An 81,023-nucleotide genomic window follows, 5' to 3' on the forward strand; every position below is an offset into this window, starting at 1 on the left:
AGTCCGTGCCGGTCGTCTGGGACTGATTCTTGGACTAATAACGCGTTTTCTATCGACGCGCTTGCATCTTGCGCATCCTTACAGCACGAATTCCCTCGAAAAAGACCATGAAGCATTTCAACACTCTTCCCGAGCGCGGCAATTTCACGTTCCAGACCCTTGTCGCGCCCCACAAAGTGAGCGGCCGCGCGATGCACGACCTGCGCGGCTTTTACGGGCTGCAGCTGACCAAGGGCATGCCGTTCGGCTGCGTGCGTGATGAAGACGGTGAAATCTATGCATTCGTGCGCGCCGTCAACGAACCTGGCAGCATGCCGAATCCGACCAAATTCGTTTACCTGTCGACGCAGGTGGACGGCCGGCATCTGCGCATCGACAAATCGCGTATCGAACCACGCGCGATGACGCTGTTCCCGAGGCGCTGGCTCGACGGCGATACGGCCTGCTGGTCGAGCCTCGAAGGAGAAGCGGGCGCTGCATGGCAGTTGACGGCATCCGGCGAACGCCTGAGCTGGCAGGAAGACGGCTTGTTCGATCTGAGCGGCCCACTGCTCGGCCAGGGCATGCAGTGGTATCTGCCGGGCTCAGAATGGGGCACGTTCTATGTCTCGCAGATCTACGATATCGCCGGCACGTGCGACGGCCGCAAGGTCAAAGGCTTGATGTGTTTCGACCAGGCGTATATGGCCGAAGGCGGCGCGATCCACTTCAAGAAGGACCTGGTCGTCAACAACAAGATGCATGTGATCTGGTGGTCGTTCGCGACCGTCTATAAGGACGGTACGTGGGACGCGGGCTCCTTCATGGTCGGTCACGACAATCTCGGCTATGCGATCTTCCAGAACCACAAGGGCGAAATCCGCACCACCTCCGATATCGAAGGCAGCGTCACGCACAAGGACGGCAGCTACTTCGTCGAAAGCGCGCGTATCGTCCTCGACGGGCATGAGGAGTGGGAGTATCTGCCCTGCCCGAAAGGCGAGATGATCGACTTCGTCGGCGGCTTTCCGATTACGGCGCAGCAGGAAGGCCGCTGGCGCCGCGTCGGCGATACCCGCGAGCCGGATCGCTGGCTCGGTTGGGGCGAATCCGATCGACGCAACGGCACGGCGCGCAATGTGCGCGGCGCGGATCTTTGACGTGTCCCCGATGGGTCTTTGAAGCGTCTTTGAAGCGTCTTTGAAGCACGAAGGCCCGTTCCTTTCAAACGAAGCGACCATGTCCACTACCGAAACCACCGAATCCATCGCAGCCTTCCTTCACGACCAGACCGAACACTGGAATGCCGGCAACAAGACTGCATTCTTCGATGCTTATCGACGCGTCGCGCCCGCAGGACTCACGATCGAATACATCGGCCGTCCGCCACAAGACGGTTGGCCCGTACTCGAGCATATGTGGGAAAACCAGCGGGCGAATATCCGCGCCGAACCGGTAGCGAAGATCATCAAAGGCAACGAAGCTGCCTGCTACGTGCGTAACGTGGTGGTCGGCACCGAGCGCGTGATCGAAACGGTCGAGCTATTTCGCTTCGCAGCCGGCCAGCTATTCGTGCGCTACTTCATCAAGCAGTAGTCCACGCTCGCCCGAGAGCACGCCGCACGCGATCGAACAGAATCACGTACAGTGCAAGTCAGCGTTTTTTCATCTGTCTGCAACCAGAGGACTCGCAATGAGCACATCGATTTACGACATTCCCCTTACGACTATCGACGGCGCACCCGGCAACCTCGCGCAGTATCGCGGCAAAGTGCTGCTGGTCGTCAATGTAGCGTCGAAATGTGGGCTAACGCCGCAGTACACGGGGCTGGAAAGCCTCTATCAGGACAAGCGCGCAGCCGGTCTCGAAGTACTGGGTTTTCCGGCTAACAACTTCAAGGGCCAGGAGCCTGGCACGGACGAAGAAATCAAATCGTTCTGTTCGACCAGCTACGACGTGCACTTCCCGCTGTTCTCGAAGATTTCGGTGACCGGTGAAGACAAGCATCCGCTGTATACGGCACTGACGGGCGCGCAACCGTCGGCGATCGGCGACGGGCCGTTTCGTGAGCGCCTGAAAGGCTATGGCATCGAATCGGGTGATCCGGTCGAAGTGCTGTGGAATTTCGAAAAATTTCTACTGAACCGCAATGGTGACGTGGTCGCGCGTTTTGCCCCCGATGTGGCGGCGGACGATCCGCGCCTCGTGGCGGCGATCGACGCGGAACTCGCGAAGTAACTGCGAGGCTGACTGATTTCAGCGGCTGATTTCAGTCGCTTATTTCGGCCGCATGCAAAAACGGCGCGCTGTTTATAGCGCGCCGTTTGCTTTCCAGAACTTTCCGCGATATGCCGGCTCGCGCTTCAGTCCAGCCGCTCGATAATCGTCGCCGTCCCGAGGCCACCCGCGCAGCAGATTGCCTGCAAGCCATAGCGCGCGCCACGCCGTTCCAGTTCATGCAGCATCGAGGTCATGATGCGTGCCCCGCTCGCGCCCAGCGGATGGCCGAGCGCGATCGCGCCGCCGTTCACGTTCAGCTTCGAATGCGGCACGCCGAGTTCTTTCATCCACACGAGCGGCACGGACGCAAAGGCTTCGTTGACTTCGAACAGATCGATATCGTCGATACTGAGCCCTGCCTTCGCCAGGACTTCACGCGTCGCGGCAATAGGACCGGTGAGCATCAACGTCGGATCGGCGCCGACGGTGGCGACCGCCCGCACACGTGCCCGAGGCTTCACGCCGAGTGCCTTCGCTTTGTTGGCGGACATCAGCAGCAGGGCCGACGCGCCATCCGATATCTGCGATGAATTGCCGGCCGTCAGCCGCCCAACGCTGCGAAAGCTCGTCTTCAGCGTCGCGAGTTTATCGGCGTGAGTGCCGGGACGAATCGTTTCATCCGCGGAAAAAAGCGCTGCTTCGCTCTCCTGCGATTTCTCGCGCAGACGCTGCACCGGCACCGGGACGATCTCGCGGGCAAACCAGCCTTCCGCTGCCGCGGCCGCCGCACGCCGATGGCTCTCCACCGCGAACGCGTCGAGTTGTTCGCGCGCGAGTTTCCACTCGTCGCACAGACGCTCGGCTGCCTCACCCTGGCTCGTCAGCTCATACCTTTCGCTCGCCATCCAGCCGAACGCATCGCCATGCAGATCGCGATTGCTGCCCATCGGCACGCGGCTCATGTTTTCCGCGCCGCCAGCCACCACCACCTCGGCCGCACCGAATGCAATCAGGCCCGCGGCAACGTGCACCGCTTCTTCCCCGGAGCCGCATTTGCGGTCGATCGTGAGGCCCGGAATGCTGTCCGGCCAACCCGCGCCAAGCAACGACGTGCGCGCGATATTGGCCGACTGCTCGCCGATCTGCGTGACGCAACCGAAGATCACGTCGTTGACGACCTCCGGTGCGAGCCCCACGCGTTTGACCAGTTCATCGATTACATGCGCGCCAAGATGATCGGCGCGCACACCCGCAAGCGAGCCGCGAAACTTGCCGATCGGGGTGCGCGCCGCACCCACGATCACGACATCGCTGCTCATAGCGAACTCCCCTTCAGACCCGATCCGGGCACCCGCTGACCGTCTTCGTAGCGATACACGCCATGGCCGGTCTTACGGCCGAGGCGCCCCGCAGCCACCATCTTGATGATCAGGGGACACGGGCGAAACTTGTCGCCGAGCGTCTGATGGAGATACCTCAGCACCGACAGGCGCGTATCCCAGCCCGTGAGGTCGCCAAGCTCGAGCGGTCCCATCGGATGATTGAAGCCGAGGCGCAGTGCGGTGTCGATATCCTCCGCGCTGGCCGCGCCCTCCTGCAACATCCACATCGCCTCGTTGCCGGCGAGTGCCGACATGCGGCTCGTCGTCAGGCCTGGGGACTCGTTGACGATGATCGACGTCTTGCCGATTGCGTCCGAATACTCGCGCGTGAGCGCCACGGTTTCGTCGCTCGTAGCAAGGCCGCGCACCAGTTCGACCAGCTTCATCTTGTGCACGGGGTTGAAGAAATGCATGCCGATCACGCGCTCCGGATGCGCCACCGCCGTGGCGATCTCGGTCACGCTGAGCGCCGAGGTGTTGGTCGCGTAGAGCGCGCCGTCGGCCATCACGTCTGCGGCATGCGCGACCACGGCCTGCTTGACCGCCAGTTTCTCCGACACGGTTTCGATCAGCAGATGCGCGCCGTTCGCGGCGGCAGCGAGATCGGTTTTGATGGCGAGCCGCGCCTTGGCGGCGTCGGCCGCAGTAACCTGGAATTTACCGAGGCGCACACCGTCGTCGAGAATCTTGCCGATGCCTTTGTGGGCGCGTTCCAGCGCATTTTTGTCCGTGTCGACGAGTGTCGTGCTGAAACCCGAACTCGCAAACGCATGCGCGATGCCGGTGCCCATCAGACCCGCGCCGACCACCACCACCTTGTTGTTCTTCAAAGTCATACCGCTGTCTCCCTTCATGCTGATTCGTTTGCTGATACGACGTTGCGCAAGGTGCCGATGCCTTCGATCGAGGCTTCCACCACGTCGCCGGGATTCAGAAAACGGCCCGTACCCTGGCCCGTGCCCTCTGGCGAGCCAGTGAACAGCACATCCCCCGCTTCAAAGCTCGAACGCTCGTCAACGAAGCGCACCAGCGCCGCCACGTCCCACGTCATCTCTCCCGACGATGCATCCTGCCGCGTATCGCCGTTCACTTTCAGGGTCATGCGCAACGCCGGACTGCCGGCGGCGAATTCGTCGCGCGTGACGATCCAGGGGCCGAGGCCCGTCGAACGATCCTGGCTCTTGGCAGCGAACAGATCCATCCCGACGCCCGGCGGCCCACTACGTTGCAGATCGCGCGCGCTGACGTCGTTGCCCACCGTGTAACCCAGCACACTGCCGAGCGGATCGGCGCGGTTCACTTGCCGCGCGCCGATCACCGCGACCAGTTCGACTTCGTGGTCGAGTTCTTTGGTGAGCGGCGGATAGCGAATCGGATCGCGCGCGCCAATCAGCGCGCCGTATGCCTTCAGGAACGCCACTGGCTGACTATGGCTCTTCATGCCGAAGTCGGCATTCAGGTGCTTCGCATAGTTGGCGCCAGCGACGACGACGCGATTGCTTCGCTCAACCGGCGGCAGCAGGCGCAACTCGCCCAGCTTGCGCGGCGCACCTGCGAGCTTGAGCGCGGCGGCGCCGTTCTCCGGTCTTGCGGTGAGTGCAGGCGCCCATTCGGCGAATGAACCGGCGATCGGGGTCGCTTCGCCGCGTTCCGTATCCACCACGACCCAGAACGGCGCGCCACCGTCCGTGCAGCGCGCGAGCTTCATGCGCTCACCGCCTGCTTCGGCGCCGGCACGCCGATCTTCGCCGGGTCGAGATGCAGCAGCTTGCAGGCGTTCTGCCAGCGGATCTTTTGCAGATATTCGTCCGACAAACGCAGACCGTCGGTCAGATCGTGACGCACCGCATCGCTGCCGCCGAAGTTGCTGCCGTACAGAATCCGGTCTGCGCCGATGATGTCGACCAGCGCCTGGCGCATCGGCACTTCATGCAACTCGACGTCGAAATAGAAGTTCTTCAGATAGTCGAGCACCGGCTTCTTGTTGTGCGCGAAGTCGAGATTGGTATTGCACTGCGCGAGACGGCCAAGTTGGTAAGGCACGTAGCCGCCGCCGTGCGTGATGTACACCTTGAGATCCGGGAAGCGGTCGAATACGCCGCCGCAGATCAGATTCCAGAAGCAGCGCGTTTCGTCGTACTGCATACCGACAATCGCCGTGGTTTCGTAGCGGTCCTCGTTGGCCTTCTTGCCCCACGTAACCGACTGGTTGTAGCCGTGGATGAACATCGGCAGGTCGAGATCGCACAGCGCCTGCCAGACCGGATCGAGTTCCGGCGAATCGAATTCAAGGCCGCCGAAATTGGCGCCGCCCGCCACGAGCCCTTTCGCACCGAGTTCACCGCACGCGCGGCGGATTTCCTTCGCGGCCTCTTCCGGCACGTTCAGCGGCGCATGCGCCCAGAACATCAGACGATCGGGCGCGGCGGAACAGTATTCGGCGAGCGTGTCGTTGACTGTCTTCGCGTAGCGCACCGAAAAGTCCGCTTCCGCCCAGTACATGTAGCAATGCGACGGCACCGACACCACCTGGGCATTCTGGCCGGCGGCATCCATGCCGGCGAGGCGTACGTTCGGATTGGCCCAGCGCGCGAAGTACTCGTCCAGCTTCAGCCCTTTGCCGGACCGTACGGCTGCCTTGCGCTCCGGTGAGCCGAGCGTCAGGATCCAGTCGCCCACCCGCAGCTTGACGTCGCCGTCCTCGTGCTGTTCGAAGAACGGGCCCCAGTGGGGGTGTTGGTTGTAGTAGCCCGGATGCGGAGCGTGGGCATGAAGGTCGATGAGCATGATGTCTCCTGGCGCTCGACGGCGCAGATGTGGGATAGACCTGTCTGCGGTTCACCGACACCCGGACGCACGAAAGCCAGATGCGCGAAGCAGATCAGACTGTTCGACATCATGCCAATGTTAGTCATTTAATGCAATTGTGTTCAAATTAACGTTTACTCGGGCTCCTCATGGATTCCTCGTGGGTCACTCGCTGCTTGCCTTGCGTTTGCCTTCCCTCTCTGCAGCCACTGGCTTTCCTGCAGGGCGACGCGCCGACCGCGGCCGGAAAGCCGGCCGCAAAATGGTCGAGCAAGCCGCAACGTTCGCAAACGTCATATCCTCACCGGCGCGCGCGCGTGACGCCGCCAAAGCGGATCGAATCGATGAGACGGCCGATACGGCGTTGCATCGCGCCCCGCTCGGATTCGCTCGACACGAGGTGTTCGCTCATGACGAAACGGATCAGCAGATCGCAGAGTAGTTCGCGATCGAGCTTGACGCCCAGACGTTCGTCCCATGCGTCGAACACCGGCGACAGCAAGTCCTGAAAGCGCACCACGGCGTCGTGAAAGATGCGCTTGAAAAAACGCAGTGCGAACTCCGGTGCAACCAGCAACATGCGCCGGGAATTGCCCGCGTCGAGGTAGTCCTGCAGGTAGTTGAGGACGACGTCGAAGCGCTCGTCCGGATCCTGATAGCGCACCAGCAGTTCGGCCAGCGACTTGTGGAAATTCTCCCTTTTGTGGCGCGAAAACGCTTCGAGCAGTTCGTCCTGCGAGGCGAAATAACGGTAGAACGTGCCCCGCGACACGCCGGCGGTTTCGCACACTTCAAGAATGGAAATACGGTCCGCGCCCGATTCCAGCACGACCTTTTCCGTCGCCGCAAAGATGTTGTCGATGGTCTGCTCGGAGCGGCGATTGCTGCGCCGGCGGCGCGGCGCAGCGGCGGCTGCAGCGGGTGCGGCGGCCGGCGCTGGAGGCACTGCGGGCGCGGCTTGCAAGGCAGGCGCGCGGCTCTTGCGTGCTGTGGGCGCCGGCGCCACCGACTGCGCCGCGCTCTTGCTGCTCTTCTCAGCAACGGCGCGTTTCTTCGCCGGCTGTTTGACAGCGATCTTCGACGTGCCGGCTTTCGGTGAAGTGGTCTGTTTAGCCATAAGTTGATCAGTTTTTAGAAAAGTGTGCGGGTTTCCCCGCAGATCAGGATCGGAATACAAACACTAGAATTCAATTCTGGGGTTAGAATTTGAGGGCGAGCTGCCCGGTTCATGCCCGGTTCATTTTCGAAAGAGGTTGATATGGCTGGTATGGGAAGAGCAGAGACGTGGTCGCTCGGCGAGCAGGACACCGTTATCGCCGCACTCGAGCGCGCCGTCGCGGCGCATCCGGACCGGGTTCTGCTCGACTTTGCGGGTGCGCTCTACACCTACGCGGACGTCGACCGTCTTTCCACGCGCCTCGCCCATTCGCTGGCGTCGCTCGGGATTCAGGCCGGGCAAACCGTCGTCACGATGCTCGACAACAATATCGACGCCGTGATCTCGTGGCTCGCGGTCAACAAACTCTGCGCGGTCAGCGTGCCGATCAATACGGCATTGCGCGGCGAATTTCTGCGCCATCAGATCGCCGACGCCGGCGCGCCACTCGTGATCTGCGAAGCCGATTATCTCGATCGGATCGCCGCCGTGGCGGCGCAATTGTCCGAAGTGAAGCAGGTGCTGTATCGCAGCGCCGATGCGGGCGCCGCCACCGTCACGGCCACCGCCTGCGGACCGTTGCCGCTTGCCCCGCTCGACGCCCACCGCGGCCACGACGACACGCCCTTCGAGCGCAAGCCGAACCCGTGGGACCTCGCCAGCCTGATCTACACATCCGGCACCACCGGTCCGTCCAAGGGCTGCATGATCAGCTACAACTTCATGTGCAATCTGGCACGCCTGCAATTGCGCGCCGGCCCCGCGAGCGCCAACGACGTGACGATCACGCCGCTGCCGCTGTTTCACATGAACGCGCTGGCGGTGGGCATCCTGTCGAATATTCTGGTCGGCGCGCGCGTGGCGATCATTCCGCGTTTCTCGGTGTCCAATTTCTGGCCCGAAGTCGAGCGCAGCGGCGCGACCATTGCGTCGATTCTCGGCGGCATGGGCGGCCTGCTCGCCAATGCGCCGGACCACGAAGCGGCAAAGCGCTGCTTCGGCCAGATTCATACGGTGCGCGGCAATCCGTTCACTGAAGAGAACAAGAAGGTCTGGCGCGAGCGCTTTGGCGCGAGACAGGTCGGTGGCAACGGCTACGGCCTCACGGAAGCATGCGTGATCACCTCGCTGCCGGGTGGCGAATACGCGGCGCCCGGTTCGTCCGGCAAACGCATAGCCGACTTCGACGTGCGAATCGTCGACGATCTCGACCGCGAGCTGCCGGCCAATACGCCAGGCGAAATCGTCTGCCGTCCGCTGCGACCGGACATCATGTTCATGGGCTACTGGCGCCGCCCCGAGGAGACGCTGAAGCTGATGCGCAACATGTGGTTCCATACCGGAGATATAGGCAAGTTCGACGACGATGGATTCTTCTATTTCGTAGACCGCAAAAAAGACTATTTGCGCCGCCGTGGCGAAAATATTTCCAGCTTCGAGATGGAATCGGCCTTTGCACGCCACCCCGATATCGCTGAGGTCGCGGTCCATGCCGTGCCATCGGACAAAGGCGAGGACGACGTCAAAGTCACCGCCATTCTGAATCCGGGTGCTGCCCTCACCGCCGAGGCCCTGTTCCACTGGGCCACGGACGCCGTTCCATATTACGCCCTGCCACGCTACATCGAGTTTCGTGAGACGCTGCCGAAAAACCCGCAAGGCCGCATTCTGAAGTATCAGCTGCGCGATGAGGGTAAGACGGCGTCCACCTGGGACATCGAGGCGACCGACATCAAGGTGGCCAAACGCTGACCGTGTTCAGTTTCGTCAGTGACTAGCAGTAAAGGGGCCCGCGGGGCCCCTTTTGCTTTACATACGATCGGCTTTCGTACTCAGCCGCGTGCCTGGAACGTCACTCAATACTCGCGCACAGGCACATTGGCCGGCCGCGAGTTGTAGCCCGGCAAATGCAGGCCACCGTCCACGTGCAGTGTCTCGCCGGTGATGAAGCGCGACATCTCCGACGCAAGAAACACCGCAGCCGGTCCGATATCTTCTTCCGGATCGCCGCAACGGCCAAGCGGACGTGCCGCGGCCGAACGTTCGGCAAAGCCGGGGTTCTCTTCGGCCAGCTTGAAGAATGTCGCGCCCATCGCGGTCGGCGCGATCGCGTTCGCGGTGATATTGAAGCGTCCCCACTCCGAAGCCGCGCTACGCGTCAAACCGACGATGCCCGACTTGGCGGTATTGTAATCGGCATGCAGCCATGCGCCGGTCTCGGTGTCGATCGAATAGAAGTTGACGATGCGGCCCCAGCGGCGCTCGCGCATATGCGGCATGACCGCACGCATGGCCCACCAGGTGGCCCACAGCGACGAGGTCAGCGTTTGCTGCAACATCTCGTCGGTCTTGTCTTCGAACAACACGTTGGGCGTCGGAATGAAGGCGTTGTTCACGAGAATGTCGATGCTGCCGAAGCGCGCCACCGTGCTCTGCACGGCTGCCTCTATCGAAGCCTTGCTGGTCACGTCGGTCTTGACGAACAGTGCACGGCCGCCGAGCTCCTTGATTTCGCGCTCGACTTGCGAGCCGGTTTTCTCGTCGATCTCGGCAATCACCACGGCCGCGCCTTCGCGCGCGAATGCCCGCGCAACGCCGCGGCCAATGCCGCCGCCGGCACCCGTGACGAGACTCACTCTCTCCTTAAGCAATGCCATGCCGACGCCTCCTGTTTGTTGAACACAATTTGCTATATCGTACACTTTAAGAATAAAGGTGTCAGCATTTTGCAGGTCGCAATCGAGGCGTCGCTGCTGTTTTTACACTGTTTTCGAGGGTTTCTTCATGTTCAGGCGCCGCATCGTCATCCGTAGTCGCACCGAGACGTCACAGCACGTGACGCGCGCGGCACTCGAAGACGACTTTCATCACTTCCGCGTCGAAGTCACCAGCGCGCATGGACAGGTGAGTTCCATCGAGGCCGCATCGCCGCGCCGTCCCTATACGCTGTGTGCGCAAGCCGCTGGGCAATTGCAGGCGCTGGTCGGCATGACGCTCACGCAAACGGCCCACGAGGTCACGCGCATAACCGACGCCAGCGAGCAATGCACCCATTTGTTCGAACTCTCCGGACTGGCGATCGCCACAGCGGCGCGAGGCACATTGCGACGTCAATACGACATCGAGGTGCCGATGCGGGTAAACGATCGCACCCATTCGACGCTCGCGCGTGACGGCGTCCTGTTACTCGAATGGAATGTTTTGGGCACGGTGATTCAGGGACCGCCACCGTATGCGGGCATCGATCTGTACCACGGTATGGCGCGCTGGGCGCTGACTACGCTATCGGGCGAAGAAGCCGAAGCGGCGCTGGTGCTCAGACGCGCGACGGGCATCGCCAAAGGGCGAGGCATGAATCTCGACGCTCAGGTGCATGCGCGCCCCAACGGTAACTGTTTTGCCCAGCAGCCGGTGCGAGCCGAACAGGCGATTCGCATCGTCGGGTCGACTTTGGACTTCGCCACTCGCCCCGCCGACCTGTGCGCGGACGATCAGGCGTGGCTAGCCTTCGACGAATGAGCCACTAGACATTAGAAATCGCAAGCCATAAAAAAAGCCCCTGGAAACAGGGGCAACTTCCTTGGCTCGCGAAGCCTCAAGAAACCGCGTGGCGACTATAGAAAGATCGCCAGATTCGGTGTACCCAGCACGGCCTGATCGAGAATGATCTCGCGGCGCGCCAGCTTGAACGTGTCGTCGCTGCGGCGCAGCACGTCATGGCGCTCGCCGCTGATCAGATCCAGCTCGTCAAAGTTGAATCGGCTGCGCGTCACCAGCAGATTGCTGCGCACTACGTATTCGCCGGCTGCATCGCCTTCGTACACCAGCACATTGGTGACAAGACGTCGCGTACGCGACGGCGGGTCTTCGGCCCACGCGCTCTTGGTGCCCGTGAGGCGCATGATGCGGCCCATGATCGAGCGATAGTTGTCGTGATAGTGCTGCATCGTACGAATCACCGACGACTCATGCTGTGCATACGGCCGGGTTTGCCGCAGCGGCGCCGCGTAGACGAGATCGGTGGCGAGCGTCGCGCCCCATTCCTCCAGGCGAATCTCATCGAGCAGCACCGCCTCGTCGTACAGGAACTCGACCACGGCGTTATATACGGCTGAACCGAGCGGCACGCGAGCGCGTTGCGGCACTGCGGCGCGGTCTACGGCTTCTTTTACTTCGCTCATCACACTGTCTCCTTGAATGGCTTTGATTGGCGCGTGGCGCTCAGCTTTCCGAGGTCATCAGTTCGCGCCAGTGCAGCCACCAGTGCCATTGCGTATCGTCCTTCGTGAAGCCTTCGTTGACGATGCCCGGACCCGGCCAGCCCGCCGGCGCGCCGGTTTCGTAGATCGCCTGATACTTGAGCGTCTGCCTCTTGCCCTGCGCGCCCTTCGCTGCGAGCGTCATATGCGGCCATGTGTCGGAGTCGTCCTGCTCGACCATGCCCGACGTGCCGAACAACTGGATGGTCTGCTTGAGCATCTGCTCGCGCACCTCGGGCGGACAGTCCTTTTCCGCGAAGACCCAGTTGACGAACTCGAGCTTGTCCGGTCCGCGCGGAATATAGGCGTGCAGCGTGATCGAGCCGATCACCGAACCGTCGGCCTGCGGAATATAGAGGAAGCCGAACAGCACGTTCGGGAACATGCCGCCCACTTGAGGCGGCATCGAGGTCTGCACCTGCAATTGGCCTTCGTTCAGATTGCGCTTGAGCTGGCTGACCATTTCTTTGGTCATACCTGCGGGCGGCAGCACGTCGAGCTTCTGTTCGACCGTCAACTGATCCGGGTCGAGCCCGGTGAGACGGCGAATCTTGCGGCCGAGGTCGATGCAGCGCAGTGCGTGGCCGTGCGGCGAACTGATTTCGACGCCATACATTTCTGGGCTCAGATCGCCGCCCTTCTCATCTTTCTTCGAATACGCGCCCACTTCGCCGAGCCAGCGGTGCAAGGTCAGCGTGTGATAGCCGTCGCCCGACGACTGTTCGCCCGCCGCTTTCCAGTTGGCACGCACGATGAAGCGCTGCGGCGGCCCGAGCACTTCGATGCCCTTGTCGCTGCGTTTGAACAGCATGTCGTAATACCACTTCGCATCGCCGAGAAACTCGTCGAACGACGGGCCGTTCAGATTCCAGGTCGCGAAGATCAGGCCGCCGTACAGCGTCATCCGCGCCTTTTTCAGCGAGAGCTCGTCTTTGCTGCGAATCTTGCCGTGCATGCATTCTTTCTCGACCGGCGCGCCGAGGAACTGGCCGTTCGGACGAAACGCCCAGCCGTGGTAAATGCAGGTGTGGATTTGCGTGTTGCCGGCGTCCAGCGTGGAGACGCGCATGCCGCGGTGCGAGCACACGTTCAACATGACGTGAATCTCGCCGGTCTTGTCGCGCGTGACCAGCACCGAGTCCGACCCCATGTCACGGACCATAAAGTCGCCGGAGTTCGGAATTTCGCTTTCATGGCCGAGCAGCAGCCACGTCTTGCCGAAAATCCGCTCCATCTCCAGCTCATACAGTTCGGGGTCCGAGAGCGTGCGCATCTGCACCTCTCGCGTTTCGACGTTCACCAGATCAGCGACCTTGGTGCCGTCCGCCAGTGTGGGACTGGTCTGCGTCAACATGCTTGTCTCCTTGACTTACCCTTCGAGGGGTTGAATTGTTAATATAAACACTTTTACCATCTGTGTACATATTTGAGTTTTTGATCCGGATAATCCCCTAGGGGTGCGAAGCGGGCACGTTCATGCCTGCCCGCGCCCGGTCTTCGTCATGAGTCTGCAAGCCATGTCTTCATATTCAGGAAGCGGTCCAGCCCTTCGGCACACGCGCCCGTTCGATCTTCGCCAGATCGCAGATCGCGTCGGCAATGCCGGAAAAGTCGATGCGGCCATATTCACTTGCCCGCGCGAGACTGAACGACTCGAACACGGCTGCCGCCACCGGCATCGGGACCTTCGCTGCGTGCGCGGCGCCGAGCACCAGCGCCATGTCCTTGTGCGCGAGGTCGATTGTGAAGCCCGGTGTGGTGTCGCCCACGAGCACCTTGTTCGGGAAGTTCATCCGCAGTTGGCCGTTGCTCGCCGACGTGCCGTAGAGCACCTGCAAGGTCTTCGTGATGTCGAGGCCGAAGCGCTGCGACAGCGCAAGCGCCTCCGCATTCACCTGGCACAGCGTGACGGCGACGTAGTTGTTGACGAGCTTGGTACGCCCACCGGTGCCGACGGCGCCGCAGTGATAGACGGCGGTGCCCATCGCGTCGAGCAAGGGTTTGACGCGGGCGAAATCCGCGTCGCTCGCCCCCACCATGAAGAGCGATTCCCCGCGATCCGCATGCTCGGCGAGACGGCCGACCGGCGCATCCACCACCGAGAGGCCATGTTCACGCGCTTGCGCTGCCAGCCGGTCAGTAGCGAGCGGATCGATCGTGCTCATATCGAGCAGCACGCTGCCGCGCGCGGCGTTGGCGAAGATGCCGTCGGCACCCAGTGCAACCTGCTCCACTTCCACCGAACTCGGCAGCATCGTCACGACGATCGAACAATCGCGCGCGATCTGCGCGACGCTTTCGCCGGCGCGCGCACCCAACTCCACCAGTTCCGTCACGGCCGCGCGGTTCAAATCCATCACGACCAACTCGAAGCCCTGCTTGCGCAGATTGGCCGCCATCGGCTTGCCCATGCGGCCGAGGCCGATAAATCCGATCTTTTCCATCACTCAGGTCCTGTTGTCGTCCATCGTTATCAGAGAGGGCCGGCCGGTTCAGTAACCGACGTAGGCCGTTTTGCTGTTCGTGTAGAAATCCACAGCGTAGGTGCCCTGCTCGCGCTGGCCGTAGCTCGACGCCTTGGTGCCGCCGAACGGCACGTGATAGTCGAGGCCCGCAGTCGGCAGGTTGATCATCGCGAGGCCGCTTCTGACGTGCTGGCGGAAGTGGCTCGCGTACTTGCGCGAGCTCGTGCAGATGCCCGCCGAAAGGCCGTACTCGGTGTCGTTGGCGAGCGCCAGCGCTTCGTCGTAATCGGCTGCGCGGATGACCGTCGCGAACGGACCGAACACTTCCTCGCGATTGATGCGCATGCTGTTCGATGTGGCAGTCATCAACGCGGGCTGCATGAAGAAGCCGGGCGTACCGGACTGCAGCAACTGACCGCCTTCGACCAGTTCCGCGCCTTCGTCGCGCCCGGTCTGGATATAGCCTTGCACTATGTCCAGTTGACGCTGGTTGATGAGCGGGCCGATGTCCGTGCCGGCTGTCAATGCATGGCCGATCTTCAACGAGCGCATGCGTTTCTTCAGCGCGTCGACGAAACGGTCGTGGATCGCCTCGGTCACGATCAGGCGGCTCGATGCGGTGCAGCGCTGTCCTGCCGAAAAGAACGAGCCGTTGAGCGCACATTCGACCGCCACGCTCAGGTCCGCATCGTCGAGAACGACGAGTGGATTCTTGCCGCCCATTTCCAATTGAACGCGCACCATGTTGGCGATCGCGCTTTGCGCGAGACACCGGCCGGTGCGCACGCTGCCGGTAAAACTCAGTGCATCGACACCTTCGACGAGCGCCTCACCGGCATCCGCACCGCGCCCGTTGATCAGATTCGCGACGCCGGCCGGCAAGCCGTTGCGCTCCAGCACGCGAAACAGCTCCCACGCGACGCCGGGCGTTTCTTCCGAAGGCTTGAGCACAGCGGTGTTGCCGAACGCGAGGGCCGGCGCGAGTTTCCACGCGGCAATGGCAATGGGGAAATTCCACGGTGTGATCAACGCAACGACACCCACCGGATCGCGACTGATCTGCACGTTGATATTGGGGCGCACCGACGGCAGGTTCTCGCCGCCATAGCGCACGGCTTCGCCTGCGAAGAACTGGAAGATCTGACTGGCGCGCAACACTTCGCCGATGCCTTCCGCGCGCGTCTTGCCCGCTTCGCGCGACACCAGTTCGCCGATTTCCTCCTTGCGGGCAGCGAGTTCGATCGACGTCTTCAGCAAAAGATCGCTACGCACCTGGGTCGTTGTCGCGCTCCACGCAGGTTGCGCTGCGCGTGCCGCAGCGACCGCCTCGCGCATTTGCGTCGCGTCCGCGAGCGCGTAATGCCCGATGCTTTCTCGTATATCCGACGGATTGATGCTCTCGATCGAACGCGATCCTTCGCGCCATTCCCCGCCGATGAGGTTGGGCTTCACTGTCATGTGGCTTGTCTCCGATATGCGCAGCATTCGCGTAAACGCTCGGCTGAACGCGATGGTGTTTTGGCAGGGAGTCATCTTAGGATTGCGTGCAATTCGTTGTCGAATGACAAAAACTGATCGCCATATCACGCACTGACATGCGTGATTGTCGATTGCGTGCAGCATGTGTTTGAACTACTGGACTTGCCATGGATATCCGCCAGATCCGCACTTTCCTTGCGATCGCCGACACAGGCAGTGCGACGCGCGCCGCCGAGTTGCTGCATATCGTGCAACCCGCGGTGTCGCGGCAATTGAAGCTGCTCGAAGACGACGTAGGCGCACCCTTATTCGAGCGCGATCGCCGCGGCATGCAGTTGACCGAAGCCGGTCATATCCTGCTCGATCGAGCGCGGCGAGCGTTGCGTGAGTTGGAATCGGCGCAGCAGGAGATCCGGCCGACGCCTGGGCTCGTGTCCGGCGCGGTAAGTTTAGGTTTGCTGCCCAGTAGCTGCGAGTTGCTGACCGCGCCGCTGGTGGGCGCCTTGCAGCGGGCATTTCCGCAGATACGGGTGTCGCTGTCAGTGGGTTATACCGATCATTTGCTGCGCTGGCTGGAAAGTGGCGAGATCGACGCCGCGCTGCTGTATGACCCGGCAGCTTCGCCAGCTCTGGATGTCAAGCCTTTGGTCGAAGAGTCGCTGAGCCTTGTCGGGTTGGCTTCGATTGGCCTGAGCGACGATTATCCGGTTTCCGTTGCGGCACTTGGAGACGCGCCACTGGTTCTGCCGAGTGCGCCCCATCGGCTACGGAGTCTCGTCGAACATGCCTGCGCGGTAGCCGGAGTCGGGATCACCTTTGCTGCCGAGACCAATGCTTTGAGTGTGCAGAAAGCGCTAGTTGCGCAGGGATACGGCGCGACGGTCATGCCTCGTGTCGCCGTTCAGCAGGAGATAGAGCGTGGCGTGTTCAGCGCGGCGCGGATCGACGGAGAAGCCTTTTTAAGGCGGATTTATCTGGCAATCCCGACGACAAGAAGGTCCTCAACAGCGGTTAGATGCGCCACCACCGTGCTGCAGAACTGCGTGAGAGAGATCGCTTGCAGCGGCGAGTGGGCAGGCGCCCGGTGGATCGGGCCCAGCCATACCCCGGATTGATCGAAGCATCAACTTTTGTGATTCGACATGCCGCCGATGCGGCTCCTAGAATCCCTTAGCCGCGGATGCACCGCCAGGAGACAAGACACCGTGCGCGCACATCCGCGTTATTCGCCCTTTGGCAAAGAGAACTCCAATGACCTCACTCGCCGATCAGTTGGCCACCTGCAACACGCCCGGCCTTTTTGACGTTCTGCGCATCCACGGCCTGCCCGTCCACGAACTGCCGCGCGACATCAAGGGCCTCGCACCCAATATGAAACTCGCCGGGCCGGTATTTACCGTCACCGGCCGCTCCGACCCGACTATCTCGGTCAGCGAATCACTCGAACTGTTCATCGCCAAGGTTCTCTCGGGTGCGCCACGCGACCACGTCGTGGTGTGCCAGCCGCATGACCACGCGCGCTCGGCAATGGGTGATCTCGCCGCCGAGGCCCTCAAGCAACGCGGCATCCGCGGTTATTACATCGACGGCGGTTCACGCGACGCGGACGAAATCGAAGCTATCGGCTTTCCGGTTTTTGCCCGCTATACCAGCCCGATCGATATCGTCGGCAGCTGGCGCCTGGAAGCTACCGACGTGCCGGTCGTCATCGGCGGCGTGACGGTGTCGCCTGGCGACTACGTTCTCGGCGATCGCGATGGGACGCTGCTGATCGAGCGCGAACACGCGGAGTTTGTCATCACCGAAACGGTCAAGACCATGAGCACTGACTCACGCATGCGTACTGCCATCCGCAGCGGTCGCGATCCGTATGACGCTTTCCTCGAGTTCGGCAAGCTGTAGCACACCCTCAGGACACCCCATGAAAATCGCCCGCTATCAATTGCATGACGCCGTTCACTATGGTGTGCTCGAAGGCGAGCATCTGGAGCGCCTGAGCGGTTCGCCCTTCGACGGCATCACGCCGGTCGGCACGACGGATGCGTTGGCCGACGCGAAACTCCTCTGCCCGCTGCCCGCCCCGAGACTGTTCGCGGTCGGCATGAATTACGTCGGTCACATCGCCGAGGCCGGCGCGAAGACACCCGAGATTCCGCAGTTCTTCATGATGCCGACGACGGCGGCAATCGGCCCGGATGAAGCCATCGTCCGGCCACGCGAGGCCCAGGTGGTCCATCATGAAGCGGAGCTGGCCATCGTGATCGGCAAGAAGGGTCGCCGTATCGATATCGCCGATGCGCTCGACTACGTGCTCGGCTACACCTGCGCGAACGATGTGAGCGAGCGCGTGATCCAGAACCGCGAAATGGGTTACGGCTGTTTGCTGGTCGGCAAGGCATTCGATACCTTTTGCCCACTTGGGCCCGTCATCGCCACGGGACTCGACGCAGGTAATTTGCGCGTGCAGTCGAGCGTCAACGGCACGAAGCGCCAGGACGGCAACACCTCAGACCTGCTCTTCTCCGTGCCCTTCATCGTGTCCTATCTGAGTCAGGCGGTCACCCTGCTGCCCGGCGACGTGATTCTCACCGGCACGCCATCCGGCGTCGGGCCGCTTAATGGCGGCGACGTCTGCGACATCACTATTGAAGGCATCGGCACGCTGCGCAATCCGGTGGTTGACGAAGCCGCTTGAACGGGCTCACCGCCGTGCCCTCTTTCGAAACAGGAATCGACATGGAACGCTATGTGCATTACATCGACGGCCAGGATACGCCGCCGCAAAGCCAACGCTGGTTCGAATCGCACAACCCGTACACCGGCGATGCGTGGGCGGAAATCGCCGAAGGCTCCGCCGCCGACGCCGATCTTGCCGTTCAGGCCGCGCACCGCGCCTTCACGAGCGGCGCATGGCCGCAGTTGACCGCGACGCAACGCGGCGAGCTGCTGCGCCGGCTGGGTGACCTGATCGCACGCGACGCGCAAAAGCTTGCCGCCACCGAAGTGCGCGACAACGGCAAGCTGCTCGCCGAAATGGCCGGGCAACTGAACTACATTCCGCAGTGGTTCTATTACTTCGGCGGTCTCGCGGACAAGATCGAAGGCAGCGTGATTCCGCTCGATAAAAAGGGCTTCTTCAATTTCACACGTCATGAACCGCTCGGCGTGGTCGCGGCGATTACGCCCTGGAACTCGCCCTTGCTGCTCACCGCATGGAAGATCGCGCCGGCGCTCGCCGCAGGCTGCACGGTCGTGATCAAACCGTCTGAATTCACTTCGGCGTCCACGCTGGAATTCGTCAAGCTGTTTGAGGAGGCCGGCTTTCCGCCGGGCGTCGTCAACGTCGTGACCGGTTTCGGTCGCGATGTGGGGGCGGCACTCGTCGAGCATCCGCTGGTGCGCAAGATCACTTTCACCGGCGCGGACAGCACCGGACGCGCGATCAACGAAACCGCCGCGCGCCACTTCAAGCACGTGAGTCTGGAACTGGGCGGCAAGTCGCCGAACATCGTGTTCGCCGATGCGAATCTCGACGATGCAGTCAACGGCGCGGTCGCCGGCATCTTTGCCGCGACCGGGCAAACCTGTATTGCGGGTTCACGGTTGCTGCTGCAGGACTCGATTTACGACACATTCGTCGAGCGATTGTTGAATCTCGCCCGCACGGCGCGCATGGGCGATCCGATGTCGGCGGATACACAGGTCGGCCCGATCACCACGCGTCCCCAATACGACAAGGTGCTGCGCTACATCGATACCGCACAGTCCGAAGGCGCCACGCTATTGCTCGGCGGCAGCGCGGGCACGCGGCCGGAATGCGGACGCGGCTGGTTCGTCGAGCCGACTATTTTCGGCGACGTCGACAACAGCATGCGCATCGCCCAGGAAGAGGTGTTCGGCCCGGTCCTCTCAATCATTCGCTTCAGGGACGAGGATGACGCGCTGCGCATTGCCAACGACGTGCGCTTCGGACTCGGCTCGGGAGTCTGGACATCGGACATTGGCCGCGCGTTTCGTGTGTCGGAGCGGCTGCAAGCCGGCACGGTCTGGGTCAATGCCTACCGTGCGGTCAGTTTCATGTCGCCGTTCGGCGGCTATAAGGACTCGGGCCTGGGGCGCGAAAACGGCGCCCAGGCGATCCACGAGTACCTGCAAACCAAGAGCGTGTGGATCAACACGGGCGCGGGCAGCGCTAATCCGTTTGTGATGCGCTGAAGGCGCGAGGCGCCGCGCACGTCCATGCCAAAAGCTGATATCACCAGCAACCTTTGTTATTGGCGCGGCACCCGCCTCTCACCCTAGCATAGCGCTACACATTCACGGATTCACGAGGAGACATGAGCACAATCGAGTCGCCAGTATCGAACTGGCAGGAGAACATTTTCTCCATTCTGAAAAGTGGCGGGGTACGCCAAGTCGCTTATGTGCCGGATGCCGGCCACGCGCACGTGATTCGCCGCGTCCAGCAGGACCCGCAGATGCGCGACATCGTGCTCACCACCGAAGAGGAAGGCGTCGCGCTCACGAGCGGCGCGTGGCTCGGCGGCCAGCGCGCGGTGCTGCTGATGCAGAGTAGCGGCGTCGGCAATTGCGTGAACATGTTCTCGCTGCTACAGAGTTGTCGCTTTCCGTTTCTCACCTTGGTGACAATGCGTGGCGAGTATGCCGAGTTCAACCCCTGGCAATGCCCGATGGGCCAGGCAACCCAGGCGGCGCTCGAACTGATGGGGATCACCGTCCTGCGCGCTTCGACACCTGACGAAGTCGAAGACATGGTGTCCGCCGGACTCGACGCCGCCTTCGAAGGCGGTCAGCAAGTTGCCGTGCTGCTGTCGCAGCGCCTCATCGGACGCAAAAAATGGGAACGTAATTGAACACTTCCTCTTCCATCGTTTCTTCCGCGTCGATCGATCGCCGCGAATTCGTCGCGCGCCTGCTCGCGCTATGCCCGAACGCACTGGTGGTGACAGGTCTCGGTTCGCCGACCTACGATGTATTCGCTTCCGGTGATTCGGACCGCTACTTCTATCTCTGGGGCGCAATGGGCGGTTCGACCTCCATTGCGTTGGGCCTCGCGCTCGCGCAACCCGAGCGCCCAGTGCTCGCGATTACCGGCGACGGCGAACAGTTGATGGGCGTCGGCAGCCTCGCGACCGTCGGCGCACAACAGCCGCCCAATCTGAGCGTGGTCGTACTGGACAACGGCCACTTCGGCGAGACAGGCATGCAGCGCAGCCACAGCAGTCTTGGGACCAGGCTCGCGCAGGTGGCGCGGGCATGCGGCATCGAACAGGCTACCGAAATTCACTCGCTCGACGGCGTCGAGGCGTTGGCCGCCCGGATCAACGCGCGCACCGGACTGAACTTCGCGCAGGTGCATATCAAAGCCGATGAGTTGCCGCGTGCCTTGCCCTCGCGCGATGGTGTCTTCGTGAAGAATCGCTTCCGTCAGGCGCTCGGCTTCGCTTCGCTGTGATCACGCCATGAAACCGTCCACGACGACTCCGCTTTCCGCCGAACTCGAGGCGCAGTACAACATGCGTCTGCTGCGCCCCGATTTCGAGGCGAACCTGCTGCAGGAATGGCTGTCGCGTTCGGCTGCATTCAGAAGCTCGCCGGGTGCCCAACTGGATGTCGCGTACGGTCCGGGGCCGCGGGATCGTCTGGACTACTTTCCCGCAGCGTCTGCCGATGCGCCGCTGCTGATTTTCTTTCACGGCGGCTTCTGGCAGCGCGGCGACAAGTCGGTGTACAGCTTCGTGGCCGAGCCGTTCGTGGCCGCAGGCATATCGGTCGTGCTGGTGAACTACACGTTGTGCCCGGCCGTGTCCGTCGACGAGATCGTCGCGCAGTCGCAAAGGGCGCTGGCATGGCTGTGGCACCACGCCGGCGAACTCGGGTGCTCGCGCGAGCGCTGGTTTGTCAGCGGCCATTCGGCGGGCGGCCACCTCGCCTCGCGGATGATGGCCACGCACTGGGATACGCTCGGCGACGATTTGCCGAAGCCGATGCTCAGCGGCGCGATCCTGATCTCGGCACTGTTCGACCTGGAGCCGCTGTGCGAAACCTCGATCAACGAAGGTTTGCAACTCGACCGTGAACAGGCGCGTGCCGTAAGTGCGTTACGGCATCCGCCCGCGACCGACGCACCGCAATTGATCGCCGTGGGCGGCGCCGAGACACCGGCATTTCATCGGCAGGCTCGCGCCTACGAAACGGCATTCGGCAAAGCCCAGCGTTTCATGCCGCATTACCGTATCGACGACTGCGACCATTTCGACGTAGTGCAGGCCTTTGCGGACGTGACCCATCCGTTCTTCGCACTCTGCCGCGATTTCGTCCTCGCGCGCTAAGCGCGGCGTGCTGGGCGCGGCGCGCGGACGCGGACGTCACGCAGCGCGCCTGCTCCCGCTTCAGCGTTCGCCAAGCCTTCTCAATCCACCATGCCAAGCAGCGCGCGGATATCACGTCCCGGTTCGGCGTCCGATCCGTACGAGAAGTCGCCGCGCGCCTGCCGCTGCACCAGTTGATCCATCAGGAAGCGGTAGCGCGTTCCCGGTGCATCGAAACGCGAATGCAGATCGAGGCGCTCGTCCGGATCGAAATAGCGCTCGTTCTGCGGCCGGATCACCGAGTTGTCCTGCGGCTGGATCACGAACGCGATTCGCGGCATTACATAGCGCAACGGAATCGGCGCCGCTGTCGTATTGAAGGTAACGTCACAACGCGAGCGATGGCGGCCCACCGGAACGAACGGTTGCAGATTCGGCACGTCGTAGCCGGGCCTGAAACGCGGGTAGGAAATGCACACATTGCTGCGCAAATGCACGTGCAGCACTGCACGGAAATCCTGGTACTTCGCACGTACACCGCCGACCCAGCGCATGATCGGCGCCACCGACTTCTGCGTCACGATGCGAGTGCGCGTGACCGTCTCCGAGGTCCATTCTGTTTCGACGATGTCGGATTCGGAGGTGCCGTCGCCGATCGTATTCGCGTGCAGAAAATCGGCATGCGTGAGATCGATCAGGTTTTCGATCGAGAGTGCCGAGGTCGAATCGAAGCGCACCGTGCGTTGCGTATAACCGGGCAAGCTGCCGTCGAGCGGCAGAAACGGAATGTGCGGCAGCAATTGCTCGTCGGCGTTATCCGGATTGCCGTACCACGCCCAGATATAGCCATAGCGTTCCACCACCGGATAGAAACCCAAACCGCCGGTGAACGCGCTAGCCTGCGCACGGCGCTGTTCCAGTTGTTCGGGACGAAACTCCGCGGCGAACGGCTTACCCGCATGGTCCCGCCACAGGAAATACGGCTGCGTGTGGACGATGCGGCGAATTGGTTTCTGCGTCACGTCGCGGCTATGCGAGACCGGAAACCAGGCGTCGCGCAGATCGTAGTTGAGCGGAGTCCAGTCGCGGCGCGCGGATCTGGACGGCGCGCCGCCGGAGTTGGCGACGAGATTGGCCGTATCGGCGGCGAGTGTTTCGGTGACGGCATTCATCGTGCGATGCTCCTTGTCGAAGTGGAAGACAACTCAGGCGGCCTCGCTCATCGGCGCGCGCCGTGCGGCGCGTGCCGCGGCCAGATCGCGCGACGGCGCCACCAGCAACGCAGCCAGCGCGGCGCCGTCGATCATTGGATGGATCCGGAACGGCGCGCGTGCGCGACGCCGGGCGAGATGCCAGCGCAGCGGCGCGCCGGCCACGCGTGTGTCGTGTCTGAAGCCGCGCCAGCACAGGCTGGTGGTGCCACGCCGATTGGCACTAGAAGCGATGTACAACGTCACGAGCGGTGCCTCGTCCGCATCCAGCAACTCGACGCGTATCGTGCCGCCCTCGAGTGGCACCGCCGTGCGCACAATCAGCGGATGATCGACAACGAAGGCCGGCGGCAACATCCGCGTCTTCCATACCGCGCCGCGATCGACCACGAGACACCCTGCTTCCAGGCGTGGATCGCCGAGGAAGAAATCGGTCATACGCACGCTGCCGAATTCGAGCAGGCACTCGGGACCGTCGAGCATCGCCGCGAGATATTCGTCGTGGGCGATATTGACCACCGCCGCGCCGCCGAACTCGCTGCCCTGCGGCTGATAGTCCGCACCCGGCAGCGGCGAGTCGGCGGGACTCCCCTCGCCTAGCCATACGTGCACGAAGCCTCCACTTTCAGCCACCCGATAGGCACGCGCACCGTAACGCGACGGCACGCGCTCGTCCTCACGCAGATTCGGAATCGTGGTGCACATCCCCGTCGTACCGTTGAAGGTCCAGCCGTGATAACCGCATTGGAGTCCCTTCGGCGTGACCGTCCCGAGCGCAAGCGGCACGCGCCGATGCGGACACCGATCCTCCAGCGCGCATAGTTCGCCCGCCGCATTGCGAAACAACACCAGCGCCTCACCATTGCACACGACCGCGAGCGGCTTCTCGCCGTTCACCGATTCGCGAAGGGCCGCCGCCCACCAGTTGCCTGTCGTCATACGCGTGTCTCCGTCTTTTTTATCGAGTCTCGCCGGCGCGGTGCAACAGGGCATCGCACCGGCTCGCGTTGCAGACTTCCTTGCGCGTTGTGTTTTCCTCGCGCTACCGCTTCAGGCGGTGACCTGCTCGCTGACGTCGAGCTTCAGCAGCTTGATGGCGTTACCACTGCGGATCTTCTCGCGATCCGTCTCCGATAGCCCGAGGCCTTCGGTCAGATCGCCGTGCTCGTACGCGCCGCCGAAGTTCGTGCCGTACAGCAGGTTGTCCACACCCACTACCTCCACCACGCCGCGGCGCAAGCCTGTTGCGTGCGCATCCAGGTCGAAGTAGAAGTTCGGCAGATAGTCCATCACCGGACGCTTGTTGCGCGAATCCGGCGCCATCACGCGATTGAGATCGTTCAGGCGTCCAAGCTGGAAAATCGCCATACCGCCCGCGTGCGTGATGTAGGTCTTCAAGCCGGGGAACGTATCCAGTGCGCCGCCGTTGATCAGATTCCAGAAGAACAGCGTTTCGTCGAAGCAGTCGCCGACGATCGAGGTGGTCTCGAACTTGTCGTCGGTATGCTTTTCGCCCCAGTAGATCGACTGGTTGAAGCCGTGCACCATGATCGGCGCATCGAGCTTTTCGAGCTGCTCCCACACCGGGAACAGTTCTTCGCTATGCGCTTCCAGACCATTGAAATTGGCGCCCCCCACGCACACACCCTTGGCACCGAGTTGCGTCACCGCGCGTTCGATTTCGCGTGCGGCCTCGGCCGGATTGGCGAGGTTTGCATGCGCCCAGAACGCGAAATGTTCCGGGTCCTTTGCGCAGAAGGCCGAGAGTTCGTCGTTACAGATGCGCGCGTATTCGTCGCCGAATTCACCGGCCCAGTACATGAACGCATGTGACGGCGTGGACAGCACCAGCTTGTCGACGCCGCGCTCGGTCATCAGCTTGCGGCGCGCTTCGTGTGTCATGCGCGCGAGCAGATTCGCTTCGGCTTCGTCGTCGTCGCGCGCTTTCGACGGTTGCGTCGTGCCGAGCGAAAAATGACCCACGGTCAGGCCTTTGGTCTTCATGAACGGGCCCCAGAACGCGTGGCGCTTGAGCATCGCGGGGGTGAAAAGATGAGCGTGGACGTCGATCAGCATGGGTCTTTCTCCTGGTATGGCGGGGGATGGCTGTGTAGGACCGTGTAGGGCTATGTAGGGACGCCGTCGCCGCGCGAAGGTCATGCGGGCTGCGGCGTGATGTTCGAAATGCGTGCGCGGCGCTGCAATGCACAGCGCGCTCTGCTCAATTAGTTCGATCTGTTCGGTCTGTTCGATCTATTCGATCTGCTGCTTCCGGCATGCGGCCCATGAAACCCGCCGCGCGCTGATGAAACTGGCCGCTGCCTGATGCGCCCGCCACCGTCACGCCGGAATCGACGACCAGCGTGTGCGCGGTAACGTGGCGCGCATCGTCGCTTGCCAGGTAGACGAGCGCGGCGGCGATTTCCTCGGGCATCAGCGGCGTACCGAGCGGCGATGCCGTAGCCGCAGCGTCGAGCGCCGCTTCAAGGCTGCCACGGCCCTGCACGATCATGTTGGTGACGGTCGTACCCGGCGCTACCGCGTTGACGCGCACGCCGTGAGTTGCGAGTTCCGAGGCCGCTGATCGCGTGAGCCCAATCACACCGTGTTTGGCCGTGGTGTACGCATGCGGCCCGAGCCCGCCGATTACGCCGGCAGTACTCGCCACCGACAGAATGCAGCCGCTCTTTTGCCGCACCATCGCGCGACCGGCGTGCTTGATGCCGTAAAACACGCTATCGAGCAGCACAGCAAGCGTGGCGTGCCAGGCGGCGGCGTCGGTCTCGAGGATCGAGCCGAACGCACCCACCAACCCCGCGTTGTTCACCATGCAATCAAGTCGCCCATACCGTTGCAACGCATGCTCGACCGCCTGGGCGACCTGTGCTTCAACGCTCACGTCGGTGCGCAGGAACGATGCATTCGCCAGTTCCCGCGCCAGAGAAGCACCGGCGTCGGCGTCGATATCGGCCAGCACGACCGTGGCGCCTTCCGCCGACATGCGCCGGGCCGTCGCGGCGCCTATGCCGCTGGCGGCACCGGTAATCAGCGCGACCTGGCCTTGTAGACGTTCAGTCATGGCGTGCCCGCGCTCAAGGGATCATCAGACCGCCGTCCACCGCCAGCGTCTGTCCGGTAATGAAGTTCGCGCCGTCGCTGACGAGAAAGAGCAGCACGGGTGCCATCGCCGTGTCGGGGTCGCCGAGGCGCCCGCCCAGCGGTATCTGCTGCGCCATGAAAGCGTCGTGCGCGGCGAGTTGTTCGGCATCCAGCCGGGCGCGGAATTTCTCGTACATCGGGGTCCACATGGCGGGCGCCAATGCATTGACCGTGATGCGATACTTGCCCCACTCTTTGGCCGCCGTGCGAGTCCAGCCAAGCACCGCCGCCTTGGCCGCCGAATAATGCGCGAGACCCGGCACGCCCATCACGCCCGCCGCCGACGCGAAATTGATAATGTGCCCGCCGTGTTCTTTCAGATGCGCGAAGGCGGCCTGATTGGTATTGAGCGTGCCACGCGCGTTGACGTCGAACATCAGGTCCCAATCTTCCTGGGTGATCGATTCAGCCGGCGATTTACGCTCAACGCCGGCGATATTCACGAGCGCATCGAGCCCGCCGATGCGCTCCACCGCCGCCTTGAATGCGTCGTCGACCTGCGCGCGCTGGCTCACGTCGCAGCGGAAGTAATGCGCCACGCCCGGCCCCTTTGCGGATGCCTCCGCGGCAATGTTGCGACCTGCTTCGTCGTTCAGATCGAGTGCCGCCACTTTCGCGCCCGCAGCAACCAGGGCCTTTACGGCACTCGCGCCGATGCCGCTCGCTGAGCCCGTCACGATCACGCGTTTGTTCTGGATATCCATATCTGTCTCCGTGTTTCTATTCTGTTCGTATCGAATACGCTATGCGCCGCCGGGGGGGGCGTGCGTCACGCCAGTTGCACAATCAGATCTTTGGCCTGCCCGAGCAGGCGCACTGCCGACGCATGATGCTTGCTACCAAGTTCCGCCGATGACTTGCCCGCGCACGATCGCGCATAACTCCCCTCTAGCAGAATGCCGAGCTTGAAGCGCGCGAGCACGACATACCAATCGATCGCGGATAAATCACGATCGCTACGCTCGCGGTAGTAGTCGACGAGCTCGGCGGCACTCGGAAAGCCGAGCCACGGCGTGACGCGTATCGTTCCCGCGCCCTGACCCTCGGCGTTCGGCCAAGTCGCCACCAGCCAGCCGAGATCGAGCAGGGGATCGCCGACAGTGGCCAGTTCCCAATCGATGATCGCCGCGAGTTCGGCCGTGTCGTTGCGGAACATCACGTTCGCCAGATGAAAATCTCCGTGCAGAATGCCGGTGCGCGACTGCGCCGGACGATTCGCCTCCAGCCATTCTGCGACCTCGACGACGCCCGGCAATGAGGCCGGACCGGGCCAGCCCGCATGCACCTGATAATGCTCCAGCTGACCGCGCCAACGCGCGACCTGCCGTTCGAGGAAGCCCTGCGGTTTGCCGAAGTCGCCGAGACCGACGGCCAACGGATCGACTTCGCCGAGGCGCAGCAGCGCATCCACCATCGAGTAGCCCATACGTTGCTGCGCTTGCGGCTGCGCGTGCAAATCCGGCAACGCGGCCGCCGAAGCGTTGAAGCCTGCCACGGGTGCCATCAGATAGAACGGTGCGCCGAGCACGGCATCGTCGGTACAGGATCCGAACAACTCCGGATGCGGCACCGCGCTGCCTGCCAATGCGCCCAGCACGCGCGCCTCGCGAGCGATGGTCGCGCACACTTCCGGCCGTGCTTGCAAGGGTGGCCGGCGCAGAACAAATTCGCGCGCTCCGCGTCTGAAGCGCAACAGGATGTTTTGCGTGCCGCCCGTGAGCGGCTGCGCGTCGAGAATCGGTCCGCTTTCGAGTGACTGCGCATCCATCCATTGCGTGAGCCGTTCGAGGTCCACGGCAGTTTGCCAGGCGGAATTCGTCATCACGTACTCCTGTGAGCGGGTTAGCCGAGCGCCGCGCGGAATTTGCGCTCGGCTGCCGCGGCCGCGGTCGGCCGGTGGTAAGCGGGGAACAGGTCCTCGCACGGCGCGTAATCACGCAGCAACTGTTTGGCGACGGTGACCTTGTGCACCTCGGTCGGGCCGTCGGCGAGCCCCATCTGGAAGGCGCGCGAGATCATGCCGGCAAACGGCATCTCCGAAGACGCGCCGATCGAGCCATGCACATGCAGCGCGCGCGCCGCGATGTCGTGCAGCACCTTCGGCATCGCGGCCTTCACCGCGGCGATGTCTTTACGCACCTTCTGGTAATCCTGATAGCGATCGATGCGCCACGCAGTGCGCATCACGAGCAAACGGAACTGCTCGAGTTCGAGCCACGAGTCCGCGATCTTTTCCTGCACCATCTGTTTGTCGGCGAGCACGCTGCCCTGCGTGTGGCGTGACAGCACGCGCTCGCACAAGGCGTCGAGCGCTTTCTGCGCGAGACCGATGGTGCGCATCGCGTGATGCACGCGGCCGCCGCCGAGCCGCACCTGGGCGACCACGAAGGCCTCGCCGGGCGCACCGAGCATGTGGTCGGCCGGCACCCGCACCTGATCGAAGGCGAGGTACGCGTGCGTCGCTTCAGGCTCGTCGGCCATGCCGACACTGCGCAGAATGCTCAAGCCAGGCGTCCCCGCCGGCACGATGAACATCGACATGCCCTTGTAGGCGGAGACAGTTGGATCGGTGATCGCCATCACGATGAAGAAGTCCGCGAACCGCGCGTTCGACGCAAACCATTTCTGCCCGCTGATCACCCAGTCGTCGCCGTCGCGCACCGCACGGGTCGTGAAAACCTTCGGATCGGCGCCGCCTTGCGGTTCGGTCATCGCGAAACAGGAGACGATATCGCCCGCCAGCAAGGGCGCGAGATAACGCGCCTTCTGCGCGTCAGTACCGTAATGCGCGAGAATTTCCGCATTGCCGGAATCGGGCGCCTGGCAGCCGAATACGATCGGCGCAAACAGCGCGCGGCCCAGAATCTCGTTGATCAGCGCGAGCTTGACCTGCCCATAGCCCGGTCCGCCGAGTTCGGGCCCGAGGTGGCAAGCCCACAGCTTGCGATCCTTCACCTGCTGCTGCAACGGCTTCACGAGAATCTGAAACTTCGGGTCGTGGATATTCCACGGGCTGCCCAATACATGTTCGAGCGGTTCGACTTCGTCGCGCACGAACTGCTCGATCCAGTCGAGTTCGGCCTGAAAGTCAGGATCGGTTTCAAAGTCCCAGGACATGCGATTCCTCTTCGAGGTAAGCGTGCGGATAAGAGTCAGGCGAGCAACATGCCGCCGTCGAGCAGCAAGGTCTGGCCAAGCATGTACGCGGACAGCGGCGACGCGAGGAACAATGCGCCGCCGGCCATGTCCGCGGGCGTGCCGAGGCGGCCGAGCGGAATGCGCCGCAGCGCGCCTTCGAGCCGCTTCGGGTCGGCGGTCGTCACGCGGGTGAGCTTGGTTTCCACAAGCCCGGGCGCGATACCGTTCACACGGATACCGTCGCGTGCCCATGCTTCGCCTAGCGTGCGTGTCAAACCGAAAGCGCCGGTTTTCGAGGCGTTGTACGCGGGGTTGCCGCGCGTCGAATGAAACGCTGCTGCCGAGCTGACGATGATCATCGCGCCGCGCGCCGCCTTTAACGATTCGAAGCAATGGTCCGCGCAGGCCATCAGGCTGGTGAGGTTGATATCGAGCACCTTTTTGAAGCCCGGCGTCTTGAACTCCTGACGGTCGTAGAGCACGGTGCCTTGCGCCTGCACCAGCACGTCGAGCCTGTCGAACGGCAGTTCACAGCGCTCGATATTGGCCGACTCCGACACGTCCACCTGGGCGTAGTGCAGCCCCTTCAGATTCGAATCGATCGAGTCCGCGTAATCGGATACCGAAGCGCGCGTGCCCCACACATGCACCGTCGCGCCGCGTTGCAGGAACGCCTGGGCAATACCGTTACCGATACCGCTCGAGCCGCCCACCACCAGCACGTTCTTGCCGGTGAAATCCAGTTCGTTCATTGTGTTTGTCTCCGTGGCGCTCAAATATGGCGCTCAAATACGCGTGATGCCCTGATTGACCAGCTCTTCGATGTGTTGCGCGTCAAAACCCAGCATCTCCAGCACCTCGCGGCTGTGCTCGCCGAGCGCGGGCGGCGCCCGTTCGATGACGAGCGGTAAATTGTCGAAGTCCCACAGCGCGCCGATCTGCTGCAGCGAGCCATAGACGGCGTGGCCGTACGTAGCGTGCAGCCCGGCGGCGGCATGCTCGGCGCTATCGAGAAACGCGTCGCTTTGCGATTCCAATGCGGGCTCGGCGGGTACGCCCGCTGCGTGCAATGTGGCCAGCGCTGCCGTGACGTCGAGCGCGGCAAGCGCGGCTTCGGGCTCCTTGCCGGCGATACACGTGAAGGCGTCGCCTTCCGTCGCGCTCAGCGCGGCCACGGCGATCCAGCCATCCTTGCAGCGATAGAGGCGATGCGTCGGCGCGATGCCATGCTGGCCCGCGTCGAGATGCGCCATCGGCGTCAAGGCGCGCTCCCGATCGATCACGACGGCTTCGCTCGCGGTCATCGTCATCGCACCGAGCAACGACGAGGCGACGGCCTGGCCCTGGCCGGTCCGCATGCGCGCGAGATGCGCGAGCAACACCGCGAACACCGACGACAAAGCCGCCAGATGATCGCCGACGCCAAAGCGCAGCCAGCTCGGCGGATTGCCCTCGCCACCCGATTCCGTTTCCCAACCGACCGCCGCCTGCATCAATTGATCGAAACCGGGCCAATCGGCACGCGGGCCTTGCGGACCATACGAGCTGACGTGCGCGCAGACGAGCGCCGGTTTGATGGCCCGCAACTGCTCGGGCGCGATGCCGAGCTTGCGCGCGGCCGGCAGGCGCACGTTGTGATGAACGATGTCAGCCCAGTTCGCAAGGGCTTCGATGACCGGTTTGCTGCCTTCGGCGCCGAGCTTCAGTGCGAGCCCGCGCTTGCCGCGCTGCGTGCCGGCGAAGGCGCGCTCGAGCCGTCGCATTGCGTCGCCCGCGGGCGGCTCGACCTTGATGACGTCGGCGCCGAGATCGGCGAGCACCATGCAGGCAAACGGACCGGCGAGATAAGCGCCGAGGTCCAATACCTTGAGACCGTCGAGCGGCGGACGGGATGCCGGAGACGCCGCGCCTGACGTGCGGGCTCCATTAGCGGCGCCGGAATCCGTGCGAGCGGTAGCGCTAAAGCGGCCGTGCGCCGACCAGCCGATGTCGTGGGCCGGCGTTGGCGCTTGCAAGGGTCCACGCACACGCGCGGGTGGATCGACGTGATACGCGGGTCCGGGTTGGGACGTGCTGCCGAGCACCGGGTCGTCCACGCCGACCACATAACCGTTGAGCCGCGCCTGCTCGTCGGCGTAAATCTCGCCGAACGGCGCGGCGATCTGCGCGGCGACGTCGTGCGCCCAGAAGTGTTCGACCCAGTCCTGCGCGTTGCGCGTGGCGATGATTTCCCGGTTCGCGCCGAAGTTGGGCGCGACATGGCTCGGCGGCCATTGCGCGTTGGCGCGCGCCACGGCGTCCGGGCCCATCGCGGTGAGCACTTCGGCCATCCACGGCGCGGCGTCGGGCGAGTAATGCACGTGAATCCAGCGACCGTCCAAACAGCGATGCAGCGGAATCGGCACGCTCTTGTCGAGCCCCTTGGCAAACACCGGTGTGGGCTGCGCGGCGCGCGACCAGTGCATCGTCATCGGCACGAGCGCGGCTTGCGCGAGACTCGTGTGTGCAATGCCGCCTTGCCCATCGCGTTCACGCGCGATCAGCCGCGCCATGACGCCGACCGCGCTCAGCCAACTGGCGATCCAGCTCGCGAACGGCATGCGGATAAATACCGGACCAGGCCGATGCCCGGGTTGTTCGTCAAGAATGCCTAGACGCGCCAGCACCAGCGTCTCGCGCACCGGAGCGTCGGCGAGCGCATGACGGCGCGGCCAGCCGCCCACGCTCGCAACGACCAGAGCCGGATAGCGTTGCCGCAATTGCGCGTCGTCCAGCGACCATACGGCGGCTTCCGCGGGCGTGAGGTCGTGGACCAACACGTCCGCATCCGGCAGCAAGCTATCGAGCAGGTCGCGCTGCGCGGCAAGGTCGCCATCGGTCACGCGGCGCTTACCGCGATCGAGCACATGAAAGAGTGCCGCGTCGCGCTCGGCCTCATGGCGTGGGCGTTCGATTTTTACGACGTCCGCGCCGGCTTCGGCGAGATACAACGCGGTGGCGCTGCCTGCGAGGCCGGTGGCAAAGTCGATTACTTTCAGACCGGCTAACAGCGCTGGTTGCGTGCTTTGCGCCCGTTGCGCGGCGTCTGCTTGAGCGGCGTCGGCGTGAGCAGCGTCGGCTTGACCAGCGTCGGCTTGAGCGGTACTCATGCTTCCACCTCCTGCACCACCGGCCGCACGATCCTGCTGCGCAATACGCCGATGCCCTCCACCTCCAGTTCGACCACATCGTCCGGCTTCAGATAGCGGAGCTGTTCAAGTCCGCAGCCGTTGCCGACCGTGCCTGAACCTAGGAACTCGCCCGGATGCAAAGTCTCGGAGCGCGAGATATGCGCGATCACGTCCTCGAATTGCCAGCGCATGTCGCGCGTGTTGCCGCGGCCCCATTCCTCGCCGTTGACGCGTGCAATCATGGTCAGGTCGTACGGGTCGCCCAGTTCGTCGGCGGTAACGAGGCACGGGCCCATCACGTTGGCCGTATCGAAGTCCTTGCCTTTGGCCGGCCCGAGCATGCCGCCCATTTCGGTGGCCTGGGCGTCGCGCGCGCTGATGTCGTTGAAGATCGTGTAGCCGTAGATGTGCGCGCGCGCATTCTCGCGCGAGACGTCTTTCGCGCGCTGGCCGATGTAGCAGCCGAACTCCAGTTCGAAGTCGAGCAGCTTGCTATAGGCAGGCCAGATCACGTCGTCGTCGGGGCCGATCACCGCGAAGCGGTTGCACTTGTAGTAGATCGGCTGACGGTTGAAGGTGTCGATCACGCGATCGTCGGCGCGCGTATTCATCGCCTTCAGCGTCGCTTCCGGGTCGGGCGTCCGCAAGGCGCGCGCACGGCGCGCCGCGGCAAAGCTCTGCCGCAGGTGCAGTTCAAAGCACGAGCAGTCGCGCATCTGCGTGGGCGGTTGAATCGGCGCGAGCAGCTTCACGGCACTGCGTTCGCGCACCGCGTCGGCGGGCGCGCGGGCCAGCAGCGCGCGCGCTTCTTCGAGCAACGGCGCGCCGCCCGTCAGCAATGCCTGCACGCTCGCCAACGCGACGCTATCGCCGCCGCGCACGATGCGGCTCGCCTCGCGCAAATCGAGTACCGCCTGATCGTTGTCGAACAGTGCGCCCGAGCGCTGCACGCCGTCGGCCAATTGGAAAGTGACGAGTCTCATCGAGTGGTTCCGGCTTGAAGGGATGAATCGGACGCAGCGGTGGCGATCCCCGGCATGGCGCGCCGCAGGACCACCGGCATGCCGCCGTGGGTGCGCTTGCTCATCCAGTGGGACAAGGCCGCGTCCATGTAATCGGCGTGGCCGGGAAACCAGCCCGCGAGCGCTTCCGCAAGTTCACGCGCGACCTGGCAAGCGGCACCGTCGCGCAGCATCTGTGCAACTTCGCGCACCGAGCGCAGGACCGCCGCGTGTTCGTCCGCGTGACACTGGGCGGCGGGAAAGCTCGTGTCCTGCATCCACTGCTCTTCCTGCTCGAAATGAGCGACCGCATGATTTTCGAAAGCTGCGAGCGTCTCGGGTAAGGACGCCTCGTCGCATTGCTGCAAGGCGGCCACACAATCGACGAAAGCGTGATGCGTCTCGTCCATGGGCGCGAAGCCGAGCAGGAACCCGTCGTTCCAGCTCAACGTGGCGCCAGGTTGCCGCTGTGTGTTCTGATCGGGAGAAAGCGCGGCGGCCATCACACACGCCCCGCTACAGGCAAGCACGCGCCGGTCACCGCACTGGCATCGTCCGACAGCAGGAAGGCGATCACCGCGGCAAGCTGGTCCGCCGCGACCCAGCGCGACGTATCGGCGTCCGGCATAGCCGCGCGATTCGCGGGCGTATCGATGATGCTCGGCAGCACCGCATTGACGGTGACGTTACGGTCTTTCAGTTCTTCCGCGAGCGCTTCGGTGAGCCGCGCGACGCCGGCCTTCGACGCCGCATACGCGCCCATGCCCGCACCGGCCTTCAGGGCGGCCAATGCGCCGACGTTCACGATACGTGCGCTCTTCTCGCGCAGCAGATAGGGCAGGACTTCATGCGAAGCGATCGCCGCCGTGCGCACGTTCATCGCGTAAAGACGATCCCACGTTTCAATGCTGCCCGATTCCAGCGTTTCCCACGCAAAGCCACCCGCGATATTGACCAGTGCGTCTATACCGCCGAGCCGCCCGGCGATCTGCCCGAACGCGTTCGAGGTGCTGGCTGCTTCGCCAAGATCGACACCGCCGAATACCGCTTCGACACCGTCGATCGCCACGCTTGCCGCGCGATCCACCAGCGCGACGCGCGCACCGCGCGCGCTCAGTTCGGCGCCGACCTGGCGCCCTAGCGCGCCAAGACCGCCCGTGACGATGACCCTGCGATGGATAAGTTGATTGGTCGGCATAAGAACGCCTGTCTCCTGTGTTTGAGCGGGCTTCTGAGTGATTTCCCTGGCGGGAAAACCCTGCGCCGTTCTCGCTAATTTAATACATTTTTCGCGTTTCTGTTCATATATTATGGTGACATCAACACACGGTCAACTGCCAGGCAATACGAAATCAAGCGCATCCATGCCGAGAAAACTTCCTCTTCTGACTCCTGAAACCGCGCCGTTCTGGCAAGGCGGTGAACATGGCGTGCTGAACGTCTACCATTGCGATGGATGCAGCCATCTGTTTCATCCGCCCGCGCCGCTCTGTCCGCGCTGCATGTCGTCACACGTCGGCGCGAAGCCGGTCTCGGGACGCGGCAAGGTGGTGAGTTTCACGATCAATCATCAGGCATGGCTGCCCGATCTTCCGGTGCCCTACGTGGTCGCGATCGTCGAACTCGCGGAGCGCGAAGGCCTGCGCTTCGTGACGAATATCGTCGATGGCGAAGTCAGCGACGTGCATATCGGCATGCCGGTGCGCGTGAAATTTGAACAGCAGGAAGACGTGTGGCTGCCGCTCTTCGAAGCCGACCCCGAACGGAGCGTGGCATGAGCGACAAGCTGTTCGAGAAGAACGTGGCGATCAGCGGCATCGGCCAGTCGGAAGTGGGCCGCCCGTCAAACCGTACGGCCATGCAGTTGAGCGTGGACGCCGCGCTCGAAGCGATCGCCGATGCCGGCCTCACTCGCGAAGACATCGACGGAATTTCGTGCTGGCCAGGCGACAACGACAACGGCAACCCGTTCTCGCCGGTGGGTCCGAATGCACTAATGAATGTACTCGGCCTGAAGGTGAACTGGTATGGCGCGGGCTACGAAGGACCCGGCCCGCTCACCGGTCTGGTGAACGGCGCGATGGCGATCGCCGCGGGCCTGTGCAAACACGTGCTGGTGTTCCGCACCATTACCGAGGCGAGCGCGCGCCTCAAAAGCAAGACCGCCAGCGCGCTCACCAACAAGACGGTGGGCCGTGACGGCAGCTATTTCTGGCAGTGGTATACGCCCTTTAATGTCGTCTCCGGCATCAACCTGATGGCGCTGTATGCGCAACGTCACTTTCACGAGTACGGCACGACGCCCGAGCAACTTGCACAGATTCCGCTGACCTGTCGCGCCAATGCGGTGCGCAACCCGAAAGCGGTGTTTCGCAACGCGATGACGATGGACGACTACCTCACGTCGCGCATGATCTCCACGCCGCTGCGCATGTTCGATTGCGACGTGCATTGCGACGCGTCCACGGCCATAGTGCTGTCTCGCGCCGACCTTGCGCGCAACGGGCCGAACGCGCCGATCCGGCTCGAAGCCATCGGCTCCGCGCTGCATCAGCCGTGGTCGTGGGATCAGATTTCGTTGACGGAGATCGCCTGCTTCGACGTCGGGCGCATGCTGTGGTCGCGCACCGATCTGAAGCCGAAGGACGTCGGCAATGCACAGCTCTACGACGGCTTTTCGATCCTGACGATGCTATGGATGGAAGGACTCGGCCTCTGCCCGCGCGGCGAGAGCGGCGCGTTTGTCGAAGGCGGCCAGCGTATTGCGCGCAACGGCCAGTTGCCGTTGAACACCAACGGTGGCCAGTTGTCCGGCGGACGTACGCACGGCCTCGGCTACGTGCACGAAGCCTGCACGCAGTTGTGGGGCCGAGGCGGCGAACGCCAGGTCGCGCCGCACGAGGTGGCGATTGCCGCGGCGGGCGGTGGACCGCTCGGCGCCAGCGTGCTGCTGGTCAAGCAATGACGCAGCTCAGTTTAAGGCCGATGGCGCAGCCAACCGCGCGGCATCCCAGGGCATCTACCGAGTTATCCGAATCAATCTATATGTAGAATTGTTTTCTGTATATGGAATATCACACTCACGGCGGACTGCTTCCCAAGCGCGTTTCGCGCGCACAGTAGCCGCTTGCCGATCCGTAAAGGAACCGCCGATGTCCCCCTCTGACTCGTCTCAATCCGCCGCCATCGACCTCACCGAATTCCGCGCCGGCTGGCGCCCCGTGCTGATGGCGATGCTCGGGCTCGGTGTGGCCGCCAACGCTTCGCTGCTGTATGCGTTCGGTTCGCTGGTGATTCCGCTGCAACATGCGTTCGGCTGGAGCCGCGGTGAATTGCAACCGGCGATCAGCTTTCTGTTCGGCGGAGCGGTGATCGGCGCACAAATCGTCGGCTGGCTCAATGACCGCTATGGGATGCGGCATGTGACGATCGCGTCGCTGATCGGACTCGCTGTCGTCTACGCGTTGATGTCGCTGATGCAGGTAATGGGCCACTCGATCGGCTGGCTCTATCTGATGTGCACGCTGCTGCCGATCGCCGGCATGGGCACGATGCATATCACGTGGACGCATCTGGTCAACCTGTGGTTCGAGCGCAATCGCGGCCTGGCACTTGCCGTGATGCTATCGGGCACGGGCCTCTCGGCGATTCTGATTCCGTCGGCAGTGACGTGGGTGATCGGCCGCTGGAACTGGCAAGCCGCGTTTCTTTTGCTGGGGGCGCTGCCGTTGATTCTGGTGTTGCCGCTCGTGCTGATGTGGTTGCAGACACCAGTCGGGCAAGACGCATCTGCGGGTCGTGGCGAGCGTGCCGCCGGCCGTCGTGCGGCGCCGCCGGTGCGGGCGCACACGGGGCTCGCGTTCCGTGACGCGATGGGTTCGGCGCGCTTCTGGACGCTCAATATCGCTCTCTCGCTCGTGGTGGCCGCAACGGTCTCGATGGTCAGCAACACCGTGCCGCTCCTGCGCGACAAAGGGCTCTCGGCGGCCGAAGCCAGTCATATATTCGGCAGCTTCGGGCTCTCGCTGATTGGTGGCCGATTGCTGGTCGGCTATCTGATCGACCGTCTGTGGGCGCCCGCGGTCGCTGCCGTCGCGCTGGCCATGCCCGCCCTGGGTTGTCTGCTGCTGTCCACCACCAGCGCCGATCACGTCGCCACGCTCGCGCTTGCCACGCTGTTGATCGGCCTCGGCGCCGGTGCCGAATTCGACATTGCCGCGTATCTGATTGCGCGTTACTTCGGCATGCGCAATTACGGGCGCCTGTTCGGCATGCACGTCGCGCTGATCACCATCGCAGCCGCATTGGCGCCGTGGCTGTTCGGCCGGATCTACACCGTCACCGGCTCATACACGACGATGCTGTCGATCTGCGGCGCCGCCTTTCTGCTTGGCGCGATCACGCTGCTGCCGCTCGGCCGTTACCCGAAATTCGATTCACTGAATCTGGCCTGATTACTCGACTCGTACTCTCGATCCCTCTCATGTCATTGAATAACGTTGTCATCGTCGGTGCGGGCCAGGCCGGTTATCAGACCGCGGCCTCGCTGCGGCAGGAAGGTTTTGAAGGCAGCATCACGCTGATCGGCGACGAGCCCGGTGTGCCCTACCAGCGCCCACCGTTGTCGAAGGCTTACCTGCTCGGCAAGATCGGTGCCACGGCGCTGCGCTTTCGCACTCACGAATGGTTCGAGCAGCAGCGTCTCGAGCGGGTCGAAGCGCGGGTCACGCGGATCGACCGCGAGGCGCAGCACGTGGAACTGGCGAGCGGCGAGCGTGTGCCGTACGACCATCTGGTGCTCGCCACGGGTGCGCGCAACCGCGTGCCGTCCATCGAGGGAATCGAACTCGACGGCGTGTTCGGCATCCGCACACTGGAGCATGCCGATGCGCTCGCGCCACGCGTGGCGGCCGCGCGCGACGTGGTCGTGATCGGCGCCGGTTTCATCGGCCTTGAATTCGCGGCCGTAGCAGCGGCCAAAGGCCTAGCGGTCCACGTGGTCGAACTCGGCACGCGGCCAATGGCCCGCGCCCTCTCCACCCATATGTCGACGCTGTTCGGCGCCGCGCATACCGGCTGGGGCGTGAAGTTCGACTTCGGCCAAACCGTCGCGCGGCTGGTCGGCGACAACGGCCGGGTGGTGGCCGTGGAAACGGGCGACGGCCGCCGTCTGCCCGCGCAACTGGTCGTCTACGGCATCGGCGTGCTGCCCAACATCGATCTCGCCGCCGATGCAGGCCTCGCCGTGCAGAACGGCATCTGCGTCGACGCGCAGTTGCTGACCAGCGACCCGTCAATTTCCGCCATCGGCGACGCCGTCAGTTTTCCGTCTGCGTGGAGCGGTGCCCCGATCCGCCTGGAGTCCGTACAAAATGCCGTCGACCAGGCGCGCAACGTCGCGGCACGCCTGACGGGCAAGCCAGTGCCTTACACCGCGCTGCCGTGGTTCTGGAGCGACCAGGGCGATCTGAAACTGCAGATCGCGGGGCTCTCCGATGGCCATGACGAAACGGTCCTGCTTGGTTCGGGCGAAAGCCGGCAACTGAGCGTGTTGTGCTTCCACTCCGGCCGTCTGATCGCCGTGGAATCGTGTAACCGCCCGGGCGACCATATGGCGTCGCGCAAGCTGCTGGCGCGCGCCGCATCGCTAACCATCGCCCAAGCAGCGGCGCCGGGTTTCGATCTGAAGGAATTCGAAGCCGCCACGCGTGCGTTGGTCTGAAGCGATTCAATCCCAGCGCCCGTCACAGCCCCCTGTCGCGGTCTGGTGCGAACCCGGGCACCGCCGCTGGCCGACGCAAACGCGTACGCCCGAACTAACACCTTGCGCGATTGCGTTGCCGGACTACATTTAATCAATATCCGTCGAGACCATATGGCGTGATGCGAGCGGCGAATCGCGGAATGCGTCTGCCGCGGTGACCTGAAAGGAGCTACCAAATGGCAGAGATAGACAAGGAAGAAGTCGTTGCGGTGCTGAACCGGATTCTCGAATCCGAGTTGGCCGGCGTCGTTCGATATACGCACTATTCGTTTCTTGTTTTCGGATTCGGACGCATTCCGATCATCTCCTGGCTGCGCGAGCAGGCCGACGAATCGCTGTTACACGCCCAGCAGGTCGGGGAGTGGATCACCACACTGGGCGCCTATCCGTCGCTAGCGATCGGTCCCCTCCTCGATTCGCACACATTCGATATCGGCTCGATCCTCCGCGAGTCGCTGCAAGCCGAGAATCTCGCGCTGGCGCTGTATCGCGAACTGCTCGCGCTGGTCGAGGACCGCTCCGTTGCACTCGAGGAGTTCGCCCGTCAGATGATCCATATCGAAGAGATGCACGCGGGCGAAGTCGACAAGATGCTGCGCCGCCCTGGAGAAGTGACGACGGCGGCCGAACGGCAGCCCGGCCGACCCTGACCGAACGGACTATGGCGGCATCCCGGACGTGGTCGCCGCGATGCGGAAACTCGCCTTTCACGCGCCCGTCAATTCCGGAGGATGCTTGGCCACGTAACGGCCTGGCGCCGGCTCGATCGGCTTGTACTTCGCGTTGCCCGGTTTTTTGGGCGCCGCGATCTCCTTGCCCGCATGCGGTTTTAACCAGTTGCTCCAGTGCGTCCACCAGCTTCCCGGCTGCGACTTCGCCGATTCGAGCCACGCATCCGGATCGTCGCCGAGCTTGCCGTCGGTCCAGTAGCTGCGCTTGTTCTTCGATGCCGGATTGATCACCCCCGCGATATGTCCGCTGGCGCCCAGCACGAACTGCGTGTCACCACCGACAAGTTGCGTCGAGCGATATGCGCCCTTCCACGGCACGATATGATCGTCCTGCGTTCCGAAGACATAGCTCGGGATGTCGATACGGCCCAAATCCACGGGCGTGCCGCACATTGAGAGCCGACCCGGCTTGCACAGGTTGTTCTCCAGATACATGTTGCGCAGATACCAGGCATACATCGGGCCGGGCAGATTGGTGCTATCGGCGTTCCAGTAAAGCAAGTCGAACGCCTGCGGCGCGCCGCCCTTCAGGTAGTTGTTCACGACATACGGCCAGATCAGATCATTGGCGCGCAAGGTCTGGAAGACGAACCCCAGCTCGCCGCCCGAATAGATGCCGCCTCGTCCAATCGTCTGCTCGCGCTGCGACACACCCTGCTCATCGATAAAGACGCCCAGGTCGCCCGGATCGCTGAAGTCGAGCATCGTCGTGAGGAGTGTGAGGCTCTCCACCGATTCATTGCCGCGCGCACGCAGCAGCGCGAGCGCCGACGACAATATCGTCCCGCCGACACACCAGCCGACCGCATTGACCTTGTCGGCGCCGCTGATCGCGCGGCCAACTTCGATCGCCTTGATCGCACCGCTCTCGACGTAATCGTCCCACGTGATGTGGCCGAGTTCCGCATCCGGGTTGCGCCATGACACGAGGAACACCGTCTGCCCTTGCTCGCACGCGAAGCGCACGAACGAGTTTTCCGGTTGCAGATCAAGGATATAGAACTTGTTGATGCAAGGCGGCACGATCACGAGCGGCCGTTCGGCAACCTTGTCCGTGAGCGGCGCGTACTGGATCAACTGGAAAAGCTCGTTCTCGAAGACCACCGACCCCTTCGACACTGCCACATTACGGCCAACTTCGAATGCGCTTTCATCCGTGATCGAGATGCGTCCGTGCTTCAAGTCTTCGAGCAGGTTCGCGAAGCCCGCGCGTAGGCTTTCGCCCTGTGTCTCGACGGCGGTCTTAATAGCGTCAGGGTTGGTAACGGGGAAGTTTGCGGGACTCATCGAGTCGATGAACTGGCGCGCGTAAAAGCGCAGCTTGTTCTTCTCCTTTTCACCGACACCCGCCGCTTCGACCATGTCGTTCAGCAGTCGCGAATTCAACAAATACGTCTGCTTGAGCAGGCTGTACCAGGGGTTGTCGCGCCAGGCCTCCGAACTGAAGCGCCGGTCGCCGCGCTCGGGCTGAACGGTGGGCTCCGTGCTCATGCCCGTGGCCCTCGCCATCATGCCCGTATAAAGCGCCATCTGCTGTTGCCAGTAATGCGCCTGGGCCTGCGCGAGGGCGAGCGCCGGTTGATTTGCGGGGACGGACGGCGCGTCGCCGGCGTGTCCAGCTGCGCCGGTGTAGGCCTGCAGCAGCGTCTGCCCCGCTTTGAAGAATCCCTGGACGAACTCGTCCGGCATGTTAAACGGCGAGGCCATGATGTCTCCTGAAAGTCTGATCACACAATCTGACGCGCGTCGCATCGTGATGCAATCGCGCGTTTCACGCGAGTGGGTCGCACCAGTGTAACCGGACGCAGGACGAGACGGCAGCGTACCCTGGCGGACTATCGGGCCGGAAGACCCAGCATTTCGCGTGCTTGGGCAGCGCTCGCCACCGGCCGGCCATATTCGCCGCACAATGAGGCCACCCGTGCGACCAGTTGCGCATTGCTCTTCGCCAGCGTGTCCTTGTCCCAGCGCACATTGTCTTCCAGACCCGTGCGGCAGTGGCCGCCCATTTCGAGCGTCCAGTAATTGACCTCCAGCTGATGCCGCCCGATACCCGCGGCGGTCCACGTTGCATCCGGCAATAGCGCCTTGAGTTGTTGGACCTCGAACTCAAGAATCTCGCGACGCGCGGGCAGCGCGTTTTTTACACCCATCACGAACTGAACGTGCACAGGAGATTTCAGCAGCCCTTGTTGCACGAGGTCCACTGTGCTGTACAACATCGCCAGATCAAAGATTTCGATTTCCGGTTTGACATCGTAGTCGAGCATCATTTGCGCAAGCGCACGCACAAAGTCCGGCGGATTTTCATAGACGGTAGTCGGAAAATTGACGGAACCCGTTGCGAGCGATGCCATATCCGGGCGCAGATCGAGCATCGCGCCGCGTTGCTCGAACGAACGGCCACGACCGCCTGTCGAAAACTGAATGATGATGTCAGGGCAGTGCTTCCGGATGCCCTCCTGGAGAGAGGCGAAACTCGACCGGTCGGAACTGGAGTTCTCCTGTTCGTCACGCACGTGCAGATGAACGAGCGATGCTCCGGCTTCGTACGCTTCGTGCGTGCTTTCAATCTGCTCGGAGATCGTGACCGGCACAGCCGGGTTGTCCTTCTTGCGCGGAACTGAGCCAGTGATGGCAACGGAGATAATGCACGGTTCACTCATGGCTAACACTCCCGTTCAAGGTTTCCGTCTCGCCTGTATGGCGAGCGATCATGACCGCGTGCCTGGCAAAATGCCCACCACTACGTGTTCCAAGTCTAGTCCAAATGCGCGCGATGAGGATCGCGCACCTCGGGGCACACGGAACGCGCAAATGTCCGCTGGCTCTTGCGCGCTGCCACAATTCATCAGCGTGGGTCCCGTTGAGATGGCCGTCGAACAGCAAGCGGTGGCGCATGACGTCGCTTCGTCAGACCTATCGCCGGCAGGCCCGGCTATACCGAATCGGCTTAAACCAACCCGGCTGCGACACCCTTCGCCGCCGTGAGTGTTCTCCTCAACCTCTCATCCAGTTCGAGTGTCTCGGCCAGCTTGCGATTAGGTACTTCGAGACCGAATGGAATGCCCGGAGGCAACGCCTCGATAAACTCGCGCAGCGGCAAGCCGCCCTCGCCCGGCAACTGGCGGTCATAGCGTGCTTCTTCGGAAATAGCCGCCGTGGTCGCGGGCGCCGTCGCGCTGGCGTCACAGAATTGCGCGTACCGGATTCGTGCGGGATCGAGGGTGGCAATGTCGCTAATCTTGCCGCCGCTGCGCATCAAGTGAAAGGGATCGAGCAAAATCGCGCCGTTCGCTTGCGCCGCTTCGCTGATGATCGCATTGGCGGCCTGAATGCTGCCGACGCCAAGCCACGCCGCAAATTCCAGCGCGCAGGAAATACCGAACGGTGCAGCCAGTTCGCAAAGCTGCACGAATTTCTCAACGGCCAGTGAGCGGTCGGCGATATCGATCAGCGTCAAAGCATTGCGTGCGCCGAGACGCTGAGCCGTCTCGAACACACGCTTGAAGTCGTTCACGTCGCGTTCAGGGGTGAGCAGCATGACTTCGACATCCAGCACGTCGAGACCGGTGTCACGTAAGCGAGCTTCCGTCTCAAGCAACATCGATGAGTTGTCGAACATCGGATGCTGCGCCTCTCCCGCCCGAAACGGACTGAGGCGCAGACTGACTGCGTCATAACCCGTCCGGCTCGCCGCCGCCACCAGTTCGGGTGGCGTGAGCTGAATCGCCGTGAGCGGCACCAACGAATAGAGCCGTGTCATCGCATCGTCCCTCTGTCAGCCTGCTTCGCTCATGGTCGGCTCGGCGTGCATCTGCTCGTGCGCAACCCGTTTCAGCAGATCAAGTGCGACGTCGACGATCATGTCTTCCTGACCACCCACCATTTTGCGCCGGCCCAGCTCAACAAGAATGTCCACTGTTTTAAGGCCGTACTTGCTTGCCGCCACTTCCGCATGACGCAGGAAGCTCGAATATACGCCCGCGTAGCCAAGCGCAAGGGTTTCGCGGTCCACGCGCACCGGACGGTCCTGCAACGGCCGCACCAGATCGTCGGCCGCATCCATCAGCCGGTACAGATCGCAGCCGTGATTCCAGCCCTGACGCTCCGCAGCCGCGATGAACACTTCCAACGGCGCGTTACCGGCGCCTGCCCCCATGCCCGCAAGACTCGCATCGATGCGGTCGCAACCTTCCTCCACCGCCACCAACGAATTCGCGACGCCGAGACTCAGGTTGTGATGCGCGTGCATGCCGGTCTGCGTTTCCGGTTTCAGCGCGTCCTTGAACGCACGGAAGCGATCGCGGATATCGTTCATGCCGAGCGCGCCGCCCGAATCGACCACGTACACGCAGGTCGCGCCGTAGCTCTCCATCAGCTTCGCCTGTTCGGCGAGCTTCTGCGGCGCGGTCATGTGGCTCATCATCAGGAAGCCGACGGGGTCCATGCCGAGTTCGCGCGCGAATTCCAGATGCTGACGCGAGACGTCTGCTTCGGTGCAGTGCGTGGCGACCCGTACGACGCGCGCGCCGGCGTCGTACGCGTTGCGCAGATCGTGGGTCGTACCGATACCGGGGATCAGCAGCGTTGCAATCTTCGTGGTCTTGACGCTCTCTGCCGCTGCGGCAATCCACTCGACATCGCTATGCGCACCGAAGCCGTAGTTGAAGCTCGATCCTTCGATACCGTCACCATGCGCGACTTCAATGCTGTCGACGCCTGCCTGGTCCAGTGCCGCGGCAATCGCCTTCACGTTTGCAATGCTGTACTGATGGCGGATCGCGTGGCTGCCGTCGCGTAACGTGACGTCCGAGATGTAGAGCTTTTTATCAAGCGATGTCATTACACGGCCTCCTTGTGACCACGCGCGATACCGGCAGCGACCCGGCGGCGCGCCATCATGTCGCCGCAGGCGAGCGCGGCCGACGTCATGATGTCGAGATTGCCCGCATACGAGGGCAGATAGTGAGCGGCGCCTTCCACTTCGAGAAACACCGAGGTTTTGAGGCCGTGCTTGGGACCGATGCCTGGCACATTCAGCGGCTGCTCCGGCGAGATCACGTCGAACTGCACCTTCTGCTTCAGACGATAGCCGGGCACGTAGGCCTGCACGCTCGCCACCATCTGCGCGATGCTGTCTTCGATCAGCTGTGTATCGACCAGATCGGACAATACGAACACTGTGTCGCGCATGATCAGCGGCGGCTCGGCCGGATTGAGCACGATGATTGCCTTGCCGCGCGTCGCGCCGCCGAGTATTTCAATCGCGCTGCGCGTGGTCTCAGTGAATTCGTCGATATTGGCACGCGTGCCAGGACCCGCCGACTTGCTCGAGATCGACGCGACGATTTCCGCGTAATGCACCTTCGTAACCCGCGACACTGCAGCGACGATCGGAATCGTCGCCTGGCCGCCGCAGGTGACCATGTTCATGTTGCTGGCGTTCTCGGCTTCGAGATTGATCGCCGGAATCACGTACGGGCCGATCGCGGCGGGCGTGAGGTCGATCACCTGCACGCCGTGTTGTTGAAGCACGTCGTTGTGACGCTTGTGCGCGCCTGCCGAAGTGGCGTCGAACACAATGTCGATGTCTTTGAACACGTCAAGCTCGACCAAGCCATCGATACCTTCAGCCGTCGTCGCCACGCCCATACGCTCAGCCCGCGCGAGGCCGTCCGATTTCGGATCGACGCCAACCATCGCACCCATTTCAAGGTGTTTGCTGTTGCGCATCACCTTGATCATCAAATCCGTGCCGATGTTGCCCGGCCCGATGATCGCCACTTTTACCTTGTCAGTCATATCGTCTCCGAAACCCTGCTTCATGCTTTGGGAAGCGCCGCGCTGCCATCCACGACGCGGTCCGCAACGGTTTTGCCGCCACGGCCCCAGCAATCGGGCGGTACTTCTTCAATCAGAACGCGCACGCCGTCGATCGGCATCTCGAGGCTTTCCGCCATCGCCAGCGACACGCTTTCGATCAGGCGGCGTTTCTTCTCAGGGCTGCGGCCCTCGAGGATCTTGATCAGAGCAATCGGCATCGCCTACCCCTTGACGTGAAAACCCGCACTGCCGAGCTGTTCCATATCCACCGATACGTATTGCCCGGGCTTGATCCACTCGGCCGGCGTCGCGCCGCCTGCCATTACGATCCAGCCGGCTTGCAGCGGCTCGCCCGCCTGCGCCGACAATCGCGCCGCCGCCACCAGCGAACGCAGCGGATGACCGAGCAGCGCCGCAGTAGAGCCGACCTGCACGGCGCGGCCGTCGATATTGAGCGTGAGGCCAAGATTGCTGAAGTCGATCTTCGGATCGCGCCACGCGCCGATCACGAAGCCGCTCGACGATGCGTTATCCGCGATCACCTCGGGCAGCGTGAACTTGAAGTCTTTGTAGCGCGAATCGATGATTTCGAGCGCCGGCGCAATTGCTTCGACAGCGGCAAGCGCTTGCGGTCCGGTCACGTTGCCTTCGAGCGAATGCTTCAGTACGAAGGCGATCTCCGGTTCGACACGCGGATGCACGAAGCGCGAGAAATCAATCGCGGTGCCCTCTTCGATCTGCATGCCTGCGGTGAGGCGGCCCCAGATCACGTCGGAGAGACCCATCTGAACCATCTTCGCGCGGCTCGTAAAACCCATCTTCACGCCGACACGGTGCTCGCCCCGCGCGACGCGTCGTTTGATCGACGCGGATTGAATCTCGTAGGCCTGCTCCAGAGACAGGTTTCCTTCGGGATCGAACTGGGCGACTTCGGTTGCGTGGCGCGCTGCGTCGTCGAGCAGCGTCGCGTATTCGATGATGGTGCTCATTAGCGTGCCTCGCTCGCGGTTTGCTTGGAATCGGCTTCGAACACGGCGCGCACCGAGCCCAACCCGTTGATACGCGTCTCGAAGATGTCGCCGGGCGTCACCGCCACCATCGGTCCGAGTGCGCCGGACAGCACCAGGTCACCCGCCAGCAGCGGTGTGCCGAGCGCGGCCATCTTGCGGGCCAGCCACACCACCGCATTGATCGGGTTGCCAAGGCATGCCGCGCCCGCGCCGACCGAGACCGGCTCACCGCGCCGCTCCATCACCATGCCGCACAGCCGAAGGTCGAATTCGGACAACTTGCGAGGACTGTTGCCGAGCACATACGCGGACGACGACGCGTTGTCGGCAATCGTGTCCGTAATGCGGATATTCCAGTTGGCAATCCGGCTGCCGACAATTTCGAGCGCCGGCAGCGCGTAATCGATGGCGTTCAACACATCGAGCTGGCCCGGATTCGGCATGCGCAGATCGCGGCCGATCACGAAAGCGACTTCGGCTTCGATCTTCGGTTGAGTCAGAATGGACGTGGGGATGGGTTCGCCGTCGCCGTAACCCATGTCGTCGAACAACATGCCGAAGTCCGGTTGATCGACGCCCAGTTGTTTCTGCACGGCCACCGAGGTCAGGCCGATCTTGCAACCGACAATGCGTCGGCCTTCGGCCACGCGCCGGTCGGTGTTGGCGCGCTGGATCGCGTAGGCGTCTTCGATCGTCAGTTGCTCGTAGGTTTCGCGCAGCGGCGCGATGTACTTGCCGCTACGCTCGGCCTCGATCAATGCGTCGGCCGCCTGTTCAATCAGTTGGGGGGTCATTTTCCGGTCTCCTGTGCGGCTGCGGCGAGCTCGTCCTTGGTTTGATCGCCGACGGCCCAATACATGGCCGGCGTGACCGTCGCGTACACGCGGATGGTGTTGAGCGGCGCGCCTAGCGTTTCGTGCACCGTGCGGGCCACGGCCTTGACGCACGCCTTGACGGCGGCATCGTCGCGACCTTCGACGAGTGAAATATGGATGATGGGCATGGCTTTCCTCTGTGCGTGACGTGACACGATTGGTTAGAGTGCAGCGGGCGGCGCCACCACGGCCGCCGTCTGGCCGCTACGCGCAAGCGCTGCGGCAACGTTCCCCTGAGCTTTCATTTCTTCGATGAAAACAGCGAGCGCTGACGCTGCTTCGAAACGATCCTTCGGCACGCCCATCGCCTGGCGAATCGTCATGAAGCTGTCGTCGAGTACGCGCAAGCCCTCGTGCGTCGATGCATAACGGCTGACTACCTGGCGCACGCCGGCAGCAGCGTCGCAGCCTTGCGTGACGAACGCCTCAAACGCTTCGGCGGCGGTGGCGTGACGTTCGATCTGCGCTTCCTTGAGCGTGCGTGTCAGATAGAGGTCGTATGCGCTGCCCGCACCCACCGTGATGCGTACGCCGCTGCGGTCGACCTGCTCGCTACGCTGCAACGGCGATTCTTCGCGCACCATGTACGCGCCTTCGATCAGCACATACGGCGGCGTGAAGGCGATCTGCTCGCCGCGTGTGGGATCGATCGCGAGGAACGCGACGTTCCATGCGTTGTTGGCGAGCGCTTCGAACACTTTGCCCGCTGCTTCGAACGTGACGAATTGCACTTCTACGCCGAGCCGCTTGGCGAGTTCACGTGCAAGCTCGACGGAAACACCGCTGAGCTCGCCGTTATCAGCCGAGCGCTGCGCGAGCACTGTATTGCCAAGATTGATCGCCGCGCGTAACACGCCGCCCGGCGCAAGCTGCTCACGCGCCTGCTGAAGTAGCTGCTGAAGCTGTGCGTCGCTCATGACGTGCGCTCCAGCACGGACCACGCCGGGCGCGGGCCTTCCGCCTTGCCGGTGATCGGTGGTTTCGGCAGTTTGGCCTCGCCTGCTTCGATCCTGAAGTGATGCGCGAGCGAATACCACGGTCCCTGAATATCGCCGGACGGTGCGGGCTCGTTGTCGTGCAACACGTATTGGCCCACGAGCGGCTGCGTCACGCCGAATTGCACGTCGGTATCGAGATTGGGATCGTCGCTCGAATAGACCTGCGAGAACTGGGTCTTGAAACCCGGCTTGTAGATCATGAAGTGGATGTGCGCCGGACGCATATTGTGGCGGCCTTGCGCGCGCAGCAGTTCGCCGACCGGGCCCGACAACGGTATTGGATAACCCGCCGGCTTTACGCTGCGGAACGCAATGTGGCCTTCGCTATCCGTGGTCAGCTTGCCGCGCAGATTCATGTCGGCCTGCTCCGGGTCCTGGTTTTCATAGAAACCTTCGGCGGACGTGTGCCACACGTCGACTTCGGCCCCTTCGACCGGTTTGCCCTCGGCATCGTGCACCCATGCATCGACGAAGATCGGCACGCCCACAGTTTCCGAGCGGACGATCGAACCGCCGTTTGGCGTGGCGGGCGAGTCCATCCGCCAGAACGGCCCCATCAGGTTGGCGGTCGTTTCGGTTTGGCCGTTGTCGCCGTTATTCAGCAGACAAACCAGCGACGAGAGTCCGACCGAACCAGCCGCCAGCACGACCTCGTTGTGCGATGCGCTCGACAGTTGTCCGAGCTTGGCGATGAAGCCACAGGCCTGATGAAACTCAGATTCAGTGAGTTTGGCGTCGCGTGCGAAGTCATGCAGATGCAGCACTGCGGCCGACATGATTTCGCGGAAGCGCGCGTTGGGCGCGCGGCTCAGTTCCGCGAGAACCGCCTGGGTGACGTCTTTCTGATTACCGATGATCATGCCTGTCTCCAATCGTGTGCGCGCTACGCCGGCTTTTCAAGCGTTACGGACTTTGCGGACGACGCGCTGCTGTACGTATTGCAACCATGATGCACGCCAACCTAACATACCGTCCAATACCGTTTTTCAAAATCCTGATACCGTATCGGTATGGCTCCAGGCAGCACAATGCCTCGCCGATATCGGCGTACGAACTGGGAAGAGAGACGATGGAACTGAAGCAGATGCGCTATTTCCTTGCCCTCGCTGAGGAACTGAACTTCGGGCGGGCCGCCGAGCGCCTGCACATGGCGCAACCACCGCTCACACGGAATATTCGTGCGCTCGAAGAAGAACTCGGCACACAGTTATTCATCCGCACGGCCAAAGGGGCGGAACTGACGGAAGCGGGTCGTGCACTGCTCGACGAAGTGCCGAACATTCTGGCGCTGTCCCGTCGCGCCGAAGAACAGACCCAGCTCGCCGGCCAGGGTTATATGGGGCGGCTCGACGTCGGCATCTTCAGTTCCGGGATCCTGAATGTGATTCCACGACTGCTGGCTGAATTTCATACCGAGCGTCCAGAGGTAAAAATCGGCCTGCACAATATGTCGAAGGCGGAGCAGATCGCGGCGCTTCGCGAGCGTCGTATCACGATCGGTTTTAACAGGCTGGTGCCGAACGAAAGCGATATCGCCGTCGACTGGGTACAGCGCGAGCCGTTTCTGGTGGCGCTTTATGAGGGGCATCCACTATGCGAGAAGAGAGCCGTGACGCTGCGCGACCTCGACAACGAGCGCATGATTCTGTACCCCAACGCACCGGTGCATGGGCTCGCGCAGGAAGTCACCGCCGCATTTCGTGCGGAAGGCGTCCGCTTGCGCGTTGAACAGGAAGTGGAGGACGTCGTCACGTGCATCGCGCTGGTTGCGAGCCGCTTCGGCGTGTGTGTGACGACCGAGTCAGCGGTCAACCTGCGCCTGCCCGGCGTGGTGTACCGACCGCTTAAGTCAGCTCAGTTGCGCGAGATCGAGTTGAGTTGCCTGTATCGGCGCGAAGACACCTCGCCGATCCTGCAAGCGTTTCTCGAGTTGATACGATTGTCCCGGGCGAAACATGTCCGCGTGAAGCACCTCTGAACGTAGCAATTGCGCACCGCCGCTTGAACGAGCGTGCCGTTAGTCGAATTTCAAAGGCCGCCCCGTACCACTGCTTGCCCCTCTCCGAACTTAAGTACACCCTGCCTTCGGATCCTGCGCCGTATCGCGCGCGCCGAAGCCAAACAGGCTGCATGGCGTATTCCACAAGACGCGCCGGCGCGCGTCGGGATCGGGAATCAGGCGCTGCACCAGCGTCAGCAGCGGAGCATAGTCCATCCGTACCGGCGAGCGCAGGAAAGGCCAATCCGAGCCCCACACGCAGCGATCCGGTCCAAACGCGCGAAGAATCAGTCGCGCGAAAGTCTGCGCATCTTCGTACGGATATTCAAGCTGCGAAAATTTTTGTAGCCCTGAAATCTTGACGAACGTGCGAGCGGTATCGGCAAGACGCAGCAGCGCCTGGAAGCCGGGCTGGTTCATGCCGGCGGCGACATCGGGCCGACCGCAGTGGTCGATAAGTACCCGCGTCTCAGTCCGCCCGATCAGCGGCTCGAGCGCGACCAACTGATCGCCCGTGACCTGGATCTGCGCGAACGTATCAAGGTCGGACAAGGTGTTGAAGAGCGAGTCGGCACCGTTCATTACTTCGACGCCCTCCATTGCCGGGTTGAAGGCAACGCCCACAACACCCGCGGCCTTCATCTCCACCAAATCTCTCCGGCTCACATCGTTGTCCACCACGGCGATGCCTTTGAAACGATTGCCATCACGCGCGATCGCATCGAGCATGCAGCGATTGTCCGTGCGGTAACCGCTCGTCGGCCCGACCAGCAGCGCATGCTGCACGCCGCACGCGTCCATCACGCGGGCAAACTGCGCAGCGGTGCCTATCTCCTGCATCGACGGCCGGTACGCAGTGTCGGCGCGATAGGGAAAGCGTGCAGGATCGAAAATGTGGTTGTGACAGTCGATCTTCTCTTCGTCGAAGATATTCATTGACGAGACTCTCCGCGCGATTCGTGGCGGCTGCGTGCAAGCTCAAGCAAACCGCGCGTGCTTCGGTACGCGAGTTCGAGCCGCTCCGTCGTGGGCAGCGACGGCAACGGCATTTCCACGCTCAGCGCCGTGCCAGCAGGCAGCGCGTCCAGCAACTCGCTGAGCGGCAACACGCCCTCACCGGGTGGCAACCGGCCGGTGCGCGCTTCGAGGATCGTCGCGTCGTCTCCGACCGGCTCGTTTTGCGACGCGTCGCAAAACTGCACTGCACGCACCATCCCCTCGGGGAGTGCCCGGATGTCGCCTGGACTGCCGCCCGAGCGCGCGAGATGCAACGCGTCGACGAGAATCGCGAGGTTTGCACTGTCCGCGCGTTCGACGATCGACCGGGCCTGGTTCAGCGTGCCGACGTGGCGCCAGCGCATGAACTCCAGATCGACACGCAAGCCATATCGCGCGGCCAGTTCACACAACGCCGCCAGGTTGGCGGCAAGCCGCCCTGCATCAGGATCGTCGCCCGAGACCGTCACGCAGCTGGCGCCCAGATCGGCCGCTGCGTCGAACATCGGCGCATAGGACGCGACGTCGATATCGGGCAACATCGGAATGAACTCGACGTCGTGCACGGTCATGCCCTCGTCCGCAAGAACGCGCCGCAGTGCGCGATGCGCTTCGCTGCCCACTATGGACGGGTAAGCAATCGCACCCGCAGAGGTCGGATTGAGCCTGAGCCCCACCGCGCCGAACCCAGCGCGAGCGGCTTGCTTCACCCATTCCAGCGGGGCCAGCTCCAGCGCAGTGAGATGCGCGACCGCAAGTTTCTGCACTACTGTCAACGCGTTCAATATGTGGCCCTCCCGCCTGTCAGATCGAAGGTGAAGCCGCTCGTAAAACTGCATTCGGGACTGGCGATCCAGCTGACCATCGCACCGACTTCCTCGATCTGAAGGAAGCGGCCCATCGGAATCTTGGCCTTGCTCGCCTCGATATGCGCATCGGACATCTCGCTGAATAGCTCCGTTTCGACCATCGCCGGCGCGACACAGTTGATGAGCACGTTGTCCTTTGCCAGTTCCTTCGCCGCGGCTTTGGTGAACGCGATCACACCCGCTTTCGCCGCCGAGTACCCAGAGATGAACTGAACCCCTTCCTTGCCCGCGATTGATGCAACGTTGACAATGCGGCCACCGCCACGCGCGCGCATATGCGGAATCGCGACGCGGCAACAATAAAACACGCTGTTCAGATCCACGGCGAGCACACGTTGCCAGGCGTCCACGGGATACTCCCAGCACGGCGATACCGGCCCGTTGATCCCCGCGTTATTCACGAGGATATCCACCTGCCCCAACTTGTCGAGCGTGGCGGCAAACGCCTGTTCGACTGAGTCGATGGATGCGACGTCGACCTGCTGGACGTGGTCGGGCGCGAAGCCCAGCCGTTGCGCGCCGCAGCTGCTCACATCGAGGTCCCACACTGCCACGCGTGCACCATCTGCTTTCAGCTTTTGCGCGATACCCAGACCAATGCCGCGCGCGGCGCCGGTCACGATGGCCACTTTCCCGTCGAGAGAGCGAGTCATATGCGGTTTCTTCCTTTCCTTAAAAAATGGTGTTCTGCAGTTCGATGCGCTTGATATCGCCGACTACGAAGAGGTAAGACAGTGCGCCGAGCAGGGTGACGGCTGAGATGAAGGCCAACGCGTAGCCGAACGAACCCGTTGCGTTGACGATCAGGCCGATCACGAGCGGCGTGACGATCCCCGCTGCATTGGCGAACAGATTGAAGAGACCGCCGCTCAGACCCAGCAGGCCCTTCGGGGCGATGTCCGAGACGATCATCCACGCCAGCGCCGACATCCCCTGGGCAAAGTAGGCGACGCAAAGAATGGCGATGACGGTCGCGGTGGACTCGACATAATTCGCAAGGACAATGCTCGACGCAGCGAGCAGGCCCACGATGACCGGCAGCTTGCGCGACCAGTTGAGAGAGATGCCGCGGCGCAGCATGGCGTCGGAAATCCACCCGCCCGCGAGCGTACCCACCGACGCTGCGATGAATGGCAACACCGCGATCAGTCCGACCTTCAGCCACGGCATATGACGTTCGGTCACGAGGTAAGTCGGGAACCACGTCAAAAAGAAAACGTTGGTCGAGTTGCAGGCGAACTGGCCGAGACAGATACCGAGCATGCTGCGCCGCTTCAGGAGCGCGCCGATGTCGGACCAGCGGAAGTGCGTGGCCTGCTGGCTGCCGTCGACCACGCCGCCACCATCCGCAATGTAGTCGAGCTCAGCCCGATTCGCGCTCTTCGACTGATGCGGCTCGTGAAAGCGCATCAACCAGATGCCGCCGAACACGACCCCGACCGTGCCGACGATACCGAACAGCGCCCGCCATCCATATCGTTGTTCCAGCCAGAACAGCAAGGGACTCAGGAAAGCCAGACCAACGTATTCCGCGAACGTGTAGATGCCGGTCGCGCGGGCGCGCTCGCTCTGCGGGAACCAGATAGCGACCACCCGGCTGTTGGTTGGAAAACACGGCGCCTCGGCAATGCCGATCAGCAGGCGCATGATCAACAGCGATACAAAACCCGTCGCGAGGCCCTGCAAGCCCGTGAAGAGAGACCAGAGCGTGAGCGCGAAGAAATAGGTCCAGCGGGTTCCGACGCGGTCCAGCATCACGCCGCCGGGAATCTGGGACGCCGTATACGTCCACGAGAACGCTGAAAAGATCACACCCATCAGGGCCGGATTGAGGCCGAGTTCGTGACTCATGCTCGGTGCGGCAATGCCGGCGACGCTGCGATCCAGATAGTTGATCATCGTACCGACCGCCAGCAGCGCGAGTATGCCGAACCGGGCGCGGGTTCGCCGCGCGGTCGTGCCAACATCGATTGCCGCGACGCCAGACTGAGTTGCGTGATTCATCGTGTCTCCATCCTGTCTGCTCTTTGGCGCGTTTCGCAAGTCGCCTGCTATCCGTTTTCCCGTTGCCCGCCTCACGCGAGTTTCAGGTGGTGCAGCTTGTGCGCGTTACGCAATGCGGGAGTCGGGCTCCCGTTGAGCAGATACTAGATAGTTACCGCAAGCTTGTCGTATGCCGAGTTTCAGCTACCCTATAACTTTTGGTTAATATCTCCGGCTACGTGTTCTGGAGGACGCATGCGGTTCAAGCTGAGGCAGATGGAAGTGTTTCGCGCGGTCATGCTGACCGGGTCGATCAACGCAGCGGCGAAGATGCTCTATGTGTCTCAGCCGGCTGTCAGCAAACTCGTCTCCCACACCGAGACCACCTTGGGGCTGCGCCTCTTTGAACGCACGAAAGGCCGGCTTATACCGACAGCGGAAGCACAGGCGCTGTTCAGGGAAGTGGAGCAGGTCTATCAGGCGGCGCTCTCAGTCGATCAATTTGCGCGGGCGCTGGCGCTCGGGCCTGCGAGCCTGTTGCGTGTGTCCTGTAGCCCGTCGTTGGCAACGTCGATCGTCGCACCCGCAATCGTCGAGTTGAAACGGCAGCTGCCAGGGTTGAGCGTGGATTGGCACACCACCCTGATGGCCGACATGCCGCTAGAAGTGTTGAGCAAGGCCGTCGACGTGGCTATCACGTCAATGCCGATCGAACATGAACACCTCGACGTCGTGCCGTTCATGCGCGGCAGGATGGTCTGCGTTGTGCCGCCCGGCCACCGTCTCGCCGAACTCGAACCCATCGCGCTGGCCGACCTGGTTGGCGAACCGATGATTCTCTTCAGGCGCGACATTCCATTCGGCACGATGATCGCGCGCGCATGCCAGCAAGCCAGCGTAGAACTGGAATCCGTTGTGGATGTCACGCGCGCCGACCAGGCGCTGGCGCTTGTAAAGGGCGGTCTCGGGCTCGCCATTGTCGACGAGTTCGCCGCGGAGAGTCAGGGCTTCATCATACGTCCGCTGATCGAGGAACTCGAACTCGTCTCGACCTTTGTCTATTCAAAGTTCTCTCCTCCATCCCGCAACACGACGCTGTTGATGCATGCGGTCTACCAGCAGGCGCAACGCATTAACCGGCATATTCCAGGTGCGTCGCTGCCGGTGTGAGGCCGAAGTGCGTGGGTCGGTTCGTCCTCTCGCCCATGCGCTTCGGCGCAAGCGTTAGTGTGCCTGCGCGCGCAGACGTGCCGAGGTCGATTCGAGATCACGCCAAGCCGCTTGACCCGGCGCGTAGCGCACACGTATATAAGACGCGAGTTCGGCCATTTGCTTGTCGTCAAGCACATCCCGGAAGCCGGGCATATACCCCAGCGCATCCGTGGCGGGCTGATCGATCCCGTGTTGCAGCACCCGCAGAAGATTGTCGGGGGTGGCCTGTGCAACGCTTGTGTTCAGCCCCATCAATGGACGTACGCCGAAATGGCCGACGCCGCCCGATTCCGCGTGACACACCGCACACGACGTCTCGAAGATGCGACGGCCGTTCTCAAAGCCGAGTGTCGTCGTCGCGCCCGCGTCTGAGGCGCTCGCATGCGCGGCCGCAGCACGGGCGGACACCTCCGCGTCAACAGGTGGCGACAACGACGCGACGTAATGCGCTATCGCCCGCACGTCGGATTCCGGCAGCGTAGAGAGCCCGGCGACGACAGGTGCCATCGGCCCCGCCGCCACACCGTGTTCGGCAGAAAAGCCCGTGCGCAGATAGTCGAAGAGCGCAGCCTCGGACCATGGCACCGGCGCCGCACGTGAAGCCACCAAGGACGGCGCGTCCCAGCCCTCCGCGTTGCCGCCCGACAAATAGGCAAAACCGCCCTTCTCCGCGCCGATCGCATTGCGTGGCGTATGACACGCGCCGCAATGCCCCGCGCCGTCGACCAGATACTTGCCGCGATTCCATTGCGCCGAGCGGGTCTCGTCGGGGACGAACGGACGCGTGTCATGAAACAGCCAATTCCATCCGGCCACCAGCCGTCTTTGATTGAGCGGGAACGGCAAGTTGGTTTTCGGTGGCGCGTTTTTGACCGGCGCTTGCGACATCAGATAGGCGTAGAGCGCCATCATGTCGGGCTCGCTCATCTTGGCGAACGCGGTGTACGGAAACGCCGGATAGAGATGCGAGCCGTCGCGCGAAACGCCTTCGCGCATCGCCCGCGCAAACGCTTCATATGACCAGGTGCCGATGCCGGTCTGCGCATCGGGCGTGAGATTGGTTGAGTAGACGGTGCCGAACGGCGTGTCGAGCGCGAAGCCGCCCGCATTGGTCTTGCCGCCCGGCGCGGTATGGCAGACCGCACAATCGCCTGCGGCGGCGATCTGACGGCCGCGTTCGAGCGTGGCCGGCGACCACAGCGAGGTATCGATGGACGCAATCGGTGCGATCGGCGCCGGTCCCGGCAGGACCGAGCACGCTAGGCCGATCAACCCACCTATCACGCCGCCGATACCGCCCCCCGCCGTCCAGCGCCGCCAGCGCGACGGACGGCGCAGTGCGGCAGGCGCCGCGGCAAGTGTGGCAGAAGGTGTGTCGGCCAACGCGCGGCGGATGCGCTCTGCGTCGAACGGCGGCGCACGAAAGCGCACACCGGTTGCATCGAACAACGCGTTCGCAATCGCGGCAGCCGCGGGCGCCGCAGCACGTTCAATCTTGTCGACCTCCTCGCTCGTGAGGACACGCGCCGTATCGGTGGAAGATTCGCTCAGCGCTTTGCTCGCCGCGCTCAGTTCATGCGACACCACGGCGTCATCGTTCGCGGAGCCCGTTTCGTCGTGGGCTGACCGGGCGAGAAAGCGCACGCCGGTCGAGCGCTCGATCGCATCGGCCACCTGCCATGACGGCAAGCCCGACATCTGCGCGGCACCCGGCTCGCCCGTGCCCCGGCCCGCGACCACTCGCCGGATCGTGACGTCGCCGGTTTCACGATTCACATCGACGTCGACGACCCACGCCGTCCAGCTATCGGCGTTCGAATTCGGCGCGCCCATCGCAACGTGCACAGGCAAACTGCCCGTCGGATCCGACGATCGCGGCACGCTCTGTTCAAGCCCTTCGCCGTCGAACGCGAAGCCGCGGCCGCGCACCCAGGGCGACGCCGGTTCAAGCGGCGCCGCAAGCGGTCGGCCCCACGCGGCGCGCTCGGTCACCATGCGGATGGTTTCGCGCGCGCCGCCGTCGCGCTGCGCGTCGAGGTGCTGCAAACGCAGCGCGACGGGATCGCGTTGCAGTGCATGGGCGAGTTCATCGATGAACGATTCGCGGGCAAACGCATGCGCCTGAGCAGGAATCGTCTGAGCCGCGGAAGCTTCGACCGCGACAGATGCCTGAGCATGCCGGTAGACCAGCAAGGGCGCGCCGGGCGGGACGTGATCGTCGAGCGATGAAGCCTCTTTACGCTCCATGCTCGCGCGGTATTGCCACGTCGTCATCGTGCCGTCGCGCTCGTGACCGGCTTCGACCATCAAGTCCGCATAGGCCACCGCGGCTGCGTCGCCGGTCTGCGTTCGCATGGGCCACTGATAATGTTCCGAGCGGTGAAGCGCCGGGCCCGATGTTTCCCTCTCGACAGACAGCGCACGCGCAGGCTCAGGCCCACGTTCATCGTCACGCACCGCCACGATGTCGTCATCGTTCTGATTCATGCGCACCTTCATCCCGCAGATATTGCGCAGCGCGACGTACCGCGTTGACGATTTCGAAGTGCGTGCCGCATCGGCACAGGTTGAAGCGCAGCGCATCGCGGATCGCGTCGTCGTCAGGCATCGGGTTGCGGTCGAGCAGCACCTTCGCGCTCATGATCATCCCGTTCAGGCAGTAACCGCACTGCGCCGCCTGTTCGTCGATGAATGCGCGCTGCACCGGGTGCAGCGCGTCGGGCGTCCCGAGTCCTTCGAGCGTCGTGACTTCGCGCCCGATCGCAACACTCGCAGGGACCACACACGAACGCGTCGGCTGGTTATCGACGATCACCGTGCACGCGCCACACTGCCCGAGTCCGCAACCGTACTTCGGTCCATTCAATTCGAAGTCGTTGCGCAGTATGTACAGCAGTGGCGTATCCGGCGTGGCGCCCTCAACGGTGCGGCGAGTACCGTTGACCGTGAGTGTCAGCGGACCGGCGGGCGGACTCGAATGCGCCATATCTGAGCCTGTTCACAAATGAAAGGAAACGACGTTACACCGGATACGCGCGGCACGCTCCTGCGGCCACACCGCGCGACTTCCCCACCGCGTGCGTGCCGCTCAAGCCGACACGATTTCGGCGGCCGGCGACACGAGCGGTACGTTGAAAACATCGTACCCAAAGACCCATGACGGATCTTCATTCGTACGCAGCCACGTGTTGTTGTGCGAGACAAGTTGCACCTTCGACGCACGGGTCGCACGATTCGCTTCGTACAGGGAGAAGGCACCCGCGTAGTCTGTCGCCCCCACTTCGTCGAGACAGCGCGTCAACATCGCCGCGTCTTCGATCGCCATCGCCGCGCCCTGTGCCATGTGCGGCTTCATCGGATGGCATGCATCGCCGAGCAACACCAGACGGCCACGGCTCCACAACGGCAGCGGATCGCGCTCGAGCAACGGCCATTTCGTAATGGACGGCGACACGTCGATCAGATTCTGCACGTCCGGATGAAAACCCGCGAACGCTTCGCGCATTTCTTCGCGACTGCTCTCCATCATCGACACACCCGCGGGCCACTCGGCCTGCGGCACGCCCGTGACGTAGTAGTACTCGTCGCGCGCCTCGGTCACGTAGTAGACCATCATGTGACGGTCTTCCGACCACCACTTCACACACATGTCATACGGCTTGTGGCCGAGCAGCGACGCGGGGAAGACCGCGCGATGCGCAACATAGCCGGTATAACGCGGCGGTTCGGAACCCAGCAGGTGATCGCGGATCTTCGAGTTGACGCCGTCCGCGCCGATCACGATGTCGGCCGTCTCCACGGAACCGTCCGCGAAGGTCATGCGCACGTCGCTGCCGGTGTCCTCGACCGCCTTCAGGCATTTGCCGAAGACGATCGTGCCGGGCGCCACCGCTCCGGTCATCAGCGCATGGAAGTCGCCACGATGGACCGTCAAATAGCTCGCACCGTAGGTCTTGAGCGCGTGATCGCCGAGCGGAATCTGCGAGATCGCTTCGGCCGTTTTCCAGTCACGGCTGTACCAGAAGTCGGGGTGCGATCCCATCACATTCAGCGCGTCTTCGCAGCCGATGCGACGCATGATCTTCATCACATTCGGCCCTAGGTGAATACCCGCACCCAGGCGCGAAAACGCCTGAGCCTGCTCGTAGAGCCTGACTTCATAACCACTGCGTTGCAACAAGGCGGCAGCCGCCGTGCCGCCGAGGCCTGCGCCGATGACGGCGATACGGGTTTTTCTCATGATTTCCTCCTGTTCGTGCGTCCGCCCAGCGACATGCTTCGACGGTCCGGTTGAAAACGATGAAATGTAGCGTACACATTATAAATTCCTTCGACAACAAAAATTTTTACTGCACGTCAGATCGTCACTTTCCCGTCTATATACGTGCATTAGCCGTCCAATTTCGATGTCGGCGCGGCTCCTTATTTTTATTCTGTTGAATTTTTATAACGTACACACTAGACTTTGCTTCAACGTGCGGCACCCTTCGCAGTCGCGAGGCGCCGGGCATCATCCACATTGACCGGAGAGCATCACAATGACCAGGACATACCGGATCGGCCAGATCGTGCCGAGCTCGAACACCACGATGGAAACGGAGATTCCGGCAATGCTGCGGCTGCGCGAGGCGATCCGTCCGCAGCGCTTCACTTTCCATTCGAGCCGGATGCGCATGAAGAAGGTGGTCAAGGAAGAGCTGGCGGCGATGGACGCCGAGTCGGATCGCTGCGCACTCGAGTTGTCCGACGCGCGCGTCGACGTGCTCGGCTATGCCTGCCTCGTCGCGATCATGGCCATGGGTCACGGCTATCACCGCGTGTCGCAAGCGCGCCTGACCAAGCGCACCACGGAAAACGGCGGACAGGCGCCGGTTCTGACGAGCGCCGGCGCACTCGTCGATGCACTTCGTGTCATCGGCGCCAAACGCATCATTGTCGTGGCGCCGTACATGAAGCCGCTGACGGAACTCGTGGTCGACTACATCCGCCACGAAGGTTATGAAGTGATCGACTATCGCGCGCTCGAAATTCCTGACAACCTGGACGTGGGCCGCCACGATCCCGCACGCCTGCCCGACATCGTCAAAAGCATGCCTTTCGAGCAGGCCGATGCGATCGTGCTGTCCGCCTGCGTACAGATGCCGTCGCTGCCGGCGGTCGCCAAGGTCGAGGCCATGACGGGCAAGCCGGTCATTACCGCCGCGATCGCCACCACCTACGCGATGCTGCGCGAACTCGATCTCGAACCGATCGTGCCGGGCGCGGGCGCCCTGCTGTCGGGCGCTTACTGACCGCCGCCAGCGCAAAGGACGCCACTATGACTACCTTCCTGTATGGCGCGAACGTCGCGGCTAACGGCATCCGCCAGCACTATTTGCGCTACGGCGGCGCCGATGGCGCACGCGCGAAACGCCCCGCCATCGTCCTGATTCCGGGCATCACCAGTCCGGCGATCACGTGGGGCTTCGTCGGCGAGGTGCTGGGCCGCACGCACGACACCTATGTGCTCGACGTGCGCGGCCGCGGCCTGTCGTCGGCGTCGCCGACGCTCGACTACAGCCTCGACGCGCAAGCCGCCGACGTGGCCGCGTTTGCGGCGGCGCTCGGCCTGCGTGAATTCAGCCTGGTCGGCCATTCCATGGGCGCGCGGATTGCCGCGCGTGCGGCGCGGCGCGCGCCGCGCGGACTCGCATCGGTTGCGCTGATCGATCCGCCGGTTTCCGGGCCTGGCCGCCGCGACTATCCAGGCAAGCTGCCCTGGTATATCGATTCGATGGCCCTCGCGCGCGCCGGCACCGACGCCGAAGGCATGCGCGCCTTCTGCCCGACCTGGACGGAAGCCGAGCGTCAGTTGCGCGCCGAATGGCTGCATACCTGCGACGAGCGCGCGGTGTTGGCCTCCTATGAAGGCTTTCACACCGACGATTTCCACGCCGACGCCGCCCGTCTTACCGTGCCGTCGCTGCTGATGACCGCGCAGAACGGTGACGTGGTGCGCGACGACGACGTCGTCGAATTGCAGCGCGCCACGCCGGCGATGTTGCACGTGCGCGTGCCCAACGCCGGCCACATGATTCCGTGGGACAACGCTGCCGGCTTCTACGCCGCGTTCAGCGACTTCCTCGGCGCGCCGCTCGTCTACTGACCGTAAAAAGGAACCGTCGATGCCAGTCAGCGACTACCAATTGATCGAAGCGTGGAAGGAAGTCCTCACGCTGTCCCGCCTCGAGCGCGGCCAGACCGTCACGATCCTGACGAGCCCTGCCACGCATCCGCAGACCTTGTCGTGCGCACTCATCGCGACGCAATCGATGGGCGCGATCGTCAATCGGCTCGATCTGCCACCTGTGAACGGCGAGAAAGCATTTAGCCGCGATTCGCTCGCGTATCTCGGCACCACGCCGCTCACCGGCAACGGGCCAGCGATCGCCGCGCTGAAGGCGAGCGATCTCGTGCTCGATCTGATGACACTGCTTTTCTCCCCGGAGCAGCACGACATCCTGAAGTCCGGCACGAAAATCCTGCTGGCCGTCGAACCGCCCGAGGTACTCGCGCGCATGGTGCCGACCCAGGCTGACCGGACACGCGTGCTGGGCGCCGCGAAGCGCATTTCCGCCGCACGCGAAATGCGTGTGACGTCGCCGGCTGGCACATCTCTCGTGTGCCCACTCGGCGAGTTCGGGCCGACCGCCGAATATGGTTTCGTCGACGAACCGGGTCGCTGGGATCACTGGCCGAGTGGCTTCGCGCTCACCTATCCGAACGACCGGACCGCGCACGGCACGATCGTGATCGATCGCGGCGACATCCTGCTGCCGCAAAAACGCTATGTGAGCGAGCCGATCGTGCTGACCGTGGAGGGCGGCTATGCGACGAAGATCGAAGGCGGTGTCGATGCCGCCTTGCTGCGCGACTACATGGAAACCTTCAACGACCCGGAAGGCTATGCGATCTCGCACATCGGCTGGGGTCTGCAGCCGCGTGCGCGCTGGTCAACGCTCGGGCTCTACGATCGCGAAGCGACCATTGGCATGGATGCGCGCGCCTTCGAAGGGAATTTCCTGTTCTCGCTCGGCCCGAATAACGAAGGCGGTGGCAGCCGCACGACCACCTGCCACATCGATATTCCGTTGCGCCACTGCACCGTATTGCTCGACGATGACGTCGTCGTGCGCAACGGCCGCGTGATCGAACCGATCGAACCGACTCTCTGAGACCTGATGCGATGAACGCTCCTCAAACACACGCCGAAACCCATGTGTATCAGCAGCAAGGGTTCGGCACACCGCTGCCGGTGCACGGCAATATCGGCTTGTTGATCGTCGATTTCGTCGTCGGCTTTGCCGATCCGGCGACATTCGGCGGCGGCAATATCGCGCCGGCGATTGCGCGCACCGTTGGGGCGCTTGCACACGCACGCGCCGCCGGCTGGCCGGTCGCGCACAGCCGCATCGTCTACGCGGCGGACGGCAGCGACGACAACGTGTTCTCGCTGAAAGTGCCGGGCATGGCGACGCTCACCGAAGACCATCCGAATAGCGCAATCGTGCCGGAACTGACACCCGTGAAAGGCGAACTGGTGGTACGCAAGACCGTACCGTCCGCGTTCTTCGGTACGCAACTCGCCCCATGGCTCACGCAACGCGCAGTGCAGACGCTGCTCGTGGCCGGCGCGGTGACGAGTGGTTGTGTGCGGGCAAGTGTTGTGGATGCGATGTCGTATGGGTTCCGGCCGCTCGTGTTGTCGGACTGTGTGGGCGATCGGGCAATCGGCCCGCACGACGCGAGTCTGTTCGACATGCAGCAGAAGTACGCGGCGGTGATGCCGCTCGCGGACGCGTTGGTCGCGATTGAGCAACGCGTGCGTTGACGCACAGGCGTGGTACACATCCTGGGACCCTGTCTGTGAACCGATCCGAACTTCTTGCACGCGCCGGCCGTCTCGCCGTGATCCGTCGACCGATCGCGCCTGTCAGGCCTGCCGCTGGGCAGCCCGGCAGTCTCTCGACCTACGTGCCGGACCTGCCCGAAGTTTTCGTCGCGATACTCGATGATGGGCGAATTCTCGCATTCAACGGCCACGTCGATCTCGGTACGGGCGTACGCACCTCGCTCGGGCAGATCGTGGCGGAAGAACTCGACGTGCCGGCGAAGCGCGTCGAGATGCTGCTTGGCGACACCGCTGCGACGCCGAATCAGGGTCCCACCATCGCGAGCGCGACAATCCAGATTTCGGCGGTGCCGCTGCGATGCGCGGCGGCGCAGGCGCGCCGCGCACTCTTCGAACTCGCCGCGCAGCACCTTGGCGTCGGCATCGATCAGCTTGCAACCGACGACGCGCAGATTTTTTGCGCCGCTAACCCAGATGACGCACGCGTGACGTTCGCCGAACTGATCGCTGGCCGCAGCATCACCCTCGAACTCGACACCAGCACGTCCGTGAAGGATCCGTCGACGTACCGACTCGTCGGGCGTTCGTCGCCGCGCGTCGATCTGCCCGCGAAGGCGACGGGTGCGTTGACCTTCGTGCACGACATGCGCGTACCCGGCATGCTGCATGGGCGAGTCGTGCGTCCACCTTATAGCGGGATCGATAGCGGCGCCTTCGTCGGTACGTCTTTAGAGCGGGTTGACCGCGAATCCATCGCCCATATTGCCGGCGTACGAGAAGTGGTGGTGATCGGCGATTTCGTCGGCGTCGTGGCCGAGCGCGAAGAACAGGCGATTCGTGCCGCCCGCGAGTTGCGCGTCAAATGGAAGCCGCTGCCGCCGCTCGATTCTCTCGATGACCCAGGCGCTGCGATCTCAGCGGCGCCTGCAAAACACCGGCCTCTGCTGGAAGAAGGCGACGTCGAATCGGTGCGCGGCCTACCTGGCACGATCACGCTGTCACGCACCTACGTGTGGCCTTATCAGATGCACGGCTCGATCGGTCCGTCGTGTTCGGTGGCCGACTACCGCGAGCCTGGCAACGGACGCATCACCGTCTGGTCGGGTACGCAGAACCCGGTCTCGCTACGTTGCGACCTCGCGACGCTCATGCAACGCGACGAAGCCGACATCGACGTCGTCCGCATGGAAGCGGCCGGCTGCTACGGACGCAATTGTGCCGACGACGTCGGCGGCGACGCGCTGTTGCTTTCGCGCGCGGCCGGTGCACCGGTGCGCGTGCAGCTCTCGCGCGCCGACGAGCATACGTGGGAGCCGAAAGGCTGTGGCCAGGTGGTGAACGTCACGGGCACGGTGAGCGACGACGGCCGTCTGCTTGGTTACGACTTCGTGGCGCGTTATCCATCGAACGATGCGCCGCTGCTCGCATCGCTACTGACGGGCGCCATCGCTCCGCAAGCGCGCGTCTTCGAAATGGGCGACCGCACCGCCGTCTCGCCGTACGAAAGCCCGAACCGCCGTTTCGCGTGCGACGATCTCGCGCCCATCGTGCGTTCGTCATGGTTTCGCGGCGTCTCCGCGCTGCCCAACTCGTTCGCGCACGATTCGTTCGCCGATGAAATGGCGACGCTCACGGGCTGCGATCCCCTGGCATTTCGTTTGCGCCATCTGAACGACACGCGCGCCGCCGAACTGCTCGAAGCGGTGGCCGCGCGCGCCGGGTGGAAGCATCGCAAGCGCGGCAGCGAGGCGGCTGATGAGCGCTACGTGCGCGGACATGGCCTCGCTTACGCGCGTTACGTACACAGCCGCTTTCCGGGCTTCGGCGCGGCGTGGTCGGCGTGGGCTGTGGAACTCGTTGTGGATCGCGTGACCGGTGACGTGCGAGTGGAGCGCATCACGGTCGGCCAGGACACCGGCACGATGATCAATCCGGATGGCGTGCGTCACCAGATTCACGGCAATGTGATCCAGGTATTGAGCCGCTCGCTCAAGGAGCGCGTGCGATTCGCCGACGGTAAGGTGGCGAGCCGCGAATGGGGCAGCTACCCGATCCTGACGTTTCCCGAGTTGCCGGCCGTCGATGTCGTGCTGATGCCGCGCCAGGGCGAACCGCCGCTAGGCGCGGGCGAATCGGCCTCTGTGCCAGGACCCGCCGCGCTCGCGAATGCGATCTACGACGCAACGGGCGTGCGCTTCGTGGCCCCGCCGTTCACCCCGGAGACCGTGCGCGAAGGCTTGCGCGCCGCCGGCAAGCTGATGGCGGCTGAGCAGGCGTACGCGGCAGGCAACTAGCGGCAAGGTGACGGCGGCCTGAGCGACCTACTCGCCGTCCGACTCCATCATCTTGCGCAGCAGAAACAGCATGGCAACGCGCTCGCCCGCATTCAGCGCGCCATAGGTGCGCTCCGTGACCTCCTTCGCGAACGGCACGGTGCGCTCGATCAGCGCAAGGCCCGCCGCGGTCGGACGCACGACGAGCTTGCGTCCGTCGTTCGGGTCGGCGCTCACCTCGATCAACGCGCGCGCCTTGAGGCGTTCGACGACGCCGCGAATCGTCGCCTGATCGATCGCGGTCGCTTTGACGATGTCGTTCAGCGAGCACGGTTGCTGCTCTTTGACAGCGCACAGCGCGACGAACTGCGCGGCGGTCAGATCGGAATCGGGAATCGCTTCCTGAAAAATCGCGACGTGACGTTGATACGCGCGGCGCAGCAAATGGCCGATCTGATCGTGAAAGTCGTAGGAATCCTTGTGCGACGCCATAAGGGAGATAGCCGGATTGGCCTGAAGACGAAAGAGAAAGAGTGTACACCCTCCAACTGCACCCTCAATACGACATCGATCAAGCATTCACATCGTGCGGCTTTTTTGTAGCTAATACGCTCTACATTTTCCATGCACTTTCACCGTGCACAAACCATCTTTGCAGGTGCAATAAGGCACCTATCACGCCCATTTTTACGACGAATCAAGCGACTTAAGGAAGAAAATCGATGACCTCCAACCAGGGTTCTTACCACCCTGCGTTTTAGAGTGTATACGCTATGTTTTTAGCGTGATACACAGACATCTGCAAGCAGAGTGCGAACGATCTTTGTCGCACGACATCCACCTTTTTTCGCACCACCTTCCGGGAGTGGCAGTCATGGCGAATGTTTATCAGGGCAGTGCTGTGCTCGATACGAGCAGCACCGACAACAGCGAGCTCTATCGCAAGGTTACGATCCGTCTCATCACGTTCTTCTGTCTGTGTTATTTCGCGGCGTATCTCGACCGTATCAACATTGGTCTCGCGAAGCTCCAAATGCTTGACGCACTCAAGTTCAGCGATACCGTTTACGGCCTCGGCGCGGGTCTGTTCTTCGCCGGCTATATTCTCTTCGAGGTCCCGAGCAATCTGATTCTGCAGCGGGTCGGCGCGCGCTTGTGGATCGCACGCATCATGATTACCTGGGGTCTGCTGTCGGGCGCGACACTGTTCGTCACCACGCCGATGCAGTTCTATATTGTTCGCTTCCTGCTAGGCGTCGCCGAAGCCGGGTTTCTGCCGGGCGTGCTGCTCTATCTGACACAGTGGTATCCCGACGCGCGCCGCGCTCGCATCATTGCGCTGTTCATGGTCGGCTTGCCGCTGTCGAGCATGATCGGCAGCCCGATTTCCGGCTGGAACATGACGTACTTCAACGGCGCACACGGCCTGGGCGGCTGGCAATGGTTGTTCCTGCTCGAAGCGCTGCCGTCCATCGCCCTCGGCATTGCGATCTTCGCGTGGCTGCCGAATAACATCGAGTCCGCTCGCTGGCTCAACGCCGCTGAGAAAAAAACGCTGCGCGCGAATCTCGACGCGGAACCGTCCGGGAACAAGAGTCATTCGCTGAGCGGCGCCTTCGTCAATTTCAAGGTTTGGGCACTGGGCCTCATCGATCTGTGCGTGCTGCTCGGGCTGTACGCGACGAGTTTCTGGCTGCCGTCGATCCTGCGCGATACCGGCGTTGCGGATGCGTATCACATCGGTTGGCTGATGGCGATTCCGAATGCGTTAGCCGTGCTGAGCACGCTCTACTGCGGCGCCAGTTCCGACCGGATGCGCGAACGCCGCTGGCATATCGTCGTGCCGTTTCTCGTGGCAGCCGTGGCGCTGGCGATCGCCGGCTCAGGCAGCCACAGCACGGTTGCGACGGTCATTCTGTTCTCGCTGGTCAACGCAGGGGCTGCGGCCGCGATGCCTGTTGTGTGGTCGCTGCCTTCGACCTTCCTCAAAGGCCCTGCTGCCGCGGCGGGCATCGCTTTCGCCTGCTCGATCGCGAACCTCGGCGGCTTCGGCAGCACGTATTTCATCGGCTGGCTGCGCGATACGTTCCATTCGCAAAGTGCCGGTCTGTTCGGCTTTGCAGCCTGCATGATCGTCGGCTGCGCGCTTGCGCTGAGTTATTCCGCCAAGCTCGTGAATCGCTGATCGGTTCTTTGCGATGCACCGCGTCTCGCCCCGGTGCATTGCGAGCCATGCGGGAGTGCTCGCGGCGGGTGCTTGCGGCGGGTGCTTGCGGCGGGTGCTTGCGGCGGGTGCCAGTGCCGAGATTATCTTTCCACCCCGTGGGAGAAGTTCTGGCGGCTCGCCATCGTCGTCGCCGGTGGCAGGTCATTCGAGGCCGCGCGATCGCGTTTTAGCCTGACATCTTTGGACCGGTCCTGCCCGGATGAGCCCTTTTTCATGTCCTGTTCCGTCAAGAACGTGACCTCATCCGCCGCGTGCGTCCACCGCCTCCTTCGAACGACTACACTCAGCTTCGGTCTTTCGAGGGGCGCTTCTCTCAAGCGAACCCCACCCCTCGATCTTTTAGCCTGCCGCTCCCTCGGGCGGCAGGTTCTTTTTCGTGGACCTCTTCAATTCCACGGCCACGGACGAAAGACGATCAGTTCCAGCTGGAAAATCACGTGACGCTGTCGAGGAAAGCATGCAGCTACCGAACGTAGATAATTTCATCAAGGACTGGCAGCACGGTGTCACGTACAACATCTGCGCCTATCGCAAACTTTCAGCCCAAGAGATGACGCGCGCAATGCAAGTCTTCATTCAGCAACAGGGTGAACGGCAACCGAAACCAGGAACAGTCGTCAAGATCTTTTCCCTGGTTGGTCTTGGCGACCAGTAGCCCTGGTGAAGCTTCAGCCACCAATCGATGAATGTCGGCCACGTCCGCTATCGCGCGCCTAACAGCACGCTGCGCAATGGCTTCGAAGGATGTTGCATGGCAAGCTGCACCGTGCCTACGACGCCGTCTAATCGAACGCTGACAGCAAATCGACGATGTTCGTGTTAGGCAATCGCTTGGCAAGCATGTCCCAGAAGATCACATCGTGCATTGCGCTGGCATCTTCGGCCGTCTTCCACTCGCGCGCACCGACGATGGAATCGGCCGTTTCGCGAGCTGCGGAGACAATTGTCTGAATGTCTTGTTTGTGCATGAACCCGTTAACGGTCGCGCGCGAAGCTTATTTAGCCTTAAGCGCAATCGTTTGCTAAAAATTTTTATCCACCTCGGCCCCGCCTACAACAATGCCTGTGCAGTGGACCAGCTGAACATAGCGCTTCACATGATACAAGCGTGCCCCGTACGCAAGGAGGCAGGAAACTCCCTCCTTGAAAATCCGGGAAAATCGTATATGAACACCTGCTGACAGGAGCAGACCGCGCACGCCCCAAACGCCACCATTCGGCGGCTGGCACAGCGTCAGAGCACTGATTAATCCGAAAGGCGATCGACACGTTTGAAGCCTGCGGCCCGAACGACGCCAGGCCGCCAAATCGTGATCGCCGGATTCCGCTGTAACGGAAAAAGTCGAGTCGGTTCGCAGTGTCACATTGGATTCATGTGCAGACGGCTGCATCCCATGACGTATCTCGTTGCAGTGTCCTCGAAACATAGACATGCCCGCCGGACTACGGCCCGGTCGGGTAACGATACGTGTGGACACTCACCTGCGAGCGCATATCTCGAGCGGCCAAGGGGCTAATTTTACCGCTTCCAGATTGCCGCACCACTTTGCGGCGGTTATCGGAAAACTTCTGTCCGAGATGAGCAAGCCGTTAGACGTTGTGTTACCAATGACCTGAGCCACCCGCGGTCCCGGAGTCGGTGGTTAGCCTTTGGGGTAGCGGGCGACTCGCCCGTTGCGCGTTGCGCGTTGCGCGTTGCGCGATGCGCGATGCGCGATGCGCGATGCGCGATGCGTCAGATTAGCTCAGCACAATTCCCAAATGCATTCATTACAAGATATTTCCCTTGCATTTTTTCGATTCACCAATATTGGGCAACAATTAATCAGATCCGCATATAAACAAATAAATGTTTCGCTATACATTCCGTCTCAGTTTTGGCGCGATTTGCATTTCCAAATCTTATCTCTGTTCGAGGGGTAAAATCAGGCGCCCAGCACGGCCGTTCGCAAACTCAGCACTCGGTGTCTTCAACAGCCAATGTGTTGGCTAATTCGGCCATGTAATACTGACAACAGAATCAAATCTATAGCATGCTCCAATAAGAAAAAAACCAGAGTCTTGGGGAGAAGACTTTGCAGACCACACATTCCGGGGAAAAATAAATGGACTTGGTAGATACTCTGCCGCGTAGCTCGCGGCAAAGTGCCGTGCCGATGCAAACGAACGCTTTGACTCGCGTCGACATCGCGCTGTTCAATGGATTCGCATTGCCTACAGTCGCAGCAATCATCGAGATCTTCCAGAAGGCAAACTCGCTCGTCGCCGCGCAACGATCGGGCCGTACACGCTACGACGTCTCGCTGCTTTCCGCCGCGGGTGGGCGCATCGCCAGTTCGTCATCGGTATTTGTCTGGACCGACGACGTCCAGTCGCACCGAGGCACGAACGAGACGCACCTGTTGTTCATTGCCGGCGGGGCGGGCGTACAGCAGGCATGCCGCGACGAGCGGTTGAGCAGCTGGCTGCGCCGCCGGCATCCATTCAGCGAGATCGTGCATCCGATTGCGGAAGGCCAGTTGCTGCTGCAAACAGCCGGGCTGCCTAGTCGCTACTGCTCGCTTCTCTACGGAGATAACGACGCGCACGGCCTGTATCCGGCGCGGTCGCTGACAGAAGCGCCGGGCGCCGTATCGACGGCGCTGCGCATCGTCGAAGAGGATCTCGGGGCCGATCTGGCCCAGCAGGTTGCCGAGTCGATCGCGCCGCAACCCAAGACGCCTTTCAGCTCGTCGGTCACGCTTGGCGCGACGCCCCAGATCAGCGAGAAGATCCTGGCGTCGGCACGCTGGCTGGAAGCGAACGTCGATCGTCCCATCTCAATCGACGATGCGGCGCAGGTCGCGGCGATGAGCGAGCGCAACTTCCTGCGCCGTTTCAAGAGCGAGATCGGCATGACACCCTCCGATTATCTGCTGCGCGCACGATTGAACATGAGTTGCCGGATGCTCGTTGAATCGCGTCTGCCAGTCGACAAGATCGCACGTCGCTGCGGTATCGGCAGCGGCGGGCAGTTGTCGAAGCTGTTCAGGAAATATCTGTCGACGACGCCGACGGACTATCGGATGCGCAACCAGGTGGCACCGTAGAAGGGCCGGGTACAGGTGCTGGATCAACGGCACGAGCTCGATCCGGGGAGCACGGTCGCCATGCCTGGTAGCGACAGCGAACAGGGGGCGCCAGAGGTGTTCAACATTGATGCGGGTGGGGCAGGCCCTACCCAAGCGAGCGCCCAGATTGCCCTCACCAATTACTACCCACGACAGTCTCCCAAGACGAATGAGTCCCTTCGCGGCCCCGTTGCCCGCCAGTGCAGACGCGGCCAACACGACCGCGGATTTTAGAGAAGAAGGGACGCGCATAGATAGCGCCCGCCCGTTTTATGGAACGCAGGCTTAACCATATCGGCCAACATTGTGGTTCATTCGGCCGCGCTTTCATTGCGTGGGTACGGTTTCGGTAACATCAAAGCAGGTCAACTCGTTCCTCAATTCCGAAGAACGATTGTCCTAGGCGGCCGGCATCCGATGGCAACGTTCGAATGGGCGGCTATCAATTCCAAATGGCTCAGTTGGGTTAACGTACCGGGTGAACAGGAAGTTATGGACGAGTTTATTCCAGAGTATCTGCTCCGCGAACAGGCGGCGGTGGGTGCGCTCGTGTTATTCGGCGTTCTGCGCATTGTCGCCGCTGCTGTCGCCTTCGAGAAAGGCTGGCGCATGTCGATCATGCAAGCTTATTGCATTGCGATTGCGGTGCTCTACTGCCTACCCCAGCTATTCGATCTGTTCACACATCTGTATGGAATGCGGGCCGCTGCTGCGGCCGCGGAGCTCGAGGGTAAGGCAGCGGGCTCTGCGATTGCACTCTTTTTCGCGCCCATTCTGAGTCACAAGCTCGGCTACGAATAGTTGCCCTTCACGTCTCAAGCCGTTGTCGTTCCGTTCATGGATCCTCGCGGCTGAATCGTAAAGACCATCGTTATCCAATCCAGACCATCGCGACGCGAAGCCTCAAATACCTTCAAACTTATTTGAGCGATTTCGTATTGGACAAAGATTCCTTGGTAAGCAACCGGTCCAGCCCCGTTGGGGAACTGGACCGGTCCAGCGGCTCGATTTCCTGCTTCCGCACCACGTGAAAGCTATTTCGTTGTGGTTCCCGTGCCGCCGGTACCACCCGTTCCACCGGTTGCTCCACCGCCGTTGCCCCCGCCGGAGATCGGCGCTGCCGCCCCCGCCGTTGTCGCAGCGGCTGTCAAGGCCGCCGTCGGCTGACCATTCGCGGTAATCGCGCCGGCAGTCAGCAATGTGTCCAGATCAGCATCCGCGCCGGGCTGCCCTGGCGTGAACGAAACCGTCAAGAACGAAGAAGACGAGAGCGTTATCCCGTACTGGGTCTTGATCAGCTGGGCGACGGCCGCCTGCGCGTTAGCGATTACCGTGCTGTTGGACAGCGCGCTCTGAAACGCTGTGTTGCTCGAGATTCCCGACAGCAGTCCGCTAACGGTGGTTCCAAGCTGCCCGGCCAGATAGCTCAAAAGCAATTCGGTCAAGGGCGTCACGTTGTAAGTGCCCGCGCCGGCCGCAAACGAATGGAGCGCGATGGTACCGCTCGATGCAGTGATCGCGCACGGTCCGTCAAACTTGAAGGTTGCCGAATACGCACCGCTTGCATTCGCCGTCGCACTGCCCGCACCGTTCTTGCACGTCAGCACAATGCTTGCGTTTGCCATTGCCGCACCCACTGCGGCTGTGCCGCTCACCGTCGCGCCCTGCGAACTACCGCTATCGTTTCCGCCACCGCATGCAACCAGCGCACTGGTCGCAACCACTATCGATCCGAACTGCAGCGTGCGCAGCGTGGCGCCGTTTAGAAGCTTCATCGCCTATCTCCAAAGAAAGTCATTCACAATTGACCGGCACCAGCGCCCGTCCGTCGCTTACACCCTGCAAACCGCTTCCGCAGACGCCATGTGAAAGCGCCGCGCCCGTCGATACAGCCGGCACACTGACTTGCGGCTTCGGCTTCGTTGCGTCACTACCCGGGCGCCCGTAACGCAGATACGCATCACGCATCCGGTAAAGCTGGGTCGAGAAGTACTCGCCGCTAAAGCGGCCCTGATTCAGCAGGTACTGCTGCGTGCTATACGGGAAGGTCATGCTCTCCGCCGCATTGGTCGACAGGTAATTCGTCGATCCCACCCGCGTACGGAAATCGAGCCCGAACTGTTCCGAGCCGTACACCTGGCTGATCCCGGGCTTCATGCCCTGGCGCAATGTGAGCGGGAAGCTGACCGCGGCGCCCACAAACGTGCCCTGTCCGCTATGCTCGCCATGCACGCTCACCGAGACGTCGTCGAACCAGCGCGTCAGCGTCGCAACCGGTCCCTTGTCTCCTCCGACAAAGCGCGCCACGCCCGCTTCGATCCACAGGTTCCAGGACGGCTGCACCCAGCGGTAAGTCAGCTCGGCATTCTTCTCACTCGGCAATTCGTCGTGACCCGGCTCATGGTGCAGATAGGCGAGCCGCAAGCGGATCAGATCAGGGCGACCCGGCACGAACATCGTGGTTTCGTTCTGCACGCCGACATACGAGTAATCGAATTTGCCGATCGACGTCACGTTGAACACCTGCGGCATGATCCAGAAGCTTTGTGCCAATGCGACCGCATTCAGGCCGCCGCGCAGGCGGTAATCGCTAAACACCCGGCCTGCGTCCATGTTCTTTGTGTTGTAGATCGGTGCGATATAACTCGCGTAGAACTCCGCGCCGCGCCACAGCGGCACGAAACCTTCAATGTTGGCGCCGAGCGAGATGTCGAAGTTGCCGTACTCGGTGCCGTACAGGTAACTGACGATCGGTTCGATCTGGATACGTGTCAGCCCATGCGTATGTTCGTTGCCATGCCATGCGATCGAGTCCGCGTCGTATGTCGGGCGCGTGCGCATCGTCATTGACGCACTTGCAGCCGTCGGCGCGCCACCCTCAACGAACTGCGCAAATGCATCACGATCGACAATGACTTCGCCTAACGGCTCATTGGCCTTCTTGATGACCACGTGAATCTTGTCGGTGCCGTGCGGCGCATTCACGCTCGCCACGCCAAGCACAATGCCGAGCGCATCAGCTTCGTTCTGGTTGTAGCGATGGTTCTCGTACTCGACCACCAGATCGCGACCGCTCATCCCGACACGCACCCGCTCGAGGCCGGCGGCAAAGAGTTGCGCGGCGATTTCGTCGAGCGCGGAGGTATCCAGCGCTTCCGGAATGGCGGGAGACGGCGCGTCCGACGTTTTGGCCGCCGTCACGTCACTCAGCATCACAGACGCATACGACTGCAGCGGCGGCACATACGTAATCGGCGCTGCGGCCAGCGCGGTGTTATTACTGGTGGCAGCACGCGTGTCCACCGGTTGCAGGCTGGCGAGGCGGATCGGGCCGTCGTCGCCGGCATCCGCGGTCTGCGCTGCGGACACTTGCGGGCCTTCGCACAAGCCATCTGCGCAACGTGCACTGCTAAAGCGTTTGCCCAGCGGAATCTGAATGCCCACCGAGAACGACGTGCGCGGCGATACACCATCGGTCGAGCGGATCGAACGCATGAACGTGCCGACCACGTTCGCATCGGCTAGCCAGCCAATCCGCGGAGACTGATAACGCACACCCGCATAAGGCGTCTTCGAATCGTCTTCTGCGAGTAGCGACAACCCCGTGTTCCACAGCGAAACCTGCGCGCCGCCGAACAGACCATCGAGGCGATCGCCCGAGCCGTAACCGGCCGTCAATGTCACCGGTCCGAACGCTTGCGACACCACGCCGTATTTCGAACGGAAGAAATGCGTCTGGCCGCCAATGTCGGTCACACCGAATGCAATGCTCGGCTGATACTTGAAGAACTTCGGCACTTCAACTTTGACGTCAGCCATCAGGTGGCGAAACAGGAAGTGGTCGGCGTCGCTGAATGGTGCGTGGACATCAGCCGGATAATTGGCGAGTCCGCCGGACAACTCAACATAAGGCAGCAACCCAACCGCGCCCCAGTACATCTGCGCGCCCGTCGCCTGCTTTCCGTAGCGCGGGTCGATGTAGTTGTTGTACTGCGCCTCCACCGTCCCTTCGGGCAGTGCAAACGCATAGGGAATCACCAAACCACCCGCTTGACCGAGCGCGTTCAACGCCGGCTCTACCGCATGCACAGGAGTCGAAAACGCCAGAACGGCAGCTAACGCCAACGTCTTGCGGCCTCCTATCGGTTCCTGTCCAATCAAGTTTCCGCTCATGTCTATAGTTGTTAGTATTAAACGCCCGGCGGCAAATGGAACCGTTATCGATCGTCACCGCAACTCATCTTCGTAACGCGGCGCGCAACCCAATTAATTAATATATATGCAGTCCCAATTAATATCGATTGATAATCGCTATATTTCTTGTGGCTGTACGACATACCGCGCTACCTACCAAGAGCAACCGAACGAAAGTTGTGCAGGGAAGTGTCTTCTGGTTGCGGTGCATCATACATAGTCAGCTTCATCGGAAATGGCGGCTGACGGAAAAAGCTAACATGTTGGCGGATTGCTACATTTATCCCATGCAGATCGCATTGACTGGCAGGTCGTTGTCGTTACGAAAATCGAGTGGGGGAGCAACGTTGAACACTCGCGCAACGAAGCACCGACGATTTGCAAAAAAAACTGATCGAGCCGTTTCCGCACGAGTAGTCGCAACTGCGAAATAGCGGCCGTGAAGGCGCCTCTCGTCGACACATCATTCGATCTTGTCGAAGATGCGCTCGCTGGATCGCCCGAACGTGCATCGGCTTCTCGACGTCGAGATGGTCGTGGTCGGCAACTTTCAATCAGACCGTCACAGCTCGCGGCGCCACCTACAGCGGTGCATCGCCGGTGACACCGCCGTGCATCCACGGCGAGTTAGCCGACAAGAACCACGTTTTGTCTTCTGCCGACCAGCGCGGCCTATATATCTAATTTCCTTTCACCCGCAAAAGCTTTCCACCACTTCTGCCCTCTCGATCGCGCGTCTCTCCAAGCTTCAAGCGCTTTGTCGAAAAGTGAAATTATCTGGTCGTCCTTCGCCACGTTTCCCTAAAGCCGCTTTCGTTCGGTAAAGATACATCCCAACGAACAAGCAAGCCTCGATTGAATTATTTGCAATGCTTACGCGAGTTGTCGGGCCTTTATCTTGTCAACACGATGAAATTCTCTATTGCTCGAGAAGGGTGCGACATGTCCATCGGAAGATCTGTGCCTCAATCAGGATTGACGCTCCGAATCTCGGGAGAGGAATTCCATTAGTCGTTTGTTTCGTATGACTCGTTGGATTTTTTAATCAGTCGAATCATACACAAATTGCAGCCCACATCGGAAGACACAGATCGTCGCTGAAGTTCGCGAGGCGGCCGGCTTTCCGCTCGCATTTATTGAGCGGATAACGCGCAGTTTGTTTTGCAAGCAAATCTTTTCAATTCGTACACTTTTGACATGGGAGTCGAGGTCGTGGATTCGATAAACGGCGCTGCGAAGGTTGCCTGTATTGTCCCAACATACAACGGGCGCGAAGATCTGATTCGATTGACGCAGTCTCTGAAGTCCCAGAGTCAGAAATTCGACTTCATCGTGGTCGACTCATCCTCACGGGATGGGACGGCTGAGGTTGCGGCGGCGCACGGCGCCACCGTATTTTCGATCCCAACGGCCGAGTTCAACCACGGCGCCACCCGGCAGCGGATGATAGACAATAATCCGGGCTACGACTTCTATGTTTTCCTGACTCAGGACGCATATCTGGAGGATCAGTACGCGCTCGAGAATATCATCCGCCCCTTCGCAAACAAGGAAGTCGGCGCGGTGTGCGGGCGGCAGTTGCCTCATCTGGATGCGTCGGTGCTGTCGATGCACGCGCGCAAGTTCAATTACCCCGACACATCGGAAGTAAAGTCCCTCAAGACAGCGGATAAATCGGGCATGAAAGCCGCGTTCATGTCGAATTCGTTCTCAGCCTATCGCGGTGAAGCTATCAAGGCAGTGGGCGGATTTCCGGCGCATGTGATTTTGTCGGAAGACATGTATGTGGCCGCCAAGATGTTATTGAAGGGCTGGAAGATTGCCTACGAGGGAAGCGCTCGTTGCCGGCACTCACACAACTACACGCTGCTCCAAGAATTCAAGCGTTATTTCGACATTGGTGTGTTTCATGCCCGCGAGGAATGGATCAGGAAAGAGGTCGGCGGCGCGGGGAAGGAAGGTCTTCGCTACGTGATAAACGAACTCAAATTTCTCGGAATGAAGAAAATTCATCTGTGGCCGATTTCCATCGTGCGCAATGGACTGAAGCTTATTGCGTTCCGTATTAGTCGGTTTGAGAAATACATGTCACCCTCGATAAAGCGCCGATTGAGTATGCATCACCGCTATTGGGACGACCGGTTCGCAAGGTGAAACCAACTTACGATGAACGGCGGAAGAGGGCCGGTTGTTAGTTCTGCCGGACGTTTCCGCGCGATCATTTTTAACCTTACCGTTACCGAGACTCACGGAATGAATAGCGCTCTTTCGTCAGCACCCGCAAGATCACCCTGCTCGCCGTCGACTGCGGCATTGCGCCCAGCTTGGGCTAGTGGCATTTTGCACCGTGCCCCGGCGGACGCTCATCGCGGGAAGTGTCATCCGCTGCGGCCCGCGACCATCATAAAAGCGCGCGATATTGTGGCGGTGACATGTTGCCGGTCACCATTGGTTGCCTGACTATCTCCGTCATATATCGAAGTCTGGAATTCGAATTCCCTGTCTCCCAACTCACTAATCCGAAACTCCCGTTCTCATGCAAAAACATTCCAGCAATCGAATTGGATACGGACCTATGCGTTCGAAGGAAACCCCATGATCCTGGTAACAGGCGGTGCCGGCTTTATCGGCGCCAATTTCGTGCTCGACTGGCTCGATACGTCGGACGAAGCGGTGCTGAATGTAGACAAGCTGACCTACGCCGGCAATCTGGGTACGCTCAAGTCGCAACAGGCCAATCCCAAGCACGTATTCGTACGCGCCGATATCTGCGATCGCGCCGCGCTCGACGCGCTCTTCGCCGAGCACAAGCCGCGTGCCGTGCTGCACTTTGCCGCTGAGAGCCATGTGGACCGTTCGATCCACGGGCCGGCAGATTTTGTGCAGACCAACGTGGTCGGCACCTTCACGCTGCTCGAAGCCACCCGTCAGTACTGGAATACGCTCGGCGAGGCCGACAAGGCCACGTTCCGGTTCCTGCACGTGTCGACCGACGAAGTGTTCGGCTCGCTGTCCGCTACCGATCCGCAATTCTCCGAAACCACGCCATACGCGCCGAATAGCCCCTATTCGGCCACCAAGGCGGGTTCCGACCATCTGGTGCGCGCCTACCATCACACGTATGGCCTGCCGGTGCTCACCACGAACTGCTCGAACAACTACGGTCCGTACCAGTTCCCTGAGAAGCTGATTCCGCTGATGATCGCCAACGCGCTCGGCGGCAAGGCGCTGCCGGTTTATGGCGACGGTCAGAACGTGCGCGACTGGTTGTATGTCGGCGACCATTGCAGTGCAATCCGCGAAGTGCTCGCGCGCGGTACGCCGGGCGAGACGTACAACATTGGCGGCTGGAACGAAAAGAAGAACCTCGACGTCGTGCATACGCTGTGCGACCTGCTCGACCAATTGCGTCCGAAGGCGGGTGCCTCGTACCGCGACCAGATCACCTACGTGAAAGATCGTCCGGGCCACGACCGCCGTTATGCGATCGACGCGCGCAAGCTCGAGCGCGAGCTCGGCTGGAAGCCGGCTGAGACGTTCGAAACAGGCCTCGCCAAGACGGTTCAGTGGTATCTGGACAATCAGGTGTGGTCTGACGAAGTCGCTTCGGGTGAGTATCGGAAGTGGGTTGAGACCAACTACGCGCAGCGCGCGTAAGGGCACGGCAATGGCGCGCAAAGGCATTATTCTCGCGGGCGGATCGGGCACGCGCCTGTATCCGATCACGCACGTCGTCTCCAAGCAGTTGCTGCCGGTCTACGACAAACCGATGATCTACTACCCGCTGTCCACGCTGATGGTGGCGGGTATTCGCGACGTACTGATCATCTCCACGCCGCAGGACACGCCGCGTTTCGAAGCGATGCTCGGCGACGGCAGCCAGTGGGGCATGAACATTCAGTACGCGGTTCAGCCTTCGCCGGATGGGCTCGCGCAGGCGTTTATCATCGGCCGCGATTTTGTGGGCAATGATCCGTCGGCGCTGATTCTTGGCGACAACATTTTCTACGGCCACGATCTGGCGAAGCAGCTGGAACACGCTAACGAGAAAGACGAAGGCGCGACCGTCTTCGCTTATCACGTGCACGATCCGGAGCGTTACGGCGTTGTCGAATTCGACAAGCAGTTCCGTGCGCTGTCGATCGAAGAGAAGCCGGTCAAGCCGCGCTCGAACTACGCTGTTACCGGCTTGTACTTCTACGACAAGCAGGTCTGCGATATCGCGGCGGATATCAAGCCGTCGCCGCGTGGCGAGCTTGAGATCACCGACGTCAACTCGCGATATCTGGCCAACGCCGCGCTCAATGTCGAGATCATGGGACGTGGCTATGCGTGGCTCGATACGGGCACGCACGATTCGTTGATCGAAGCAGCTACGTTCATCGCGACGCTGCAGAAGCGCCAGGGTCTGGTGGTCGCGTGTCCGGAAGAGATTGCGTACCGTCAGGCGTGGATCGACGGTGAGCAACTGCTTGCGCTGGCCAGGCCGCTCGCGAAGAACGCGTACGGCAAGTATCTGCAAAACCTTCTTACGGACCAAGTTGCATGGCCATCCAAGTAACCGCTACGGCGCTGCCTGAAGTCAAGATCATCGAGCCGAAAGTGTTCGGCGATGCAAGGGGCTTTTTCTTCGAAAGCTTCAATGCGAAGGAGTTCGCCGAGCAGGTTGAGCCAGGTGTGGAGTTTGTGCAGGACAACCATTCGCGCTCGGCGAAAGGCGTGCTGCGCGGCTTGCATTACCAGATCCAGAACGCGCAGGGCAAGCTCGTGCGTGTGGTTGAAGGGGAAGTGTTCGATGTTGCTGTCGACATTCGCAAGAGTTCGCCGAATTTCGGCAAGTGGGTGGGTGTCACGCTGTCTGTGGAGAACCATCGGCAGCTGTGGGTGCCGCCAGGTTTTGCGCACGGCTTCGTCGTCTTGAGCGAATCGGCGCAGTTCCTCTACAAAACCACCGATTACTGGTTCCCTGAGTACGAGCGCAGCATCGTCTGGAACGATCCGGAGGTGGGTATCGAGTGGCCGATTGACTTCGAGCCGTTGCTGGCCGCGAAAGACGCGGCAGGCAAGCGTCTTGCCGATGCTGAAGTCTACGCATAAGGGGTTACCGTATGAGCGCACATGATGCCAGGCGGACGATTCTCGTCACCGGGGTAAATGGCCAGGTTGGCTTCGAGCTCGCGCGTACGCTGCAAGGGCTCGGCAACGTAGTCGCGGTCGACCGCGCCACGCTGGATCTGTCCAATCTGGACCAGGTCCGTGCGGTTGTTCGAGACGTGCGGCCTGCGCTGATCGTCAACCCCGCGGC

The 81,023-nt window shown here is 62.2% G+C and carries 78 protein-coding genes (1 of these 78 cut by a window edge); 34 read left to right on the forward strand and 44 right to left on the reverse strand.

Features of this window, described 5'->3' with window-relative positions:
• The 4 genes from HHL24_RS07410 to HHL24_RS07425 all read left to right on the forward strand — a co-directional run.
• A protein-coding gene (locus HHL24_RS07410; RefSeq protein ID WP_169484847.1) for a cytochrome P450 crosses the window boundary here: on the forward strand, nt 1-26 show its 3' end. The gene continues 1,261 nt to the left of window position 1, outside the view; only the last 26 of its 1,287 coding nucleotides appear in the window; its start codon lies off the left edge, out of view; it ends in the stop codon at nt 24-26.
• Between the two features lie 81 nt (nt 27-107).
• Entirely contained in the window at nt 108-1,139 is a 1,032-nt protein-coding gene (locus tag HHL24_RS07415) for a hypothetical protein (RefSeq protein WP_169484848.1), read from the forward strand.
• A 79-nt stretch (nt 1,140-1,218) separates the two neighbouring features.
• Nucleotides 1,219-1,575 (forward strand): nuclear transport factor 2 family protein, encoded by a 357-nt coding sequence (locus tag HHL24_RS07420; RefSeq protein WP_169484849.1) that lies wholly within the window; start codon nt 1,219-1,221, stop codon nt 1,573-1,575.
• 97 nt (nt 1,576-1,672) lie between these two features.
• Nucleotides 1,673-2,218 carry a glutathione peroxidase gene (locus HHL24_RS07425; RefSeq protein WP_169484850.1) on the forward strand — a complete coding sequence of 182 codons (546 nt, stop codon included), beginning with the start codon at nt 1,673-1,675 and terminating at the stop codon, nt 2,216-2,218.
• A 125-nt stretch (nt 2,219-2,343) separates the two neighbouring features.
• On the opposite strand, the gene HHL24_RS07430 is transcribed toward HHL24_RS07425, so the two are convergent.
• The 5 genes from HHL24_RS07430 to HHL24_RS07450 all read right to left on the reverse strand — a co-directional run bounded on the left by HHL24_RS07430 (nt 2,344) and on the right by HHL24_RS07450 (nt 7,507).
• Nucleotides 2,344-3,519, reverse strand: a complete 1,176-nt coding sequence (locus tag HHL24_RS07430) for a thiolase family protein (RefSeq protein ID WP_169484851.1) — start codon at nt 3,517-3,519, stop codon at nt 2,344-2,346.
• Entirely contained in the window at nt 3,516-4,418 is a 903-nt protein-coding gene (locus HHL24_RS07435) for a 3-hydroxyacyl-CoA dehydrogenase (protein ID WP_169484852.1), read from the reverse strand. Before HHL24_RS07435 ends, HHL24_RS07430 begins: the two co-directional genes overlap by 4 nt.
• Before the next feature lie 14 nt (nt 4,419-4,432).
• Nucleotides 4,433-5,290, reverse strand: a complete 858-nt coding sequence (locus tag HHL24_RS07440) for a fumarylacetoacetate hydrolase family protein (protein WP_169484853.1) — start codon at nt 5,288-5,290, stop codon at nt 4,433-4,435.
• Entirely contained in the window at nt 5,287-6,369 is a 1,083-nt protein-coding gene (locus HHL24_RS07445; protein ID WP_169484854.1) for an amidohydrolase family protein, read from the reverse strand. Before HHL24_RS07445 ends, HHL24_RS07440 begins: the two co-directional genes overlap by 4 nt.
• Before the next feature lie 322 nt (nt 6,370-6,691).
• Nucleotides 6,692-7,507, reverse strand: coding sequence for a TetR/AcrR family transcriptional regulator (locus HHL24_RS07450; RefSeq protein WP_169484855.1), 816 nt, complete (start codon nt 7,505-7,507; stop codon nt 6,692-6,694).
• A 141-nt stretch (nt 7,508-7,648) separates the two neighbouring features.
• Between HHL24_RS07450 and HHL24_RS07455 the strand changes: the two genes are divergently transcribed.
• The gene (locus HHL24_RS07455; RefSeq protein WP_169484856.1) at nt 7,649-9,298 is read left to right on the forward strand and encodes an ATP-dependent acyl-CoA ligase; all 1,650 of its coding nucleotides are present in this window, start codon (nt 7,649-7,651) and stop codon (nt 9,296-9,298) included.
• Nucleotides 9,299-9,402: 104 nt separating this feature from the next.
• On the opposite strand, the gene HHL24_RS07460 is transcribed toward HHL24_RS07455, so the two are convergent.
• Entirely contained in the window at nt 9,403-10,203 is an 801-nt protein-coding gene (locus HHL24_RS07460) for an SDR family NAD(P)-dependent oxidoreductase (protein ID WP_169484857.1), read from the reverse strand.
• 127 nt (nt 10,204-10,330) lie between these two features.
• Between HHL24_RS07460 and HHL24_RS07465 the strand changes: the two genes are divergently transcribed.
• Complete coding sequence (locus HHL24_RS07465) at nt 10,331-11,065, forward strand: DUF2889 domain-containing protein (RefSeq protein WP_169484858.1); 735 nt, start codon at nt 10,331-10,333, stop codon at nt 11,063-11,065.
• A 95-nt stretch (nt 11,066-11,160) separates the two neighbouring features.
• Here HHL24_RS07465 and HHL24_RS07470 read toward each other — a convergent pair whose 3' ends face one another.
• From HHL24_RS07470 to HHL24_RS07485, 4 genes are all read right to left on the reverse strand, one after another.
• Complete coding sequence (locus HHL24_RS07470) at nt 11,161-11,727, reverse strand: 3-phenylpropionate/cinnamic acid dioxygenase subunit beta (RefSeq protein ID WP_169484859.1); 567 nt, start codon at nt 11,725-11,727, stop codon at nt 11,161-11,163.
• A 40-nt stretch (nt 11,728-11,767) separates the two neighbouring features.
• Nucleotides 11,768-13,159, reverse strand: coding sequence for an aromatic ring-hydroxylating dioxygenase subunit alpha (locus HHL24_RS07475; protein ID WP_169484860.1), 1,392 nt, complete (start codon nt 13,157-13,159; stop codon nt 11,768-11,770).
• 175 nt (nt 13,160-13,334) lie between these two features.
• On the reverse strand, nt 13,335-14,249 hold the full coding sequence (locus HHL24_RS07480; protein WP_169484861.1) for an NAD(P)-dependent oxidoreductase: 915 nt from the start codon (nt 14,247-14,249) through the stop codon (nt 13,335-13,337).
• A gap of 48 nt (nt 14,250-14,297) precedes the next feature.
• Nucleotides 14,298-15,728: an aldehyde dehydrogenase family protein gene (locus HHL24_RS07485; RefSeq protein WP_169484862.1), complete on the reverse strand. Its 1,431-nt coding sequence runs from the start codon at nt 15,726-15,728 to the stop codon at nt 14,298-14,300.
• Between the two features lie 188 nt (nt 15,729-15,916).
• Here HHL24_RS07485 and HHL24_RS07490 point away from each other — a divergent pair, with 188 nt between their 5' ends.
• From HHL24_RS07490 to HHL24_RS07520, 7 genes are all read left to right on the forward strand, one after another.
• Nucleotides 15,917-16,864 carry a LysR family transcriptional regulator gene (locus HHL24_RS07490; protein ID WP_169484863.1) on the forward strand — a complete coding sequence of 316 codons (948 nt, stop codon included), beginning with the start codon at nt 15,917-15,919 and terminating at the stop codon, nt 16,862-16,864.
• 136 nt (nt 16,865-17,000) lie between these two features.
• Entirely contained in the window at nt 17,001-17,651 is a 651-nt protein-coding gene (locus tag HHL24_RS07495; RefSeq protein ID WP_169484864.1) for an RraA family protein, read from the forward strand.
• Nucleotides 17,652-17,670: 19 nt separating this feature from the next.
• Nucleotides 17,671-18,444: a fumarylacetoacetate hydrolase family protein gene (locus HHL24_RS07500; RefSeq protein ID WP_169484865.1), complete on the forward strand. Its 774-nt coding sequence runs from the start codon at nt 17,671-17,673 to the stop codon at nt 18,442-18,444.
• Nucleotides 18,445-18,485: 41 nt separating this feature from the next.
• Nucleotides 18,486-19,964 carry an aldehyde dehydrogenase gene (locus tag HHL24_RS07505; protein ID WP_169484866.1) on the forward strand — a complete coding sequence of 493 codons (1,479 nt, stop codon included), beginning with the start codon at nt 18,486-18,488 and terminating at the stop codon, nt 19,962-19,964.
• A gap of 122 nt (nt 19,965-20,086) precedes the next feature.
• Nucleotides 20,087-20,623: a thiamine pyrophosphate-binding protein gene (locus HHL24_RS07510; protein WP_169484867.1), complete on the forward strand. Its 537-nt coding sequence runs from the start codon at nt 20,087-20,089 to the stop codon at nt 20,621-20,623.
• Nucleotides 20,620-21,225: a thiamine pyrophosphate-dependent enzyme gene (locus tag HHL24_RS07515; protein WP_206002748.1), complete on the forward strand. Its 606-nt coding sequence runs from the start codon at nt 20,620-20,622 to the stop codon at nt 21,223-21,225. Before HHL24_RS07510 ends, HHL24_RS07515 begins: the two co-directional genes overlap by 4 nt.
• Nucleotides 21,226-21,232: 7 nt before the next feature.
• Entirely contained in the window at nt 21,233-22,102 is an 870-nt protein-coding gene (locus HHL24_RS07520; protein WP_169484868.1) for an alpha/beta hydrolase, read from the forward strand.
• Nucleotides 22,103-22,182: 80 nt separating this feature from the next.
• Here HHL24_RS07520 and HHL24_RS07525 read toward each other — a convergent pair whose 3' ends face one another.
• From HHL24_RS07525 to HHL24_RS07580, 12 genes are all read right to left on the reverse strand, one after another.
• On the reverse strand, nt 22,183-23,253 hold the full coding sequence (locus tag HHL24_RS07525; RefSeq protein ID WP_230417365.1) for an oxygenase: 1,071 nt from the start codon (nt 23,251-23,253) through the stop codon (nt 22,183-22,185).
• 33 nt (nt 23,254-23,286) lie between these two features.
• Nucleotides 23,287-24,231: a Rieske 2Fe-2S domain-containing protein gene (locus HHL24_RS07530; protein ID WP_169484869.1), complete on the reverse strand. Its 945-nt coding sequence runs from the start codon at nt 24,229-24,231 to the stop codon at nt 23,287-23,289.
• 111 nt (nt 24,232-24,342) lie between these two features.
• A complete protein-coding gene (locus HHL24_RS07535; RefSeq protein WP_169484870.1) occupies nt 24,343-25,368 on the reverse strand; it encodes an amidohydrolase family protein in 1,026 nt (341 codons plus the stop codon).
• 145 nt (nt 25,369-25,513) lie between these two features.
• A complete protein-coding gene (locus tag HHL24_RS07540) occupies nt 25,514-26,371 on the reverse strand; it encodes an SDR family oxidoreductase (protein ID WP_169484871.1) in 858 nt (285 codons plus the stop codon).
• A gap of 13 nt (nt 26,372-26,384) precedes the next feature.
• Nucleotides 26,385-27,155, reverse strand: a complete 771-nt coding sequence (locus tag HHL24_RS07545; protein ID WP_169484872.1) for an SDR family NAD(P)-dependent oxidoreductase — start codon at nt 27,153-27,155, stop codon at nt 26,385-26,387.
• Nucleotides 27,156-27,220: 65 nt separating this feature from the next.
• A complete protein-coding gene (locus tag HHL24_RS07550; RefSeq protein WP_169484873.1) occupies nt 27,221-28,273 on the reverse strand; it encodes a phosphotransferase family protein in 1,053 nt (350 codons plus the stop codon).
• A gap of 20 nt (nt 28,274-28,293) precedes the next feature.
• Nucleotides 28,294-29,568, reverse strand: coding sequence for an acyl-CoA dehydrogenase family protein (locus HHL24_RS07555; protein ID WP_169484874.1), 1,275 nt, complete (start codon nt 29,566-29,568; stop codon nt 28,294-28,296).
• Nucleotides 29,569-29,603: 35 nt separating this feature from the next.
• Nucleotides 29,604-30,341, reverse strand: a complete 738-nt coding sequence (locus tag HHL24_RS07560) for an SDR family NAD(P)-dependent oxidoreductase (protein ID WP_169484875.1) — start codon at nt 30,339-30,341, stop codon at nt 29,604-29,606.
• 33 nt (nt 30,342-30,374) lie between these two features.
• A complete protein-coding gene (locus tag HHL24_RS07565) occupies nt 30,375-32,738 on the reverse strand; it encodes a CoA transferase (RefSeq protein WP_169484876.1) in 2,364 nt (787 codons plus the stop codon).
• A complete protein-coding gene (locus HHL24_RS07570) occupies nt 32,735-33,742 on the reverse strand; it encodes a fumarylacetoacetate hydrolase family protein (RefSeq protein WP_169484877.1) in 1,008 nt (335 codons plus the stop codon). The genes HHL24_RS07565 and HHL24_RS07570 overlap by 4 nt, the downstream gene beginning before the upstream one ends.
• Nucleotides 33,739-34,263: a bacteriohemerythrin gene (locus HHL24_RS07575; RefSeq protein WP_169484878.1), complete on the reverse strand. Its 525-nt coding sequence runs from the start codon at nt 34,261-34,263 to the stop codon at nt 33,739-33,741. The genes HHL24_RS07570 and HHL24_RS07575 overlap by 4 nt, the downstream gene beginning before the upstream one ends.
• Nucleotides 34,263-34,958: an SDR family NAD(P)-dependent oxidoreductase gene (locus tag HHL24_RS07580; RefSeq protein WP_169484879.1), complete on the reverse strand. Its 696-nt coding sequence runs from the start codon at nt 34,956-34,958 to the stop codon at nt 34,263-34,265. The genes HHL24_RS07575 and HHL24_RS07580 overlap by 1 nt, the downstream gene beginning before the upstream one ends.
• A 166-nt stretch (nt 34,959-35,124) precedes the next feature.
• Between HHL24_RS07580 and HHL24_RS07585 the strand changes: the two genes are divergently transcribed.
• From HHL24_RS07585 to HHL24_RS07605, 5 genes are all read left to right on the forward strand, one after another.
• Nucleotides 35,125-35,538 (forward strand): Zn-ribbon domain-containing OB-fold protein, encoded by a 414-nt coding sequence (locus tag HHL24_RS07585; RefSeq protein WP_169484880.1) that lies wholly within the window; start codon nt 35,125-35,127, stop codon nt 35,536-35,538.
• Nucleotides 35,535-36,725, forward strand: coding sequence for a thiolase family protein (locus HHL24_RS07590; protein ID WP_169484881.1), 1,191 nt, complete (start codon nt 35,535-35,537; stop codon nt 36,723-36,725). Before HHL24_RS07585 ends, HHL24_RS07590 begins: the two co-directional genes overlap by 4 nt.
• Before the next feature lie 187 nt (nt 36,726-36,912).
• Nucleotides 36,913-38,214: an MFS transporter gene (locus HHL24_RS07595; protein WP_169484882.1), complete on the forward strand. Its 1,302-nt coding sequence runs from the start codon at nt 36,913-36,915 to the stop codon at nt 38,212-38,214.
• A gap of 29 nt (nt 38,215-38,243) precedes the next feature.
• Nucleotides 38,244-39,482: an NAD(P)/FAD-dependent oxidoreductase gene (locus HHL24_RS07600; protein WP_169484883.1), complete on the forward strand. Its 1,239-nt coding sequence runs from the start codon at nt 38,244-38,246 to the stop codon at nt 39,480-39,482.
• Between the two features lie 218 nt (nt 39,483-39,700).
• Complete coding sequence (locus tag HHL24_RS07605) at nt 39,701-40,174, forward strand: ferritin-like domain-containing protein (RefSeq protein WP_169484884.1); 474 nt, start codon at nt 39,701-39,703, stop codon at nt 40,172-40,174.
• A gap of 57 nt (nt 40,175-40,231) precedes the next feature.
• On the opposite strand, the gene HHL24_RS07610 is transcribed toward HHL24_RS07605, so the two are convergent.
• From HHL24_RS07610 to HHL24_RS07660, 11 genes are all read right to left on the reverse strand, one after another.
• The gene (locus HHL24_RS07610; protein ID WP_169484885.1) at nt 40,232-41,962 is read right to left on the reverse strand and encodes a PHA/PHB synthase family protein; all 1,731 of its coding nucleotides are present in this window, start codon (nt 41,960-41,962) and stop codon (nt 40,232-40,234) included.
• A 128-nt stretch (nt 41,963-42,090) separates the two neighbouring features.
• The gene (locus HHL24_RS07615; protein ID WP_169484886.1) at nt 42,091-42,921 is read right to left on the reverse strand and encodes a BKACE family enzyme; all 831 of its coding nucleotides are present in this window, start codon (nt 42,919-42,921) and stop codon (nt 42,091-42,093) included.
• A 287-nt stretch (nt 42,922-43,208) separates the two neighbouring features.
• On the reverse strand, nt 43,209-44,021 hold the full coding sequence (locus HHL24_RS07620; protein ID WP_169484887.1) for a sugar phosphate isomerase/epimerase family protein: 813 nt from the start codon (nt 44,019-44,021) through the stop codon (nt 43,209-43,211).
• Nucleotides 44,022-44,036: 15 nt separating this feature from the next.
• Nucleotides 44,037-45,101: a 4-hydroxy-2-oxovalerate aldolase gene (gene dmpG / locus HHL24_RS07625; RefSeq protein ID WP_169484888.1), complete on the reverse strand. Its 1,065-nt coding sequence runs from the start codon at nt 45,099-45,101 to the stop codon at nt 44,037-44,039.
• Nucleotides 45,101-46,060 (reverse strand): acetaldehyde dehydrogenase (acetylating), encoded by a 960-nt coding sequence (locus HHL24_RS07630; RefSeq protein WP_169484889.1) that lies wholly within the window; start codon nt 46,058-46,060, stop codon nt 45,101-45,103. The genes dmpG and HHL24_RS07630 overlap by 1 nt, the downstream gene beginning before the upstream one ends.
• Before the next feature lie 20 nt (nt 46,061-46,080).
• Nucleotides 46,081-46,299, reverse strand: coding sequence for a 2-hydroxymuconate tautomerase family protein (locus HHL24_RS07635; protein WP_169484890.1), 219 nt, complete (start codon nt 46,297-46,299; stop codon nt 46,081-46,083).
• A gap of 3 nt (nt 46,300-46,302) precedes the next feature.
• Nucleotides 46,303-47,070: a 2-keto-4-pentenoate hydratase gene (locus HHL24_RS07640; protein WP_169484891.1), complete on the reverse strand. Its 768-nt coding sequence runs from the start codon at nt 47,068-47,070 to the stop codon at nt 46,303-46,305.
• On the reverse strand, nt 47,070-47,885 hold the full coding sequence (gene mhpD / locus HHL24_RS07645) for a 2-keto-4-pentenoate hydratase (protein WP_169484892.1): 816 nt from the start codon (nt 47,883-47,885) through the stop codon (nt 47,070-47,072). Before mhpD ends, HHL24_RS07640 begins: the two co-directional genes overlap by 1 nt.
• Entirely contained in the window at nt 47,882-48,094 is a 213-nt protein-coding gene (locus HHL24_RS07650) for a tautomerase family protein (protein WP_169484893.1), read from the reverse strand. Before HHL24_RS07650 ends, mhpD begins: the two co-directional genes overlap by 4 nt.
• A gap of 33 nt (nt 48,095-48,127) precedes the next feature.
• Nucleotides 48,128-48,883, reverse strand: coding sequence for a transporter substrate-binding domain-containing protein (locus HHL24_RS07655; protein ID WP_169484894.1), 756 nt, complete (start codon nt 48,881-48,883; stop codon nt 48,128-48,130).
• A complete protein-coding gene (locus HHL24_RS07660) occupies nt 48,880-49,824 on the reverse strand; it encodes a dioxygenase family protein (RefSeq protein WP_169484895.1) in 945 nt (314 codons plus the stop codon). The genes HHL24_RS07655 and HHL24_RS07660 overlap by 4 nt, the downstream gene beginning before the upstream one ends.
• Nucleotides 49,825-50,033: 209 nt before the next feature.
• Between HHL24_RS07660 and HHL24_RS07665 the strand changes: the two genes are divergently transcribed.
• Nucleotides 50,034-50,942 (forward strand): LysR substrate-binding domain-containing protein, encoded by a 909-nt coding sequence (locus HHL24_RS07665; RefSeq protein ID WP_169484896.1) that lies wholly within the window; start codon nt 50,034-50,036, stop codon nt 50,940-50,942.
• Between the two features lie 90 nt (nt 50,943-51,032).
• Here the strand turns inward: HHL24_RS07665 and HHL24_RS07670 are convergent, their stop codons facing one another.
• Genes HHL24_RS07670 through HHL24_RS07685 form a run of 4 tightly spaced genes read right to left on the reverse strand, consistent with a single transcriptional unit; the run spans nt 51,033 to nt 54,832 of the window.
• Nucleotides 51,033-51,899, reverse strand: coding sequence for an amidohydrolase family protein (locus tag HHL24_RS07670; RefSeq protein ID WP_169484897.1), 867 nt, complete (start codon nt 51,897-51,899; stop codon nt 51,033-51,035).
• Nucleotides 51,896-52,744: a sugar phosphate isomerase/epimerase family protein gene (locus tag HHL24_RS07675; RefSeq protein WP_206002749.1), complete on the reverse strand. Its 849-nt coding sequence runs from the start codon at nt 52,742-52,744 to the stop codon at nt 51,896-51,898. The genes HHL24_RS07670 and HHL24_RS07675 overlap by 4 nt, the downstream gene beginning before the upstream one ends.
• On the reverse strand, nt 52,741-53,481 hold the full coding sequence (locus HHL24_RS07680; protein ID WP_169484898.1) for an SDR family NAD(P)-dependent oxidoreductase: 741 nt from the start codon (nt 53,479-53,481) through the stop codon (nt 52,741-52,743). Before HHL24_RS07680 ends, HHL24_RS07675 begins: the two co-directional genes overlap by 4 nt.
• A 19-nt stretch (nt 53,482-53,500) precedes the next feature.
• On the reverse strand, nt 53,501-54,832 hold the full coding sequence (locus tag HHL24_RS07685; RefSeq protein ID WP_169484899.1) for an MFS transporter: 1,332 nt from the start codon (nt 54,830-54,832) through the stop codon (nt 53,501-53,503).
• Between the two features lie 234 nt (nt 54,833-55,066).
• On the opposite strand from HHL24_RS07685, the gene HHL24_RS07690 reads away from it, so the two are divergent.
• Nucleotides 55,067-55,981, forward strand: coding sequence for a LysR family transcriptional regulator (locus HHL24_RS07690; protein ID WP_169484900.1), 915 nt, complete (start codon nt 55,067-55,069; stop codon nt 55,979-55,981).
• A 54-nt stretch (nt 55,982-56,035) separates the two neighbouring features.
• On the opposite strand, the gene HHL24_RS07695 is transcribed toward HHL24_RS07690, so the two are convergent.
• From HHL24_RS07695 to HHL24_RS07705, 3 genes are all read right to left on the reverse strand, one after another.
• Complete coding sequence (locus HHL24_RS07695) at nt 56,036-58,378, reverse strand: c-type cytochrome (protein WP_206002757.1); 2,343 nt, start codon at nt 58,376-58,378, stop codon at nt 56,036-56,038.
• Nucleotides 58,379-58,493: 115 nt separating this feature from the next.
• On the reverse strand, nt 58,494-59,009 hold the full coding sequence (locus tag HHL24_RS07700) for a (2Fe-2S)-binding protein (protein ID WP_169484902.1): 516 nt from the start codon (nt 59,007-59,009) through the stop codon (nt 58,494-58,496).
• 102 nt (nt 59,010-59,111) lie between these two features.
• Nucleotides 59,112-60,263 carry an FAD-dependent monooxygenase gene (locus HHL24_RS07705; protein WP_169484903.1) on the reverse strand — a complete coding sequence of 384 codons (1,152 nt, stop codon included), beginning with the start codon at nt 60,261-60,263 and terminating at the stop codon, nt 59,112-59,114.
• Between the two features lie 298 nt (nt 60,264-60,561).
• On the opposite strand from HHL24_RS07705, the gene HHL24_RS07710 reads away from it, so the two are divergent.
• The 5 genes from HHL24_RS07710 to HHL24_RS07730 are packed head-to-tail and all read left to right on the forward strand — an operon-like array spanning nt 60,562 to nt 66,208.
• On the forward strand, nt 60,562-61,314 hold the full coding sequence (locus HHL24_RS07710) for a maleate cis-trans isomerase family protein (RefSeq protein WP_169484904.1): 753 nt from the start codon (nt 60,562-60,564) through the stop codon (nt 61,312-61,314).
• Nucleotides 61,315-61,340: 26 nt separating this feature from the next.
• The gene (locus HHL24_RS07715) at nt 61,341-62,168 is read left to right on the forward strand and encodes an alpha/beta fold hydrolase (RefSeq protein ID WP_169484905.1); all 828 of its coding nucleotides are present in this window, start codon (nt 61,341-61,343) and stop codon (nt 62,166-62,168) included.
• A gap of 19 nt (nt 62,169-62,187) precedes the next feature.
• The gene (locus HHL24_RS07720) at nt 62,188-63,237 is read left to right on the forward strand and encodes a M29 family metallopeptidase (RefSeq protein ID WP_169484906.1); all 1,050 of its coding nucleotides are present in this window, start codon (nt 62,188-62,190) and stop codon (nt 63,235-63,237) included.
• 11 nt (nt 63,238-63,248) lie between these two features.
• Nucleotides 63,249-63,893, forward strand: coding sequence for an isochorismatase family protein (locus HHL24_RS07725; RefSeq protein WP_169484907.1), 645 nt, complete (start codon nt 63,249-63,251; stop codon nt 63,891-63,893).
• 35 nt (nt 63,894-63,928) lie between these two features.
• On the forward strand, nt 63,929-66,208 hold the full coding sequence (locus HHL24_RS07730; protein WP_169484908.1) for a xanthine dehydrogenase family protein molybdopterin-binding subunit: 2,280 nt from the start codon (nt 63,929-63,931) through the stop codon (nt 66,206-66,208).
• 27 nt (nt 66,209-66,235) lie between these two features.
• Here HHL24_RS07730 and HHL24_RS07735 read toward each other — a convergent pair whose 3' ends face one another.
• Entirely contained in the window at nt 66,236-66,679 is a 444-nt protein-coding gene (locus tag HHL24_RS07735) for a MarR family winged helix-turn-helix transcriptional regulator (RefSeq protein ID WP_169484909.1), read from the reverse strand.
• 382 nt (nt 66,680-67,061) lie between these two features.
• On the opposite strand from HHL24_RS07735, the gene HHL24_RS07740 reads away from it, so the two are divergent.
• Together HHL24_RS07740 and HHL24_RS07745 are read left to right on the forward strand one after the other, a co-directional pair.
• Nucleotides 67,062-68,372 carry an MFS transporter gene (locus HHL24_RS07740; RefSeq protein WP_169484910.1) on the forward strand — a complete coding sequence of 437 codons (1,311 nt, stop codon included), beginning with the start codon at nt 67,062-67,064 and terminating at the stop codon, nt 68,370-68,372.
• Nucleotides 68,373-68,790: 418 nt separating this feature from the next.
• A complete protein-coding gene (locus HHL24_RS07745) occupies nt 68,791-69,069 on the forward strand; it encodes a hypothetical protein (RefSeq protein WP_230417366.1) in 279 nt (92 codons plus the stop codon).
• A 127-nt stretch (nt 69,070-69,196) separates the two neighbouring features.
• On the opposite strand, the gene HHL24_RS07750 is transcribed toward HHL24_RS07745, so the two are convergent.
• The gene (locus tag HHL24_RS07750; RefSeq protein WP_169484911.1) at nt 69,197-69,382 is read right to left on the reverse strand and encodes a hypothetical protein; all 186 of its coding nucleotides are present in this window, start codon (nt 69,380-69,382) and stop codon (nt 69,197-69,199) included.
• Between the two features lie 1,137 nt (nt 69,383-70,519).
• On the opposite strand from HHL24_RS07750, the gene HHL24_RS07755 reads away from it, so the two are divergent.
• Nucleotides 70,520-71,503: a GlxA family transcriptional regulator gene (locus HHL24_RS07755; protein ID WP_169484912.1), complete on the forward strand. Its 984-nt coding sequence runs from the start codon at nt 70,520-70,522 to the stop codon at nt 71,501-71,503.
• A gap of 513 nt (nt 71,504-72,016) precedes the next feature.
• On the forward strand, nt 72,017-72,325 hold the full coding sequence (locus tag HHL24_RS07760; RefSeq protein WP_169484935.1) for a hypothetical protein: 309 nt from the start codon (nt 72,017-72,019) through the stop codon (nt 72,323-72,325).
• A 233-nt stretch (nt 72,326-72,558) separates the two neighbouring features.
• Here HHL24_RS07760 and HHL24_RS07765 read toward each other — a convergent pair whose 3' ends face one another.
• Nucleotides 72,559-73,299, reverse strand: a complete 741-nt coding sequence (locus HHL24_RS07765) for a carboxypeptidase regulatory-like domain-containing protein (RefSeq protein WP_169484913.1) — start codon at nt 73,297-73,299, stop codon at nt 72,559-72,561.
• Nucleotides 73,300-73,318: 19 nt separating this feature from the next.
• Nucleotides 73,319-75,697, reverse strand: a complete 2,379-nt coding sequence (locus tag HHL24_RS07770) for a YjbH domain-containing protein (RefSeq protein WP_169484914.1) — start codon at nt 75,695-75,697, stop codon at nt 73,319-73,321.
• 1,233 nt (nt 75,698-76,930) lie between these two features.
• On the opposite strand from HHL24_RS07770, the gene HHL24_RS07775 reads away from it, so the two are divergent.
• From HHL24_RS07775 to HHL24_RS07795, 5 genes are all read left to right on the forward strand, one after another.
• A complete protein-coding gene (locus tag HHL24_RS07775; RefSeq protein WP_206002750.1) occupies nt 76,931-77,872 on the forward strand; it encodes a glycosyltransferase in 942 nt (313 codons plus the stop codon).
• A 441-nt stretch (nt 77,873-78,313) separates the two neighbouring features.
• Nucleotides 78,314-79,375, forward strand: coding sequence for a dTDP-glucose 4,6-dehydratase (rfbB, locus tag HHL24_RS07780; protein WP_169484916.1), 1,062 nt, complete (start codon nt 78,314-78,316; stop codon nt 79,373-79,375).
• A 10-nt stretch (nt 79,376-79,385) separates the two neighbouring features.
• Nucleotides 79,386-80,279 carry a glucose-1-phosphate thymidylyltransferase RfbA gene (gene rfbA, locus HHL24_RS07785; protein WP_169484936.1) on the forward strand — a complete coding sequence of 298 codons (894 nt, stop codon included), beginning with the start codon at nt 79,386-79,388 and terminating at the stop codon, nt 80,277-80,279.
• On the forward strand, nt 80,264-80,815 hold the full coding sequence (rfbC, locus tag HHL24_RS07790; RefSeq protein WP_169484917.1) for a dTDP-4-dehydrorhamnose 3,5-epimerase: 552 nt from the start codon (nt 80,264-80,266) through the stop codon (nt 80,813-80,815). Before rfbA ends, rfbC begins: the two co-directional genes overlap by 16 nt.
• A gap of 11 nt (nt 80,816-80,826) precedes the next feature.
• Nucleotides 80,827-81,023 (forward strand): sugar nucleotide-binding protein (locus HHL24_RS07795; RefSeq protein ID WP_169484918.1); only part of this gene is annotated, 197 nt, incomplete at its 3' end.

The sequence above is a fragment of the Paraburkholderia polaris genome (assembly GCF_012927345.1).
Lineage (GTDB): Bacteria > Pseudomonadota > Gammaproteobacteria > Burkholderiales > Burkholderiaceae > Paraburkholderia > Paraburkholderia polaris.

Excerpts from the sequence above, each read along its gene's own strand:
- HHL24_RS07415 (WP_169484848.1), top strand. The coding sequence starts at position 108 with ATGAAGCATTTCAACACTCTTCCCGAGCGCGGCAATTTCACGTTCCAG.
- HHL24_RS07420 (WP_169484849.1), top strand. The coding sequence starts at position 1,219 with ATGTCCACTACCGAAACCACCGAATCCATCGCAGCCTTCCTTCACGAC.
- HHL24_RS07425 (WP_169484850.1), top strand. The coding sequence starts at position 1,673 with ATGAGCACATCGATTTACGACATTCCCCTTACGACTATCGACGGCGCA.
- HHL24_RS07430 (WP_169484851.1), bottom strand. The coding sequence starts at position 3,519 with ATGAGCAGCGATGTCGTGATCGTGGGTGCGGCGCGCACCCCGATCGGC.
- HHL24_RS07435 (WP_169484852.1), bottom strand. The coding sequence starts at position 4,418 with ATGACTTTGAAGAACAACAAGGTGGTGGTGGTCGGCGCGGGTCTGATG.
- HHL24_RS07440 (WP_169484853.1), bottom strand. The coding sequence starts at position 5,290 with ATGAAGCTCGCGCGCTGCACGGACGGTGGCGCGCCGTTCTGGGTCGTG.
- HHL24_RS07445 (WP_169484854.1), bottom strand. The coding sequence starts at position 6,369 with ATGCTCATCGACCTTCATGCCCACGCTCCGCATCCGGGCTACTACAAC.
- HHL24_RS07450 (WP_169484855.1), bottom strand. The coding sequence starts at position 7,507 with ATGGCTAAACAGACCACTTCACCGAAAGCCGGCACGTCGAAGATCGCT.
- HHL24_RS07455 (WP_169484856.1), top strand. The coding sequence starts at position 7,649 with ATGGCTGGTATGGGAAGAGCAGAGACGTGGTCGCTCGGCGAGCAGGAC.
- HHL24_RS07460 (WP_169484857.1), bottom strand. The coding sequence starts at position 10,203 with ATGGCATTGCTTAAGGAGAGAGTGAGTCTCGTCACGGGTGCCGGCGGC.
- HHL24_RS07465 (WP_169484858.1), top strand. The coding sequence starts at position 10,331 with ATGTTCAGGCGCCGCATCGTCATCCGTAGTCGCACCGAGACGTCACAG.
- HHL24_RS07470 (WP_169484859.1), bottom strand. The coding sequence starts at position 11,727 with ATGAGCGAAGTAAAAGAAGCCGTAGACCGCGCCGCAGTGCCGCAACGC.
- HHL24_RS07475 (WP_169484860.1), bottom strand. The coding sequence starts at position 13,159 with ATGTTGACGCAGACCAGTCCCACACTGGCGGACGGCACCAAGGTCGCT.
- HHL24_RS07480 (WP_169484861.1), bottom strand. The coding sequence starts at position 14,249 with ATGGAAAAGATCGGATTTATCGGCCTCGGCCGCATGGGCAAGCCGATG.
- HHL24_RS07485 (WP_169484862.1), bottom strand. The coding sequence starts at position 15,728 with ATGACAGTGAAGCCCAACCTCATCGGCGGGGAATGGCGCGAAGGATCG.
- HHL24_RS07490 (WP_169484863.1), top strand. The coding sequence starts at position 15,917 with ATGGATATCCGCCAGATCCGCACTTTCCTTGCGATCGCCGACACAGGC.
- HHL24_RS07495 (WP_169484864.1), top strand. The coding sequence starts at position 17,001 with ATGACCTCACTCGCCGATCAGTTGGCCACCTGCAACACGCCCGGCCTT.
- HHL24_RS07500 (WP_169484865.1), top strand. The coding sequence starts at position 17,671 with ATGAAAATCGCCCGCTATCAATTGCATGACGCCGTTCACTATGGTGTG.
- HHL24_RS07505 (WP_169484866.1), top strand. The coding sequence starts at position 18,486 with ATGGAACGCTATGTGCATTACATCGACGGCCAGGATACGCCGCCGCAA.
- HHL24_RS07510 (WP_169484867.1), top strand. The coding sequence starts at position 20,087 with ATGAGCACAATCGAGTCGCCAGTATCGAACTGGCAGGAGAACATTTTC.
- HHL24_RS07520 (WP_169484868.1), top strand. The coding sequence starts at position 21,233 with ATGAAACCGTCCACGACGACTCCGCTTTCCGCCGAACTCGAGGCGCAG.
- HHL24_RS07525 (WP_230417365.1), bottom strand. The coding sequence starts at position 23,253 with ATGAATGCCGTCACCGAAACACTCGCCGCCGATACGGCCAATCTCGTC.
- HHL24_RS07530 (WP_169484869.1), bottom strand. The coding sequence starts at position 24,231 with ATGACGACAGGCAACTGGTGGGCGGCGGCCCTTCGCGAATCGGTGAAC.
- HHL24_RS07535 (WP_169484870.1), bottom strand. The coding sequence starts at position 25,368 with ATGCTGATCGACGTCCACGCTCATCTTTTCACCCCCGCGATGCTCAAG.
- HHL24_RS07540 (WP_169484871.1), bottom strand. The coding sequence starts at position 26,371 with ATGACTGAACGTCTACAAGGCCAGGTCGCGCTGATTACCGGTGCCGCC.
- HHL24_RS07545 (WP_169484872.1), bottom strand. The coding sequence starts at position 27,155 with ATGGATATCCAGAACAAACGCGTGATCGTGACGGGCTCAGCGAGCGGC.
- HHL24_RS07550 (WP_169484873.1), bottom strand. The coding sequence starts at position 28,273 with ATGACGAATTCCGCCTGGCAAACTGCCGTGGACCTCGAACGGCTCACG.
- HHL24_RS07555 (WP_169484874.1), bottom strand. The coding sequence starts at position 29,568 with ATGTCCTGGGACTTTGAAACCGATCCTGACTTTCAGGCCGAACTCGAC.
- HHL24_RS07560 (WP_169484875.1), bottom strand. The coding sequence starts at position 30,341 with ATGAACGAACTGGATTTCACCGGCAAGAACGTGCTGGTGGTGGGCGGC.
- HHL24_RS07565 (WP_169484876.1), bottom strand. The coding sequence starts at position 32,738 with ATGAGTACCGCTCAAGCCGACGCTGGTCAAGCCGACGCTGCTCACGCC.
- HHL24_RS07570 (WP_169484877.1), bottom strand. The coding sequence starts at position 33,742 with ATGAGACTCGTCACTTTCCAATTGGCCGACGGCGTGCAGCGCTCGGGC.
- HHL24_RS07575 (WP_169484878.1), bottom strand. The coding sequence starts at position 34,263 with ATGGCCGCCGCGCTTTCTCCCGATCAGAACACACAGCGGCAACCTGGC.
- HHL24_RS07580 (WP_169484879.1), bottom strand. The coding sequence starts at position 34,958 with ATGCCGACCAATCAACTTATCCATCGCAGGGTCATCGTCACGGGCGGT.
- HHL24_RS07585 (WP_169484880.1), top strand. The coding sequence starts at position 35,125 with ATGCCGAGAAAACTTCCTCTTCTGACTCCTGAAACCGCGCCGTTCTGG.
- HHL24_RS07590 (WP_169484881.1), top strand. The coding sequence starts at position 35,535 with ATGAGCGACAAGCTGTTCGAGAAGAACGTGGCGATCAGCGGCATCGGC.
- HHL24_RS07595 (WP_169484882.1), top strand. The coding sequence starts at position 36,913 with ATGTCCCCCTCTGACTCGTCTCAATCCGCCGCCATCGACCTCACCGAA.
- HHL24_RS07600 (WP_169484883.1), top strand. The coding sequence starts at position 38,244 with ATGTCATTGAATAACGTTGTCATCGTCGGTGCGGGCCAGGCCGGTTAT.
- HHL24_RS07605 (WP_169484884.1), top strand. The coding sequence starts at position 39,701 with ATGGCAGAGATAGACAAGGAAGAAGTCGTTGCGGTGCTGAACCGGATT.
- HHL24_RS07610 (WP_169484885.1), bottom strand. The coding sequence starts at position 41,962 with ATGGCCTCGCCGTTTAACATGCCGGACGAGTTCGTCCAGGGATTCTTC.
- HHL24_RS07615 (WP_169484886.1), bottom strand. The coding sequence starts at position 42,921 with ATGAGTGAACCGTGCATTATCTCCGTTGCCATCACTGGCTCAGTTCCG.
- HHL24_RS07620 (WP_169484887.1), bottom strand. The coding sequence starts at position 44,021 with ATGACACGGCTCTATTCGTTGGTGCCGCTCACGGCGATTCAGCTCACG.
- dmpG (WP_169484888.1), bottom strand. The coding sequence starts at position 45,101 with ATGACATCGCTTGATAAAAAGCTCTACATCTCGGACGTCACGTTACGC.
- HHL24_RS07630 (WP_169484889.1), bottom strand. The coding sequence starts at position 46,060 with ATGACTGACAAGGTAAAAGTGGCGATCATCGGGCCGGGCAACATCGGC.
- HHL24_RS07635 (WP_169484890.1), bottom strand. The coding sequence starts at position 46,299 with ATGCCGATTGCTCTGATCAAGATCCTCGAGGGCCGCAGCCCTGAGAAG.
- HHL24_RS07640 (WP_169484891.1), bottom strand. The coding sequence starts at position 47,070 with ATGAGCACCATCATCGAATACGCGACGCTGCTCGACGACGCAGCGCGC.
- mhpD (WP_169484892.1), bottom strand. The coding sequence starts at position 47,885 with ATGACCCCCCAACTGATTGAACAGGCGGCCGACGCATTGATCGAGGCC.
- HHL24_RS07650 (WP_169484893.1), bottom strand. The coding sequence starts at position 48,094 with ATGCCCATCATCCATATTTCACTCGTCGAAGGTCGCGACGATGCCGCC.
- HHL24_RS07655 (WP_169484894.1), bottom strand. The coding sequence starts at position 48,883 with ATGAGCGACGCACAGCTTCAGCAGCTACTTCAGCAGGCGCGTGAGCAG.
- HHL24_RS07660 (WP_169484895.1), bottom strand. The coding sequence starts at position 49,824 with ATGATCATCGGTAATCAGAAAGACGTCACCCAGGCGGTTCTCGCGGAA.
- HHL24_RS07665 (WP_169484896.1), top strand. The coding sequence starts at position 50,034 with ATGGAACTGAAGCAGATGCGCTATTTCCTTGCCCTCGCTGAGGAACTG.
- HHL24_RS07670 (WP_169484897.1), bottom strand. The coding sequence starts at position 51,899 with ATGAATATCTTCGACGAAGAGAAGATCGACTGTCACAACCACATTTTC.
- HHL24_RS07680 (WP_169484898.1), bottom strand. The coding sequence starts at position 53,481 with ATGACTCGCTCTCTCGACGGGAAAGTGGCCATCGTGACCGGCGCCGCG.
- HHL24_RS07685 (WP_169484899.1), bottom strand. The coding sequence starts at position 54,832 with ATGAATCACGCAACTCAGTCTGGCGTCGCGGCAATCGATGTTGGCACG.
- HHL24_RS07690 (WP_169484900.1), top strand. The coding sequence starts at position 55,067 with ATGCGGTTCAAGCTGAGGCAGATGGAAGTGTTTCGCGCGGTCATGCTG.
- HHL24_RS07695 (WP_206002757.1), bottom strand. The coding sequence starts at position 58,378 with ATGCGAACGCAGACCGGCGACGCAGCCGCGGTGGCCTATGCGGACTTG.
- HHL24_RS07700 (WP_169484902.1), bottom strand. The coding sequence starts at position 59,009 with ATGGCGCATTCGAGTCCGCCCGCCGGTCCGCTGACACTCACGGTCAAC.
- HHL24_RS07705 (WP_169484903.1), bottom strand. The coding sequence starts at position 60,263 with ATGAGAAAAACCCGTATCGCCGTCATCGGCGCAGGCCTCGGCGGCACG.
- HHL24_RS07710 (WP_169484904.1), top strand. The coding sequence starts at position 60,562 with ATGACCAGGACATACCGGATCGGCCAGATCGTGCCGAGCTCGAACACC.
- HHL24_RS07715 (WP_169484905.1), top strand. The coding sequence starts at position 61,341 with ATGACTACCTTCCTGTATGGCGCGAACGTCGCGGCTAACGGCATCCGC.
- HHL24_RS07720 (WP_169484906.1), top strand. The coding sequence starts at position 62,188 with ATGCCAGTCAGCGACTACCAATTGATCGAAGCGTGGAAGGAAGTCCTC.
- HHL24_RS07725 (WP_169484907.1), top strand. The coding sequence starts at position 63,249 with ATGAACGCTCCTCAAACACACGCCGAAACCCATGTGTATCAGCAGCAA.
- HHL24_RS07735 (WP_169484909.1), bottom strand. The coding sequence starts at position 66,679 with ATGGCGTCGCACAAGGATTCCTACGACTTTCACGATCAGATCGGCCAT.
- HHL24_RS07740 (WP_169484910.1), top strand. The coding sequence starts at position 67,062 with ATGGCGAATGTTTATCAGGGCAGTGCTGTGCTCGATACGAGCAGCACC.
- HHL24_RS07750 (WP_169484911.1), bottom strand. The coding sequence starts at position 69,382 with ATGCACAAACAAGACATTCAGACAATTGTCTCCGCAGCTCGCGAAACG.
- HHL24_RS07755 (WP_169484912.1), top strand. The coding sequence starts at position 70,520 with ATGGACTTGGTAGATACTCTGCCGCGTAGCTCGCGGCAAAGTGCCGTG.
- HHL24_RS07760 (WP_169484935.1), top strand. The coding sequence starts at position 72,017 with ATGGACGAGTTTATTCCAGAGTATCTGCTCCGCGAACAGGCGGCGGTG.
- HHL24_RS07765 (WP_169484913.1), bottom strand. The coding sequence starts at position 73,299 with ATGAAGCTTCTAAACGGCGCCACGCTGCGCACGCTGCAGTTCGGATCG.
- HHL24_RS07770 (WP_169484914.1), bottom strand. The coding sequence starts at position 75,697 with ATGAGCGGAAACTTGATTGGACAGGAACCGATAGGAGGCCGCAAGACG.
- rfbB (WP_169484916.1), top strand. The coding sequence starts at position 78,314 with ATGATCCTGGTAACAGGCGGTGCCGGCTTTATCGGCGCCAATTTCGTG.
- rfbA (WP_169484936.1), top strand. The coding sequence starts at position 79,386 with ATGGCGCGCAAAGGCATTATTCTCGCGGGCGGATCGGGCACGCGCCTG.
- rfbC (WP_169484917.1), top strand. The coding sequence starts at position 80,264 with ATGGCCATCCAAGTAACCGCTACGGCGCTGCCTGAAGTCAAGATCATC.